The sequence below is a fragment of the Micromonospora sp. CNZ297 genome, assembly GCF_007827625.1.
Genome location: NZ_VISU01000007.1, coordinates 1 through 114,891, shown reverse-complemented (window position 1 = coordinate 114,891; position 114,891 = coordinate 1). Strand labels below are relative to the sequence as shown.

Sequence of the window (114,891 nt, the reverse complement as noted above, 5' to 3'; positions counted from 1 at the left end):
CGGGTCCGTCCGGGGCCACTCGATGACGTGCCACGCGGGACCGAGATGGTCGAGCTGGCCCAGGGCGCGGGCCCCTGCCGCTTCCAACCGGCGGGCCCCCCGCTCCGCCCGGCGACGCCGGGCCCACTCCAATGGAGTCGGTCGGGCCGGCTCGAGCACCGAGGTGGGCTCGACCCGGGAGTGCGGCACCGTGCGGGGCGGCAGTGCCCTGCTCGGTACGGCTCGACGAGCGGGAAAGACAGTCATCGCGACCTCCGGCAAAAGGTCTCTCGAAGTTATGTCTCCACTACCCTACGTTGCACACCCGGGGGCTCGGCAAGTTGGACCGCCGGAGTGAGTGCGGATGAATGCCATATTCATCCACACTTCTTTTCCGGATGGTGCGCAAGCCTGCCCTAGGCTGCGGGAGTGACCCACTATGTGGACAGCGAAGTCGCCCGCCTCGGGACGGTGCTGCTGCACCGCCCGGGACCGGAACTGGCCCGCCTCACCCCGCGGAACAACGACAGTCTCCTCTTCGACGCTATCCCATGGGTGGGACGCGCGCAGGAGGAGCACGACGCGTTCGCGGCGGCGCTGCGGTCCCGCGGGGTCGAGGTGCTCTACCTGGCCGACCTGCTGGTCGAGACGCTCGCCGTGGCGGACGCCCGGGCCGAGCTGACCGACCGGGTGCTGCGGTCCCGCCGGCTCGGCCACACGCTGCGACGCCGGGTCGCCGACCATCTGGCGTACCTCGACCCGGCCGGACTGGCCGACGTGCTCACCGCCGGGCTCGCCCACGAGGAACTGCGGATCGGCGCCGACCGCCCCGGCGGTCTGGTCTGGACGCTCATGGACCGGCACGACTTCGTCATCGATCCGCTGCCCAACCTGCTGTTCACCCGCGACTCGTCGGTCTGGATCGGCGACCGGGTCGGTGTGACCAGCCTGGCCATGCCGGCCCGGCGGCGGGAGACCACGCTCACCGACGCGATCTACCGCTACCACCCGCGTTTCGTCGGCACCGAGTTCGTCTACCACCCCCGGCTGGAGCACCTGGAGGGCGGCGACGTGCTGCTGCTCGCGCCGGGCGTGCTCGCCGTCGGCGTCGGCGAACGCACCACCCCGGCCGGCGCGGAACGGCTGGCCCGGCAGGTGTTCGCGGCCGGGCTGGCGCACACGATCCTGGTGGTGCCGATCGCGCAGGAACGCGCCACCATGCACCTGGACACGATCTGCACCATGGTCGACGTCGACGCCGTGCTGATGTACGCGAACGTCGCCGACCAGATGTCCGCGTACACGGTCATCGCCGGCGCGGACGGCGACGACCTGCGGGTCGACGGGCCGGCGCCGTTCCTGCGGGCCGCCGCCGACGCGATGGACCTCGACCAGCTCCGGGTGATCGACACCGGCCTCGACCCGGTCACCGCCGAACGCGAGCAGTGGGACGACGGCAACAACACGCTCGCGATCGCGCCCCGGCTGTGCGTCGGCTACGAGCGCAACGTGGAGACCAACGCGCAACTGGAACGGGCCGGCATCGAGGTGATCGCCATCGCCGGGTCGGAGCTGGGCTCCGGGCGGGGCGGCCCGCGCTGCATGTCCTGCCCGCTGGTGCGGGAGAAGGGCGGGGCCGCCTGACCCGGAGACGTCAGCGCAGCGTCAGCTGCCGGCCGAGCAGGCCCTGGCGGGCCCGGCGGCCGGCCGCGTCGAGCGGTTCCCGCTCCGCGACCGCCTCGGCGTAGCGCTTGGCGAACTCCGCCACCGGCGCCTCCCACTCGGCGGCCGGGGTGTCCTCCGGCAGGTCCCAGACCGGCGCGAGGCGCCCGTGCGCCCGGAACATGCCCGCGAACTTCGTGTCGTCGCCGAGCGTCAGCGCGCCCGCCGCGGCGAGCCGGGACAGCGCGTCCAGCGCGGCGTCCTCGTCCTCCGGCAGGACCAGGCGCACGTGGGCCTTCTCCGGCACCTGACACCAGTACGCGGCCGGCGCGGCGGCCAGCTTGACGGTCGGGTAGATCGCCGAGTTGGCCCGCTCCAGGGACGCCTGGACGTTCGGGTCGTCGGCGGCGCCCGGGTCGAGCCAGAAGTCGAACCCGTCGTGCATGGTGATCTCCAGCGGGCCGTCCACCAGGATGTCCTGGAGGCGGGGGCCCGGCCCGGGCAGCGGCGGCACGCTCACCTGGCCGCCCGGCTCGGTGCGCAGCGCGGAGATCAGCGCGTCGGCCAGGTCACGGGAGACGTCGCCGGACTGCTGGTGCCGTTGCAGGCCGATGAAGACCCGCCCGTCGGGCTTGGTCATCGCCGGGGCGGCCATCGGCAGCACGGTGGCCAGCGTGACCGGCCGGTCGCCGTACTCCTCGATCAGTTCCGGGGTCAGCCGCAGCGGCGCGGACGCGGCCGGGACCAGCTCGCGCAGGGCGATCCACTCCGGCTCGTCCGCCAGGCCCTCGAACGGCCGGGGCACGAAGACGTCGCGCACCTTCTCCCGCTTCGGGGTGGCCTCGCCGGCCCGCTGGTTCTTCCGACGCTTGCTCATGCGCCCGCTCCGCTCCGCTCGCTCATGGCGAGACAGCCTAGATGCCGGGTCTCGGCGGCGAGGGCCGGACCCGCCCGCCGCGTCGGTCAGCCGGCCGCGACCAGGTCGGTCCGCTGCGTCGGGACCGGGTCGAACCGCGCCCACACGCTCTGGCCCAGGCCGTCGCGCTCCACGCCCCAGCCGCTGGCGAGCCCGGCGACGATGTGCAGCCCTCGCCCGTCCGCCGCGTCCGGCGAGGCGGTACGCATGCACGGGCCGGCGCCTGATCCTCCGTCGGTGACCCGGAGTTCGACGCTCGGCCCCTGCTCGGTCGGGCGCAGCCGCCAGGCGACCCGCACGACGCCGCCGGGCAGCGCGTCGGCGTGCCGGACCGCGTTGCCGACCAGTTCGGCGAGGACCGCGACCAGGTCGGCCACCAGGACCGGGGGTACGACACCGGTCAGCTCGTCGGCGAGCCGGTGCCGGGCCAGGCGCGCGCCGGTGGGGTCGTGGGGCACCACCACGCACCACGACCGTTCGGCCGGACCAGTCGACACGTCGTTCCTTCCCCGCCCGTGAGCGCCCCGGTCAACCCCGGGGCAGCCGCACCTCTGCGACCGTACCGCCACCGGCTCTGGGCCGGAGGGATACCCATCCATTCTGCTGTTCAACGATCTGGCGGACGAGATAGAGACCGAGCCCGGCGCCGGGATACCGGCGGCGGTCGCCGGACTCCCCCTGCCAGAACCGGTCGAAGGCCCGCTCCACGTGTTCCGGCCGGATGCCGATGCCCCGGTCGGCCACCCGGAACGAGACGGTCCGCTCGTTCGCCTCCGCGGTGATCTCGATCGGCGTGTCCGGCAGCGAGTACTTCCCGGCGTTGGTGCCCAGTTCGGTGAGCACCGTGGCGAGACTGTGCCGGTCGCCGAGCGCCTTGGGCAGGTCGCCGGGCAGGTCGAGCACGATCCGGTGCCGGACGTCCGCCGGCAGGTCCACCACCGCCGCGCGCAACGCGTCGACCAGGTCGAACGGCGCGGCCGGTTCGCCACCGGGACGGTTCTCGGTGGCGGCGGTCAGCAGCCGGTCGACCAGGCGGGCCAGTTCGTTGGCGCGCTGGCCGATGATCCGGGCGGCCTGCCTGCGGTCGCCGTCGCTCAGCGAGTCCCAGTGGTCGGTGAGCGTGTCCGCGTACCCCTTGATGACGGTGACCGGCGTCCGCAGCTCGTGGCTGGTCACCGCGACGAACAGGTCCCGGTCGTGGTCGCGCCGCTGCTGGTCGGTGGTGTCGCGGAAGCTGACCACGCGCAGCGCGTTCGGGCCGGGCAGTTCGCCGGAGGTGATCCGCAGCCAGCGGCCGTCCGGCAGCCGGTGGTCGAGCACCTGGCCGGGCGGCGGCAGCGGGAACGGCAGCGGCCGGCTCAACGCCTCGTCCGCCGGCCGGCCGGTCACCTCGACCGCGGCCGGGTTCCAGAGCCGGACACGTCCGTCCCGGTCCACCACCGCGAGGCCGTCGGCGAGCGCCGCCACGACCGGGCCGTCCCCGTGTACGGGCAGGCCGGTCTGGTCGCCGTACATGTGGGCGATGCAGGCGGCGATGTAGCCGATGACGGCACGTTGCGAGGGTTGCAGCGGCTCGCCCAGCGGGTAGAGCGCGTGCAGGCTGCCGACTGTCAGCCCGCCGACCTCGGCACGTGCCACGATCATCCGGCAGAGGCCCCGGCCGGCGACCTCGACGGCGAGCGCGCCCGGGATCGCGTCGACCCGGACCTCCCGCACCGGCGGGCCGGCGAGCAGGCAGACGGTGGCGGGGTCGGTGGCGGGCAGCGGGCGGCCGAGGACGAACTCGGCGCTGCCGGTCGCCGCGATCACCCGTCCCCCGGCCGGGGTGAACTCCACGAAGACCAGACCGGCGGCGCCGACCGCCGGTTCGACCTCGCGGAGCAGGCGGGTGAGCACGGCGAGACCTGACTCGCCCGAGTTGATCATGTTGATCACTGCGGTGTGGCCGGCGATGAAGGCGGGGTAGTCGGTTCGCTCCGGCATGTCCCGAGTGTGCCGCGCCGCCCGCGTCCGTGACACCCCCGGCCGGTCGACCGTCCCCGGTACCGATCGACGGGACTCACCGGCCCAACCGGGCCAGCGCGTGGGCCGGCCGGTCCGTGATCACCCCGTCCACGCCGGCTTCGAGCACGAGTTCCAGGTCCTCCGGCTCGTTGACGGTCCAGACGTACACCGAGTTGCCGGCGGCGCGCAGCGCGGGCACCAGCCGCGGGCGGGCCCGGACGAGGTCCACACCCGGGCCGGCGATCCGGCTGCCGAACGGCAGCCGGCCCAGCGGCAGCAGACGCGGCAGCATCTCCAGCAGCAGCACGGTGGGCAGCGCCGGGGCGAGTTCCCGGACCCGGCGTACGGCGAGCGGCGAGAACGACATCACCGTCACCTGGACGGGATGGTCCGGGCGGGGCTCGGCCAGCCCGTACCGGCGCAGCATCTCGACCAGGCGGCGCTCGACCTCACCCCGGTAGCGGGACGGATGCTTGGTCTCGATCAGCAGCCGGACCGGCCGCCCGGCGGCCAGCACCGCGTCGAGCAGCCGCTCCAGCGTGAGCAGCCGGGTGTGCGACTCGTCCAGCGGCGCGTCGTCCTCGGCGAGCGTCGCGGCCCGGTGCCAGGAGCCGAAGTCCAGCGCCTCCAGTTCGGCGAGCGTCCGCGCGCTGACCAGCCCGCGGCCGTTGCTGGTGCGGTCCAGCCGGCGGTCGTGCACGCAGACCAGATGCCCGTCACGGGTCAGCCGGACGTCGCACTCCAGCCCGTCCGCTCCCTCGTCGAGAGCGCGCAGGTAGGCGGCGAGCGTGTGTTCCGGCAGGTCGTACGAGGCGCCGCGATGGGCGAAGACCAGGGGGACGGTCATGGCCGCGTCACCGACTCAGGCGACCCGGCCCGGCTGTCCGTCGTCGGTGACCACCGGACGGCCGGCGGCGGCCCAGTCGCCCATCCCGCCGTCGACGTTGCGCACCTGGTCCCAGCCGTTGCGCATGAGGTAGCCGACCACCTGGGCGGACCGGCCGCCCGAGCGGCAGATCACCGCCACGTCGCGGTCCTGCGGGATCTCGGCGATCCGGGCGGGCAGCTCGGTCATCGGCAGGTGGTGGGCGGCCGGCGCGTGGCCGGCGGCCCACTCGTCGTCCTCGCGGACGTCGAGCAGGTAGACGTCGTCGGGCACGGCCGACGCGGGCACGCTGGGTAGTGAGGCTCCGAACACGGTAACCAAGCCTAGTCGCCCACGGCGCTCACAGCCGGTTGACCCAGCGCGGGTTGGCGCCGGCCCATTCCGGTACGCGCGTGTCGCGCAGCGCGGTGAACAGCCCGCCGCCGCCGTTGTCCAGCACCACGTACGAGACGCCGTCGATGGTCTGCGGGTAGGAGGGCACCTGGACCCCGCGCAGGGCGTCCGCGGGCAGGCCGCGCAGCGCGAACAACAGCTCGTCCAGGGGTACGCCGTTGGTGTCCACGGTCAGCGCCCCGCCGGCCGCCCGCAGCACGCGGTCCAGCTTGACCGGGTCGCTGCGCAGCCGCGTCTCGCCCGCCCGGTCGAGCACTGCCCGCAGCATCTGCTGCTGGTGCCGCTGCCGGTCGAAGTCGCCACCGGGCAGGTCGTAGCGCTGCCGCACGTAGTCGAGCGTCCGCGCGCCGTCCATCTGCTGGCAGCCGGTCTCGAACTGGTACCGGGTGTGGATCGAGCGCACCGGCGTGTCCACGCACATCCGGATGCCGCCGAGCTGGTCGATCACCTCCTTGAAGCCGGAGAAGTCGACGAGTGCAGCGCCGTCGAAGCGGATCCCGGTGAGCCGGTTCAGGGTGGTGCTGAGCAGGCGCGCGCCGCCCTCACCGCCGCCGCCGTGCTCGTACGCGGCGTTGACCTTGTCCTGGCCGCCGGGGAAGCCCGGTGCCGCGGGGAGCGCCACCAGCAGGTCGCGCGGCACAGAGATCAGGTACGCCTGCCGCATCCCGGCCGGTACGTGCACGATCAGGATGCTGTCGGAGCGCTGGTCCTCCGGGTTCGCGCCGGGCCGGTGGTCGGAGCCGATCAGCAGGTAGTTGAGCGCGCCGTCCAGGTCTGTCCGCTTGTTGCGGGCGGCCGGGTCGAGCAGTTGCTCCTTGGCCACGGTGCGGTCGTAGCGCGAGGTGAGCCAGTGCAGCCCGGCGACGCCGAGCGTGGCGAGCAGGACCAGGACGAGTCCGGTGCCGAGCAGGAACCGGGCCCAGCGGGCGGGTCCACCCCGCCCGCGTCGGTTCCGTGCTGGCCTGGACGTGACGATCCCCCCGTAGCCGCGACATGAGACCCGCTCACGTCAGGCTACGGGGGGATCGGCCGACCGGTATCGCTTTCGCGCAGGTCAGCGGGTCATTTACGGGTGGAGAGGACGTCCGGGTTGTTCACCACGAAGTCGGCCAGCTTGTCGTTCTTGACCGCCTGGAACATGTCCATCGTCGCCTCGTTGAACGTCTCCCGGCCGTTGCCGTTGCCGGCGAAGGTGCCGCCGTTGGTCCGCAGGGTGACCAGGTCGTTCCCGTTGAGGTTCTTGAGCGTGAAGATGAAGTCGGCGATCGGCACGCCGCCGGTGTCCAGGACGAACGCCTTGCCGGCCGCCTTCATCAGCGAGTTCAGCTTGATCGGGTTGGTGAGCATGCCGCCCTCGGTGGCCTTCTTGGCCATCGCCTTGATCAGCTGCTGCTGGTTCTGCTGCCGGTCGTAGTCGCTGTTCGGCAGGCCGTAGCGCTGGCGGGAGTAGTCGAGCGCCTCCCAGCCCTCCATCTCCCGGCAGCCCTTCTTGTGCACCACTGCCTTGTACGGCTTGCCGGTCTTCTTCGCGTCGGCGTTCCACATCGGCTTGCCGTCGACGTACGACATGTGGTGCGACTTGACCTCGTGGCTGACGCAGATCCGCACCGAGCCGAGCGCGTCGATCACGCTCTTGAAGCCGCCGAAGTTGATGATCGCGGCGCCGTCGAAGCCGATGCCGGTCATCGACTTGATCGTCTTGGCCATCAACTGGGCGCCGCCCTCCCAGCCGCCGCCGTTCTGGGCGCCGTGGAAGAAGGCCGCGTTGATCTTGTCGGTGCCGCCCTTGTAGCCGCTCTTCTCGAAGGCCGGGATACGCGCCTCGGTGTCCCGGGGGATCGAGATCAGGTACGCCTGGTCGTGGCTGGCCGGGATGTGCAGGATGATGATCGTGTCCGACCGGACGTCGTCGGCGGCCCAGCGGGCCCGTGCGTCCACGCCGAGCAGCAGCATGTCGATCGGGCCTTCGAGGCTGCTGCCGCCCTCGGCGTCGGACTTGCCGGCCTCACCGAGCAGGTTGCGCTGGGCGATGTTGTTGGTGGCCTGACCGATGACCGCCTTGCTGCCGACGATCGCGACGCCGCTGGTCACCATCAGCACCGCGCCCAGCACCAGCGTGAGCTTCGCCCAGAGCGGGTCCTTGCGCTTGGTGCGCTTCTTCTTGCCACCGCCGGGACCGCGACCGCCGGAACCGGGCTGTGTGGGGATGACCGGGGGGACCCGCCCGGATGATCCGGGTGCCGGTGACTGCGGGCGACGGCTGGTCTGGACCGACATGCGTGCTCCAGCTCGGTGATCGGGGGCGGGACCACTTTACGTATCTGTTCCCGTTCTCGCGACCTCGTAGGGTCGCAATTCCCGTCAATACCGGCCGACATCTTCGGGTTGTGGCCGAACGGGCAGGGGTAAGGAGCCGGTCGGCGGTTGGCCTCCGTGGTGGCGAGGTCCTAACGCGCGAGACCGGTCATGTCGTGCCGGCGTCAGCCGCCCGCGTTGTCGCCCGAACCCTTCTGGTTGGCCTGCATCCACTCGGCCATCCGGTCCGCGGCGATGGCCTTGTACATCGCCAGCGCCTTCTCCCGGTCGGAGACCACCACCGACTGGCCGTCGATGGTCTGGCCGCCCAGGTGCGGGCTGGTGACGAACGTCAGGTTCTCGCCCCGCAGGCTGCGGAACTGCACTGCCATGTCGGTCAACGAGAATCCCTGGTCGACCGTGACGGCGGCGGTCACCGCCTTGAGGAAGTCGTTCAGCTTCTTCGGGTTGGTGAGCGTCCCGGTGCTGGCTGCCTTGTCCATCAGCGCCTTCAGGAACTCCTGCTGGTGCCGCATCCGGGCGAAGTCGCCGTCCGGGAACTGCTTGCGCTGCCGGACCCAGTCCAGCGCCTCGGCGCCGTTCATGTGGTTCACGCCCTTGGTGAACGTCCGGTACGGCTTGTGGATCGAGGTGATGGTCCGCTCCACCTTGAGGTCGACCCCGCCCAGGGCGTCGGTGACCTCCTTGAAACCGCCGAAGTCGATGGCCATCACGTGGTCGATCCGTACGTCGGTGAAGCACTCCACGGTCTTCACCGCGAGCGGCAGGCCGCCGAACGCGAACGCCGCGTTGATCTTGTTGCGCGAGCCGGAGTCGCAGGACGCGCCGGCGCTCTCCGGGATCGGCACGTACAGGTCACGCGGCACCGAGACCAGGTATGCGCTCTTGTGGTCGGCGGGGATGTGCATGACGATCACGGTGTCCGCGCGCCACTTGCCGGAGCCGTCGACCGGGGCGTCCGGATCCCGCGAGTCGCTTCCCACGAGCAGGATGTTGAACGCGCCCTCGACCTGCTTGGCCGGCCGCCCGCCGGTGATCCCGGCGAACGGATCGGTGCGCGCCAGGTCGTCGTCAAGGTTGCGGGCGTAGAACCAGGCGCCGAGGCCGCCGAGCAGCGCCAGCACCAGCACCGCGACACCCGCCACCAGACCGATGCGCCCCCAGCGCGGCCGGGGACCACGCCGGCCGGACCCACCCGGACCGCCGCCGCCCGGACCGCCGGGACCGGTCGGCCCGGCCGGGCCGCCGGGACCGCCGGAGCGGGGCGCCTCGTAGTGTGCGGGGTACCACGTGGCTTCCGAGGGGCGGGCGCGCCCGGTGGCGCCGCGGCCGGAGCCGGGCACCGCGGCGCGGCCCGCGCCCCGGTTCAGGTGTCGGGGGAGCGGGGCGCCGGCAGACGAGGTCGCTGACATGTAACCGAGGGTAGGTCGGCCCGGCCACCGACGCCCTCGTACGCGCCCCGATGTCAGCCGCGTCCCCGGCGGTTCAGTACCCGAGACGCCCGCGGAAGTACTCGATCGTGCGTCGGAGGCCGTCTTCGGGTGTGACGCTCGGCTCGTATCCGAGCAGTTCGCGGGCGAGGGTCAGGTCCGGGCGGCGCATCTCCGGGTCGTCGGAGGCGCGAGTGATGTAGCTCACCTCGGACGTGCTTCCGGTGAGTGACACGATCGTCTCGGCCAGTTGCCGCATCGACATCTCGTGCTCGGTGCCGCAGTTGATCGGCCCGGTCTCGGTCGAGTCGAGCAGCAGCAGGATGCCGCGCACCAGGTCGTCGACGTAACAGATCGAACGGGTCTGGTTGCCGGTGCCGTGCACAGTGATCGGCTCGCCGCGCAGCGCCTGGGAGATGAACGTCGGGATGGCCCGGCCGTCGTCCGGGCGCATCCGCGGGCCGTACGTGTTGAAGATCCGCACGATCGCGGTGTCGGTGCCCCGGCTCCGGTGGTAGGCCATGGTGGCCGCCTCGGAGAAGCGCTTCGCCTCGTCGTAGACGCTCCGGATGCCGATCGGGTTGACGTTGCCCCAGTACGTCTCCCGCTGCGGGTGCTCCTTCGGGTCGCCGTACGCCTCGGAGGTGGAGGCCATCAGGAACCGCGCGCCGTCGTCGGTGGCCCGCTCCAGCAGCGCCAGCGTGGCCACCGAGCCGACCCGGAGGATCTCCACCGGCAGCTTCTCGAAGTCGGTGGGGCTGGCCGGGGACGCCATGTGCAGGATCGCGTCGAACCGCTCGGCCATCGCCGGGTGCTGCGGCAGGCCGTCGGAGATGTCCGCCTCGACGAGCGTGAAGGTCGGCTTGTCCAGCAGGTGGGCCACGTTGTCCTTGGACCCGGTGACGAAGTTGTCCAGCACCACGACGGTGCAGCCGCGCTCGACGAGCCGGTCGACCAGGTGGGACGGGACGAAACCGGCGCCGCCGGTGACGAGGATGCGGTGTCCGGTACCGAAGCGGGGAGCGACCTTCATGGCGGTCAGCCTATACACGCGAGGCGGGGCCCCCGCGTAAGGCAGGGGCCCCGCTCGACCGTGGTGATCAGTGCGCGCCGGCTCCGGTGAGCGAGCGCACCTCCAGCTCCGCGTACTTCTCCTCGTCGCTCTCCTTGGACAGGATCGTGCCGAGCCAGCCGCACAGGAAGCCGAACGGGATCGAGATGATGCCCGGGTTCGAAAGCGGGAACCACTGCCAGTCGTGGTCGGGGAACATCGCCGTCGGCGCGCCGGAGACGACCGGCGAGAAGAAGACGAGCACCACGGCGGCGAGCAGGCCGCCGTAGATGGCCCAGACCGCGCCCGAGGTGTTGAACCGCTTCCAGAACAGGCTGTAGAGAATCGCCGGCAGGTTGCCCGACGCGGCGACCGCGAACGCCAGCGCGACCAGGAACGCCACGTTCAGGTTCTGCGCGTAGATCGACAGGACGATCGAGACCGCGCCGATCACCAGCGCGGAGATGCGGGCGACGGTCACCTCCTGCCGTTCCGACGCCTGCCCGTTCTTCACCACGTTGGCGTAGAAGTCGTGCGCCAGGCTGGACGACGACGCCAGTGTGAGCCCGGCGACCACCGCGAGGATCGTGGCGAACGCGACCGCTGCGATGATCGCCAGCAGTGTCGCGCCGCCCAGGTCCCCGCCGAGGAACTGCTCCCCCAGCTTCTCGGCGAGCTGTGGCGCCGCGGTGTTGCCCGCCTTGTCCTGTGCGGTGATCTCCGACCCGCCGACGATCGCCGCCGCGCCGAAGCCGAGCGCCAGGGTGAGCAGGTAGAACGTGCCGATGATGCCGATCGCCCAGAGCACGCTCTTCCGGGCCGCCCGCGCGGTCGGCACGGTGTAGAAGCGGATCAGGATGTGCGGCAGGCCGGCCGTGCCGAGGACCAGCGCGATGCCCAGCGAGAGCAGGTCCATCTTGCTGTAGAACGTCTTCAGCGCGTCGCCGGGTGTCTCCACGCCGTAGCGCAACCCGGGTTCGAGGAACGCCGCTCCCTTGCCCGAGGCGCTGGCCGCGTCGCCGAGCAGCGAGGACAGGTTGAACTTGTACTTGGCGAGCACCAGCAGCGTCATCGCCAGCGCGCCGCCCATCAGCAGGAACGCCTTGACGATCTGGACGTACGTGGTGCCCTTCATGCCGCCGACGGTCACGTAGATGATCATCAGGGCGCCGACCATGATGATGGTGGCGACCTTGGCGGTGTCGGCGTCCATGCCGAGGAACGTGGTGCCCGGCTTGATGCCGAGCAGCAGGGCGACGAGCGCGCCGGCGCCGACCATCTGGGCCAGCAGGTAGAAGATCGACACCGTGATGGTGGAGACCGCCGCGGCGGTCCGGACCGGCCGCTGCCGCATCCGGAACGCCAGGACGTCCGCCATCGTGTACCGGCCGGAGTTGCGCAGCAGCTCGGCCACGAGCAGCAGCGCCACCAGCCAGGCGACCAGGAAGCCGATCGAGTAGAGGAAGCCGTCGTAGCCGTAGAGCGCGATGATTCCGGCGATGCCCAGGAAGGACGCCGCCGACATGTAGTCGCCGCCGATCGCCATGCCGTTCTGGAAGCCGGAGAACGACCGGCCGCCGGCGTAGAAGTCGGTGGCGGTCTTGGTCTGCCGGCTGGCCCAGACGGTGATCGCCAGCGTGATCGCCACGAAGACCAGGAACAGCGTGATGGTGAGGTTCCGGGCGGTGGTGCTGCCCGCCTCAGCCGCGAGGACCGTGTTCATGGGTCACCTCCCCCATCTCGTCGCGGATCCGGTCGGCGACCGGGTCGATCCGGCGGCTGGCGAACCGCGAGTAGAACCAGGCGATGAGGAACGTGGAGACGAACTGGAGCAGGCCGAAGACCAGGGCGACGTTGATGTTGCCGATCAGCTTCGTGCCCATGAATCCCCGCGCGTACGCGGAGAGGATGACGTAGAGCGCGTACCACAGGAAGAACGCGACGGTCATCGGGAAGACGAAGCCGCGCAGCGTGCGCCGCAACCCGGCGAACTCGTCCGACCGCTGGACGGCGAGGTACCGTTCCGCCGCCGACTCGGCGGGTGCGGACGCGGGTGTGTCCGTGGACATCTGTGGATCACCACCTTCGCAAGGCGTGGGGGAGTTTCGCGCACGGTAGAGAGCGCGCTCCCGGCCCGGGAAGGCTCCGCCGCCGGGCGGCGAACGGCTGCGCCGAACGGCACCCCCACTGCGCCCAGTGACCCACGTCACTCCGCTAACCGGTCACCCCCCACCCGGTCGATCATGAGGTTGACGGCGACAAATCGGACGCGGAACGCGGCCAACCTCATGATCGACGGAGGAGAGGGGTCAGCCGGGGAGGTCGTGGTAGCGGCCCCGGTAGTGCAGCAACGGGGGTGTGTCCCGGGGCAGGTCCACCGACTCGATGGTGGCCTCGACCAGCAGGCCCCAGCCGTACTCGCGGGCGGTGTCCAGGCGGCAGCCCGCCCACCCGCCGGCGTCGGCGGGCACCGGCCCGTACGGCGTCTCGGTCCAGGCGTCCAGCGCGAACAGGCCGCCGGGCGACGGGAACAGCCCGGCGAAGCGGTCGGCGAGCTGCCGGTGCTGCGGACCCAGCGGGGCCACCGCGAACCGTCCCGCCTCCTCGATCGCCGCCCACAGGTCCGACTCCGGGTCGACCAGGCCGAGCAGCCGGTCCGGTTCGCCCTCGGCCACCAGCGTGGATGAGACGGTCAGCCCGGCCGGACCGGGCGCGGTCCAGAGCGTCACCGGGGCGGCCAGCCGCCCGCGCAGCCGGCGTACCGGCGAGCGTTGCGCGGCCGGCGCCGCGAACGGATCGGTGGAGTGGATCTGCGCGCCCGGCTCTGGATTCACGTGAAACATTGTGCCGCCCGCCACCGGGCGAGGCTCGACGGAACGCCCTACCCTGCCGGGCATGGCTCTCGTCCCACCGCAGAAGCTCGCCCAGGACCGGATGGTCAGCGCCGACGCCGTTCTCGGTGGTCAGGTCGATCTCCGTGCCTACCCGTACCGGCACCTGATGGTCATCGCCCGGCACAAGTGGGGCAGCAGCGGGTTCCCGCCGCTCATGGCGGCGGTCGAGCACCTGTCGAACTACGGCTGGGACCTGGTGAACGTGCTCAGCGTCGGCGACGGCCACCACGTCTACGCGGCGATGCGCCGCACCGCCTGACGGCAGCCCGAGACGCGCGGATCAGTCGTCGCCGAGCAACCGGCGGGCGGCGGCCAGCACCTCCGGGTCGGCGCAGCCAGCCGCGTACCCGGCGATCCGGCGCCGGATGTCGCGCCCGAGCAACCACTCCCCGATCCGCTCGGCGACTGGGCGCAGGAACGCGGGCCGGCAGCGGAAGTTGTACCGCCACGTCGCGATCGTGGTGCCGGGATCCGGGCCGGGCGCGAAGCGCCAGCCGCCGCCGAACCGCTCGAAGAACCACGGTCCGCGCACCATCTTCATGCCGACGTTCGTCGGCGGCGACCAGGACACGTACTCGCTGACCATCACCAGGCCGTGCCGGGAGCGGGTGTACGTGCGCACGCCCCGGCCGGGCCGCGTCGCGCCGTTGACGAAGTGCTGCTCGCGGACGAACGGATCCCAGCGGTACCGTACCGGGGCGGTGGTCTGGGAGACGGCGAACGCCAGCTCCGGAGGGACCGGGACGGTGACGACCGCTTCGACGACAGGCATCAGCGCCTCGGGGTGACATTCGCCAGCAGCTCCGGCTGCCGGTGATCGAGTGTGTCCCCGGCCATGTACGCGCCGAGCAGTGCCGCGCCCCCGCCGTACGCCAGCCCGACCGGCAGTGCCAGCCAGAGCCACACGTCGCCGAGCAGCGCGGCGGCCACCACGAACGGCACCGCCACCACCGCGGAGCCGACCATGGAGACCAGGGTGAGCAGGCCCTTTGTGAATCCCGCGCCGCTGTTCAGGGCGAACGGGTTGCTCGACTCGGGCAGCGAGTACGCGCCGAGCACTGAGACGAACGCGTTGATCGCGAGACCGCAGCCGTACGCGGCGAACAACGCGCCACCCATCACGCCGAGCCATTCGGGCCGGCCGAGGACGACCGCCAGCGCGACGGCGATCACCACGAGCATCGGCACCACGTAGATCGAGAACGCGGCCATCCGGGCCCGCAGCTCCACCCGCCCCGGCACACCGGCGACCACGTTCGCCGCGAACGAGCTGCCGTCGAAGCCGAACTGGTTGGCGAGCGTCAACGACGCGAGCGCCCCCACGAAGACCATGGTGAGGCTGACCATCGCCGGTGAGGAATCGGCTGTCGCCTGGTCGAACGCGGCGCCGCCCTCGGACAGGAACGCGGGGCCGCCCAGGTTGACCATCAGCGGCACGAACACGCCGACCACGGCGACGGTGATCAGGTTGGCCCGGCGGCGGGCGTCCCGCCACCAGTAGCGGCACTCCCGGGCGACGATCGCGCCGAACCGGTCCCGCCGGGCCCAGCCCACCGCGCGGGGGAAGAGCTGCGCGACCGCGCCGCCGGCCACAGCGCGCGGCGTCCGCGCGGGGCCGCTGCTCGCCGTGCCCACCATCGCCGACTCCAGCGACCGCGACCACCAGAACAGGAGTACGCCGAGCGTCGCGACCGCGATCAGCAGCTTCACCACCGCCGCACCGGTCCGCCCCTGGGCCACGTCCACGCCGGCGGTCCACGGTGCGCCGAACGGCGTCCAGCCGACCACCCGGGCCACACCGTCCAGCCGGTCCCAATCGGTCTGCCGTACCGCCGCGAGCACCAGCAACTGCAACGGTCCGAGCAGCGCGGCCAGCACCGCGAGCAGCACGGCGGCCAGGTCGCGTACCCGGCGGGAGCGCAGCATCGTCGCGAACGCACTGGTCAGCGCGCGGGCACCGGCCAGGCAGACGAGCAGCCCGACGACCACGCCGAGCGCGCCGACCAGGGCGGCCGCCCATCCACCGAGCGCGCCGGCGGTGACCACCAGCCCGGCCGCCGTGATCGCCGTCGCCAGGGCCGGCACGCTGACCAGGGCGGCGGCGAGCAGACCGGTGACCAGGGTGCGGCGGGACAGCGGCAGCAGCGCGAACCGGGCCGGGTCGAGCGTCTCGTCCACGCCGAAGAAGACGAGCGGCAGGAGCAGCCAGCCCAGCGTCAGAACGCCACCGCCGAACGCGGCGATCATCAGCGCGTACCGGGACTCGCCGGCCAGCCCCGGCGCGGCGAGCAGGAAGAACCCGACGGCGGCGAACCAGAGCCCGAACAGCAGGCCGAGGACGAACAGCGCGACCCGCCAGGTCTGACCCCGGAAGTTGTTGCCGAGCACCCGCAGCTTGAGCCGGACGAAGTGCCAGGGCGACACGCGCCGGGCCGGACGCTCGGGGACGGTCACCGGGACAGCCACGACAGCTCCTCGCCGGTCGCGGTCCGGCCGCCGACCACCTCCACGAAGACGTCCTCCAGCGACCGGTCGCCGCGCACCTCGGCCAGCGTGCCCACCCGCTTGATCCGGCCCTCGGCCAGGATCGCCACGTGGGAGCAGAGCCGCTCGACCACCTCCATCACGTGGCTGGAGAAGATCACCGTTCCGCCGCCGCCGACGTACCGGTGCAGGATGTCGCGGATCAGCGCCGCCGAGACCGGGTCGACGGCCTCGAACGGCTCGTCCAGCACCAGCAGGCGCGGACCGTGCAGCAGCGCGCAGGCCAGCCCGATCTTCTTCTTCATGCCCGCCGAGTAGTCGACCACCAGCGTGCGGCCGGCGTCGGAGAGCGCCAGCACGTCGAGCAGCTCCGCCGCCCGCTGGTCGACCACCGCCGGGTCCATGCCGCGCAGCAGACCGTGGTACGCCAGCAGCTCCGCCCCGCTCAGCCGGTCGAAGAGGCGTACGCCGTCGGGCATCACACCGAGCAGGCTCTTGGCTCGGACCGGGTCGGCCCAGACGTCGTACCCGAGCACCCTCGCCTCACCGGCGTCGGGCCGCAGCAGGCCGACGGCCATGGAGAGGGTGGTGGTCTTGCCCGCTCCGTTCGGGCCGAGCAGGCCGTAGAACGAGCCGGTCGGCACGGCGAGGTCGACGCCCGCCACCGCGACCTTGGTGTCGAAGCGCTTGGCCAGACCACGAAGGGAGAGCGCGGGGTGCTGATCGGTCATGGTCCGACCGTATCGGGCTCCGGCCAGCGGCTGCTCGGGCGGCAGGGTGATCTTCTGCTCCTACCTGGGGAGTAGCGCCTACAGGCGCAGCGACTCCGGGGTGTGCAGGCGGAGCATGGTGGCGCCGACGTCGCGGGGAAGCCGACGCCGGCTCGCCATCGACACCACCACCATGACGGTGAACGCCAGCGGCACCGTCCACGCGGCCGGCTGCGTGGTGAGCGTCGCCGGCCACCCGGTCAGCGGCGGGCCGAGCACGGTGAGCAGCACCGCACCGACGGCCGCGCCGCCGCCGACCAGCACACCGGCGGCGGCGCCCAGGTCGGTCAGGCCGCGCCACCAGATGCCGAGCACCAGCAGCGGGCAGAAGCTCGACGCGGCCACCGCGAACGCCAGCCCCACCACCTGTGACACGTCCAGCCCGGAGACGTTCAGCGAGAGCACCGCCGGCACCCCGCCGGCGATCACCGTGGCGAGCCGGAAGCCGCGTACCGAGCCGCGCCCCAGCACGTCCGTGGAGATCACCCCGGCCACGCTGGTGAGCAGGCCGGACGAGGTGGACAGGAACGCCGCGAACGCGCCGGCCGCGACGAGCGCGGCGAGCAGCCGGCCGGTGGTGCCGTCGCCGAGCGCGGCACCGGGCAGCAGCACCACCACCGCGTCGGTCTGGCCGCTCACCAGCAGTTGCGGGGTGTAGATGCGGCCCAGCACGCCGTACACGGTGGGCAGCAGGTAGAAGACGCCGACGAGCGCCAGCACCACGAGCGTGGTGCGGCGGGCGGCGGCGCCGTCGGGGTTGGTGTAGAAGCGGACCAGCACGTGCGGCAGGCCCATGGTGCCGAGGAACGTGGCCAGGATCAGCGAGTACGTGGCGAACAGCCCTCGGTCGTCCTCGCCGGCGGTGTCCGGCAGCAGCCATTCGGTGGCGCCGGTCGCCGCGCCGGACACCTCCGGCACCGGGTCACCGGCGGCGAACTCCAGGCGGTCGCCGGGGCGTACCTCCCGGATGTCGCCGTCGGGCAGGGTGAGCGTCGCGCGGTGCTCGACCACGACTGTGGTCGCGGTCCGGAACGTCGGTCCGTCGGGCGGGGTCACCGCCGGGCGGGCGTCGGCCTGCCACTGCAACGCCAGGAAGATGGCGGGTACGGCGAGTGCGGTGAGCTTGAGCCAGTACTGGAACGCCTGCACGAAGGTGATCGCCCGCATGCCGCCCAGCGCCACGTTCGCGGTCACCACCACGGCGACGAGCAGCGCGCCGAGCGGGTACGGCGAGCCGGTGAGCGTGGCGAGCGTCAGCCCGGCGCCCTGCAACTGCGGCACCAGGTACAGCCAGCCGATGAAGATCACGAAGACGGTGGCGAGCGTCCGCAGCCGGCGGGAACCGAGCCGCACCTCGCAGAAGTCGGGCAGCGTGAACGCGCCGGAGCGGCGCAGCGGCGCGGCCACGAACAGCAGCAGTGCCAGGTATCCGGCGGCGAAGCCGACCGGGTACCAGAGCACGTCCACGCCGTACTTGAGGATCAGCCCGGCGACGCCGAGGAAGCTCGCCGCCGACAGGTACTCCCCGCCGATCGCGGCGGCGTTCCAGGTCGGGCTGACCGACCGGGACGCGACCAGGAAGTCCGAGGTGGTGCGGGCCAGCCGCAGCCCGTAGAAGCCGATGCCGACGGTGACCAGGGTGACGGCGACGATCGCCGGGACCACGTAGCCGTTGGACATCAGTGTTCCGGCCGTCGGATCAGGTCGACGAAGTCCTGCTCGTTGCGTTCGGCCAGGCGCACGTACGCCCAGCCGACGACGATCAGGAACGGGAAGGACACGACGCCGAGCAGCAGCCACGGCAGGTTGACCCCGAGCACCGTGACCCGGCCGACGGTGGGCGCGATGGCGAACAGCCAGGGCAGGCCGCCGAGCCCGACCAGCACCAGCAGGCTGAGCCGCAGCGCGAGGGAGAGCTGGGCGCGCATCAGCCCCTGCACGAGCGTCTCGCCGACAGGGGTCTGCTGGGTCAGCTCGGAGCGGGTGCGGTCGGCCGGATTGCCGACCCGGGAGACCTCGGCCAGCACGATCCGGGTCCGCTTCGGCGCGGCGGCCGGCGCCGGCCCGCTGCCCGGCTCGCGGAGCGGTGCGGACGCGCGCGGGCCGGGAACCGGGGCGGCCTCGGCGGGCCGCCCCGAAGGATGCTGTTCCTCGGCTCCGGTCACCTCCGGCAGTCTCGCCCGCTCAGCGGGAATGTCAAGAGCAGGCGTCCGGGCCCTGTGCACAACCTGTGGATAACGCTTCACGGTTGTGGATAACCCGGTGGATGGCGTGGAGTCGTTGTGGACAGCGTCAGCTCAGCCCCACCCGTACCGGGTTCGCGGTCGCCGAGCCGAGCCAGGTGTGCGGGTTGCCGAACCAGCACCACCCGAGCTTCGGCGCGCCCTGGCTGATCCACAGCGCCGGCACCCGCCGGTCGCCGCAGCGCGACCCCACGAGCGAGAAGCACCTGTTGCTCGCCAGCGCCTGCGGGTGCAACGTGACGAACGCCAGCCCCTCGTCGATCGTGATCGGCAGCCGGTCCTTCGCGGTCATGTCCTCGAGCGCGGCCGACGGCGGCACGTTGCGGTACTCCTCGCCCCGGTCCACGTCGAAGAGCAGGTACGCGGGACCGGACGGCACCTCCAGCTCCTTGATCGGGTGGAAGGTGGGCAGGTCGTCGGCGGGGAAGTTCCGGTCGAGGACGCCGGTCTTGCGCTTGCCGGCGAGCGTGGTGAGCGCGATGCGTTCCGGCACCGGCACCAGCTCCCGCGTGGTCACCAGCAGGAACGGCACCCGGGCGTCGGTGGGAGCGGCCGGCCCGGCGACGCCGGTCACTGCTGCGTCGCGCAGCGGGGTGAGCAGCGCCCGGAACTCCTCCTCGGTCTGCCCGGCCAGCGCCGGGTAGCCGAGCTGCACGAGGCGGTCGAGCTGGCGGTCGAATTCGGTAGCGGCGTCGAAGCGGTCGTCGGACATGCGGTCCCCCACCCTGTCGTACGGTCTGCCGTACATTGTACGTCAGTGCTCCCGACGCCCCCGTCCCTCAGCGGCTCCAGTCCTGTTTCGCGGCGCGTACCAGCTTGTCCTTCAGCTCCCGGGTGTGCCGGCGGCTCACCGGCAGCTCGGATCCGTCGATCACCACCACATAGCCGGAGTTGACCAGCCGCAGCTCGGCGATGAGCCGCAGCTGCACCAGATACGACCGGTGGATCCGGACGAACCCGGCGTCCGCCCAGCGCTCGGCCAGCGTCGCCAGTGAGACCCGGACCAGGTGCGAACCCTCCGCCGTGTGCAGCCGCGCGTAGTCGCCCTGCGCCTCCACCCACCGCACCGCCGAGCGGGGCAGCATCCGCGTGGTGCCGGCCAGCTCGATCGGGATGGTCGGATCCTCCTCCGCCCGGGCCAGCGCGGCCGGATGCGACGGCACCACCCGGGAACCGATCACCCGGCGCAGCGACTCGGCCAGCCGCTCGGCGCGTACCGGCTTGCGTACGTAGTCGGTGGCGCCCAGGTCGAACGCGTCCACCGCGCCGTCGTCGTACGCGGTGACGAACACGATCGCCGGCGGCCGGGCGAACCGGCGCAGCACCCGGGCCAGCTCCATGCCGTCCAGCCCCGGCATCCGGATGTCGAGGAACACCACGTCCACGTCGTCGTCGCGCAGCACGCGCAGCGCCTCGGTCGCGTCCCCGGCCGTGTGCAGCCGGGCCACCCGGGGGTCGGCGCGCAGGTGGTACGCCAGCTCGTCGAGCGCGGGCGGCTCGTCGTCCACCGCCAGCACCCGGAGGAAACCGGTGCCGGTGACGGTCACGACGACGCCCGGACGCCGGGGTGGAACTTCGGCACGCGCATGCTGACTTTCGTACCCGAACCCAGGCCGGTCTCCACCACCAGGCCGAAGCCGTCCCCGAAGACCGACCGGAGCCGTTCGTCGACGTTCGAGAGGCCGACGTGCTGCCCCGGGTCGTCGGCCGGGTCGCCGGCCGCGCCCGACACCTCGGCGATGCCGGCGGTAAGCGTCGTCGGATCCATCCCCACCCCGTCGTCCTCCACCGTGATGTGACACTCCGCGCCCGCGTCCCGGGCCTCGATGCTCACCATGCCGGTGCCCGGCTTGCGGGACAACCCGTGCCGGACCGCGTTCTCCACGAGCGGCTGGAGGCAGAGGAACGGCAGCGTCACCGGCAGCACCTCCGGCGCGATCTGGAGGCGCACCTGGAGCCGCTCGCCGAAGCGCGCCCGCTCGATGGTCAGGTAGCGGTCGATCGAACGCAGCTCCTCGGCCAGCGTGGTGAACTCGCCGTGCGCCCGGAACGAGTAGCGGGTGAACTCGGCGAACTCCAGGATCAGCTCTCGCGCCCGCTCCGGGTCGGTGCGCACGAACGAGCCGATCGCGGTGAGCGCGTTGTAGATGAAGTGCGGGCTGATCTGAGCGCGCAGCGCGCGTACCTCGGCCCGCGCCAGCCGCTCCCGCGACGACTCCAGCTCGGCCAGCGCGAGCTGGTCACCCGCCCAGTGCGCGGTCTCCAGCGTCGCCTGCACCAGACCCGGGGCCGGGCGCTCGTCGGCCACCGCCACCAGCGCCCCGACCACCCGCCCGTCCGCGCGCAGCGGCGCCACCACCGCGCCGCGTACCGGGCAGTCGACCAGGTCGCAACGCAGCTCCGACTCGCCCAGCACTGTGGAGCGCCCGCTGTCGGCCGCCCGCCGGGCCGCCGCGACCAGCTGGTCGCCGTGGTGCGCGCCCTGCCCGTCGACCGCGAGCAACGTGTCCCGGTCCGTCAGCGCCAGCCCGGCCGCGCCCACGAGGGCCCGCAGATGGCGTACGGCCTTCGCCGCGTCCGCCGCGGTCAGGCCGGCGCGCAGCGGCTCGGCGGCGAGCCCCGCGGTGTGCAGCACCTCGTACGTGGCCCGCTGCGTGGCGGTGGCGATGCCCCGCCGGCCGCGCAGCCGCAGCACCGCCCAGAGCGCCGCGGCCAGCGCGGTGACCAGCGAGACGACGGCGAAGACGGCGGAGAGGTTGCCACCCACGCAGCGATCCTGCCGGGTGCCGGCCCGGTAGCGCTAGTACGCGCCCTTGCGGGCCAGCACCACGCCCACGGTCCGCCACAGGATGCTCAGGTCGTACGCCAGCGACCAGTTGTCGACGTAGTAGAGGTCGAGCCGGACCGCCTCGTCCCAGGACAGGTCGGAGCGGCCGGAGACCTGCCACAGACCGGTCATGCCCGGCCGGACCAGCAGCCGGCGCCGGACGTCGCCGAGGAAGTCGCCGTCGTCGGCGGGCAGCGGGCGCGGGCCGACGAGCGACATCTCGCCCCAGAGCACGTTGATCAGCTGGGGCAGCTCGTCCAGCGACGTGGCACGCAGGAAGCGGCCCACCGGGAAGACCCGGGGGTCCTGCTTCATCTTGAACAGCATGCCGTCGGTCTCGTTCTGGTCGACCAGGCCGGCCAGCCGCTCCTCGGCGTCGACGTACATGGTCCGGAACTTCCAGACCCGGAACGTCCGCCCCTCGTGCCCCACCCGGGGCTGACGGAAGAAGACCGGCCCGGGGTCGGAGATCCGGATGGCCACGGCGATGGCGAGGAAGAGCGGGGCCAGCAGCAGCAGGCCCAGCCCGGCGGCGACCCGGTCCATCAGGTTCTTGACCAGCAGCGCCGGCCCGGACAGGGTCGGCTCCTCGACGTGCAGCAGCGGCAGGCCCTCGATCGGGCGGATGTGCACCCGGGGACCGGCGATGTCGGTGAGCTGGGGCGCGACCACCAGATCGACGCCGGAGCCCTCCAACTGCCAGGCCAGCCGGCGCAGCTCGCCCGGCTCGGCGCTGGCCGAGCCGCAGACCGCGATCGTGTCGCCGCCGACCTCACGCACCAGGGCCAGGACGTCCCGGCCCGCGTACACCGGCACCGGGGTCTCCAGGCCGCGCGCGGCGGCGTACCCGTCGGTGAGGTGGATGGCCACCGGCACGAGGCCGACGGACGGGTTCCGGGTGACAGTGGTGTAGACCTCCAGGCACTCCGGAAGCGTGCCGACGAGCACCATCCGGTGCCCGGCGTGGCCGGCGCGGCGGCGCAGCGCGTGCAGGCAGGCCCGGGCGATCATGCGGCCGAGCAGGATCAGCAGCAGGGCGCCGAGCAGCGCGAAGCCGACCGTCCAGCGGGACAGGGTGGTCTTCGTGGCGAAGGCGAGGAACGAGACCGTCGCGGCGACCGCGACGCCGCCGCGGATCACCCGCTTGAACTCGTCCGGGCCGAGGCCCAGGTAGCGCCGGTCGTAGGCCCGGTTGCCCCAGAGGATGAGCACCCAGCCGAGCGGCAGGAGCGCGAACGCCACGGTGTAGAACCACGCCTCGGGCGCGTTCCGGAAGCCGGAGGCGGCCTGCTCGAAGATCTGCACGGCCAGGAAGCTGGCCAGGGCGGCCGCGCCGAAGTCGAGCAGCAGCAGGAATGCGATGTAGGGCCGGTGCCACCGGGACACCCGGCGCCGGGCTCGGGCCCACGCCGACCGGGGTACGCCGTTGTGCGACGGCGGAGTCGGCGGCTGGATCTCAAAGCTGTCGACGTGCCGCACGCTCTTGCTCCGGCCTCTGTCGGTTACCGGGCGCTGGAGGCTTGTCGTCACCTCAACCCATGTCCTCCCGCATGACCCGCGTCCTCACTCGGCGTGAGGGCCCGGGTCGCTCACCGTCCCAGTCTCCCACGCGGGCCCGGCCCGGACCGGCCCCCGCGAGGAAGCCGTTCCGCTGGTGCTCGGTGAGATCTGGCCGGCTCCGAATCAGTTGTGAAGCCGGGGACCGAGCCACTATACCGATGGATGACGGCTCGGGTAGAGGGGCGGACCGGGAGCATCGGCGATCCCGGGTCGATTCCACTCGGTAACCGGCGAATGCCATTACTCACCGTACGAGGCGGGACAACCTTCGGTCAGCCAGCGGCTTGCCACCGGTCTGACAGGTGGGGCAGTACTGAAGGCTCGAATCGGCGAACGAGACCTCCCGTACGGTGTCGCCGCAGACCGGACACGGCAGCCCCTTGCGGGCGTGCACCTTGAGGCCCGAACGCTTCTCGCCCTTCAGCTCCGCGGCCCGCTGCCCCATCGACCGGCGTACCGCGTCGCCGAGGACCGTCCGCGTCGCCGCGTGCAGACCGGCGAGCTGGTCGTCGGTGAGCCGGTCGGTGATCGCGAACGGCGAGAGCCGCGCCGCGTGCAGGATCTCGTCCGAGTACGCGTTCCCCACCCCGGCGAGCACCGACTGGTCGGTCAGCACGCCCTTCACCTGACCCCGGCGGCTGCGCAGCCGCTCGGCGAAGGTCGGCAGGTCCGCCTCCAGCGCGTCCGGCCCGAGCTTCGCCACGCCCGGTACCTGCGCCGGGTCGGTGACCAGGTAGGCGGCCAGCTTCTTCTGGGTGCCGGCCTCGGTCAGGTCGAAGCCGGAGCCGTCGTCGAGGCGTACCCGCACCGCGATCGGGCCCTTGCCGGGCCGCAGCGGGGTCGTCGCTGGGAACGCCTCCCGGTAGTGCAGCCAGCCCGCCCGGGCCAGGTGGACCACCAGGTGCAGACCCTCGTCGAACCGCACGTCCAGGAACTTGCCGTACCGGCCGGCGCCGGTGACCGCACGGCCGGCGACCGCGCTCGGCGGCGGATCGTACGTCTTCAGGGCGCTGATCGCGGCGACCTCGAACCGCTCGACGCGGCGGCCCACCGCACGCTCGCGCAGGTAACCGGCGAGCGCTTCCACCTCCGGAAGTTCGGGCACGGTACAACGGTAGCCTTCTTTCCCGTGAGCGCGAGGAATGAGCTGGCGAGTCCCATGCGCGAGCGCGAGGAGTGAGCTTGCGAGCCCCGCAGCCGCGAGCAGAGATCGGCACAGTCGCGAACGAAAGGCGAGCTCTGTGAGAATCGTGGTGGCGCACAACCGGTACCGGGAAGCCCAGCCCTCCGGCGAGAACACCATCGTCGACGCGGAGATCGCCCAGCTCACCGCCGCCGGCGTGGAGGTGCTGCCGTTCCTGCGCAGCTCGGACGAGATCCCGTCGATGTCCAAGCCGGCCAAGGCGCTGCTGCCGATCTCGCCGATCTGGGCGCCGAAGGCCCAGCACGACCTCGACCGCCTGCTCACCGAGCACCGGCCGGACGTGTTGCACCTGCACAACCCGTACCCTCTGCTCTCGCCCTGGGTGGTGCGGACCGCGCACAAGCGCGGCGTGCCGGTGGTGCAGACGGTGCACAACTACCGGCAGGTCTGCTCCTCGGGCCTCTACTTCCGCGACGGCGTGATCTGCCAGGACTGCCGGGGGCGGACGCTGGGCGTACCGGCGATCGTGCACCGCTGCTACCGCAACTCCCGGGCGCAGAGCGCGCTGATGGCGACCACGCTCGCCGTGCACCGCCCCACCTGGAAGTCGGTGGACCGGTACATCGCGCTCACCACGGCGGTCGCTGATCATCTGCGCGACTACGGCATCCCGGACGAGCGGATCGTGGTCAAGCCGAACGCGGTGCCCGACCCGGGTGCCCCGGCGCCGTCCGGGAACGGCTTCCTCTTCATGGGCCGGCTCAGCCCCGAGAAGGGCCTCGATCTGCTGCTCGCGGCGTGGCGGCGGCGCCCGGTGGGTGCGCTCGGCCCGCTGCGCATCGCCGGTGACGGCGAGCTGCGTCCGCTGGCCGAGGCAGCCGCCGACGAACGGCCCGACGTGCTCTACCTGGGCCAGCTCGACCGCTCCGGGGTACGCGCGGCGCTGGCCGACAGCTCCGTGGTGCTGGCCACCTCCACCTGGCACGACGTGCTGCCCACGGTGATCATCGAGGCGCTGGCGGCCGGTCGGCCGGTGCTCGGCACCGCGCTCGGCGGCATCCCGTACCTGGTGGGTGCAGACGGCCCGCGTGAGCCCGCCGGCACCGGCCCGGCCGAGGTGGCCACCGCGGCACCGGGCGACGGGCGGGTCGCGTTGCCGTCAGGGGTGCAGCGCGGCGAGGCCGGCTGGGTGGTGGCGCCCGAGGTGGACGTGCTCGCCGCCGCGCTGCCGCTGGCCGCCGCCGAGGCACGCATGCTCGCCGGTCCGGCCCGGTCCCGCTACGAGCGCACCTTCCACCCCGACGTGATCACGAAGCGCCTGATCGACATCTACGCCGGCCTGGCCGGAGGTCGTCCCGCGCGCTGACCGAGGTGTTAGGAAGGGCCCCTTTCAATGCACGAGGCGTTAAGAAGGGGCCCTTCCTTACCGCAGGGAGGCGCGGGCGGAGAAGGCGATGCTTGCCAGCAGGAATCCGCCGTTGACCACGGTGAACGCGACCATCAGCCAGAGCGCCAGCGCGGGGGCGAAGGCCAGCACCAGGCCGGCCAGGAAGATCACCGCGCCGTAGTCGCGGACCAGCTTGACCAGGCGTACCGGGAGCGAGGTCGAGGTCACCATGCTCGCCGCGTTCGGCCCCGACTGCATCACCGAGGTCACCAGGTTGACCATCCAGGTGCCCGCGAACACCGCCACCAGCCAGACCGGCGTGGACGGGCGCTGCGCCACGGCTGTCGCGCCGATGGCGGCCACCAGCGCGATCTGGGCGGCCACGTCGCAGAGCACGTCGATCCGGGCGCCGGCCGCGCTGCCCTGACCGGTCACCCGCGCGAGCTGCCCGTCGGCGCAGTCCAGCGCGTACGCGATCTGCCAGGCGACCAGGGCGACCAGCCCGACCACCCAGGCCGGTACGGTGCCGGCGGCCACGTCGTCGGCGAGCGCCACCACTGTGACCGAGGCGGCCAGCCCCAGCACCAGGTTGGCGAGCGTCAGCGCGGTCGGGCGCAACCCGAGGCGCTGCGCGGCCAGCGCGAAGGCCGCCCCGATCCACTGGCTGATCGACTCGCTGAACAGGCCGCCTCCCCGGTTGACCCGGTGGAAGTCGGCGACGGTGGGACGGGGCTCAGCCAATGTGGTCGCGGAGGGCACCGGCGTAGTCTGCCAGCCGCTCCCGCGTCTCGGTAGCGGACATCGCGAGGTGTTCGAGGATGGTGTAGCGGTCCGGCCGGGTGGCCGGCGCGAACTGCACCGCCTCGACGAACTGGTCGTCGGTCAGCTCGACCTCGGCCGGCAGCCGGGGCAGCCCGTGCCGGGTCAGGCAGGCCGCCATCTCGGCGAACCGGCGCTCGTCGCCGCGCAGGAACGTGCAGAACAGCGCGCCGAGCCCGGCCAGCTCGCCGTGCGAGGCGGTGCCGGGGAACAGCGCGTCGATCGCGTGCATGATCTCGTGGCAGCCGCCGCTGCACGGCCGGCTGGTGCCCTCGATCGCCATCGCCAGACCACTGGAGATCAGCGCGTCGGCGAGCACCGTGACGAAGCCGTCGTCGCTCATGTCGCCCGGGTGGTTGAGCACCGCCTCGGCGCCGGCGCGCGACAGCGAGGCGGCCAGCCCGTCGACCCGCTCACCGCGTACCCGCCGGGCCAGTTCCCAGTCCGCCAGTGCGCTGATGTTGCTCACCACGTCGCCGACGCCGGCCCGGTTGTGCCGCTCCGGCCCGGCCTCCACGAAGTCCAGGTCCACGATCACCGCGATCGGGATGTGCACACCGTAGGAGCCCTTCAGGCCCTCCGTGATCAGGCTCGCCACCGGAGAGGCGATGCCGTCGTTGGCGAGGCTCGTCGCCACCGACACCATCGGCAGCCCGCGCCGGGTCGCCGCGTACTTGGCCACGTCGATGGTCTTGCCGCCGCCGATGCCGACCACCGCGTCGTACGACCGGGTGCGCAGCTTCGCCCCCAGGTCGTCGGCGGCGTCGAGCGTCCCCCCGGCCACCGTGAACACGTCGGCCGAGCGCAGCGACGGCCGGATCAGCTCGGCGATCCGTTCGCCCTGCCCCGGCCCGACCACCACGGCGACGTCGCCACCGGCCGAGATCCGCCCGTCGGAGAGGATCGCCGCCAGATCGGCCACCGCGCCCCGCCGCACGTCGATGTGCAGCGGGGTGAGGACGCTGCGGGCTAGTAGCGGCACGCGATCTCCCGCGCCCGGGCCAGATCGGCGTGGTTGTCGACCTCGACCCAGGAGACGTCGCCGATCGGGGCCGCCCGCACCTCGCCGCCGCGCTCGGCGAACTCCTGGTAGCCGTCCTCGTAGTAGAGGTTCGGGTCGCGCCGCCAGGTCGCCTCCAGCGCGTCCGCGAGCGGCTCGGCCACCTGCGGCTCGATGAGCGTCGCGCCGATGTACTCGCCGTACGCCTCGCCCGGGTCCATCAGCTTGGTGATCCGGGTGAGCTGGCCGGCGGCGTCGAAGGTGGTCTTCATCTCCTCCTCGGCCAGCGGCTTGAGCGTGTCCACGGCGAGCAGGATGCCCGGGCCGCGCTCGGCCAGCAGCGTCTTCTCCACGCTCACCGGGTGCACGGTGTCGCCGTTTACGAGCAGCACCCCACGGGAGAAGTGCTCCCGCGCCAGCCAGAGCGAGTACGCGTTGTTCCACTCCTCGGCCTTGTCGTTGTGGACCAGGGTGATCGTGACGCCGTACTTCTCCTCCAGGGCGGCCTGGCGCTGCCGCACCGCGTCGGCCGCGTAGCCGACCACGATCACGACTTCGTTCAGCCCCACCTCGGCGAGGTTGCGCAGCGCGATGTCGAGGATGGTGGTCTCCCCGTCGACCGGCACCAGGGCCTTGGGCAGGGTGTCGGTGTACGGCCGCAGCCGGCGCCCCGCACCTGCGGCGAGCACCATCCCGATCATGCCGACACGCTCCTCTTCTCGACCCGATTCCACCCGGCGAGGATATCGCCGGGCACCGACCGGCAGTGGTTCAGCCCGTCAGCCCGATCGAGCGCAGCGCCGCGAAGCCGTCCTCCGCGATCCGCCGGATCATTCCGTCGTTGACGTTCCGGTGCTCGTCGAGCAGCGCGATCTCCGACTCCGCAAGCCAGCGGAACTCGGTGTGCTTGCCGGCTTCCAGCCGGGGCCGGCTCAGGTCGCCGTCCACCCGGACCAGGAAGTCGGTCTCCACCCGGGTCAGCCCGTCGTCGGCGGTGTACCGGTATTCGCCGACCAGGCCGAGCACGTGCGACAGGGTCCAGCCGGTCTCCTCGGTGACCTCCCGGCGCAGCGCGTCGTCGATCTCCTCGCCCGGTTCGAGGTGGCCGCCGACGATGTCCCAGCAGTTCGGGAAGAGGCGTCGCTCGGGGGATCGGCGTTGGATGAAGATGCGGCCGTCGTCGTCGACGATCAGCGCGCCGGCGCAGCGGAGGGGCTCGGTGGGCACCCTCCGACAGTAGCCATCCGGGCCGTCTCCGGCGATGCCCGTTCTTGTCCCGGTACGCATCGATGGCCCACCATGTCCGTACTCAGTCGCCGTCCCACAGGGGTGATGTGTGATGCAGGTACGGGAAGCGATGTCCAGCGAGGTACTGGTGGTCGGGCCGGAGCACACGCTCCGGCAGGCGGCCCGGATGATGTCGGCCCGCGGTGTCGGGTCGGCGGTCGTGATCGACCCGGACTCCGAGGGAGTGGGGATCATGACCGAACGCGATGTGCTGAAGGCGATCGGCGCCGGGCTCGACCCGGATGTCGAGCGCACCGGGGCACACCTGACCTGGGACGTCGTCTACGCCGGCCCGGACTGGACGGTCGAGGAGGCAGCCGCGGCGATGGCCCGCGGCGGGTTCCGTCACCTGGTCGTGCTCGACGGGCGGGAGGTGGCGGGAGTGATCTCGGTACGGGACCTGATGCGGGTCTGGGCGGGCGAGCACGCGCCGACCCGTACCTGATCCGGCCCGGCGCGATCGGCGCCGGGGAAAGGGCGATGGCCCGGCCGATATCGGCCGGGCCATCGTCGTATCTGTTCCGTTCCGGTCGTGCCCGCCCGTCAGGGGCCGACGAAGACCGAGGTGCCGCGCCAGTCCACGTCGTCGACGCTCGGACCGCTGCGCACCGTGGCGGAGCCGGTCGGCACGCCGTCGGACCACGCCATCGAGGACAGGGTGCCGGTGCTCCGGGAGACGACGTAGAGCGTGTCGCCGTCCAGGAACAGGCCGCCCGCGTCGGCGAAGGCCGTGGTGCCGGTGACCGTGTTGCGCTCGGCGCCGACGGTGCCGGTGTCCGGCGCGAACCCGCGCCAGAACAGCGTGCTCTGACCGGCCAGCGAGTAGTAGATCCGGCCGCCCTTGTAGAACATGGCCGTCACGTTCGGCAGTTCGGCGGAGAAGTTGCCGGTCATGCCGGCGTACGTGGAGCCCTCCGGCGCGGAGCCGGTGACGACCAGGTCCCACTTGGCGTCGTGGTACGGGTCCAGCTTCTTCGGGGTGCCGAACTCGCTGCCGTCGAACGAGCGCTTGTAGAGGTCGCCGCCGACGCCGTAGAACAGGTCACCGCCGACCCAGAAGGCGCCCTTGACGCCCGACCAGCCGGTGTTGTCCGCGTTCGGCACCGACATCGCGTTGCCGACCGAGGTCGCACCGTCGTACGTGCGCTTGGTGATGCTGTCGACGGTGGTGGCCGGCGGCACCGGGGGCAGCTTGACGATCTCGATGCCCTGCACCAGCGGGTTCTCCAGGACGCGACCGAAGTCGATGTCGATGTTGCCGTCGCTGGTGATCGGGAACGCGCGCATGGTGCCCCGGTTGGTGGCGCCGATCGCGGCGATCGGGTCGAAGTTGCTCAGCTTGACCACGCCGTCGATCGTCACGTTGAACTTGCGCTTGCCGGCGGTGGCGGTGCCGGCCCAGCGGTTCGCCAGGTAGAGCCGCACCTGCACCGGCGTGCCGGCCGGGACCGGGAAGTCCCACTGCATGTCCGGCGCGGGCGACTCGTCCCACCGCTCCGCGTTGAACAGCTCCACCGGGGTGCCCGACGGCACCGTGCCGTCGAGGGAGGCGTTCGTGGTGTAGCTGGTCACCTGGTTGCCGGCGTTGTGGTAGGTGCTCGGCGCGGCGGCGGTGTCCGCGGCCCAGGCCGGGCCGCTCGGCGCGGCCAGCTGGTCGCCGCCCGCGTTGATCCGGTAGAGCACGTCGGAGGCGTCCGGCGTGGGCGCGGTCTTGACGATCTCGATGCCGTGCAGCAGCGGGTTCTGGAGCACCCGGCCGAAGTCGATGTCGACCACGCCGTCGCTGACCACCGAGATGGACTGCATGGTGCCGCGGTCGGTCCCGCCGGCGGTGACGACCGGGTCGAAGTCGTTCAGCTTGAGCACGCCGTCGATGCTGACGTCGAACTTGCGGGCGCCCGGCTTGCTCGTGCCGGACCAGCGGTTGGCCATGTAGATCCGGACGTCGACCCGGGTGCCGGCCGCGACCGGGATGTCCCACTGCATGTCCGGCGCGGTCGCCTCGTCCCACCGCTCGGTGTTGAACAGCGTGGCCGGCGTGCTCGCCGGCACGGTGGGGTCGAACGTCGCGTTCGTGGTGTAGCTGGTGACCTGGTTGCCCGTGTTGTGGTACGGGCTGGGCTCGGTGGCGCTGTCGGCGGCCCAGTCCGGCCCGCCGTCGGTGGCCGGGATGGCGGGACCACCGGCGTTGACCCGGTAGAGCACCTCGGTCTGCGCCGCGCGACCGGCCTGGTAGACGTTGCCCGGCAGACCCTTGGTGCTGGTCGAGTGCGGGGCGTTGCCGCCGTCCAGCGGGAAGAAGGCGAGCCGCTTGCGCTGGTAGTCGAAGTTGCCGATGTACTCCTGGTCGCTGCCGAGCCAGAGGCCCTCCTGGGTCACCAGCATCTCGGTGACGCCGTAGCCGCGCGGGTGGCGGCCCGGGTTCCAGGACAGCGGCAGGCCGCTCACCGGGTCGAGCGCCGCGATGCTGGCCCGCGGCACCGCGCCCGGTCCGGCCTTGTCGCGGGCGAGCGGGTTGTTCGACCAGCGGAAGTGACCGCCGACGTAGACGGCCTTCTCGCTGATGCCGACCGAGAGGAAGGTGTCGCCGCCGCTGAAGTTCGTCCAGGTCGGCTTCTGGCCGTCGCCGCTGGCGGCGGTCTCCCAGCGGGCCGCGGAGTCGCAGAGCGTGCCCGGGTACGACGCGCCGGTGGTGACCACGACGAAGTACTTGCTGTCCGGGGAGAACTGGATGTCGCGCACCCACGAGTCGAACGCGGCGTACTTGCAGGCCGCGGAGTAGCCGTCGGTGTTCCAGTCGGCGACGGTCGTCGAGCTCTCGCCCAGGTTGATCCGCACGATCTGGTCGTGCACGACGTCGTCGGCCTTCTTGAAGTTGCCGATCACCACGAGGTGCTTGCCGTCGGGGGAGACGGCGAGCTTCTCCGTACCGACACCGGCCGAGGCGCCGTTGTTGGTCGGCGTCCAGTTGTGGTGCTCGGTGAGCGACACGGTGAGGTAGTCGTCCACCGCGCCGGTGGTCGGGTTCAGCGAGGCCAGCCCGTTGCGGTTGGTCGTCGCGGTCACAGTGGTGAAGATGCCGCCCACCAGCAGGTGGCCGTCGACGAGCGCGATGTCGTTCACGGTGCCGTTGAACGCCGGGCCCTTGAACCCGTCGACGGGGGTGCCGTCCGCGACGTTCAGCAGGGCCAGCTTGCGGAAGTTCTTGTCGCCGACCTTGTTGAACTTGCCGGCGACGTACACCGTGCCCGGGGTCGGGCCGGCGATGACGGCGGTGACGTCACCGTCGAGCACCGGCGCGAACGCGTTGTCGATCTTGCCGGTCGCCTTGTCGAAGGCGAGCAGTCCGCGGCGTTCGACCGGGGTGGGTGAGGAACCCCGGTTCTGCGCGTTGGTGAACGAGCCGCCGACGATCACCTTGCTGCCGGCGTCGTGGATGGCCACGACGTTGCCGTCGTTGATGTTCGGCGTCTTCTCCGAGGGCACCTCGCCGACCATCGTGCTGTGGTCGGGCGCGGGCGCCGCGGCCGGCGCGGCGAGCGCCGGTACCGGTGTGAACAAGGTGGCGATGCCGAGCACGGCAGCGCCGAAGGCGGACACCGAGCGGTGTCTCAGGATCGAGGAAGCCACAGGCTACTCCGGGGGAAACGTCGGAGGCGCTGCGATCGTGGTCGGTGCCGACATGAGGCGGGGCGTCACCCGACCGACCGCAGACGTGAGAGCAATACCTTCTCGCATTCGGCCGTCGCCCGTCCACCCGGGTTGGGCCTTTTTGACCGAGGAAACGCACCGGGTCACACGAAAAGACGAACGACGATCACCTGGTGGACACGGAGGGTGTTCCTGAGGAAACACTCAGGTCGGGCATCGGCGGCTGGAAGTACGGATCGGTCGCCATCTCCCGGAATACCTGCTCGCTCTCCGGGTCGTTGCCGAAGGTGCTGTCGTAGATGGGCTTCTCCGTCTGCCGGGCCGCGAAGTAGACCGCCGCCTTGATCTGCGGGTGCTTCTTCAGGTACGGCCCGACCTCGCGCATCCATTCGGCCCGCTGGCCCGGCCGCCCGTCCTGGGTCAGGCCGTACTCGCCGATGATGACCGGTCGCGGGTGCTTCTTGGCGAACGCCATGAAGTGGTCCATCCGGTTGGAGAAGCTGTTCCACTCCGGACTGGGATAGACGTCCGCGCAGAGCCAGTCGACCTGGTCGTCGCCCGGGTAGTAGGCGGCGGCCCGGCGCTGCGGCTCGGCGAACCCGTCCGCGTGCGGGCACCACACCCACCCGGCGTTGGTGACGCCCATCTCGGCGAAGATGCCGCGGACGTGCTTCCAGGCGGCGACGTAGTCCTCCGGCGAGTGCATGCTCGCGGCCAGGTTCGGCCGGTCCATCTCCCACCGGTAACGCAGCAGCACCGGAACGCCGAACTCCTTGACGTCCTTCGCGCGTTCCCGGATCAGCGCGTCGTAGACGCCGCTGACTGTGGACCGGGTGTCGGTGCCCTGCCACGAGATCATCTGGAGCTTGCCCCGGGACTGGAACAACTTCTCGGTGGCGCTCGGGAACGGCTCGTTCCACTCGTGGAACATGTGCGCGATGGCGAGGTTGCCGCCGGCCGCCTGGTTGAACGCATCGAACGCCGCGGCCCGCCCGCTGGCGTTGTGGTACTGCGGCTTGACCCAGGTGCCGAGCCAGGCCCCCTTCTCCGGCGGCTCCGGCCCCCACCCGGTGGTGCGGACCGGAGCGGTCCGCGGTGTCACAGTCGGCGGGGGCGGCACCGCCGTCGCCGTCTCGTCGGATCGCTCCGAGCCGATGTCACAGGCCGCCACGGCCGGGGCCAGGAATGCCAGGCCCAGCACGGCAGCCATCGTCAGTCGTAACCGTCGTACCACCGCAACCTCTCCCCAGGACGGTCGCCGGCCACGGTATGGGGGCCCTGACGGATCCGCGTGGGCGGAGAGGCACGCCGGGCCGGGCGGGCGACCCCTGGCACTCTACCTGTGACGCGGCGCTCAGGCGGGGTAGCCGAGTTGCGTCAGCAGCGGCCCGGCCTGAGCCATCACGTCGGCCAGATCCTTTTCGGTCAGTCGCTGCCGCCACCGGCCCACCGAGCCCGGCCGCGCCTTGGCGAAGCGGGCGTGCAGCGCCTCCCGCCCGGCCGGGTCACCGACCTCCAGGAAGTCGGCCACGACCTCGGCCGCCTCGGCCGGGCGGGTGACGACGTCCTCGTACCGCAGGTGCCGCACCCGTTCCGCGGGCAGCTCGGCGAGCTGCGTGAGCGCGCTGCTGGTGAACCGCCGCCACATCCAGGCCGACCGGCCCAGGTCGGAGACCTGCGTGAACTCCTCGCGCCGCTCCGGCTCCACCCAGAACCGGGGCGCGGCGCCCCACGGCGTACCGCCCCGGCCGCTGCGGCCGGTGCCGGTGGACGCGGCATTCAGCCAGGGCTGCTCGGCGTGCGACACCGCCACGTCCCGCCCGTCCCGGTAGACGTGCAGGAAGACCGCGTCCGGGAAGACCTCGGTCAGGAACGGCACGATGAAACAGTTCTCCGGGTCCTTCTCGGCGAAGCGCAGGCCGCCGTGCCCGGACGCGGCGAGCAGCGCGCCGTAGTAGCCGCGGAAGTAGCGGGCGGCCCGCTGCGGCGTCCAGCTTCCCTCGTAGACACAGCGGGCGACCGCCTTGGTCAGGCGCGGTTCGAAGTGGTACGACACGTCCGGCAGCGCGCCGACGCAACTGCCGAGGAACGTGGTGCCGGAACGCGGGGCGCCCAGGATGAAGATCGGACGCTCCACCTTCAGGGTGAGCCGGCGGCCGCCCCCCTCGACCGGCCGTTCCAGCTCGCGGCGTTCCTTGCGGTCCGCCAGGAGACCGACCGCGGCGAGCTTCGCGGCCTTCACGGTGGACAGGCCGGAGTGCGGGGCGGGGGAGTCGCTTGTCATCGAAGGTCCCATCGGTGCGCAGGATCGGTCAGGACTGGGCGGCCGGGTCCGCCCCGGCCCGGTTACGGCCGCGGCGGAGGGCGCGCAGCGCGTCGAGGTGCAGGGTGCGCCGCCAGCGCCAGACGCCCGTCGCGTACGCGACCAGCCCGGCGACCGTCACCAGCGCGAGTACCAGCGGACCGGCGCCGAGCAGCGTCGCCAGGCCGAGCGGCAGACCCAGCGTGACCACCGCCAGCGCCATCGCGGCCCGGGTACCGGCGCCGAACGGGTGCAGCCGCATCGACCACCAGAGCTGGGTCAGCGGCACCAGGTTGGTGACCAGGATGGAGACGGTCCAGGCCAGGGCCGCGCCGAGGATGCCGTACCGCGGGATGAGCACCAGGTTGCCGACCACGTTGAGCACGGTGCCGGTCATCGCGTTGTAGAACGTCCACGCGGTGCGCCCGGCCATGTTGAGCACCATGTCGACCATGCCGCAGCCGGTGGCCAGCAGCATGGTCAGCGCCAGCAGCACCACGACCCGGCGGCCGTCGCCGTACCCGGATCCGAACAGTGCCAGCATCGGCGTGGCGAACGCCGCGAAGATCAGGTACGCGGGCCAGGAGAGCAGCACGAGCCAGCCGGTGGCGGCCTGGTAGAGCTGGCGCGCCTCGGCCCGGTCGTCGCGGGCGAACGCGGCGGCCAGCCGGTGCTGCACCGAGCTGGACAGCGCGACGCTGGAGAGCTGACCCAGCGCCAGGAACCGGGTCGCGGCCGTGTAGATCGCCGCGTCCGCCGGGCCGCGCAGCGCGCTGAGCAGCACGATGTCCAGCCGCTGCACCACGATCGCGGCCAGGCTGCTGACGGCGCGGGGCCCGGTGAACCGCCAGAACGGCCCGGCCAGCTCGCGCGCCGGCACCGGCCGGGTCACCTGCCTCCCGGCCCGGCCGACCAGCCGGCTCAGCCAGAACAGCGCGACCACCGCGGCGATCAGGTACGGCACCACCCAGGCCAGCGGCAGCGCGACGGTGGCGGACATGCCGAGCCAGGCGGCCACCGCCACACCCAGGAACTGCACCAGCGTGCGGCCGAGCCGCTCAACAGTCAGCAGCGGGCGCATCTGGCCGAAGCCGCGGCAGGCGGCGAGCGCGTAGTCGTTCAGCGCGGCCAGCGGCACGAACGCCAGCAGGATGCGCAGCGCGGTCACCGCCTCCGGCCCGGCCTCCGGCATGGTGGCCCGGGCCAGCGCCGGTGCGGCCAGCCAGCCGGCCAGCCCGAGCAGCGTGCCGACCACGAGCACCGGCAGCAACCCGACCAGGATGGTGCCCCGGATCTGGTCGCGGCGGTCGAGCGTGCGCTGGCGGCTGACGAAGTAGACGGTGCCGACGTCGGTGCCGAGCCGGGCCGCCGACGCGGCGATCATGAACGCGCTGGTGGCGGCGAAGAACATGCCCGCCTCGCGGACCGACCAGCCGCGGGCGATGACGATGTTCAGGCCGAAGCCGGCGACCGCGGCCAGCCCGACCCCGACCAGGTTGGCGAAGCCCTGCCGGGCCGCGCCGCCCAGCCCCGCGCCCGGCCCGGGGGGCGGTGCGGTGAGCGTCGGGGTGCCGCCGGCGTCCGCCCGCGTCACCGCCGCCACGACGGCACGCGTCCCCACCACGTCGCCAGCCGCTCGTCGTACGGCGCGAAGTGGTCCTCCAGCCGGGTCCGCAGCTCCGCCGACATGGGCGAACGGGAGCGCGAGTTGTGCTTGCCGAACGCGATGTCCGCCCAGCGGGGTAGCCCGAGGAAGTCGCAGACCGCGTCGAAGGAAGGACGCGGGTCGGCGAAGAAGTCGTCGCTGTCGATGACGTGCATGCGGTCCCGGCCGACCAGCGCCTCCAGGCGCTCCAGCTGCTCGATGTAGCGGCCGCGGGCCAGGTACGCGTTGTGCTGGAGGTGCTCGCTGGCGTACGACGCGGAGCTGATCATCCGCTCCCGCTCGCCCGCCGTACGGGACTCCTCCAGCGCGAGCGCCCGCTCGAAGTCCGTCTCGGTCTCGTAGCCGCGGGCCAGCTCGTGCGAGTGCGCGGAGTAGGCGCGCTCCACCGGGTCACGCAGCAGCACCAGCAGCTTCACCGAGGGCAGGTCCCGGGCGATCCGTTGCCCGGCCAGCGGGTGGAACATGTAGTACGGGCTGGACTCGCCGGTGATCCCGCGTACCCCGATCTGGGCCTTCACCGCCTCGGCCTTGCCGGTGGTGGGGAAGTGCCCGAGGTACCAGCTCATCCCCCGGTGGTAGTCCATGTCGAAGTAGTGCACGCCCTTGTGGTAGGCGGGCGGCAGCACACCGGGATGCTGCGACAGCGTCTTGAACAGCGAGGTGGTGCCGCAGCGCTGCGCCCCCACGATCAGGAATCCCGGCACCATCCGCGAACCGGCGGTCAGCCGGCCGACCGTCCGGCTCACCGACTTCACCGCGCGGAGCGCCTGCTCCTTGGCCAGCGTCACGTCCCCACTCCTCACTCTCACCCGGCCCGGCGGGCCAGGTGTTCCTCGACGGCGGGCAGCAGCCAGGTGTCGACGTGCCCCAGTCGCGCACCCGCCTCCGCCTGCCGGTCCCGCAGGTAGCGCGCCGCGAGCTCCACCAGGTAGAGCACGGCGACCAGATCGGCGCCCCCGCCGGTCTGGTCGAACGGCGCCAGGGTGGCCCCGGCGCCGGCGATCAGCGCTCGGGCCGCCTCGACCGGCTCCACCCCGTCGTGGCTCATCGCGCCCTGCACCGCCAGGTGCAGCGCGTCATACCCGGCCGGCACGTCCGCCTCGAACCGTTCCCAGTCCCAGACCAGCACCCGGCCGTCGGCCAGCACGGCGCTGTTGCCGCCGTTCCAGTCACCGTGCCAGGCGCCGAAGGCCACCACCGGGTCGGCGTCCGCGACGGACTTCAGCGCCGCGCGCAGCCGCCCGGCCTCCGGCCGGGGTCCGAGCGCGTCCACCGCCTCGGTGAGCCGGGCCGCGTGCCCGCTGGCCGCCCAGGACTGCCGGCGTACGCCGAGACAGCCGGCGACCGCCACCATCGCGTCGCGTTCGGCCGCCTCCGCGGCGGCCGGGGTGGCCCGGGGCAGCCGTACCGGCAGCGCCTCCTGCACGAGCAGCGCGTGGCCGTGCCAGTCGCCGTGATGGCGTACCCCGGCCAGGACCACCGGGCCGAGCGGCACCTCGGCGAGGCGGCGCAGCGCGTCCGCCTCGGCGTGCACCAGCGCGCGGGTCAGCGGGTCGACGCCGAGCTTGGCGTACCCGAGGGCCCGGCCGTCCGGGGCGAGCAGTTGCAGCACCGGCTTGCGGTTCGCCCGGGCCGGCCCGATGTGCAGGCTCACCAGCGCCGGCTCGCCGAGCACCTCGGTCAGGTGCGCGTCCAGCCCGCCGCCGTCGACCACCAGCCGGTCGCGGAACACCAGCGGGCCCAGCCCGAGCCGGAACGCCGTGGACAGCCCTTGCCGGACCAGCTTGGCCTTGCGGCCGACCGCCTCGGTGGAGTGCCGGACCGCGCTCGCCGCCGCCCGGCCCGAGCCGGTCGGCACGAGCAGCCGGGGGCGGGACGCCGAGGGCACCACCACCCAGCCGGCGCCGCCGCGGCGCAGGCTGGGCTCGGCCGGCGCGGGCCAGATCAGCCCGGCCAGTTCACCGAGGTACGCGGCACGGCCGTCGCCGTCCGGGGGTACGCGGAACACCATCAGCTGTCACCGGTCTTTTCCAGTCGGGCCCGTAGCCCGGCGATCGTGCCCTGGGGTGGCGCCGGCGCGAGCGACCGGCGTATCCGGTCGTTGCGGGCCAGCAGGGCGACAGTGATCAGGGCGTAGGCGAGTGTCGCTTCCATCGCACCGTAGGTGAACTGGAAGAAGAGCATGAGGATGAGCACGAGCGTGCCGGCGATGCCGATCGCGCTGTGGTCGCGGCGGTAGCGCCAGATGCAGTAGATGAAGAAGGCGTTGTAGCAGATCGCGCCGACCCAGCCCTGCCCGACGAGCAGCGCCCAGACCTGGCCGTTGCTGCCCAGTTCCCGGTTGCCGCACTGCTTGCAGTCCTCGGACTTGCCGATGGCGATGGACCGGTTGCTGCCGATCAGCGCCCGGTTGCCGCCGTACCCGAGGATCGGCGAGTGGTTGGCCGCGGCGACCGCGCCCTGGGACAGCGTGGTCCGGATGTCGTCGCTGTGGCCGTTCTGGAGGCGTTCGTCGAAGGTGCGGCCGAGCGGTGTGGCGACGATCAGCACCCCGATCAGCCCGACCGCCAGGGCGAGCCCGCCGAGCACCACCATCCGGCCGCGCAGCGCGAGCCGCAGCGCGACGTAGGCGGCGGCGATGCCGAGACCGATCCAGAGGCCCCGGTTCAGCGAGTAGACGATCGGGAAGATCGCGGCCAGGGCGATCGCCACGCCCGCGGTACGGCGCATCGGCTTGCCCAGCACGACCCAGCCGACGATCAGCCAGACCAGCAGGATCGCGGTGTTCTGGCCCCACGAGTTCGTGTAGGTGAACGGCGCGGACGGGCGGGGCGAGCTGGCCTCCCCCTCGATCACCTGCTGCACCTGGGCGAACTTGATCTCCATGAGCGAGGTGACGTACGGGTGACCGGCGATCGACTGGGGCAGGACGAATCGCAGCGGCGCGACGAACGTGAGGTTCGGGAAGAGCGAGCCGATCCAGCCGCCGAGCACCACGACCACGCCCATGAACCCGAACAAACGGACCATCCGGCGCTGGGACAGCTCCCGCTCCCGCAGGTTGTAGACGTAGAGCATCGTCACGGTCATGGCGACGTAGTTGGCGAGCCGGATGCCCCAGCCGATGTACTTGCCGCTGCCGCCGGGTGGCAGCGTGTTCGGCGCGGTGAGGTCGAGGGTGAGCACGGACAGGAACACCCAGAGCAGCAGGACCATCCAGATCCCGAAGCCGGGCGGCACCCGGATCGGGGCCCGCTTGCGCATCTGCACCACCATCGGCACCGCGAAGATGACGAAGACGAAGCTCGACACGCCGAGCACCCACCACAGCGGGTACAGCAGGAAGACCGAGATCAGCGGCCATGCCGTCGGCAGCCGCCACGACCAGCTCTCCGGCCGTACCGTCACCGGCCGCAGGCGGTTCCCGTCCGGCGGCGACACCGCTCCGACCGGAACCGTCCCGCGCGCGGTGCGGGGCGGGGTGGCGGTGCTCATTTCACGGTGACCTTGGCGGTGGTCGGCGCGTAGATCACCCACGCGTTGCCGGGCTGGGGGTGCAGGAGATCGCCGCCGGTGTCGGCGAGCGTGCAGACCATGCCCAGGCCGGGCTTGCGCCACCGGCCCTTCGCGCTGTTCGGCCCGGACACCGCCAGCACCGCGCCCTCACCGAAGACGTTCGCCGAGGGCAGCGAGCGCGGGGACGGGTTGCGGACGTCCAGCGTGCGGTACTCCATCGTCAGCACGATGACGGAGGCGGCGGTCACGGCGACCTTGCCGACCTTGCCGACCCAGACGGACTTGGCCTGGTCGTACCGCCAGACCATCGGCGGGCCGCCGGAGACGGTGACGGTGAGTTCGGTGGCCGGCGCGAGGTCGCGGGCGGCGAGCGCGTCGCCCTCGCCGGCGTGGTCGATCGGCGGGGTGGGCGGCTGGCCGCCCTTCGGGGCGGCCTTGAGCAGCGCGGCGGTCGACGTGTAGTCGCCGGAGAAGACCTTGCTGTCGTCGTCGGGCGTCACGCCGTCGAGGTCGGAGTTCTCGAACTGGGTGAGGAAGCCGGTGGGGCCGCCGTCGTAGCCGACGAACGGGCGCAGCACCGCGAGCGACCGGATGTCGACCGGCCGGATCTCGGTGACCGGGCCGATCTTGGTGGCGTCCTTGGAGTGGAACACGGCGGTCAGGTGCAGCGTGTCGGACTCGGCGAACTCGGCGTAGACCAGGTCGGCGGCGTCCAGGCCGGCCGGGGTGGTCGCGGGGCTCACCCGCAGCGGCACAGCGACCGCCTGGCGGGTGGCGGCGGCCGGGGTGCTCACCGGCGCGCCGGTCAGCGGGCCGGTGGGCAGGGTCGGCGAGGCACTGGCCGATGACGGCGAGGCGGTGACGTCGCCCGGGTCCACCACCTGGACCTTGCCCGGCTTGGGCTCGGGCTCGCTGCACCCGGTCCCGACGCCGAGGACGACGGCGGGGGCGATGGCGGCGCGGAGCATCTGCCGGCGGTTCACCCCAGGTCCTCGCCGGAGTCGAGCGCGTAGCTGCGGCCGTCGCCGTCACCCCGGGAGCGGTACGTGCCGCCGGTGCCGTTGAGCGGCACCGGCTTACCCGGCATGCCCTGGTTGCCTGGGTTGCTGGGGTTCGGCGGCGGGGTGGCCTTGCCCGGTGCCGGCTTCGCCGGGGCGGGGCGGGACGACTGCATGCGCGGCAGCACCATCGTCGACTCGGCGGACGGGCCGGGGCTCGGCCGGGGCTTGGGCCGGTTGGCCGGTGCCACCGGGGTGCTCGGCGCGCCCGACGTGCCCGACGTGCTGCTCGCACCGCCCGAGGACGCCGGCCGGGCGGCGCCGGCCACCGGGGCGGGCAGGCGCGGGGCCAGCACGGCACCGATCACCGGCGCGTTCACCTGCTCGAACTGCTGCAGGGCGGCGGTGATCTCACCGCTGCGGGTCTTGCCCGCCTCGGCCACCATGATCACGGCGTCGACGTACCGGCCCAGGGCCTGGGCCTCCACGGCGAACGTGGGCTGCGCGGTCTCGATGATCACGTGGTCGAAGCGCGCGGACAGCTCGTGCATGATCTCCAGCAGACCGGCGACCGGCAGCTCGACCTCCGCGTCCAGGTCGCCCGGCACCAGCACCCGGAGCTGGCCCAGCCCCGGCACCGGCGCGAGCGCCTTGAGCGGGGGTACGTCGCGGCGCAGTACCGAGGCCAGGTTGTGCCGGCCCTCGGCCACGCCGGTGATGGCGCCCACCGTCGAGTCGGGCTTGGTGGTGATCAGCGCGACCTGCTGGCCGGTACGGGCGTACGCGGCGGCGAGGTTGGCGGCGACGAATCCGGCGGCGGTGCCGGCCGAGGCGTCGCAGATCAGCAACTGGCGACCGCGCCCGCCCTGCGCCGGTTCGGGCACGGCGGACAGCAGCACGTTGCGCAGCCGGCCCAGCTCGCGGGAGACCCGGTGGGTGGCCGGCAGGACGGCCAGCGACGGCGCGCGCACCGGTAGTTCCAGCAGCAGCGGCAGGCCGACCCGGTCGGAGATGTCGCGACCGCGCCGGATCCGGGTGTCGAGCCGGTCCAGCACCAGCGCCAGCACGATGCCGAGCAGCAGGCCCGCGCCCATGCCGCTGGCGAGGTTGAGCGTGCGGTTCGGTGAGCTGGGCGAGTCGGGGAGACGGGCGTCGGAGATGATCTCGCCGGGGTCGGAGCCGGCCGAGACCAGCGGGCTGAGCCGGTTGTTCAGGCCGGTGATCTGGCTGGTGAGAAGGCTCCGTTCGGCCTCGGCCCGCTCCCGCTCGGGCGAGTTCGACGGCGACGCCGCAATCCGCCCGGCGACGGCACTGAGCTGCTTCTGCAGCTCGGCGATCTGCTGCTTGAGCGCGGTCGTCTCGTTCTCCAGCGCCTTCTGCGCGGTGGCCTTGCGCAGGTCCAGATACGCCTGGGCGAACGCGTGCGAGCCCGACTGGGCGCCCTCGGGGCTGTTCCCCTCGTACGCCACCTGGAGGATCTGGCTGTTCGGCGGCACCTTGACGGTCACCGACTTGACCAGCTGGTCGGCACCGGTGTCGACCTTCATCAGCGCCTTGGCCCGCTCGGCCACCACCAGCGAGCGGACCACCTGGGCCTCGGTGTCGAGGTTGACCTTGGCGTTGGGGTTGCTCTCCGCGCCCGAGCCGAGCGGGCGCACCAGCAGCGAGGTGGTCGAGGTGTAGCGCGCCTCCTGGATCTGGTTCAGCGCCAGCCCACCACCGAGACCGAGGGCCGCGGCGAGCAGCAGGATCCACCAGCGGCGGCGCAGCCAGCCCAGGTAGGCCATCAGGGCAAGACCGTCGGCGTCGCTCTCGGCCAAACGGGGTGAGGGCATCAGAGTCTGTCGCTCCCTTTCGACCGAGCCGGGCAGTCCACGGCACAGCTGGACCTGACCGTGGCCTTGAGTGTCCCCGATCCGAACGACGAGGGAAAGTCTGCTCACGTTCCGGTAAGCCTGCCCGGGTGTGGGCAGCCCGCGTAGAAATGGCCGATCGGCGCTGACCATTCGGCGGGTTTCCCGGTGTCGGGCCCGACCTGTCCCCGGATAAGCCGGCGTCGCCGACGGCTCTCGTGCGGAGCGGTGACGGAATCCTGACACATCTCACTTTCTTCCGGTGGCCCGCCCCGGCGGCGCGGGGCGAACCGGGCTGACCTGGACGGTGGCCGGCCGGTGGGCATCCCGGTGACGGGAATCGAGAGGTGAGCCGACCGGCGAGCCAGGATCCGTCCAATGGCCCCTTCAGTTGCCCATGGGCGCGCCAGTAGGTTGTCAGGACGCGTCCGAGGGGCATTCACAAAAATCCGGACGCGTCATCCGCGTACGGGAGGACTTTTGTGGTGAGCGGGTCAACCGAGGACTCGGGGCAGGTCCTGCTGGTGGGTTCCAGTGGCGGGCACCTGGCCCAGCTCCTGGCCCTGGAACCGTGGTACCGGGATCGGCGCCGCGCATGGGTAACCTTCGACACCCCGGACGCGCGCTCGCTGCTCGCCGGTGAGGACGTGGTCTGGGCGCACCACCCCACCACACGCAACGTCAAGAACCTGGTACGCAACGCGTTCCTCGCGCTGAAGGTGATCCGGCGGCGCCAGGTCGACGCCGTGGTCACCACCGGCGCCGGGGTCGCCCTGCCGTTCGTGGTGGCGGCCCGGATGCGCAAGATCCCGACGGTCTACATCGAGGTGTACGACCGGATCGACAGCGCGACGCTCACCGCCCGGCTCTGCCGCCCCTTCCTCTCCGCGATGCTCGTGCAGTGGGACGAGCAGCGCCGGATGTACCCGGAGGCCACCGTCGTGGGGAATCTGCTCTGATGGCGCACATTCCGCAGCAGCGGGACCGGCGTTCCGCGGCACCGTACGTGCTGGTCGTGGTCGGCACCGACGTGCACCGCTTCGACCGGCTGGTCGGCTGGCTGGAACGCTGGCACGCGGCGCGGCCCGGGGTCCGGCTGGTCCTCCAGTACGGCCACAGCCGCACCCCGGCCCTGCCCGAGGCCACCCCGTTCCTCGGCCACGAGGAACTCCAGCGGGCGATGGCCGAGGCGACGCTCGTGGTCAGCCACGGCGGCCCGGCCACCATCACCGAGGCGCGCCGCAACGGCCACCTGCCGATCGTGGTGCCCCGCGACCCGTCGCACGACGAGCACGTCGACAACCACCAGCAGCTGTTCTCCCGCCGTCTCGGCGCGGCCGGCATGGTGCGGCTGTGCGAGTCCGAGGCCGAGCTGCTCGCCGCGCTCGACGAGGGCCTGACCGACCCGAACCGGTTCGTGCTGGCCGCCGACCCGAACCGCCCGGACCCGCGCGCCGAGGCGGTCGCCCGGGTCGGCGCGGTGATCGACGAGCTGGTGGCCCGGCGGGTACGACAACGAGCCGTCGGGCGTCGCGCATGAGCGCCCCGGATCCGGCGACGCCGCGGGTCCTCTTCGTCGGCGGCCTCGGCCGCAGCGGCTCCACGCTGCTGGAGCTGCTGCTGGCGCAGAGCGCCGACGTGTGTGCCGTCGGCGAGGTGGTGCACCTGTGGGAGCGGGCGCTCGGCGCCGACGAGCGGTGCGGCTGCGGTGAGCGGTTCACCGCCTGCCCGTTCTGGCGGCAGGTCGGCGACCAGGCGTTCGGCGGCTGGGCCGCTGTCGACCGGGACGACGTGCTGGCGCTCAAGGACCGCGTCGACCGGACCCGGCACATCCCCCGGCTCGCAAAGGAGGCGCTCCCGCCGGAGCAGCTGGCCGACGTGCGCCGCTACGCCGACCTGTACACCCGGATCTACCGGGCCGCGCTGTCGGTGACCGGCGCCCGGGTGGTGGTGGACTCCAGCAAGCACGCCTCGCTCGCCTTCGCCCTGCGCTGGGCCGAAGGGCTGGACCTGCGGGTACTGCACCTGGTCCGGGACAGCCGGGCGGTGGCGTACTCGTGGGGCAAGCAGGTGCGCCGCCCCGAGGTCGTCGACGGCGAGGACTTCATGCCGACCTTCTCTCCGTTCGAGGTGAGCAAGCTGTGGACCGCGCAGAACGCCGCGTTCCACCTGCTCGCCTCCCGGGCGAAGGTGCTGCGGCTGCGCTACGAGGACTTCACCGCCGACCCGGCCGGCACCGTACGCCGGGTGCGGGACTTCGCCGGCCTGCCGGACGACCCGGCGGCGCTGCGCATCCTGTCCGGAGCCGACGAGACCGGCGCGGCGCCCGAGCCGGCCGCGCCGTTCCGTGCGCACAGCGTCGCCGGCAACCCGCTGCGGTTCAGCGGCGGGCCGTTGACGGTGCGCCGGGACGAGGCGTGGCGGGACCGCCTGCCGCGCCACAGCCGTGCCGTGGTCAGCCTGGCCACGCTTCCCCTGCGGGTCCGCTACGGCTATCTGGGCCAGCGGGGATCCGACGAGTCCGTGGAGAGAGCATGAGTGGGCCGAGCATCTCGGTCGTCGTACCGACGCGGGACCGTCCGGAGCTGCTGCGTGCGGCGCTCGACGCGATCCTCAGCCAGGCCCACCCGGGCCTGATCGAGGCGATCGTCGTCTACGACCAGTCCGAGCCGGACCGGTCGCTGGAGACCGACCGGGGTGACCGCCGGATCCGGGTGATCACGAATACCCGTACCGCAGGGCTGGCCGGCGCGCGCAACACCGGCATCGAGGCCGCCACCGGCGACTGGGTGGCGTTCTGCGACGACGACGACGAGTGGCTGCCCGGCAAGCTGGCCGCCCAGTTCGGGGCGCTCGACGCGCACCCGGACGGCGCGCTGGTGAGCTGCGGCATCCGGGTCAGCTACGACGACCGGACGGTGGACCGTTCGCTGGACCGCGCCCGGATCTCGCTGGAGGCGCTGCTGCGCGACCGGCTCACCGAGCTGCACCCGTCCACGTTCCTGATCCGCCGGGCCGCGCTGCTCGACGCGATCGGCCTGGTGGACGAGCAGATCCCGGGCAGCTACGCGGAGGACTACGAGTTCCTGCTCCGCGCCGCCCGGTACGCCCCGCTGGTGAACGTGGAGAGCCCGTACGTACTGGTCCGCTGGCACAAGCGGTCCTACTTCGCGCAGCGCTGGGAGACCATCTCGACCGCGTTGCAGTGGCTGCTGCGCCGCTACCCGGAGTTCGCCACGGTGCCGCACGGCGAGGCGCGGGTGGCCGGTCAGATCGCCTTCGCGCAGGCCGCGATGGGCAACCGGCGCGACGCGGTCCGCTGGGCCCGGCGCACGCTGGCCCGCAACCCGAAGGAGCCGCGCGCCTACCTGGCGCTGGCGGTGGCGAGCCGGGCCGTGCAGGCCGACCGGGTGCTGCGCACGCTGCACAAGCGCGGCCGGGGCATCTGAGCCGTACGCGAGACGGGCGGGCGACCTCGGTCGCCCGCCCGTTCCCGTTCCGCTGTGATCAGGCCGTGCAGAAGGACTTCCACGCCTGGATGCTCGGCTGGTCGAGCAGCCGGAAGTCGCCCTGGCTGACCGTCTGGTTGTAGTACGCCACGAACTCCGGCCGCTGACCGTTGAGGAAGCTGGTCATCGACCGGATCCAGGCCGCCCGGCCGGTGCCCCCGTCACCGGGCACCAGGTCGCTGCCGGTCTCCGCGACGCCCCACGGCTTGCCCAGCGCCTTCGACTTGCTGATCATGGGGCCGTAGATCTCCTGCGGCGAGGCGTACCGCTTCCACTTCTTGCCCCAGTTGTAGCAGTCCCAGCCGAGCGCCTCGATCACGTCGCCACCCGGGTAGAACGCGTCGAAGCTGCGCCCGGACTTCGAGTCGAGCGTCCAGCACATCAGGATCAGCGTGTTGATCAGCTTCGGGTTGCCCGTCCGGTCGGCCAGGCCGGCGATCCGTTTCCACGCCGTCCGGTACGCCGTCGTGCTGAAGGCGCCGCGCTCGACGTCGTCCTCCGGCTCGTGGAAGTACGACCAGTAGACGTTGTGCTCGCGCGGGATCGAGGAGAACCAGGAGGTCAGGCGGGAGTCGAACTTGCCGGTGTTCACCTCCTGCGGTGACGCCTTGAAGGACACCACGACGGTCCGGTCCACCACGTCGGCCCGGCTGCCGGACCACGCCGGCGGCAGGCCGGGGAAGAAGATCCGGGCCATCCGCAGCTTGCCGAAGGTCTGGTCGGACCGGGCCAGCGCCTGGCCGAACGTCTCCCCGCTCTGCACACCGATCGAGGCGCCGGGCAGCGTCAGTCGCGTACCGCTGAAGGCCGGCCCGGCGTCCGCGGAGGCCGACGGACGCGCCGAGGGCTTGCCGCCGAGACCCTGGTCGGCGCTCGGCGACGCACCCGGGGTGCCGGGCGTGCCGGGGCCCATCGAGGTGGCCGGCCCGACCGAGCCTGGCGTCCCGCCGGCCTGCCGTTCCGCCGCGTCGGGTCGCAGCGTGGCCACCGCGACCCCGCTGCCGGCCACGGCCAGGACCAGTGCCGCCGCGAGGGCGACCCGCCAGCGACGACGGGAGCCGCCGGACGACGGCGCGGGGGCCGGGGCGAGCGGCGGCGCGGGCGGCCGGCCCGGCCCGCCGGTGGCCGGTCCGTGCGGAACGTCCACCGGGGGCGGTCCGGTCAGGGTGGCGGTCGCCGTGGTGCCCGCACCCCAGCCCGCCTCGCCCGCCGGGCCGCCCGGCCCGAAGTCGCCCGCCGGTCCCCGGCCGGGCTCGTCGTGCGGCGCCCAGCCGGTGTGGCCGTCCGCCGGACCGGCCTGAGTGGCCCAGGCGTCGTCGTGCGGCTCACCCTGCGGCCAGGCGGCGTCGTTGTGGCCCGCGGGCCCGTGCTGCGGCCAGGGGCCGTCCTGCTGCGGCGCCCAGCCGTTCGTCGTGCCGGGAGCGGCGTCCCAGCCGGCCGGGTCGTGCCCGGGCCCGTCGTGGTGACCGGCGTCGGGCCGGTCACGCTCGGGCCAGGGCAGGTCACCGCCCGGCCGCGCCGGTGGTGGCGGTGGCGCGCTCTCGGCCTCCGGCCAGGGCAGCGAAGGGCCGCCCACCTGACGCGGAATGTCCTGACCCGGCCACAGGCCGGTCGGCTGCCCGAAGGCATTGTGCGGCTCTCGGTCGGCCGGCATGACCCTCCCTGGCTGTCGGCGGCCCGTGGTCGGGGCTCAGATCGCCACGCATACCTGCCCGACGATAACCCTCATCCACCTGGCCGTACGTACCGTGACACTCAGCCGAACGCCTCACCCTGGTCACCGGTGACGGTCGAAGCGGGCATCTCGACCCCGGTCCGGGCGATCGCGTCGAGCAACTGGTCGGCCAGTTCGGGCCGGCAGACCAGCAGATCGGGCAGCCGCGGGTCGGCCCGGTTGTAGCGCAGCGGCGAACCGTCGATCCGGGACGCGTGCATGCCCGCACCGAGCGCCACGGCGACCGGGGCGGCACTGTCCCACTCGTACTGACCGCCCGCGTGGACGTACGCGTCGACCTCGCCGGTCACCACCGCGCAGACCTTCACACCGGCCGAACCCATCGGCACGGCGGTGGCGCCGAGCATCTCGACCAGCTCGCCCACGAACGCCGGCGGGCGGCTGCGGCTCACCGCGATCCGGATCGGCCCGTCGGACGCCTTCGGCTGCGGGCAGGTGGTGCCGAGCACGAGCGGCGTACCGTCCACCGTGGTCCGGGCCGGCATGCCCACCGCGCCGGCGACCAGGGCGCCGTCCGGGGCGGCGGAGCGCTGCCAGAGCGCCACGTGCACCGCCCAGTCGTCCCGCCCCTCCTCGGAGAACTCACGCGTGCCGTCCAGCGGGTCGATGATCCAGACCCGGTCCGCCTCGTGCCGGGGCGCGCGCTCGCCGTCCGCCCACGCGCGGCGCGAGTCGGCCTCCTCCTCGGAGAGCACCGCGTCGGCCGGCCGCAGCCGGGCCAGCGCCGCCGTCATCAGCTCGTGCGACGCGCGGTCGCCGGCGTCCTTGAGCGCCTTCGGGTCGGCGAAGCCCTGCCGGTCCCGCAGCGCGGTGAGCGCCCTGCCGGCCTCGGTCGCCAGCCACTGCGCGAACCGCTGGTCGTCGAGCCGTCCCGCCTCGTCCTCGGTCACGAGCCCCATCCCTTGTTCTCCCGGGTCTGCCGCGACCCGTCATCCTTCGGCGTCCGGTCGGACCGGCGCCAGCGTCCGTCGGATCGTAGACAGTCGCGAGGCGGTCTCGGATCCCCCGGAGGCACCGGTGGTCCGGCCGGCCGCCCGCATGTTGAACTTCGCGTGTATCGCGGTCGGACCCGCCGGGCCAGGCCCTAGGCTCTGCGCATGACCGCCGAGCAGCTGATCTCGTTCGCCCGTGGCGCGCCTTCGCTGGACATCGTCGATGTCGAAGGGCTTAAGGCCGCCGCCGTCCGCGCCTTCGACGCCGACCCCGCCGGGGTCACCGCGTACGGCACCTCCGTCGGCTACCCGCCCTTGCGGAAGTGGATCGCCGAGAAGCACGGTGTCGAGGCCGACCAGGTGCTGATCACCAACGGCTCGTTGCAGGCCGACGCGTTCCTCTTCGACCACCTGGTCCGCCGGGGCGACGCGGTGGTGGTCGAGCGTCCGACGTACGACCGCACGCTGCTCAACCTCAAGCAGATGGGCGGCGAGGTGCACGGCGTGACGATCCAGCCGGACGGCCTGGACACCGCCGAGCTGCGCAAGCTGCTGGAGTCCGGGGTGCGGCCGCGGCTGGCGCACGTGATCCCCAATTACCAGAACCCGGCCGGCGTGACCCTCTCCCTGGAGAAGCGCCGTGAGCTGCTGGACCTTGCCGCCGAGTACGACTTCACGATCTTCGAGGACGACCCGTACGCGGACATCCGGTTCCGGGGCGAGCCGCTGCCCTCGATGCTGTCGATGGACACCCGGGGCGTGGTGGTGCACGCCTCCAGCTTCACCAAGACGGTCTGCCCGGGCGTACGGGTCGGCTACCTGGTCGGCCCGGCCGAGCTGATCGCGGCGATCGCCAAGCGGGCCACCAACCTCTACATCTCGCCCGGCATGGTGGCCCAGGCGATCGTGCACCAGTTCTGCGTCTCCGGCGCGATCGAGGAGTCGATCCGGACGGTCCGTTCGGCGCTCGGTGAGCGGTCGGCGGTGCTGGCCGAGTCGCTGCGCCGGCACATCCCGGAGGCCCGGTTCGTGGAGCCGGACGGCGGCTACTTCCTCTGGGTGGAGCTGCCCGAGGACGTCGAGGTCGACCGCCTCGCCCCTGCTGCCGCCGAGCGCGGCGTGGCGGTGGTGAAGGGCAGCGACTTCATGGTCGACGGCGGCCGGCACGCGCTGCGCCTGGCGTACTCGGCGGTCACAGCGGACCGGATCGACGAGGGTGTGCGGCGTCTCGCCGAGGCGATGGCCGCCGTTCGCGGCTGATTTTCTGTCGGGTTTCTGACAAAAAGGCCCCGCTGGCCGGTTCGGCACTCCCGCCGGACCGGCCGGCACCCCCACAATGCTGCGAGTGCCGCTCACCTTCTGCCGGTGACCAGCCCGCACGCCGGACGACCGGCCGGGCCGGCGGCACGCCCAGCATCACTCCCGCCCCCAAGGGGTGCCGGGTGGGCCGTGTCGCCCCTCACCCCCCTGACGCGGCCCGGCCCGCCCGGCGCCGCCGCGTGACGCCCGTCGCAACCGCCCGTCCCCCGCACCCGCGCCCGCGCTGCGCTTCCCGCCGGTCGGCGTAACCTGCAAGCCGCAGCTCTAGGGGAAGGGGGCGAGAGATGACGGACCGGGTGGCACGCGACCGAACCGCCGGCACCGACGGCAGCCGGGCACTGCGCCCCCGCGCCTGGTCGGCCCCGGTCCGCGCGATGTCCCGCATCCTCAACGCCGACGGCTCCCCGCGTACGGCCCAGCCGGCCGGCCCGGAGCGCAGCGGCATCGTCGACTGCGGGCTGTACGTCGACGGCGAGCGCCGCCCCGGCCACCCCCGGTACGCCGAGGCCCTGGCCGCCGCCCGGCAGGAGCGGGACGGCTTCGTCTGGCTCGGTCTGCACGAGCCGGACCTGGCCGAGATGACCGAGATCGCCGCCACCTTCGGCCTGCACGAGCTGGCGGTGGAGGACGCGGTCAAGGCCCAGCAGCGCCCGAAGCTGGAACACTTCGGCGAGATCGTCTTCCTGGTGCTGCGTACCGCCCGCTACTGCGAGCACGCCGAGCTGACCGAGAACTCCGAGGTGGTGGAGACCGGTCAGGTGATGCTCTTCATCGGGCCGCACTTCGTGATCAGCGTGCGGCACGGCGACGCCTGCCGGCTGGCGCCGGTGCGCGCCGACCTGGAGGCGAAGCGGGACCTGCTGCGGCACGGCCCGTGGGCGGTCGCGTACGCGATCACCGACCGCGTGGTGGACCTCTACCTGGAGGTGGCCGACCGGCTGGAGGACGACCTCGACGTGCTGGAGGCGGACGTCTTCGACCGGCAGAGCAGCGGGCGGATCCAGCGGATCTACCAGATGAAGCGGGAGCTGGTCGAGTTCAAGCGGGCGGTGGCGCCGTTGCAGCGCCCGCTGATGACGCTCACCTCGCAGGTCAACCGCGCGGTGCCGCAGGAGGTGCAGCGCTACTTCCGCGACGTGCAGGACCACCTCAGCCGCACGGTCGAGCAGGTGAACTCCTACGACGACCTGCTCAACTCGATCCTCCAGGCCCGGCTGGCCCAGGTCACCGTCGACCAGAACAACGACATGCGCAAGATCGCCGCCTGGGCCGCGATCGGTGCGGTGTGGACGGCGATCGCCGGCATCTACGGCATGAACTTCGACAACATGCCCGAGCTGAAATGGACGTACGGCTATCCGGGCGTCTGGGCGCTGATGCTCGCGGCGTCCTTCACGCTGTACCGCCTGTTCCGCCGCAACGGCTGGCTGTAGCCGTCCCGTACACGCGGAAGCGCCGGCCACGCGGGGTGTCCCGCGTGCCGGCGCTGATCCGACGGTACGAGGTCAGCGGCGACCGCCGGCCTTCGCGGCGTTCTTGCCGGCCTGCACGGCCTTGGTGATGTCGTCGGCCGGGCGGCCGGAGGCGTCCCGGGCGCCCTCGGCGACGGAGGGGACCTGGTCGTTCGGGTGGATCACCGGCTGGCTGCCGGAGGTGGCGGTCGACGCGCTGCTGCCGTTGGCCACCGCCGAGGAACCGGCGCCGGTCGGGCCGGCCTGCGTCACCTTCGCGCTCGCGTCCGGGGTCTCCACCACGATCGTGTCCACGTCCTCCCGCATCGGCTCCAGCTTGTCGTGACCGGTCGTGCCGAGCGTGCCCGTCGCGCCGAGCGTGCCGGTCGGGTCGTACTCGGCCCACTCCTGCTGCTCGCGGCGACGGCGCATGGCCATCGCACCGGCCAGGCCGGCGACGGTGCCGGCCACCAGCAGGCCCGCGGTCATGCCCCGCGACCTGCGCTGCTTCTTCTTTCCGGCCTTCATGTTCTTCGCCTTCTTCGTCATCGCGGACTGCTTCGCGGCCATCACCTTGCGGCCACTCGACGCCTTGCCGGCGGCCTCGACCCGGGCGTTGCGCACGGCCAGCAGCACCGGCGCGAGCGCCGCGGCGGTCGACGCGAACCCGCTGGACGCGCGGTCCCGGACCAGGACCGCGGTGGGCGCGACGGCGACCCGGGCTGCCTGGACCCGCGGGCCGACAGTGGCGCCGGCCCCCTTCGCCGCGTGCGTGACGGCCTGCCTCAGGTGACCGATGCCCTGGTTCAGCTCGACCCTCGCGAGCTGGCCCTGGGTCTTTCGCCGCCCGATTCCAAACACGGTCCCACCTCCTGGGAGTTGTTCCTTCGTCATCCTCCACCTTCGAATGCCTCCGCATGGCCAGATCGGGCACATGGGAGGATCCGCAAGGAACTGAACTACGAGTGAGGAGTACCCGTGGCCGAGGCTGTCTACGCCACCTTGCACACCAACGCCGGCCCGATCCGGCTGGAGCTCTTCCCGAACCACGCACCGAAGACCGTCCGCAACTTCGTGGAGCTGGCCGAGGGCACCCGGGAGTACATCGACCCGCGTACCGGTCAGCCGGGCAGCGGGCCGTACTACGACGGCACCGTCTCGCACCGCGTGATCAGCGGTTTCATGATTCAGATGGGCGACCCGACCGGCACCGGCCGCGGTGGTCCGGGCTACAAGTTCGCCGACGAGTTCCACCCCGAGCTGCGCTTCGACCGGCCGTACCTGCTGGCGATGGCGAACGCCGGGCCGGGCACCAACGGCTCGCAGTTCTTCATCACGGTGTCGCCCACGCCACACCTGAACAACCGGCACACCATCTTCGGCCAGGTGGCCGACGAGCAGTCCGCGAAGGTGGTCGACTCGATCGCCAACACCCCGACCGGCCCGAGCGACCGGCCGATCCAGGACGTGGTGATCGAGCGCGTCGAGATCGAGCACAAGCAGTCCTGAGCGGCACGCGGGTACCTTTGCTCGCATGACTGAGCGCTCCGGCCAGCCAGGCGACGCCACCGGGGGTCCGGTGCCGACCACTCCGGTCTGCTACCGGCACCCCGGCCGGGAGACTTACATCCGGTGCACCCGGTGCGACCGGCCGATCTGCACCGAGTGCATGCGGGACGCCTCCGTCGGCCACCAGTGCCCGGAGTGCGTCGCCGAGGGCCGCCGCAGCGTGCGGCCGGCGCGTACCGCCTTCGGTGGCGGTGCCGCCGGCCGCCAGGGCAACGTCACGAAGGCGCTGATCGCGCTGAACGTGGTGATGATGCTGCTGTCCATCCTCTCGGCCCGCAGCGGTACCGCCGTGGCCGGCGGTGGCCTGGGCGGCCTGATGGGCAACGGGACGCCGCTCACCGAGTGGGGGGCGGTGCTGGGCCTGGCGCGCTTCCCCGACGGGCACGTCGGCGGGGTGGCCGACGGCGAGTGGTACCGGCTGGTCACCGCCATGTTCCTGCACTACGGCGTGCTGCACCTGCTGCTGAACATGTGGGCGCTCTGGGTGCTCGGCCGGACGCTGGAGGCGGTGCTCGGGCCGCTGCGCTTCCTGGCGCTCTACCTGCTCGCCGGGCTCGGCGGCAACGTCGCCGCGTACGTCTTCACCGAGCCGAACCGGTTCACGGCCGGCGCCTCGACCGCCGTGTTCGGCCTGTTCGCCGCCGTCTTCGTGATCATGCGGCGGCTCGGCCGGGACACCTCGGTGATCGTGCCGATCCTGGTGATCAACCTGATCTTCACGTTCACCGTGCCGAGCATCTCGGTGGCCGGGCACCTCGGCGGTCTGGTGGCCGGCGCGCTGGTGGCGCTGGTCCTGGCGTACGCCCCACGGTCGCGGCGCACCCTGTTCCAGGTCGCGGGCTGCGCGATCGTGCTGGTCGCGCTGATCGGCCTGACGCTCGTCCGGTCCGCCGCGCTGCTCGGCTGAGCCTCAGCGCGCGGGGCGGGCCTCGTCCAGTGCCGCGGCCACCTCGTCCAGCGGGGCGTCCAGGTCGCGGCGGCCGAACAGGTGCAGCGACTCCCCGGCGTCGATCTCCAGCGTCTCGGCGGTGATCCCGCGCCGGCTGCGCCGGTCCAGGCGGATCGCCTCCACGGCGTCCCACGGCAGCCGGCGCCGCCCGGCGAATCCCCGCAGCACGGTGAGCCCGTCCGGGTCGACGGCGAGGCGGACCGGCGCGACCACGTCGCGCAGCGCCCAGGCGAGCAGACCGGCGGCGGCCAGTCCGGCGAGCGCCGGACGGACCGGGTCACCGCCGGCGAACACCAGCCCCAGGGCGACGAGCGCGAGCGCGCCCACCGCCTTGAGCACCGGCACCTCGCGCGGCACCCGCCACTGCCTGATCGGCGGCGACTGTGGATCCATCCGCCCAGCATGCCAGCCGCACCTGCCGGACGCCGGGGGAGGACGACCGGTCGGATCAGCACGTAGGATCGGGGCAAGCGAGGTTACCGGGGAGTAGACATGAGTGACGCGGTCATCGTCGGCGCGGTACGGACCCCGGTCGGGCGGCGCAAGGGCAGCCTCGCCGGAGTGCACCCGGTCGACCTCTCGGCGCACGTGCTGCGCGCGCTCGCCGAGCGCACCGGCATCGACCCGGGCCAGGTCGACGACGTCGTGTGGGGCTGTGTGTCGCAGGTCGGCGAGCAGTCCTGGAACGTGGCCCGCAACGCCGTGCTCGCCGCCGGCTGGCCGGAGTCGGTCCCGGGCACCACGCTCGACCGCCAGTGCGGCTCCAGCCAGCAGGCGCTGCACTTCGCCGCCGCGACGGTCCTCTCCGGCCAGGCCGACCTGGTCGTGGCCGGTGGCGTCGAGTCGATGACCCGGGTGCCGATGGGTTCCAGCGTCGCCGGCGGCATGCCGTTCAGCGCGGCGATCCTGGAGCGCTACCGCGGCGTCGAGGGCGTCGCGGAGGACTCCCCGCTGCCGTTCAACCAGGGCGTCGGGGCCGAGCTGATCGCGCAGCGGTGGCGCTTCTCGCGTACCCAGCTCGACGAGTTCGCGCTCGCCAGCCACGAGAAGGCCGCCGCCGCGCAGGACGCGGGCGCGTTCGAGGCCGAGCTGGCGCCGGTGGCGCTCGCCGACGGCGGCAAGTTCTCCGCCGACGAGGGCATCCGCCGCGACACCTCGCTGGCGAAGCTGGGCGAGCTGGCCACCCCGTTCCGCGCCGACGGCGTGGTCACCGCCGGGTCCGCGTCGCAGATCTCCGACGGCGCCGCCGCGCTCGCGGTCACCACCGCCGAGTGGGCCAGCCGGCACGGCCTGCGCCCGCTGGCCCGGGTGCACACCGCCGTGGTCGCCGCCGACGACCCGGTCACCATGCTCACCGCGCCGATCCCGGCCACCGCGAAGGCGCTGCGCCGCGCGGGGCTGGGCATCGAGGAGATCGGGGTGTACGAGGTGAACGAGGCGTTCGCCCCGGTGCCGCTGGCGTGGCTGGCCGAGACCGAGGCGGACCCGGAGCGGCTCAACCCGCGGGGCGGGGCGATCGCGCTCGGTCACCCGCTCGGCGGCTCCGGCGCGCGGATCATGACCACGATGCTCCAGCACATGCGGGACAACGGCATCCGCTACGGCCTCCAGACCATGTGCGAGGGCGGCGGCATGGCCAACGCCACGATCGTCGAGCTGCTCTGATCCGACCGGCCGCCGGTGTCGCACCACTGGTGCGACTTGCACGTGTGGAAGTTCCAGAAATCGGGCGTGACCCATATCACCCCTGGTCATCGGCTCGTTGGACCGGGCATGGACGTGTTCTCGCGAACGTTCCTTCCGGCCGCCGCCGAGACCGGCCTGGCGACCCAGACCGTCACCCGGCACATGCCGGTGTTCCGCCGATGCGTCGGCTCCGGCGACGCGACCATCCTGGTGACCCGGTGCAGCCGCCCGGACGACCCGGTGGGCGGCGACTACCTGATGCTCCTCACCCACCGGCGGCTGGTGGTCACCCGGCAGACCCGGGTGCTGCACCGGCTGCGCCTGCACCTCAACACCGAACTGCGCGAGCTGAGCAACGTGACGTGGAGCCCCGACGCCCGCGCGCACAGCGTGGAGCTGGCGGCCACCGCGATCGACGGGGTACGCGAGCGTTTCGTCCTGCGTACCCACCACCCGAAGCAGGTGTGGCAGCTCGACGCGTTGCTCAACCACGCCTTCCGGACCCGCCTGCGTACGCCCGCCGAGCGGGTGGTGGCGACCATCGGCGAGTCGCCGGCGGGCGCCCGGCCGACGGTGCTGCGGCCCGCCCCGGCCCGCTGACGTCCTCCTTACCTGATCCGAACATTCCCTGACCGGCCGGGCGGTCGCGGGTCGGTCATCATGAGCCGGTGACCACCGCCGCCCCGCCCGGGCTCGTCCTCGTGGTGGAGGACGAGCCGGCCATCGCCGACCTGGTCCGGCTCTACCTGACCCGGGACGGGTTCGGCGTACACCTGGAACGTGACGGCGAGGCCGGGCTGGCCGCCGCGCGGCGCCTGCGCCCGGTGGCCTGCGTGCTCGACATCGCGTTGCCCGGCCTGGCCGGCACCGAGATCTGCCGCCGCCTGCGCGCGGCGGGTGACTGGACGCCTGTCATCTTCCTCACCGCCCGGGACGACGAGGTGGACCGCGTCGTCGGGCTGGAACTGGGCGCTGACGACTACGTCACCAAGCCGTTCAGCCCGCGCGAACTGCTCGCCCGGCTGCGGGCGGTGCTGCGCCGCACCGCCGGCGTGCCGGCCGAGCAGCCCCGCACGCTCGGCGCCGTCACACTCGACCCGGCCCGGCGGACCGTGACGGCCGGCGGTACGCCGGTGCAGCTCACCTCCACCGAGTTCGACCTGCTGGCCCACCTGATGGCGCGTCCCGGCCGGGTGTTCACACGGGAGGAGCTGCTGGCGGGCGTGTGGGGGTACGCGGCGCACGCCGGCACCCGGACCGTCGACGTGCACGTGGCGCAGGTGCGGGCCAAGCTCGGCCCGGACAGCGTGATCCGCACCCATCGGGGCGTCGGGTACGCCGCCGATGCCTGAGCAGCCCACAGTGCCGACGCCGCCCACCGTGGCGATGCCGCCCACCGGTCCGGCCCGCAGCGGCCGCCGCCCCGGGCGGACGCTCACCGCGCGCGCCGTGCTCGCCACCTGCGCGGTGGCGCTGGTGTCGGTGCTCGTCACCGCGCTCGTCGCGGTGCCCCTCGCGGTACGCGGCGCGGAACGCCGGGACCAGGAGGCGCTCGCCGCCCAGGCCCGGCTCGCCGCCGACGTGCTCCGGGTGCGGCCGGTACGCCAGCGCGACGGCGCCGGGGACCGGCTCATCCGGCAACTGCGCCAGCAGCAGATCGACGTGTACGTGATCCGGGACGGCCGGGCCGACCGGCCGGGCCTGCCCCGGCCGCTGGTGACGCGGGTGGCCGGCGGCGAGAACGTCTCCGGCCGCCGGCTCGTCGAGGGGCAACGTCGGCTGGTCGAGGCGCGGTCGCTACCCGGCGGGGACGGTGTGGTGCTGACCCGGGCCCGCAGCGCCGCGCCCTGGCGGCAGGTGTTGCGCGGACTCTGGCTGCCGCTGCTCGCCGGACTCGCCGCCGGGGCGGCCGCCGGACTGCTGCTCGCCCGCCGGCTGGCCCGGCCAATCCGTACCGCCGCCACCGCCGCCGCCCGGCTGCGCGCCGGGGACCGGGCGGTCCGGGTGCCGGTCGAGCCGCCCGACGAGGTGGCCGATCTGGCGCACGCGCTCAACGGCCTGGCCGCCGCGCTCGCCACGAGCGAGGGGCGGCAGCGCGAGTTCCTGCTCTCCGTCTCGCACGAGTTGCGGACCCCGCTGACCGCCATCCGCGGCTACGCCGAGGCGCTGGCCGACGGCGTGATCGAGGCCGACGCCGTGCCGGCGACCGGCCGGACCGTGCTCGCCGAGGCCGAACACCTGGACCGGCTGGTCCGCGACCTGCTGGCGCTGGCCCGGTTGGAGGCGGTCGACTTCCCCCTGGAACCGGTGCCGGTCGACCTGGCCGGGCTCGCCGCCGACGCGGAGCGCGCATGGTCCGGCCGATGCGCGGCGCTCGGGGTGCCGTTCCGGCTGGAGACGCCGGGTGTGCCGGTGCCGGCGTACACCGATCCGGGCCGGATCCGGCAGGTGGTGGACGGGCTGCTGGAGAACGCGCTGCGGGTCGTGCCTCCGGGGGCGCCGGTCGTGCTCGCGGTCCGCACGGACGGTCCGGCGGGCGGCGGGGTGCTGGAGGTCCGCGACGGCGGACCCGGCTTCACCGACGACGACCTGAGGGTGGCGTTCGAGCGGGGCGCGCTGCACGAGCGGTACCGGGGGGTGCGCAAGGTGGGCAGCGGGCTGGGCCTGGCGCTCGCCGCCGGGCTGGTCCGCCGGCTCGGCGGGGACATCGCCGCGGGGAACGCCCCGGAGGGCGGGGCCGCCTTCACCGTCCGGGTGCCGGCGGATCCTTACGCGGCTCGAACATCGGCTTGACCGTCCCCTCGCGTCGGTGCGGAACGCTCGGGTCGTCACCGCGAGGAGAGGACCACAGATGAGACGTCAGCGAATCGTCACCGGCGCCACCGCACTGCTCGCCGCCGCGGCGCTCGGGCTCGCCGGGTGCGGCGTGAGCCGCCCCGGCGCGGCGCCGGACGACGCGGTCGAGGTGAGCGCCGCCCTGGGCGTGGACGGCCAGGCGCTCGCCGCGCTCGGCGTCGACGCCGACGAACTGGACGTGGATCCGGTCGCCGCCCCGGCACCCTCCGGCACGCCGCAGGCCGGGCCGGACGGCAAGGGCGAGCGGGCGAAGGACGGGCACAAGCGGCACCGCGCCCGGGTGCTGCTGCGGCGCAACACGCTGCACGGCGAGGCGGTGGTGCGGACCAGGGACGGCGGTACGAAGACCGTCGCGGTCCAGCGCGGCGAGGTGACCGCGATCGACGGCAGGTCGATGACCGTGAAGTCCACCGACGGCTTCACGGCGACGTGGACGTTCGGCGAGAAACTGCGGGTGGTCGAGCGGCGGACCACGATCCGATCGACCGACATCAAGATCGGTACGACGGTCGGGGTGGCCGGCGCGAAGGACGGCGACAAGAGCGTGGCCCGGCTCGTGGTGGTGCCACTTCGCCAGGAATAGGGTGCCTGGGCTGTCGTGACCTGAGCAATGTGCCAGGCTACGCTATGCCCCGACCTGCCATCGCCTCCGTGGAGATTCCGTGAAGCTCTCGATCCTCATGCCGGTCTACAACGAGGAAGAACGTATCGCGGATGCCCTCAAGCAGGCATTGGCAGTCGACTACCCCTGCGAGATCGAGCTCGTCGTCGTGGACGACGGCAGCCGGGACGGCACCGGTGAGATCCTCGGCCGCGTGGACGACGCCCGACTGCGGGTGATCACCCACCAGCGCAACGCCGGTAAGGGCGCGGCCATCAAGACGGCTGTCGACAGTGCCGAGGGCGAGTACATGGTCATCCTCGACGCCGACCTGGAGTACGACCCGCAGGACATCCCGCGCCTGCTGGAGCCGGTGCTCGACGGCCGGGCGACTGTCGTCTACGGCAATCGGACCTTCGGGAGCCACAGCTCGTACAGCTTCTGGTACGTGATGGGCAACAAGGGCGTCACGCTCGCCGCGAACGTGCTCTACAACTCCTACATCGGCGACCTGGAGACCTGCTTCAAGCTGATGCCGCTGGAGCTGTACCGCTCGCTCCAGGTCCGCTCCCGGGGCTTCGGCATGGAGGCGGAGGTCACCGGCAAGCTGCTGCGCCGCCGCATCCGCCCGTACGAGGTGCCGATCAGCTACCGCGCCCGGGGCCGCGAGGAGGGCAAGAAGATCACCTGGAAGGACGGCGTCGAGGCGATCTGGATCCTGGCCCGCGAGCGCGCCCGCCGCCGCCCGGCCGGTCCCGCCACCGCGCACTGAGTCCGCACCGACGGAACCCCGCGAGCCCGGCACGAACCGAGGTCGCGGGGTTCCGCCGTGTCCGGCCCGCTCAGGTGAGGAACGCGTCGACCGAGCGGCGCAGCCCCGCAGCGTCCAGGCCGTGCCAGCGTTCGTGGTCCTCGGCGCTGCCGTAGCGGCGCAGGTCCTTGCGGCCCACCCCGAGCGCGAGCAGCCGGTGCGGCCGGTCGGCCAGCGCCTCCGACACCACCCGCGCCGACGTGCCCGCCAGGTACGGCTCGACCAGGATCACCTCGGTCCCGGCGAGCGCCCGCAGCCCGGCCGTGTCGAACGGTCGCGGCCGGTGGGTGTAGGCCACAGTGACCGGCCGGTCGGCCGTCGCCGCCACCGCCGCGTCCAGCACCGGACCGACCGCGACGAGCAGCGGAGCGCCCGGCCCGGCGTCGCGCACCACGTGCAGGTCACCCGCCCGCGGGTACGCCTGCACGTTGGTCCGGACGGACAACCGCAGGTACGCCGAGTCCTGCCCGCACACCACGTCGCGCAGCAGCGGCCGGACCTCGTCCGGGTGCCCCGGCACATGCACTGTCCAGCCGTCCAGCGTGTCCAGCAGTGCCACGTCCGCCGGCCCGAGGTGGGTGCGTCCCGCCGCCGCCCGGTCGTACGAGCCGCCGATGCCGACGAGCACCGCGCCGACGTCCTGGTGGTCGAGGTCCAGCTTGATCTGCTCGTACGCCCGCTCGACCAGGAACGGGGCGTAGCTGTGCACGACCGGCCGCTGCCCGGTCAGCGCCAGCCCACCGGCCACCCCGATCATCAACTGTTCCCGGATGCCCACGTTGATCACCCGGTCCGGGTACCGGGCGGCGGCTGGCTCGAACGCGGCGGCGGAGATGTCGGCGAGCACGACTGTCGTCCGCGGATCGGCGAGCACCTCCTCGGTGCTGGTGACGAACGCGTCCCGCATGGTGCTGGTCATGCTCACTCCCCGTCCGTGACGACCGCGACGACGACGTGCGGCCGGTGATCGTCGTGCCCGGTGAGGGCGGCGTGCAGGGCGTCGTGGTCGCGCCCGTCGACTGTGGCGGCGCTCCACCCGTTCACCGTGAACCGGCTCGCCGCGCCGCCCGGCCAGCCGTATGTGGCCGAGCGGTTGTCCAGCACGATCGCTGTCAGGTTGCCCAGCCCGGTCGCGCCCGCGTACGCGATCGCCTCGTGGTTGGAGCCCTCGTCCAGTTCGGCGTCGCCGAGCAGCACGTACACCCGGGGGCCGGTGCGGCCCTGGGCCCGCAGCCCGAGCGCGGTGCCCACGCCCAGCCCGAGCCCGTGGCCCAGTGAACCGGAACCGATCTCCACCCCCGGCACCAGCGTCCGGTCCGGGTGGTCGCCGAGCCGGCTCGCCGGGCCGCCCTGGTCGTCCAGCCACTCGGCCGGCAGGAAACCGCGGGCGGCGAGCAGCGCGTAGTACCCGGCGACAGCGTGGCCCTTGGAGAGCAGGAAGCGGTCCCGGTCCGGGTCGGACACGGTGGCCGGGGTGATCCGGAGCACCCGGTCGTAGAGCACCTGGAGCACGTCGAGCGTCGAGTACACGTTGGCGCCGAACTCGCGGCCGGCGCGTACCCGGTCCAGGAGCGCGCCCAGGTCGGTGGCGGTGGTCGTCGTCATACCGATAGCCTCGGACTTGAAGCGAACTTCAACTCAAGGCCGTGTGATGCACGAAGCAACACTGACCATCGGGCAGCTCGCCGACCGCAGTGGTGTCGCCCCTTCGGCGCTGCGCTACTACGAGCGGCTCGGCCTGATCCACGCCGCCCGCACCGGCGGGAACCAGCGCCGCTACGCCCGTACCGAGCTGCGCCGGGTCGCGTTCATCCGGATCTCCCAGCAGGTGGGTGTGTCGCTGGAGGAGATCCGGGCGGCGCTCGACTCGCTGCCGTCGGGGCGTACCCCCACGCCCGACGACTGGGCCGCGCTGTCCCGCGACTGGCGGGACCGGCTGGACGAGCGGATCCGGCTGCTCGGCAAGCTCCGCGACGACCTGGACGGCTGCATCGGCTGTGGCTGCCTGTCCTTGCAGCGCTGCACGCTCTACAACCCGGAGGACTCGCTCGCCGCCGAGGGCCCCGGCCCGCGCCTCATGCTCCCGCGCCCCGGCCAGGGCTGACCCCTACCGGACCAGCAGCACCTTGCCCAGGTGGTCGTTGGTCTCCACCAGGCGGTGCGCGGCGGCGGCGTCGGCCATGTCCACCCGGGCGTGCACGACGGGCCGGATCCGGCCCGCCTCCACCAGGGGCCACACCTGCTCGCGTACGCCCCGGACGATCGCCGCCTTCCCCTCCACCGGGCGGGACCGCAGCGCGGTCGCGTGCACCGCCGCGCGCTTCGCCAGCAGCATCCCCAGGTCGAGTTCGCCCTTGCGCCCGCCCTGCATGCCGATCACCACGAGCCGCCCGCCGGTCGCCAGCGCCGCCACGTTCCGGGGCAGGTAGGACGCGCCCATGATGTCCAGGATCACGTCGGCGCCCCGGCCGTCGGTGACCCGGCGTACCTCGTCGACGAAGTCCTGCTCGCGGTAGTCGATCGTGTGCGCGGCGCCCAGCTCGCGCAGCCGCTCGTGCTTGGCCGGGCGGGCGGTCACCACCACAGTCGCGCCGAGCGCCACGCCGAGCTGGATCGCGAACGTCCCGATCCCGCTGCCGCCGCCGTGCACCAGCAGCGTGTCCCCCTCGGTCAGCCGGGCCAGGTCCACCACGTTCGACCAGACCGTGCACGCCACCTCCGGCAGCGCCGCCGCGTCGACCAGGTCCACCCCGGCCGGCACCGGCAGCAACTGCCCGGCCGGCACCGCGACCTGCTCGGCGTAGCCGCCGCCGGCGAGCAGCGCGCAGACCTCCTGGCCCACCGACCAGCCGGTCACGCCGGGACCGAGCGCACGCACCGTCCCCGAACACTCCAGACCGGGGTACGCGGACGCGCCCGGCGGCGGCGGGTAGTGCCCCTGCCGCTGCAACAGGTCGGCCCGGTTCACAGCGCTCGCCCGCACCTCCACGATCACCTCGCCGGGACCGGGCTCCGGATCCGGCACGTGGGTCCAGACGAGCGCCTCGGGTCCGCCGGGTTCGCTGATCGTGATCGCGCGCATGACTCAGTCTTACCCGATCTGCCCGTCGGTCCACGCGCGGGCGAGGATCTCCGTCACCGTCTCCTCCGGGGTCTGGCCGGAGGTGTCCAGCCAGAGCCTGATCCGGGGGTGTCGGCGCGGAACCCGGCGTCGGGTCCGCCACCGGCCAGTCGCCGTACCCCTTCTTCGACCGGTCCCGCTCGCGGGCGGCGACCACCTCGGGGCGCGGCGCGAGCACCACCACGGCCAGCGGCCGGTGCCGGATCCGGCCGATCATGGCCGGCAGGTCCGCTGACGATCATGCGGCGGAACACGTCGCCGCGCAGGTGCACCGCACGGGGCAGCCGCCGCGCCAGCCATTCGGCCACTGTGGACCTGCCGGCTGCCATGATTCCGCTGATCAGCACCACTGCCGGGCTCTCCCGCACGCCCACATTCGCGCAAGGGAGGTGGGACGGCGGCTTGCCCGGTACGGGGTTCGTGGCAGACTGGTCCCCGGTCGCGCACCCCTCGGGGGCGTGCCGGGAGGGTTCGCCTAGTGGCCGATGGCGCTGGTCTTGAAAACCGGTAAGGCAGCGATGTCTTCGTGGGTTCGAATCCCACACCCTCCGCCCACTCCCACCTCGCCGTCGGCCGGCCGCGCGTGCGGACGCATCGGCGTGTCGCCCCGGAAGTAACCATCGCCTATGCGGCTCATGCCATTGGGTCATAAATATGACCGAGAGGCATAAGGGCCTCGGGTGTTCTCTTCTCCGGCGGCCCGGCGGCCCGGCGGCCCGGCGGCCCGGCGGCCCGGCGGCCCGGCGGCCCGGGCGGTCGTAGGGTGCGGGGTGCGGGGTGCGGCGACGACGGGAGGCCGGGATGGCGGAGACGACGACGGTGGCCGGGGTGACGGCCGAGCTGGCCGCGCTCGACGATCCGAAGATCCGTGCGGTGAACGAGCGCCACGGTGACGATCACGGGGTCAACCTGGGCAAGCTGCGGGCGGTCGCGAAGCGGCTGAAGACGCAGCAGGAGCTGGCCCGCGAGCTGTGGGCGACCGGCGACAGCGCGGCCCGGCTGCTCGCGATGCTGATCTGCCGGCCGAAGGCGTACGGGCGGGACGAGCTGGACGCCATGCTGCGCGAGGCGCGTACGCCGAAGGTGCACGACTGGCTCGTGAACTACGTGGTGAAGAAGAGCCCGCACGCCGAGCCACTGCGCCTGGCCTGGTCGGCCGACAGGGATCCGGTGGTGGCGAGCGCCGGCTGGGCGCTGACCACCGAGCGGGTGGCGCGGAATCCGGACGGGCTGGACCTGGCCGGCCTGCTCGACGTGATCGAGGCGGAGATGGCGGGCGCGCCGGAGCGCCTCCAGTGGGCGATGAACCACTGCCTGGCGCAGATCGGGATCGAGCACCCTGCGTACCGGGACCGCGCGATCGGGATCGGCGAGCGGCTCGGGGTGCTCAAGGACTATCCGACGCCGCCGGGATGCACGTCGCCGTACGCGCCGGTCTGGATCAACGAGATGGTGCGCCGACAGCACGGTGGCGCGGACAACGGGGTATGAAGGGGCGCAGGACATTCGCGTACCCGGAAGGACCGTTTCGATGACCCTGGAACGACCGATCGCCCCGGACCCGTACGAGCTGCTGCCGACGGTGCCGTCGTTCGACCTGACCAGCGACGACGTGCACAACGGCGAGCCGATGGACGCGCGGTACGCGCACGGCAGCACCGGCGGCGAGAACGTCTCACCCCAGCTGTCCTGGTCGGGCTTCCCGGCCGAGACCAAGAGCTTCGTGGTCACGTGCTTCGACCCGGACGCCCCGACCGGCAGCGGCTTCTGGCACTGGGTGCTGGTGAACGTGCCGGTCTCCGTCACCGAGCTGCCCACCGGCGTGCGTGAGGCCGATCTGGGTGGCGCGTTCAGCGTCCGCAACGACTACGGCGACACCGGCTACGGCGGTGCGGCGCCGCCGGCCGGGGACCGCCCGCACCGGTACGTGTTCGCGGTGCACGCGGTGGACGTGGACCGCCTCGACATCCCGGCCGGGGCCAGCCCGGCCTTCGTCGGCTTCAACCTGGCGTTCCACACCCTGGCCCGGGCGGTCATCCGCCCGACGTACCAGATCAAGGAGTGAGGTGTAAGGAAGGGCCCCTTGTTAACAGACGTCTGTTAACAAGGGGCCCTTCCTTACACGCGGGCGACGGCGAAGACGGACTGGCCGAACGGCGGCCGGACGCGCTGCTCGGCGGCCTTGGTGACTGGTAGCACGAGGGTGTCGTAGACCTTCACCATCGGGCCCTCCTTCGGCATCAGCCGGAAGACCTTGGTGGCCATGAAGTAGCCGATCAGGCCGAGCGCGTTGGCGTAGTGGATCCGCTCGACGGTGAGGCCCGCCTCGGTCATCGCCGCGGCGAGCGTCTTCTTCGTGTAGCGACGGACGTGGCCGGTGGCGATGTCGGCGGGGCTCATGGCGAACTGGAACGCCGGCACGATGATGACCACGGCGCCGCCGGGGCGGACCAGGTCCCGCATGCTGCGCAGCGCGCCCACGTGGTCGTCGATGTGCTCCAGCACGTTGTAGGAGACGGCCGCGCTGTAGTCGCCGCGCTCGTGGTGCGGGAGCAGCATCTGCCGGACCTCGACGCCCGGGTGGTCGGACAGCCGCTCCTTGAGCTGGATCAGCCGGTCCGGGTCGGCCTCGGTGGCGGTGATCCGGGGTGCGTACGCGGCCCAGGCGGAGGCGTAGTCGCCGAGGCCGCTGCCGATCTCGATCGGGTTGTCACCGAGGTAGGGCACCGCCAGCTCGACGAACCACTGCCGGTGGTTGACAGCCGTCGCCAGGCCTTCGAGCACCTCGGACTGGACGCGCTGATCCCCAGTGATTTCTGCCATGCGTCGATTCCTCACGATATGACTGACCCGCGCCTGGACCGTCAGAGTCAACCATCTGGATGGCTGAGGGGGAAATCGGGGGACGGAGGGGGGCCGAATTGTGATCCGGAGGGGTGCCTGTTCGGCGGTCGGCGAACTCGGCACATAGTACGTGATTCCCCGGAACATTGCACGTGCCCGTCATACCCTGACTACGCTCTGAAATGTCATGACTACTCCGGAAAGCGGCGCGAGCGTGGCCAAATCGGGGCAGGGTAGGCGGATCGACGCGCTCGCCGTGCTCAGCTTCGTGCTGCTCGCGTTCTGGGTCACCGCCCGGCTCTGGGTCGATCCGCGCAATGGCGTCCGGGACAATCGGACAGATCAGGCGCAATTCGAATGGATGATGGCGCATGGTGCTCGCGTCGTCACTGACTTCGCCTATCCGTTCACCTCGGACCGGATGAATGTGCCGGATGTCGTCAATCTCATGGCTAATACGTCCGTATTATCCGTTTCATTGCCGCTGACCCCGATAACGCTCTGGGCAGGCCCGCGCTGGTCCTTTCTGATTTTCCTCACTCTCGGGCTCGCCGCCACCGGCGTGTCCTGGTATTTCCTGCTCTCCCGAGTTGTCGTGAAGTCCCGCGGTCCGGCCTGGCTGGGTGCCGCCTTCTGCGCGTTCGCGCCGGCGATGATCTCGCACGCCAACTCGCACCCCAACATCGTCAGCCAGTACGTGGTGCCGCTGATCATCTGGCGGACGCTGCGCCTGGCCGAACCCGGCCGGTGGCTGCGCAACGGCGTCCTGCTCGGCCTGGTGATCGTCTGGCAGGCGTTCCTCAACCTGGAGATCCTGCTGATGACCGCCATCGGGCTCGGCGTGGTGGTGCTCGCGCTGGCGCTCGGCCGTCCCGCGCTGCGCTCGGCGGCCCGCCCGTTCGCCGCCGGGCTCGGGGTCGCCGCGGCGGTCGCCGGGGCGCTGCTCGCGTACCCGCTCTGGGTGCAGTTCTTCGGCCCCGGCGCGTACAGCGGGCTCTCCACGCTGATCCGGGGCTACTCCACCGACCTCGCCGCGTACGTGGCCTGGTCGCGGGAGTCGGTGGCGGGCGACGCCCGGGGCAGCGAACCGCTCGTGAAGAACGCCACCGAGGAGAACGCGTTCTTCGGCTGGCCGCTGGTGATCCTGGTGATCGCGCTGGTCTGGTGGCTGCGCCGCAACGCCGTGGTGCTCGGGCTGGCAGCGGTCGGGCTCGTGTTCGCGCTCTTCTCGCTCGGCCGGGAGATCCGCTACGACGGGCGGGACACCGGCGTCCCCGGCCCCTGGGCCGCGCTGGAGAACCTGCCGGTCCTGCACTCGGTGGTGCCCACCCGCTGGTCGCTCGCGCTCACCCCGATCATCGGCGTGCTGCTCGCGTTCGGTGCCGACCGGGCCCGGCGGCTCGCCGTACGGCACCCGGACGCGCGCGACCAGATCCGGTTCGCCACCGTCACAGTGCTCGCCATGGCGCTGCTGCCGATCCTGCCCACCCCGCTGCCCGCGAAGCGCCTCGACCCGACTCCGACGTTCGTCACCTCCGGCGCATGGCGTCCCTACGTCGCCGGCGGGCGGAGCATCGTCACGCTGCCGCTGCCCGACACCACGTACGCGGTCCCGCTGCGCTGGTCCGCCGAGACCCGGCTGGACATGCCGCTGGCCCGCGGCTACTTCCTCTATCCGGACACCCGCCCAGGCGGGGACCGGATCGCCCTCTTCACCGCGCCGCCGCGTCCCACCAGCACGTTCTTCGAGACGGTACGGCGCACCGACGCGGTCCCGCCGATCACGCCGCAGGACCGGGTGGCCGCCGTGGACGACCTGCGCTACTGGCGGGCCGGCGCGGTGATCCTCGACCCCCGGCTGCCGCAGGCCGACGCGCTGCGCCGGGCGATGACGGAGCTGAGCGGGATCACGCCGAGGCGTACCGGCGGGGTGTGGTTGTGGGACGTCCGGCCGCTGGTCGAGTGAGCGGTCAGCCCTGGCGGACGCAGCAGCCCTGGCACACCTTGGGCCGGGGCAGCGTGAACGCCAGGCAGCAGGTGCGCCGCTGCACAGTCGGCTCGCCGGCCGGGCCGGGCACCAGTTCGACCAGGTCGCTCAGGTCGAGCGCGTCGAGCAGCGTGCCGACGGCCGCCGTGGCCGAGCCGGGCAGCGCGTCCGACGCGCGCAGGATGCCGTGGGCGATGCCGGAGGCCACCGAGCCGAGCAGCGTACGGGTGCCGATCCGGACCTCGCCCTGGATGGCGCCGATCAGCGGGGCGAAGTGGGCGTCGAGCAGGGACGCGCGCAGCGCGCCGAGCAGCGCCGCCTCGTCCGTCACCACCAGTACGCCCGGAGCGCCGGCGAGGGCCAGCGGGTCGCTCGGCAGCACCGCCACCGGGGTGGAGGCACGCAGTCCCAAGGTGAGGAGCTGGTGGTGGTCCTCGAAGTGCACGAGCACGTCGGCCGGGTCGAGCAGCGGCACCCGGCGGGCGGACGCCCAGCCGAGCACCGCGGGTAGCGCGGTCCAGTAGCTGTAGGACTTCCAGGCCAGCGCGGCGCACGCGTGCGGGGTGCCGCCCCAGCGGCGGCCGGCGGCGGTCAGGAACTCGGACAGCAGAGTGCCGTCGATCAGCCGGGTGGCCGGGGACCAGCGGTCCAGCTCGTCGTGGACCAGCAGGCCGGGTGCGAGCCCGGGCAGGTCGTCGGTGCCGAACATGGCGCGCAGGGTCGCTGTCACAGGGGCGAGCGGGGTGGCGGCGTCGCGCCCCGGCATCACCGCAGTCACCTGGCCGTCCCCTGTCCTGTCGCCCTGCGGTCGGCGCGTGCCGTCGACCCAAGCTAAGGCTAGCCTAACCACCCTCCCGGCGGGAGGGGAAGTGGTGCCGCGGTATCGCGGGGAGGTCCCCGTCACTCCGCGGCCGTCGCGTACTACCCGGCCTCGGAGACGGAAAACGCCGCCGGAGAACCGGCGGCAGACGGCGTAAGGATCGACGTACGCCGCTGAAAAGTCAAGGTGAGTGTCGAATACGAGGCAGTTTCCGTACACGTTCGGCCACTCAACGTGAAAATGGTCTTCCCGCGTACGAGGAAGCTGATGACGACCTCACCGATCGAGCGTGCCGCGGACTCGTTCGCGGCCGAACTCGCCCGGCACCGGACCGGCCGAGGGCTGTCCAAGAAGCAACTGGCCACGATGATGGGCTTCGACCCGTCCTACGTCAGTCACGTCGAAGGGCGCCGGCACCGGCCCACCGAGGACTTCGCCCGCCGGGCCGAGGCCGTCCTGGAGGCCAGCGGCGCGATCTGGCAGCGCTTCCGGGAGTACGACGAACTGCGGCACGGCCGGACCGGCACTGCGCACCGCGACCCACCCGTGCCCGGCCAGTGGCTGCCCCCGGGGACCGGCCTCGTGGTGGAACGGGAGATGGCCACGCTCACCCACACCGGGGACGGCTACCACTGCGCGATCCGGCGGGAGCTGTACAACGCGGGCACCGAACCGGTCACCCGCTACCTGGTCCGGGTCGCCGTCGACCGCTACCCCAACGACCCGGGCCGCTCCAACCGGCACCACCGGGAACACCCGCTGACCTTCGCCGAGCTGCAGCTCACCGCGTACCGGGACGACGGCAACGGACGCGAGCCGATGCACTGGCGGGCCAAACACGACCGGGACGCGTTCAAGGAGATCTGGCTGCTGTTCGAGAACGACGAGGGACGCTTCCCGCTCTACCCCGGCGACCGGGTCACCATCGAGTACGCGTACCGCGTCGGCCGGGACAAGTGGGGCCCCTGGTTCCAGCGGGCCGTACGCCTGCCCACCCGGCACCTGGCGGTGCGGCTCGACCTGCCCGCGGACCTCGACCCCAAGGTGTGGGGCGCGGAGACCTCGCTGTCGGCGGAGGAGGGGCCGCTGCGTACCCCGATCCAGCGTTCGGCGGACGGCGGCCGGGTGGTCTTCGACTGGGGGACCGACGACCCGCCGCTGAACGCCCGCTACCGGATGCAGTGGCGGTTCCGCAGCCCCGAGCCGGACGCCGAACCGGACAGCGCGCCCACCGGCGGCGCCCGGGTACGGGCCAGCGACCGGATGCGCGCAGTGGGCATCGTGCAGCGCGGCGACGACCTGCTGCGGCAGCGGGCCCGCCAGTTCGACCTGCCGGCCGACGAACAGCACGCCCGGCAGGTGATCGACCGGCTCGCCGCGATGCTGGTCCGCCTGGACGAGCTGCACCCGTTCAGCAAGGGCGTCGGCCTCGCCGCGCCCCAGCTCGGCATCGGCTGGTCCGCGGCGCTCGTGCGCCCGGCCGACCGGGCGGCCGACCCGGTGGTGCTGCTCAACCCCCGGGTGGTGGACGCCGCCACCGAGACCGACGAGCAGTACGAGGGCTGCCTGTCCTTCTTCGACCACCGCGGCCTGGTGCCCCGGCCGCTGCGCATCGACGTGGAACACGCCCTGTGGGACGGCAGCCGGGTGATCACGTCCTACGAGTACGCGATGGCGCGGCTGGTCGCACACGAGATCGACCACCTGGAGGGGCGGCTCTACGTCGACCGGATGGCACCCGGCGTGCCGCTCGTGCCCGTGGAGGAGTACCGCGAGACCGGCACCCCCTGGCGTTACTGAGAAACGGGGGGCCGGGTCGCGTGCCCCAGGGGGCGGGGGCACGCGACCCGGCTCGGGGGGAGCAAGGTTCAGAGGTTGCCGAACGTGTCGTACCGGATGTGGTCGGGCGGGACGTCGTCGGCGGCGAGCGCCCGCAGGGTGGCCCGGACCATGGCGGCCGAGCCGGAGACGTAGCAGTCGTGCGTGGTCCACGGGCCGTACCGGGTGACCACCTCGGAGACGTCACCGAGTTCGCCGCCGAAGTCCGGGTCCTCGCTGCACGCCGGCGTCACCGACAACCACGGGTGGGACGCGACGAGGTCCTCCAGGCCGGGCAGCCCGTACAGCTCGTCCGGGCGGCGCGCGCCGTAGAACACGTGCACCCAGCGGGTCCGGTTGACCCGGGTCAGCTCCTCCACCAGCGCCTTGATCGGCGCCAGGCCGACCCCGCCGGCCACGCAGAGGACGTCCCGGGTGGACTCCGGGTCCAGCGTCATCGAACCCATCGGCGCGGCCACCCGCAGCAGGTCACCCGGCTTGGTACGGCGCACCAGCGCGCCGGACACCCAGCCGGCCGCACCCGGTGGCGTCCGGACGTGGAACTCCAGCACGTTCTCCTCGTTCGGCGCGTTCGCCACCGAGTACGTCCGCCACACCCGCGGGTGGTAGCGCGGCACCTCCACGCTGACGTACTGGCCGGCCCGCCACGGCAGCGGATCCTGGAGCGCGCGGACGGTCAGCACCGCCGTGTCCGGGCCGTGCCGCTCGTGCGTCAGCACCTCGGCGTGCCAGTACGGCGGGTTCTCGTCCGCCTCCGCGCCGGCCAGCATCCGCTCGCTGATGCCGGCGTACGCCTCCCGCCACGCCTGGTCGTACTCCAGATTCCAGCCGTCCCCGGCGGTGCTGCGCAGCGCGTCGAGCAGCGCGACGCCCATCGTCGCGTAGTGCTCGGCCGACACGTGGTACTTGCGGTGGTCGCGGCCCAGCGCGCGCAGGTACTCGTCGAAGCTCTCCGGGTCGCCCACCGTCTGGGTGGCCGTGACGATGGCCTCCAGGATGCGGTCCCCCTGGCCGTTCATCTGCACCGGGAAGAGCTTGCGCAGCTCCGGGTCGAGGAGGAACAGCCGGGCGTAGAAGTGACCGCTGAGCCGCTCCCGGTGCTCCTCGACCAGGGTCCAGCTCTCCTTCAGCAGCCGCGCGAAGTTCTCCACAGGGGCACGCTCCTTCTCCGTACGGGCGGATCGGCCCGCATAGAATGTCCACGGAGCGTGTACGCCGGTCGCACAGGCTGTGCGACCGTCCGGCCCGGTCGCCGAAGTGCTTTCATGGTCCGGTGACGGTTGACGAGCTGGCCCGCCCGGTCTCCCGCCGGATGCTGGGCACCGAGACGCTGCTCGTGCTCGGTCTGTCCCTCGGCCAGTCGGCCGTGTACGCGCTCGTCTCGCTGATCGCGAAGCTGACCGCGACCGGCGGACTGTCCAAGCAGACCGCCGCGCTGAACACCTCCGCGTCGGCCCGGCCGTACCTCGACCTCACGTACCAGCTGCTCGGGATCGTCTTCGCGCTGCTGCCGGTACTGCTCGCCGTACACCTGCTGGCGCGCGACCCCGGCGACCCGGCACGGACGCTCGGCGTCGACTTCCGCCGGCCCGCCTCCGACCTGGCCCGGGGCGCGGGCCTGACCGCGCTCATCGGCCTGCCCGGGCTGGCGCTGTTCTGGGCGGCGGCGCAGCTCGGGCTCAACGCCACGCTGGTCCCGGCCGCGCTGCCGGACCTCTGGTGGATGGTGCCGGTGCTGATCCTCGCCGCCGTGCAGAACGCCGTGCTGGAGGAGGTGATCGTGGTCGGTTACCTGATCACCCGGCTGCGGCAGCTCAACTGGCGGATCGGCGCGGTGCTCGCCACGAGCGCGCTGCTGCGCGGCTCGTACCACCTCTACCAGGGCTTCGGCGCGTTCGTCGGCAACGCCGTCATGGGCGTGATCTTCGGGCTGTTCTACCTGCGTACCCGCCGGGTCGCCCCGCTGATCGTCGCGCACACGCTGCTCGACATCTTCGCGTTCGTCGGCTACGCGATGCTGCCGAAGTCCTGGTTCGACTGGCTCTGACCGCACGCGTTCCGTCCGCCGCCAGGTCGGGGAAGTGGCGGCATCGGGCCCGCCTGACCGCGCCGGCTCGCCGAACCGGTGTCGATCACGCCCGATACCGGGCGACCGCCCGCGCGGCCACCCGCTCGGCCGTCGCCGTACCGCCGGTCGCGGCCGCCAGCGCCGCCGCGCCCGGCAGCAACCGGGCGGCCAACCGCAGCCCGAGCCAGCCACCCGCCTGCGCGGCCACCGGCGTCGCCAGCCGCCAGGCCGCCTCCGCCACGCGCCCCCACGGACCCTCCGCCGGAGCATCAGCCGCCCGGGCCGCCGCCAGCGCCGCCCGCGCGGTTCCGTCGTCCGGGTGCACCAACGTGAGCACCAGCAGCTCGGCCGCCCGATCCGGATGCGCCGGATCCCGCCCGTACGCCGCTGCCAGATGCAGCACCAGGTTCGCCTGCGTCCACAGCACCGTCGCCAGCTCCGCGACCGGCGCGAACAGCCCGGCGCCCGCCGCGAGCGCCCCACCCGTACCGGCCATCCGCACGAACCGCCGCGTCGCCAGCCGGGCCAGCCCGTCGGCGTCCGCGTCCGGGTAGGCCCGCCGGACCTGCTCCACCCAGGACGCGGCCCGCGGCCCGAGCGCGTCGACCGCCGCCAGGGCCAGCAGCTCCGGCGCGAACCCGGGGTGGTCGCGCAGCTGCGGCCCCACCGCCCGCCAGCCCTCCACCGGGGTACGCGCGACGTCGGGTTGTGCGGGTGCCCGCTCGACGACCGTGCCGTGCGTCGGCTCGTCGGACTGCTCCGCGTGGGGTGTCGTGGTGTCGGCGGCGGCTGGACGCGCCGTTGCCGGGATCGCCATCGCCGCCGCTGGGGCGGCCTTCGTGGTCCGGCGGGTCCGTCCGGGCGAAGGTGCGGTGACGGGACGCTCCGCCGTGACCGGCTCGGTGCCGTCGGGCTGCCGTTCGGTGGGTGTGGGCTCCGTCGTGCTGATCGCCGTCTCCTGCTTCGGAGGCGACGCCTTCCGAGTGGCCTTCTTGACCGCCGGCGCAGCCTTCTTCACAACTGGGGCCGCTTTCTTCGCGACCGGGGCGGCCTTCTTGGCGGCGGGAGCGCGGCGCGCCCGTTTCGGTGTTTCCTCCCCGGCCGGTGGGGAGACCGGCCCGGCCGGAGGCTCGGTGGCTTGCTGCTGCTCTGCTGTGACGGGCCTCTCATCGGCCGGGAGCGTGCCCTCCCCGGCGCTCGGCGACGGCTCTGCGGCCGGGCGCGGGCGCGGCGCCGACGGTGCGTCGGCGGCCGGCGTCGGCGGCTGGAAGACGACAGTGGGCGCCGCCCGGCGCGGACGCCGAGGCGGCGGTGTGTCGCTCGTCGCGTTCTCCGCGGCGGGCTCCGGTGTCGGTGGGTTGAACGTCGGTCGTGGGGAGCGGCTCCGCCGGGCCTTGGGGGCGGGCTCGCGACGGGGCGGATCGCTCGGCGGCTGCTCCTGCATATCGATGGAGCGTAGCCGTGGGCGTGATCTGGCACACGACGAAAACGCGGTCGGGGCGGCCGGTCCGATAGTCGCTTTGCCCCGGGCGGGTACGGACCTGTATCCTCGGGCGCGGTGACCTCGTGGGTCACCAGGGAGACTTCGCCTAGTCTGGTCTATGGCGCCGCACTGCTAATGCGGTTGGGGTCTTAAAGCCCCTCCCGGGTTCGAATCCCGGAGTCTCCGCGCGAAAGCCGGTTGTGTAGACTGGCCGAGCACCAGGCGCCCGTAGCTCAACGGATAGAGCATCTGACTACGGATCAGAAGGTTAGGGGTTCGAGTCCCTTCGGGCGCACAGGGTCTGACAAGCGTTTGACCAGGGAAAACGCCCCTCCGGCTATCGATAGATAGTGATCGGGGGGCGTTTTTTCGTGCACCCAGGTGCACCCCATGGGTGCACGCGGGCTGATCGCGGCCAAGAGTCACCAGCCGCATCGTTGCTGCGGCCTGTGGGAGTTGGCGGACTTGCGGTGGCGGGCCTGACGACGAGTCAGATGCTCGGGTGGTCGCTGCTCCAGGGCTTCGCGTCCGGGATTAAGACCCGGCGCGACATGGCCGACATGCACGACAAGGCGCCCGCGAGATGGGGCCACCGGATAGCCCCACGCTGCTGTGCCCGCTCGCGGAGTCTTCGCCCCAACGTCCGATCACGATGGGGCGGGAGGCGGGACTAGCCTAGGTCGACTTGACAGTACGACGGGGTGGGGACCGAAGCTACGTGATCACCGGTGAGCTGAAGAGTAAGATCGACCGCGTCTGGGATGCCTTCTGGTCGGGTGGCATCTCGAACCCGCTGGAGGTAATCGAGCAGATCACCTACCTGCTCTTCATCAAGCGGCTCGATGACCTGCACACGCTGGAGGAGAACAAGGCGAACCGGCTGGGCAAGCCGATGCAGCGCCGGATCTTCCCGGAGGGCTGTGACGACAAGGGACGCAAGTACGACGACCTGCGCTGGTCGCACTTCAAGAGCGCCGCGCCGGCCGAGATGTTCGAGATCGTCGGCGAGCGGGTCTTCCCGTTCCTGCGGACGCTCCGCGGCGACGGGTCGACGTACTCGCACCACATGAAGGACGCGCGGTTCACCATCCCCAACTCGGCGCTGCTCGCCCGTGTGGTCGACATGCTCGACCAGATCCCGATGGAGGACCGGGACACCAAGGGTGACCTCTACGAGTACATGCTAGGCAAGATCGCGACCGCCGGGCACAACGGACAGTTCCGCACGTCACGGCACATCATCCAGCTGATGGTCGAGATGATGAAGCCCACCCCGGACGACCAGATCTGCGATCCGGCCTGCGGCACGGCCGGCTTCCTCGTCGAGGCTGGCGAGTACGTCCGCCGAACGCATCCGAACGCGCTGCTCGACCCGAAGCTGCGGAAGCACTTCCACGAAAACATGTTCCACGGCTTCGATTTCGACAGCATCATGCTGCGCATCGGCAGCATGAACATGCTGCTGCACGGCGTGGAGAACCCGGACATCCGCTACCGCGACTCGCTGGCCGAGAACGTCAGCAACGAGTCGGAGAAGTATTCGCTGATTCTGGCCAACCCGCCGTTCGCCGGCAGCCTCGACTACGAGAGCACGTCCAAGGACCTCCAGCGGATCGTCAAGACCAAAAAGACTGAGCTTCTCTTCCTGGCCCTGTTCCTCCGGCTACTCAAGCCCGGTGGCCGGGCGGCCGTCATCGTGCCCGATGGCGTGCTCTTCGGATCGAGCAAGGCGCACAAGGAGTTGCGCCGCATGCTGGTCGAGGACCAGAAGCTCGACGGCGTGGTCAAGCTGCCCAGCGGCACGTTCAAGCCCTACTCGGGCGTCTCTACGGCGATTCTCCTCTTCACCAAGACCAACAGCGGCGGCACAGACAACGTCTGGTTCTACGAGGTCAGTGCCGACGGCTGGAGTCTCGACGACAAGCGGACCGCGCTGCTGCCGGCCGAAAAGCTCGGACCACGGCCGCAGGTGGCGTTGGCCGGGAACGAGCACACCAGTAACAATCTTCCCGACGCGTTGGCGCGGTGGTTCCGGCGGGACGGCGACGAGTTGCAGCGAGCGCGGACCGAGCAGAGCTTCTGCGTGCCCAAGGTCGACATCATCGAGCAGGGCTACGACCTCAGCCTCAACCGGTACAAGGAGGTCCTCCACGAGGAAGTCGAGCATCGCTCGCCGCTGGACATCCTCGCGGACCTGGAACGCCTCGAGTCCGAGATCCAGCAGGGCATGTCCAGCCTGAAGGGGATGCTCCGATGACTATCTCGCAGAATTTCGGGGCAATGACGTCGCTCTACGAAATCTGTAATCCCAAGCAATGGCCTACAATCCCGCAGAGCGCGTTCACAGAATCGGGGTTCCCTGTCTATGGCGCGAACGGCAAGATTGGCTACTACAGCAGCTTCAACCACGAGAAGCGGACAGTTTTAATCACTTGCCGCGGGGCCACATGCGGAACAATTAACGTTTGCGAGCCAAATTCCTACGTCACGGGCAACGCGATGGCCCTCGACGACCTGGATGAATCACGAGTGCACCTCGACTACCTAGTTCGTGCTCTGCGCCAAGTTGGCCTCCGGAAGGCCATCACCGGTTCGGCGCAGCCACAAATTACTCGGCAGAGCCTCGCATCGATTTCAGTTCCCCTGCCTCCCGTTGAAGAGCAACGCAGGATTGCGGAGGTTCTGGATCGGGCGGACGAGCTGCGCGCTAAGCGCCGCGAAGCCCTCGCCCACCTCGGCGATGTCACCCAGTCCATCTTCCTTGACTTGTTCGGCTCACCCACTTCGAACCCGATGAACTGGCCTCTGGTTACGCTCGGTGACGCTCTGGTTATGCCACTCCGGAATGGGCTGTCGCCAGCGACTCGCGGCCAGGTGGAGGGACTGGTTCTTACCCTGTCGAGTGTCACCGGGCAGCGTTTTGACCCGACAGCACGGAAGCGAGCAACCTTTCTCGCACCACCACCCGCCGTGCAGACTGTGCATCCCTCCGACTTCCTAATCTGCAGGGGTAATGGAAACCTCAGCCTCGTAGGTCGAGGATTCTTTCCCTACGATCCGATGCCTGACACGACCTTCCCGGACACGATTATCGCTGCTCGAATTCAAACAACCACGGTGCGGCCTGCCTTCCTGGAGCACGTCTGGCGTTCGAATGCAGTTCGAAGGCAGATCGAAGCCCTCGCCCGTACGACCAACGGCACCTACAAGGTCAACCAGACGATGCTGGAAAGCGTCTCGTTCTTTGCTCCCCCCTTGCCTCTCCAGGACGACTTCGTCCGCAAGATCGCTGCCGTTGACGCGCTCAGGCGACGTCATTCGTCGCACCACGCCGAGCTGGATGCGCTGTTCGCGTCCCTGCAGGATCGGGCCTTCCGAGGGTTGCTCTGACGTGAGAAGATCGCCGGCTGTCGACTGTGGGGAGTTGGCGCTCGATGAGCAACTTCGTGTTCCTGCGGGCTGAGTGGCCCGTACTGTTTGGCGAGGCCCTGCGAGCGGAGCAGTTGGCCGTCGCCGACCCGCGGGCCTCGTGCTTTTACGCCCGGCGCACGCTCGAACTTGCCCTCGCCTGGCTATTCGAGGCCGACGGCACGCTCACCAAGCCGTACAAGGATGACCTGTCGGCGATGATCCACGAGCCGTCGTTGCGCAACCTGGTGGGCAACAGCCTGCAGGCGAAGATGAACATCGTCCGCAAGCAGGGCAACCGCGCCGTGCATGAGCGTACGGCGGTGACGCCGAAGGAGTCCGTGCCGGTCGTCCGCGAGCTGTTCCACGTCACGTACTGGATCGTCCGGCACTACACCCGCGACCAAGCCAGGGTCCCCGCCAGCGCGCTTGCCTTCAACCCGGATCTGATCCCCAGGCCGATCTCCTCGCAGGTCCGGCAGCAGACCCAGGCCGAGCTGAAGGCGCTCGCCGACAAGCTCGCCGCTCAGGACGCGGCGCTGGCCGCCGAACGCGAGAAGTCCGCCACCCTCGATGCCGAGTTGGCGAAGCTGCGTGCCGAGATCGCCGCCGCGAAGGCCGCCAACGAGGCTCGCCCCGACGACCACGACTACAACGAGGCGCAGACCCGCGACCTCTACATCGACCTCATGCTGGGGGAGGCCGGCTGGCGGCTCGCCCGCCCAGAGGACCGTGAGTTCGAGGTCACCGGCATGCCCAACACCACGGGCACCGGGTACGTCGACTACGTGCTGTGGGGTGACGACGGCAAGCCACTCGCGCTGGTCGAGGCCAAGCGCACCCGCCGGGACGCCACGGTCGGCCAGCAGCAGGCCAAGCTGTACGCCGACTGCCTGGAGCAGCGGTATGGCCAGCGTCCGGTCATCTTCTACACCAACGGCTACGAGACCTGGCTCTGGGACGACACCGCCTACCCTCCCCGGCCGGTGCAGGGCTTCTACACGAAGGATGAGCTCCAACTCCTGATCCGGCGCCGAGCCAGCCGCAAGCCACTCGGGGACGTGCCGATCAAGCAGGAGATCGTCGAGCGGTACTACCAGCACCGGGCGATCCGGGCGATCGGCGAGGCGTTCGAGACGCAGCGACAGCGCCAGGCGCTCGTCGTGATGGCGACCGGCGCTGGCAAGACCCGCACGGTGATTGCCCTGGTCGACCTGCTGATGCGGGCGAACTGGGTCAAGCGGGTGCTGTTCCTCGCCGACCGCAACGCGCTGGTCAAGCAGGCAACCAACGCCTTCAAGGCGCACCTGCCCGGGGCGGCCACGGTCAACCTTGTCGAGGAGAAGACCGCAGAGGCCCGGGTCTACGTCTCGACGTACCCGACGATGATGGGCCTGATCAACGAGACCGCGAGCGGCGAGCGGCGCTTCGGGCCTGGCTACTTCGACCTGGTCATCATCGACGAGGCGCACCGGTCGGTCTACCAGAAGTACCGTGCGATCTTCTCCTGGTTCGACAGCCTGCTGGTCGGGCTCACCGCGACCCCGCGTAACGAGATCGACCGCAACACCTACAGCCTGTTCAACCTGGAAGATGGTGTACCCACCGACCACTACGACCTCGACGACGCGGTCAACGAGGGCTTCCTCGTCCCGCCGCGGGCGGTCTCCGTAACGCTGAAGTTCCCGCGCGACGGTATCCGCTACGACGACCTCACCGAGGAGGAGAAGGACGACTGGGACGCCCTCGACTGGGGTGAGGGCGACCCGCCGGACGGCGTCGACGCGGACGCGGTGAACAAGTGGTTGTTCAACGCCGACACGGTGGACAAGGCGCTGGAGACGTTGATGACCCTTGGCCACCGCGTCGCGGGCGGCGACCGGATCGGGAAGACCATCATCTTCGCCAAGAACAACGCCCACGCCGACTTCATCCAGAAGCGGTTCGACCTCGCGTACCCGATGCCCCGCGGCCACCTGGCCCGGGTCATCACCCACAAGACCGAGTACGCCCAGAGCCTCATCGACGCCTTCTCCGAGAAGGAGAAGGACCCGCACATCGCGATCTCGGTGGACATGCTCGACACGGGCATCGACGTACCCGAGGTCGTCAACCTGGTCTTCTTCAAGATCGTGCGGTCGAAGTCGAAGTTCTGGCAGATGATCGGCCGCGGCACCCGGCTCTGCAAGGACCTCTACGGCCCCGGGCAGGACAAACAGAACTTCTACATCTTCGACTTCTGCAAGAACTTCGAGTACTTCAACCACAACCCGAAGGCGGCCGAGGGCAAGCTGGGCGAGTCGCTGACCGAGCGGCTGTTCAAGGCCCAGCTCGAACTGATCTACCGCCTCGACCAGCGCCTAACCGCCGACGCCGACGCGGAGGCAGAGGTTGAAGGCACGCAAAGCGAAGCGGCGCTGCGGGGGGACCTCGCCCGCAACCTGCACCGCCAGGTCGAGAACATCCACCTCGACAACTTCGTCGTGCGTCCGAAGCGGCGCCTGGTGGAGTACTACATCGACTTCGAGCACTGGCACCGGCTCACCCCCGAGGCCGTCGACGAGATCGGCGGCAACCTCGCCGGCCTGCCCACCGCAGTCAAGGACGACGACGAGGCGGCCAAGCGGTTCGACCTGATGGTGCTGCGCCTGCAGCTTGGCCAGCTCGACGTGGAGCCCGCATACGACCGGCTTCGTCGGCAGGTGCAGGACATCGCCTCGACGCTGCTGGAACAGACCAGCATCCCGGCGATCCGCGAGCAGCAGCAGCTCCTCGACGAGGTGGCCAGCGACGAGTGGTGGCAGGACGTCACCCTGCCGATGCTGGAGCTGATGCGCCGCCGCCTCCGCGGACTGGTCAAGCTGATCGAGAGGTCCAAGCGGGCCATCGTCTACACCGACTTCACCGACGAGCTGGGCGAAATCTCCGTCGTCACCCTGAACGACATCAAGATCGGCACGGACTTCGAGCGGTTCCGCGCCAAGGCCCGCGTGTACTTACGCGCCCACGAGGACCACCTGGCGTTGCAGAAGCTGCGCCGCAACAAGCAGCTCTCCCCGACCGACCTCGATGAGCTCGAACGGATGCTGGCGGCCAGCGGCGGCGGCACCGAAGACATCGACGAGGCCCGCCGCTCGGCCCACGGGCTCGGGCTGTTCATCCGCTCGCTGATCGGCCTCGACCGGGAAGCCGCCACCGAGGCGTTCGGTGACTTCCTGACCAGCCGGACGCTCAGCGCGAACCAGATCAACTTCGTAAACCTGATCGTCGCCCACCTGACCCAGAACGGCGTCATGGAGCCCGAGCGGCTCTACGACTCGCCGTTCAGCGACATCGCCCCGCAAGGGCCGGACTCGATCTTCCCGTCTGCCGACGTCGACCGGCTGATCACAATCCTCAACTCTGTCCGAGACACCGCCGCCCCTGAGGCGGAGGTGGCGTAGTGCGTCGAAGTGACGCTGGGGGGCAAAGCGCTTCGGGTCAAGGACGAGGGAGACGTGCACCCACGGCTTCGTCGGCATCCCCGGGTTGATCGTGCACCCATGGGTGCACCTGGGGGGAGGGTAACGCCCCCTGGTGTCACGATCTGTCAACAGTGCTACATCCGGAATCCGGACAGAACTGCATAACTCCAGGTCAGAGGCCGGCTTTGCTGCCGACTACGGATCAGAAGGTTAGGGGTTCGAGTCCCTTCGGGCGCACAGTACAGGGAGAAGCCCCCGACCAGCCGAAATGGCGAGGTCGGGGGCTTTCTCGTATCCGTCCTCGGCGGGTTCGGCGCGGCTGTGGGAGCCACGGTGGGATCTACTGGCCCCTCGCTGCTGCGCGACGGTGAACAGCCGGGCACGGGCCTCGTCGAGGGATTCCGGCACGTCGTCCAGGTACGTACTTCCGGAAAACTTCCGGAAAATCGTTGACGTGTTCGAAACGCCGCTGCAATACTCCGAGCGTCGGCAACATCAATCTCTGTCGATTAAAGCCATGCGTCGTCAGGTGTCACCCGTCCCGAGGAGGACCTGCGCATGTACGCCAGCATCGGCGGCTTCCGCCGCCCGTCCACCCCCCGAACATCGCGTCTCACCGTCCGGTTGGCAGTGCTCGCCTCCACCGTGGCGCTGAGTGCCGCCGGTCTCGCGGTCGCCGCCACTCCGTCCAGCGCCGCCGTCTGCAACGGGTACGTCGGCCTCACCTTCGACGACGGGCCGACCGGCAGCACCAGCGCACTGCTGTCCGTGCTGCGCGCGAACGGCGTACGGGCGACCATGTTCAACGTCGGGCAGAACGTGCAGAGCAACCCGTCCGCCGCGCGGGCCCAGGTCGACGCGGGCATGTGGGTGGCCAACCACAGTTGGAACCACGCGCACATGACCTCGATGAGCCAGAGCCAGATGCAGTCGGACCTCTCCCAGACCAACTCGGCGATCCAGTCGGCGACCGGCGTCCGGCCGCAGTTGTTCCGCCCGCCCTACGGGGAGACCAACTCGACCCTTCAGTCGGTCGCCTCGTCGCTCGGCCTGCGCCAGGTGATCTGGGACGTCGACTCCCAGGACTGGAACGGCGCCAGCGTCAGCCAGATCGTCTCCAACGCCAGCCGCCTCCAGGCCGGCCAGGTGATCCTGATGCACGACGGCATTCAGAACACCCGCGACGCGATTCCGCAGATCATGGCCAACCTGAGCAGCCGCAACCTCTGTCCGGGCATGATTTCACCGAGCACAGGCCGAGCGGTGGCCCCGGACGGCACTCCTCCGCCGACCACTCCGCCGCCGACCGGCACGCCGACCACTCCGCCTCCCAGCGGCGGGTGCACAGCGACGGCGACGACCCCCAACGTCTGGGGTGACCGGTACAACACCTCGGTGACGGTTCAGGGGGCAGGCAACTGGACCGTGGTCGTGGCTCTGACCCCGCCGCAGCGGGTCTCCACCACCTGGAACGGCTCCCCCAGTTGGGACAGCACCGGTTACGTGATGACGATGCGGTCCAACGGCAGCGGCAACACCTTCGGCTTCACCACGATGATGAACGGCAACAGCAGCGCCAGACCCCAGATCCGATCCTGCACCACGGGCTGATCCCGGTGGCCTGCCCAGACCACCGGAAACGGCTCAGGGCTGGGCTCGGTCGAAAGCGGCGGACTTGACGTTCGGGCATCGCCCCATCGCGGCGTTCACGATGGGGCGATGTCGCCGTCGTTACCGTCTGCCACCACACCCCGTGCCGGAGGCCCCGGGGTGGGCCGGCTCAGCCCGGGAGCGTGGCCCGCCTGATGTGCACGCTGTTCGCGCCGACGGAGGCGATCACCAGGTCACCGCCGGCCTCCGTCACGGCAACCAGGTCCACGGCCTCGCCCTCGTGCCCGTCGTAGGCGTCGCCGACCTGCCGGAGTCCGTCATCGAGCAGCACGACACCACCCTCGTGGCCTGAGACGATCCAGGTCCGTCCGGCGGCGGTGACCAGCGCCACCGTGCTGCAACGGCCGTTCCCGTGATCGTCGAACTCGCGGAGGAGTTCGCCGGTCACGGCGTCCCGCGACTGCAGATCGTCCATGCCCGCCGGGTCGAAGTCGAAATCGTCGGCGCCGACGTCCAGTCGGGCCCGCCGAAGGCCACCGAGGTGACCGCGCCGCCGGCGTCGAGGGAGTCGATGATTCGGCGGTGGCCGCATCCCACAGCCGGATCGTCGCGTCCTCGGAGCCGGAGGCGAACACCGGCGACCGTTGCGGGTTCCGGCGGCCAATGCGGTTATGAAGCCGCTGTGTCCGGTGTCCACCGCCACCGAGGCCAATGCCTGCCTGTCGTCCAGTTCCCAGCCCTGCGACATCCCGCTCCCATCATCCATGAAGATCGACGGGCCAGCTTCCCGGACGATGGCACGTGACCGTGGGCCGGTCGGGCCGACGCTTCCGGCGCCGTACATCTACGCCAGGGGGTCGGTGCTGATGGAGAGCACCATCCCGACCAGTGCCAGCACGTCCACCGCCAGGAGAACGAGGTGCACATACCGGTACCGGCGCGCCATTGTGTCGGCTACGAGCGTCGCCGGCGTGTGGTCCAAGAGCGCCGCGATCTTGTTCAAGCGCGTTTGGTATCCGCCCGTAGGCACCCGGTTGTGGCCACCCACGCCCGGGGTCAGGGCGGCAATCGGAATGGGCGCGTGCCCCGAGACCTGCAGCTCGATGTCGAACCCGTCGATCCTGACTCCGTCGACCAGTGACCGTGGAACGCGGTACTTGACGAGCGGGTTGCCCACGACGACGTGCGTGCGGGTCACCGCCACGAAGGCAGCCGGCCCCGCGAGGTACATGAGCAGTACGAGCGTGCCGATCAGCGTGAGACCCATCAGCAGCGTCTGTGGGGTATAGGGGATGCGGGAGGGCGTTACGAGGACGAAGGCGCCGGCCGCCGTGCACATGGCGATCGCCAACAGGGCGAGCGGGTCATTCCGCCGGATCATGGCCTCCACTCCCCGTCAGGTCGGCTGACCGCCCCGCGCGGATCCGGTGACCTTGCAAGGCAGGATCATGATGTACGCGTGGCGTCGCATGCGCGAGAGGCGCCGGACCGACGGCGCGGGCGGAGACCCGGGAATTCCGCACGGATTGGCTGGTCCCTCGCTCTCCTTGCCGGCTATGCGCTGTGGAGTTGGGCCGTGCACGGCTGGGCCGACGCCCACGACTACCGCGGATTGCTCGACGGATCGCGTCCCTGGTATCTCGCCGTCGCCGCCGTGACCTACTGGCCACCCGCGTGCCTCCTGTGGTGGTGGATCTACCCGAGGGAGGGACTCGTTCCGTGGATGCGCGAATGACGATGGATGTGATGTGCGTCGAGCAGAAAGGTGCTCACTGCGCGATCGCTGTCGCCTCCAACTCCACCAGCACGTCGGGCTCGAAGAGGTGGTCGACGCCGATCAGCGACGCCGGCGGAAGCGGCTGCGGGAGCCCGAGCTCCTCGGCGACCGACTCGATCCCGGCCATGAACGGCCCGATCTTCGCCGGCGTCCAGTCGGTGACGTAGAAGGTCAACCGGACCACGTCCTCGAACGACGAGTCTGCGCCGGCGAGGGCGCGGCCGGTGTTGCGCAGCACCTGTGCGACCTGACCGGCCAGGTCTCCGGTGGCGACGGGTGAGCCGTCGTCCAGTCGTGCGACCTGGCCGCTGACGTGGATGTGGCGCGACCCGGTGGCGACTGCCACGTGGTGGTACGGCGTGTTCGGCTGTAGACCGGCAGGGCTGAGACGGGTGACTGACATGGGCGCTCCTCCACTGGGCAACTGAGGTTTACCATTGATACCTAGTTGACGGAGGACACTTCAAGGAGACCTGGTTTCATGAGCGATACCGCCACTCCCGGTGCCGCCGAGCTGCGCATCGACGCACCGCACCGCGAGCTGCTCGATCAGGTGCTGGACAAGTGGTCGCTGAGCGTCCTGAACGAGCTGTGCGAGCGTCCGTGCCGCTTCAACGAGTTGCGCCGCGCGATCCCGGCGGTGACGCAGAAGTCTCTGACGGCGACCCTGCGACGACTGGAACGCAACGGCATCGTGGAACGGCACGTCGTGGCGACGCGCCCGGTCGCTGTCGAGTATCGGATCACCCCGCTGGGCAAGACGCTGCGTGCGCCGGTCGACGTGCTGCTCGAATGGGCCGACGCCCACATGGCGCAGATCGAGGACGCCCGACGGGCGTTCGACGACGAGGTGGAGTGACCACCGGGGCGGCACCGCACGGTCCGCCCCGGCGTCGCGTGTCACTCGCAGACAGTGCCGTCGTTGTCCCGGTCGATGTACCAGTAGTACTCAGGATCCTTGCCCTGCCTGTACGGGCCGTACCCGTTCGCGTTCGCCTCCTTGCAGGTGCCGAAGCGCGGGTCGTTGCCGCCGCCGCCCGAACTGCCGCCGCCGGTGCTTCCGCCGCCGGAGTCACCGTTGCCGCCATCCGGCTCGCAGGCCTCGCCGTCGAGGTCACGATCCAGTCCGGTCCGGTACCCCGGCTGGCCGCGCAGCAGCGGCGCCTTGCCGGCTGCGCGTACGGCATCGCAGTTCTTGTAGTAGACGGCGGGCTTCGTGGTCTTGCGCGGGGTCGGCTTCGACGCGGGCTTCGCGGTGGTCGGCGCGGCCGTGGTGGGTGACGGCGACGGCTCGGGCGACACGGTGCTGACCTCGGGCGCGGGGACCGTGGTGGTGGGCGCCGCCACGGTCGGCACCTCCTGGGCGACAGCCTTCTCCGGTGCCTTGTCCGGTTCGGTGGCGGGGCCGGCGGCGATGCCGATGCCGAGCAGCCCGCCGCAGCAGGTGAGGACCGCGACGCCGCTGACGAGGAGCAGCTTGATCGCCGCGGGCTGGCGGCTCCACCACGACGGCCGTGGCGGTGGCGCGAACGGCATGCCGGGCTGATGGGGCGGTGGAGGCGGCGGGCCCTGCCCGTGCCACGGGTTCGGGGGAGGGATTTCGGTCACAGCGGGCAGTGTGGAGCGATGTGTCCGCACGGGAGTGTCGCTGAGCCGACAGACCGGCCCTTACCGGCGCGATAAGCGACGAAGTGGTGGGCAGCTGCCGGAATACCGGCATCGATGCGGCGGATGATCGGACTCGGCCCCTCGCCGAACGGCCGACGGCGAGGGGCGCAGTGGATCAGGCGTACGGCCGGGCCGTGAGCCGTCCCGCCGCCGCCAGCCGCTCGACGGCGGCCCGGTGGGGAACCGCGTGACTCGTACGACCGCCCACACCGGTGGTGGTGACGGCGGTGAACAGCGAGTTGAGCAGCGCCTCCTCCACCGCGTCCAGCACGGCGGCGAAGACCGGATCGATCGCGCCGTCCGGGATCGGCGGCTGGTCCGACGTGGTGAACGCGATCGCGTAGTCGCCGCTCGTGGTGCTGAAGGACGCACCCACCCGGGCCATCGCGAACACCGCCCGGCGGGCGAGCCGCCGGAGCTGGCGCGCGTCCAGCGGTACGTCGGTCGCCACCACGATCATGCACGAGTTGCCGGGTGGTTCGGTCCGGTCGGCGGCCGGGACCAGCTCGTCGACCGGTAGCGGCACGCCGAGTGCGGTGAGGACGCCGCCGAAGTTGGACTGGACCAGCGCGCCGACCGTCCGCGTGCCGCCGTCGGTCCAGACCGTGCGGGACGAGGTGCCGATGCCTGCCTTGTAGCCCAGGGCGGTGGTGCCCGCGCCGGCCCCGACACAGCCCTCGGCGGGAAGCCCGTCGGTCGCCCCCGCGACGGCCGCCAGGACGTGTTCCTCGGTGATCGGGCGGCGGCGGATGTCCGACAGGTGCCCGTCGTTGGTCTCACCGACCAGCGGGTTGAACGACAGCCCGTCCGGCCGGCGCTCCATCAGGTGCCCGAGCAGCGCGTCCGCCGCCCGGAACACCGACAGCGTGGCGGTCAGCACGACCGGAGACTCCAGTACGCCGAGCTCGTCCACCTGGGTCGAGCCGACGAGCTTTCCGTGGCCGTTGCCGGTGTACACCGCCGCGGGCAGCGTCCACCGTCCGGGGCCGAGCCCGCTCGGCACGATCGCTGTGACGCCGGTGTGCAGGTCGGCGCCGTCGTCGACGGTGGTGTGACCCACCAGGACGCCGGGGACGTCGGTGATCGCGTTGTGCGGCCCGGTGGGCAGCGACCCGACGACGATCCCCAGGTCGCGGGCGCGCCGGCCAGGCCGGCTCAGGAGGCCGCCGCCCGGATGGCCTGCACGATGCCGGTCGGGGAGTAGTCGTCGGGGACGCCCTCGACCAGGATGATGTCGCCCTCGATGTGCCGCGAGCGCAGCGGCGCGATCTCCTGGTAGGCGGGCGAGTCCCACCAGGCCCGCGCCTCTGCGATGCCCGGGAAGCCGAGCATCACGACGGCGCCGGGCCAGTTGCCCTCCTTCACCTCGTGCGGCGTCGCGTGCACGAGAAAACGGCCGCCGTACGGGGCGAGGGTGCCGGGGAGGCGCTCGATGTATTCGGCGATGTCCGGGTGAGGGGCGGCGTCCTGGAGGTGGGCGATGGCGTACGCGGGCATGGTGTCCTTCCGGCCGTCGAACTCCGAACGCCGATCCTGACACAGCGGTCAGCACGCTTTCTCGCCCATTTCGGTGAACTCGTCGAGCGGGACCGTTCGCAGCACCTCCCCGCTGTCGTCGAAGTCGGTGACCAGGACCGAACCCGGCCGCAGCTCGGCCAGTTCGGCGATCCGGAAGTCCACGCCCTCGGTGCGGAAGCTGTTGTCGTGGGTGGCGCCGGAGACCCGGAACGCCGCCTGCCCGTCGGCCACCGGCCCGGGCGGGAAACCCTCAAGGGGTACGAGGGCAGGCGCTGCGGCGTCGCGAGGCACGTCGTACTTCCGCCTCGGCCAGTACGGCCGCTCCGGTGTGGGCGCACCGGGCGAGGCGGACTCCGCCACGGAGGTGAGCACCACGAGGTCGGGCGGCCGGTCCGCGCACCAGGCGAGCGCCGCGTGCGGCCGGCCGTGGGCGTCCACTGTGAGGCCGGTGACGCCCTTCACCTCCGGCGTACAGGAGGTCAGTCCGGCCAGCACGATCAGGGCGGCGGCCGGTGCCGCGACGGCCCGGCGTGTCCTCGTACCCCTTCGTGCGGCCATGCTCCGACGGTGACAGTGCCGTGTCACCCCGCGATCCGCGTTCGGTTGCGGCCTAATGACGATGGTGCGCGCTCAGGCCCCGGAAGCCACGGCCGCGACGGCGGCGTGCGGGCGGTGGGCGTCGTCCAGGCGCGTCAGACGCTCGACCTCCGCGAACCCCGCCTGCCGCAGCCGCGCGGAGAACTCGTCCACCGGCCAGCGGTACGCGGTGGCGACCTTGTGCTCGAAGGCACCCACCTCGTCACCGACGAAGATGCCGGCCACGAGCGGTCCACCCGGCACGATCGCGCGGCGGAACTCCGCCAGCACGCCGTCGAGGTCCGGTGGCGGGAGGTGGATCAGTGAGTACCAGGCGAGGATGCCGGCGACGGAGTGGTCGGGGACGGCGAGGTCGTCCAGTGACCCGAGCCGGTATGCGCAGTCCGGATGCGTCGCCCGCGCGTGCGCGACGAACTCGGGAACCATGTCGATCCCGGTGGCGTCGACGCCCAGCGAACGGAGGTGGTCGGTGAGGTGGCCCGGTCCGCATCCGAGGTCGAGCACCGGGCCGGTCCGGACGGTCAGGTGGCGGCCGATGAGGGCGAGGTCGTCCGCGTGGACGTGGCCGGTGGTGCCGAACAGTTCGATGTAGAGCGGCGCGATCGCGCCGTACGCCTGCCGTACCCGTGTGTGGTCCACCCGTCGATCATAGAGGTCGGTACGCCTTGGCCGCATTTACCAGATGAATGAGATGAATGAATGGAAAAGTCGTCGCAAAGCCGCCGCCCGGTGAGGAATCGATAGCTTTCCGTCACTGAAGTTTCTATCCTTGAAGAATCCGATCGCCAGCAGCGGAAGGGGCGGCATGCCGCGCCGTTCGAGCCTCAGCTATCGAGATGCGTTACGACTGCTGGCCCCGGGCAGCGCGCGCATCACCGAGACCGACAAGGTCGTCAGCGCGGGGATCCTGGGCGCTGGGGCCCTCTCCCACGGTACGGCGCTCGCGCTGCTCGGCCCGAAGAACGCGCTCATGCAGCTCGTCCGGGACGCCACCGGAAACCAGGCCGGGCGCATCCGGGCAACCGGCGGTAAATCGTATTACGAGCTGCTGGAGGCCAGCCATACCGTGCTGGCCCTCTCCGCGTTCTTCGACGGTTTCCGCGACGAGGTCGGGCCGGGTTTCGACAGGCTGGAACTGACCGACGAGGAGAAGGTCGGCATGGTGCCGGCCGAGCGGCGGCACCACACGCTTCCGCAGGAGATCGACGGCGGCTACTTCCCGCTGCCCTCCTCCGTGCACGGCATGGACGACACCCGGCGGGACGTCGAGGCCGCGTACGTCAAGCTCTACGACGCCACCATCGCCTTCTGCGAGGGTCTCGCCGCCTGGCCGTCGGTGCGGCGCGGGCTCGACCTCACGTCGATGCGCTCCCGCGTGGTGGGCCGGGCCATGTGGCACTACGAGGACCGCTTCGACCGGCTCGCCGCGGACCTCCCCGAGTTCGGGTTCCGGATGATCCGGCAGGCGATCGAGCACAACCTGATCGACAACCGGAAGCTCACCACCGAGGTCTCGGCCCGGCTGGACGCGCTGGCGCAGCTCTACCGCAACCTGGACGAGCTGTCCGGTCCGGTGGCCGCCGACCGGCCCGACCTGCTCCGCGAGTCGCTCGACCGGCTCACCGGGTCGCTGGCGGCGGTGTTCCGGCAGCCGCTGCTGCGGATCAAGGACGTCGACTTCCACCTGCGGCTGCCGAACGTGGACAGCGGGTTCATCAGCCCCGACTTCCGGGCCGCCGAGTACGGCAAGCACACGTCACCGGAGCGGGAGCACTGGTGGGAGGACCAGCCGCGCCGGGGTGACCTCGTCGGGTTCCTCTCCGAGTATCTGACCGACCCGGCGAGCCTGCACCGTCCGCTGCTGCTCCTCGGCCAGCCGGGCGCCGGCAAGACGCTGCTGACCCGGGTGATCGCGGCCCGGCTGCCGGCGAGCCGGTTCACCGCGATAGTGGTGCCGCTGCGCCGGATGTCCGGGGACACGTCGCCGACCGAGCAGATCGAGGCCGCGATCGAGCAGGTGATGGACGAGCGCATCCGCTGGGCGGACCTGCGCCGGGCCACCCAGCACACCACCGTCGTGGTGATCTTCGACGGGTTCGACGAACTCGTCCAGGTCACCGGCACGGCCCACTCCCAGTACATCGACCGGGTGGCCGAGTTCCAGGAGACCCAGTGGGACCTGGGCTACTCGGTCATCCCGATCATCACGTCGCGGATCCTGGTGATGGACCGCGCCAGCGTGCCGCAGGGCACAGTGCTGGTCCGGCTGGAGGACCTGACCGACGCCCAGGTGACGGCCTGGCTGACCGCCGTGAACGCGGCGAACGAGGACCGGCCCGGCTACCGCCGGCTGTCCGCCCGGGAGCTGCTGTCCCACGGCGAGCTGGCCCGTCAGCCGTTGCTGCTCACGCTGCTGGCGATCTACTACAACGAGCACTGGGCCGACCGCCGTCCCGGCGCCGCCATCTCCCGGTCCGACCTGTTCACCGGCCTGCTCACCGCGTTCATCAGGCGGCAGGTGAGCGAGAAGGCGCCGACCGCCCTCGCGAACCACGAGCGGGAGGCCCGCGAACACCAGCTCCGGCGCGACCTGGCGATCACCGCGTTCGCCATGTTCAACCGCAACCGGGAACTGGTGAACCGGGCCGCGCTCCGTCTCGACCTGGACTGCTTCGGCTCCGGGCCCGGAGACGGCTCGCGCTTCGAACTCGGCGACGTGCTCGGCCCGGAACAACTGGTCACCGCCGCGTTCTTCGTGGTGTACGGCCCGGACGACGTGCAGGGCGAGGACGCCAGGCGCACGTACGAGTTCCTGCACACCACGATCGGCGACTTCCTGATCGCCGAGTACGTCATCGGGGCGCTGCGGAGCCTGGCCGTGCTGCGCCGGCACACCCGCAGCCCGGCCGGCTTCGGCTACCAGCTGGACACCGGCCAGTTCCGGGCGCTGCTCTCCCACCAGCCGCTGGTGAAGCGCGAGGCGGTGGTGGGCTTCGCCCGGGAGCTCGCCTCCCGCCACCCGGAGGAGCTGGACGGGATCGTGGAGACCATCGCCGGCCTGCTGGCCGAGGCCCGGCAGCGGACCAACCTGGCCGGCGTGGACGGCTACCGGCCCGCGCCGTACGACCCGGTGCGGCTGCTCGCCGCGTACACCGCCAACCTGGTCGCCCTCGCCGCGCTGGTGTCACCGGACGGCGTACGCCACACCGATCTGATGGACGAGGCGACCTGGGTGTCCACGGTCCGGCTGTGGCGGGCGGGGCTGGACGAGAAGGGCCAGCTCGCGATGATCAGCTGGCTCGGCCGGGACGCCGACGGCCGGATCATCGCCGAGCAGCGGCGCGAGGGCCGGGGAGAGAAGATCAACGTGGCCGCCGAGGAGGCGCGGCTGCTGGGTGACATCACCACCTACGGCCAGTTGCGGGCGGGCGCACGGACGTGGCGCGGCCAGCAGCCGGACAGCTTCGAGGCCGCCCGGTTCCACGCCGACCTGGTGTCGCTCGCCACCCGCCGCTGGCCGGTGCCGTCCCTGCACCAGCTCATCCTGTACGACGAGCGCAGCTACCGGCGCCTGTGGGCGCGCGCCGTCGAGTCACCGGAGGCGGTGTCCAGCACGAGCGCCACTGTCCTGCTGGAATGCCTCGCCGAGGACGGCGCGCAGTTGCCCCGCGAGGTGGTGTGCGGGCTGACCCGGGTGGCGTTGAGCCGGCTGCCCGACTCGCCGACCGCGCCGCCCGAACTGATCATCTCGTGCCCGTACCTGATCGACGAGTTCCCGGAACTGGTCGACTCGCTCGGCACGACCGACGACCACGCGGTGCTGCACGCGCTCATCCTGCGGCACGGGCTCCACCGGCTGCCGCAGCGGTACGTGCCCCGGGTCCGCCGGGTGCTCGCCGACATCGAGGACCGGCTCGCGGAGCTGCCGCTGGAGGACGGCGTGGTGTCGGCCGAGATGGCCGAGCAGTTCGCCGCCGCCCGGGTCGACAACCGCACCGCGCTGTGGCTGCTGATGGCGTTGAGCGAGTACGCCGAACTGGCCTGGCCGAAGATCCCGCCGAAGACGATGCACGCCCTGCTCGCGCACCGGCTGCCGGACGAGTTCCTCGACGAGGCGAGCCTGTGCCGGCTGCTCCTGGACTACCTGCGGGCCTACGACCGGGTGCCGGCCGAGGTCTCGCTGGCATCAGCCCTCGACACGCTGCGCGTCCTCGCAGCATCCGACCAGTCCGATCACACCGGGCGGACCGGCCAGATCCCGGCCGCCGGGGCGGTCTGACCACGCCACCCGTACCGCCACCACCCGTCCGGAGGCCCCGATTGGCACACTCGCCCACGCACCGAGAGCACATCGTCCGGACGGGAAGGAGGAACCTGGCGGTCGACATCGCCGGGGCGGAACGCGGCTGGCCCGTGTTCCTGATGCACGGCACACCCGGCAGCCGCAACGGTCCACGACCACGGTCCATCGTGCTGCACCGGCTCGGCGTACGGCTGATCTCGTACGACCGGCCGGGTTACGGCGGCTCCAGCCGGCTGCCCGGCCGCCGCGTCGCGGACGCCGCGGCGGACGTCGCGGCCATCGCCGACGACCTGGGCCTGGACGGCTTCTCGGTGGTGGGGCGCTCCGGCGGCGGCCCGCACGCCCTGGCCTGCGCCGCGCTGCTGCCGGACCGGGTACGGCGGACCGCCGTCCTGGTCGGTCTCGCCCCGGCCGGCGCGGCCGGGCTGGACTGGTTCGGCGGCATGACCGACGCCAACGTCCGGGACTACGGCGCCGCCGAGCACGACGTGCCGGTGCTCGCCGAGCAGTTGCGGCTGCGGGCCGAGCGGACCATGGACGACCCGGGCTCGCTGCTGGCGCTGCTGGTCGAGCAGATGACCGAGGCCGATCGCCGGGTGGTGGCCGGCGTGCCGATCCGCCGGCAGCTCACCGACGCCTACGCCGAGGCGCTGCGCCAGGGGCCGCACGGCTGGATCGACGACGTGCTGGCGTTACGCGCCGACTGGGGGATCACGCTGGCGGACATCCGGATGCCGGTCCGGCTGTGGCACGGCGCCGACGACAACTTCGCCCCGGCCAGCCACACCCGCTGGCTGGCCGAGCAGATCCCCGGCGCGCAGTTGCACGTGCAGCCGCGCAGCGCGCACTTCGGCGCGGTGGAGGTGCTGCCGGAGATCCTCGCGTGGCTGGCCGACCCGGTGGAGCGGACCGCTGTCAGATCGGATGCGGGTCGATGATGCGCCGCTGCAACCGGCTCTCCCGGACGGCCTCGACCGCCGGGTGGTTCTCGCCCAGCCGGTAGGTCAGCTCGCGGGTGACGGCCTCCAGTTCCGCCCGCCGGCCGCTCTCCACCCGCTCCTGCATCACCACCAGGTTCGCCCGGCAGCGCAACGTGTTCGTGTGGTCGCGGCCGAGGGTCCGGACCAGCCCGTCGTGGGCGCGCCGCAGCAGGCTCAGCGCCTCCAGGTCCGCCGCCTCCCGGCCTTCCGGCGGGTCGGGCTGTTCGGCGATGCAGATGCCCTGGTTCATCCAGCCGGAGAGCGGGTACGGGTGCCCGCTGCCCAGCACGCCGGCGAGCGCGTCGGCGGACCGGCCGGCGAGCTGCCGCGCCTCGGCGAAGTCTCCGGCGCGGCGGGCCACCATGGCGAGGTTGACCATGCAGACCAGGGTCAGCGGGTGCGCCGGGCCGAGGTTGCGCTGGTAGATGCGGTGCACCTCGGTGAGTTCCCGGCTGGCGCGCTGGAACAGGTCGACCGTGAGCAGGTTGATCGACAGGCTCAGCCGGCAGGTCAGCGTCTCCGGGTTGTCCGGCCCGAACCGCTCGTTCAGCAGCTCGTACGCGGCTTCGAGGAGCTTGCCCGCCTCGACCGCGTGCCCGGCCGCGCGCAGCGACACCGCCAGGTTCGTCTGCGTCCGCAGGGTGATGAGGTGTTCGGGCCCGGCCGTGTGCAGCAGGTCCCGGTGGACGCTGCGCAGGCGGGTGACCGACTGCTCGAAGTCGCCCGCGTCGCGCATGTCGATGCCGACGTACGCGGAGGAGGCGAGCGTGTCCGGGTGGTTCTCCCCGAGGATCGCGCGGCGCCCGGCCAGCACCATCTCGTCGTTCTTGCGGGCCTCCCGGAAGTCGCCCATCAGGCGCTGGGTGCTGGCGAGGTTGTTGAGCGCGGCGAGGGTACGCGGGTGCTCCTCGGTGAAGTTCCGCTTCCACGCGTTGAACGTGATCTCGTCCAGGCGCAGCGCCTCGTTGTACATGCCCATGCCGCGCAGGTCGCGGGCGAGCCCGCCGGCGGTCATCAGCGTGTGCGGGTGGTCCTCGCCGAGCAGTTCCCGCTGGGCGGCGAGCACCTCCTCGTCCAGCGCCCGCGACTCGGTGAACTGCCCGAGGAAGGCGAGGATGTTGGCGAGGTTGAACTGGAGGTGCAGCAACTGCCGGCGCAGGTCGTCGCGCGCCCGCGCGTCGTCCTCCTCCGCGAGCATCTGCTCCCAGGTCTGCGCGACCTCCTGCCCGAGCCGCCGGCCGGTCTCCAGGTCGCCGCGCAACTGGAGGTAGCGGACCCGGTCGATCATCAGCGCCCGCACCTCCACCTTGCGGCTCAGCGGCGCCTTCGACGCCTCCAGGTGCGGCCAGATGACCCGGAACCGGGGCCAGCCGTCGGGGTCGTCGACCTCGCCCTCGGGCCGGGCCGCGGCGAGCACGAGGTGGACCTGCTGGCGCGCCTCGTCGAGTTGCGCCTCCGTCATCCGGGACCGGACGGCGTGCTGGAGCAGGCGGTGCATGAGCACCAGGCCGCCCCGGCCCCGCTCGCCGCCGGACGGGTTCTCGGCCCGCAGGTCGACGCGGACCAGCGCGAGCCGGTTGGCCTGCTGCACCAGTTGCTGGCGGACCAGCCGCTCCTTCGCCTGCGGGTGGAACGGCACCAGCGCCTCGGCGAACTCGTCGCTGTAGACCAGGTCGGCGGAGATCTCGGGCGCGAACACCGAGCAGAGTTGCAGCACCCGGTAGGCGGCCGGGTTGCGGGTCCGCAGGTGGTTGAGCGACAGCTCCCAGGTGGCCTCCACGGAGACGTTGCTGTTCGGCTCCATCACCGCGCCCGGTCCGAACCTGGCGATCTCGTTGAGGTAGCTGTCGACCGAGTGGCCGGTGTCGGCGAGCCAGGCCGCGGCGGCGGTGACAGCGATCGGCAGGTCGCCGAGCAGGGCGGCGATCCGGTCGGCCTGGTCGACGCGCATGGTCGGCACCCGCTCGGTGAGGTGCTGGATGCTCTCCGCGCGCTTGAACACGTCGACCTGAACGGTGGTGGCCCGCTCGACCCACTGCAGGTTCCTGGACGTGATCAGGACGTGGCCCTTGCCGTCCGGCACGTACGGCAGGACGCCCTCGACCTCGTCCGCGTTGTCCATGATCAGCAGCCAGCGGAGGTCGGTGCGGCGCAGCGCCTGGAGCACCAGCCGGGCGTTCTCCCGGTTCGAGTCCGACGACGGTACGCCCAGGTAGGGCGCCAGGTCACCGATGGCCGACTCGATGAACGGCACCTGGTCGGCGTCGATCCACCACACCATGTCGTACGCGGCGCGGTAGCGGTGGGCGTACTCCAGCGCGAGCTGGCTCTTGCCGATGCCGCCCATGCCCTGCAACGCCACCGGCCCGGTGCCGGAGAGCACCACCTTCGGGCTGCTGCGCAGCAGCGTCCGCAGCTCGCGCAGGTCCGCCTCCCGGCCGGTGAAGCGCTTGTTGCGGCCCGGCACCTCGAACACCGTGTTGTCCCGGCCGGGGAACCGGGGACCGGTCGGCAGTTCCAGGTCCGCCGGCACGCCCTCGCGGCCGACCAGGCGCAGGATCCGCGCGGCGGCGGTACGCGCCTCCAGCCCGGCGACCGAGACGGTGTGCGCCGCGGGCACGTTCGCCAGGCGCCGCACGTCGGCCACGTAGACGACGAGCGGCGCCTGGTCGGGCGAGCGGTCCGGCGCGGCGAGCACCGCCTCCTCGGTGGCGTTCGCCTCGGAGACGATGATCAGCTCCCGGGCGGTCCGGGGCGTCTCGTCCTCGGCGAACCACGGGTCGGTCACCCGGACGTCGGCCGAGACCAGCAGGTGACCGATCCACTCCGCCCACACCCGGTCGTACGGGGCGTGCCGGAGCAGGATCTCGTTCTCCACCGAGTTGGAGGTACGGGTGAACCGGGCGTTGACCCGCTCGCGTACCGCGCTGCTCATCGGCGGCAGCGACTCCACCTCGCCCCGGGTGATCTCCCGGGCCAGCACCTCGTACGCGGACAGCAGCGATCCGTTGACGCCGGGCTGGTCGGCGAACGTGGCGAGCAGTTCCTCGTACGCGTAGAACGCCTGGTAGGGCACCTGCATCCGGGCCCAGTACCGGTCCCGGTCGGCCTCGCTCATCCCGCTCGGCAGACCGCTGAAGCGCTGCCGCGCCACCGCCCGCCCGGTGTCCGCCTTGACCTTCTCCGCCGGGTCGATCCGCATCGGCACGGGCAGCACCCGGATCCGCCGCGACCCGTAGCGGTGCTCGACCAGCCGCGCCACCTTGGCCGCGCCGGTGATGCCCTGCTCGCTGAGGGTGAAGCAGGTGACCAGCACGTCCGGCAGCTGGATGGTGCAGATGTCGGCCACGTCGGAGAAACCGGTGCGGCTGTCGATCAGCACGTAGTCGTAGTTGCGCTTCATGTCGGCGCGCAGCGCGTCGAAGAAGTAGCCGCCGCCCTGCCGCTCGTAGAACTCGTCCCAGTTCATCCCGGCGAGCGCGCCGGCGTAGTCGTTGTTCTGCTGGCCCGCGCCGAGGAAGTCCAGCGTCCCGTCACCGGGGAAGTTCGACCAGTTCAGCGAGAACGAGTACTTGTGCACGCGGGCGTACTGCTCGTGCCAGCGGTCGTCGCCCTTGTCCTGCTTGGTGGTGGTCGCCCACTCGTACTCCCGGATCAGGTCGATCACCCCGCCGGTGCTCTCCAGCGCGTCCCGGTCGATGAACGGCGCGAAGAAGCGCGACAGGCCGGGGGACTCCAGGTCCCAGTCGACTGCGAGCACCCGCTTGCCGTTGGCGGCGAGGATCCAGGCGACGTTCGCCAGCGCCATCGTCCGGCCGGTGCCGCCCTTGTAGGAGTAGAAGGTGACGACCTGTCCCTCGCGTCGGGTCATGTGTCCACTCCCTCGTCGGGCGGCGGGTTCTCCCAGAGCCGGGGTTTGCTGATCGGCCGTCCCGGCGGCGGGTAGGCCGGTCTCGCCTCCAGGTAGCGGCGGCGCATCCGGTCGACCAGGCCGTGGATCCCGGCCCGCCAGTCGTCGTAAGTGGTGATCGCCAGTGGGCGTGCCGCGGCCGGGAAGATCTCGATGGCCCGGTCGAGCAGCACCGCCGCGTGGGAGCGGCGACCGGGTGCCGAGTCCTCGATGATCACCACGACGCCCACCCAGCGGTGCAGCGAGGCGACGGCCGCGCGGACGGCCTCCGCACCGTCCGGCGTCTCGACCACCCGAGGATCGATCATGAGTACGCCCGGGCAGCCCCGGAACAGCCCGGCGTCCGGTACGAAGTCGCGGACGTCGATCGGCATCCGCAGCCGCTGCACCGCGTCGGTCACGTCGTCGACCACCGGCGGCCGGTCGCGGAACGGGCGCCACCGGCCGGCGTGCGTGTCGGACCGCCCGTTGAGCCGTCCCGGGTCGGCCGGTTCCTCGGGCGCGATCACCACCGCCCGGAACGGCACCTCGCTGGTCGGGGACGACGGCAGATCGGTCGGGCCGGTCGGCGGCTCGGCCGGTTGCAGCGGCGTCTGCTCGGCGGTGTCGACGATGTGCTGGGCGAGCCGGCCCAGCACCTCCTTGTAGGCGTGCTGGAACTTCTGGAGCCGGCAGAGCGCGCTCATGCCGTTCGCCGCGTACGCATCCACGTCGGCGGCCATCGCCACCGCCCGGGCCTGGTCCGGCGCGTGCACCGCGGCGGGCGACGGGATCCACAGGACCGGCAGGATGTTGTCGCCGTCGGCCGGCCGGCCGGCCCGGATCAGCCGTTGCCGGAACCACTCCCGTTCCCGGCGCGAGTCGTCCCGGTTGAGGTAGTCCGGCGAGTACAACGGCACGAACACCTCGGCCTCGGCCAGCGCGGTGCGTTTTCGTTCCGTCCGATCCTCCGGCGGCCGCACCATGAAGTCGGCGAAGCCCTGCCGGCGTAACCGGTCGCCGGGCCGGCCGTCGATCGCCAGGTTGAGATCGTGGTAGAAGCGGCGGACCCAGTGGTCGCCCGGGGTGCGGTCGTTGTGTGTCGGCGGGGGGACGTAGCTGAGGAAGAAATATGGCGGGCCCGGCAGCGCGGGCCGCTCAGAGGTCACGACGACACGACCGTTCCACGGGAAGTGCGCCTGACCCCCAACCGGTAATGATCACGCGCTGCTCCCCAGTCGACACGATACGGCGTCTATCGATCAGGGTAGAGAGGTTGCGCTCGGGTTACCAGGCTCACCGTCCGATGTGGGCGTCCATCCAGGCGACCGCGACGCGTACCGCACCGGATATCGGCAGCAGCCGGGCCGGTGCGTCCCCTACCGTCCCGTGCCGGGTGAACGCCGCCCGGTCGAGTTCCGCGCCGATCGCGGGAAAAGGGCCCGCATCCAGGTGCGGAGCCTCGAATTCCAGCCGTTCCCGGCGGCCGTCGCGCAGCACGTAGCAGCGGTACGGACGACGCGGCGCCGGGCGGCGTGACCGGTACTCGGCGAGGTGCAGCGCGGTGCATGTCGCATAGCCGACACCGAGCAGCAGCGTCCGGGCGCCGGCCGCCTCCAGGGCGGCGAGCGGGGACCGCTCCCCGAGGTGGGAGTCCAGGTCGTGGACGCGCATCAGCTCCTCCGCCCGCGGCCCCCACGCGCTGAACGACGTCTGCGGGTGCCGGCTGCGGACCGCGCCGGGCAGCCGCCGTACGTGCTCGGCGAACGCGCCGACCCCGAACGACGGCGTGACGGCCGGGTCGAAGCCGGGCATCCGGTCCTCGTACGCCAGGCGTTCCTCGTCGGTCAGCCCGGCGGTCGCGGCGCGGTACGCGGCGCTGCTCACCGAGTTGTCAGGGGTCTGCGCCGGGACCACGACGGTGCCGGACGGACCGACGGCGGCCCGCAGCGCTGCAGCCAGGGTGCCCGACCCGCCGTCCACCGGCCCGAGCGCCCGCAGGGAGCAGTGTACGAGCACCACGTCACCGGGGCCGAGCCCGAGCGCGCGCAGGTCGGCGGCGAGCGTGCCGGCCCGGTACGCGGTCCGGGCGGCGGTCACGACGGCCACCCGGACATCGAACGCGCGACCTGCCGGACCAGCCGCGAGCCCGCCGGGGTGAGCGCGTCCGCCCGTTGCAGCGCGCCGATCGCCTCGGCCGTCCAGTCGCGGTACCGGCGGTAGACCGCCTGCGCGCCGTCGACCTGACGGTCGGCCCGGATCCGCCACATGTCGGCCACCGCCGCGTGCGCGTAGATGCCGTGCAGGACGGCCTCGGCGGGCCGCGGGTCGGGCCGCCAGCCCACTGTGATGTCGATCGGCCGCGTGCCGTCGACCAGGTCGCAGATGTCCAGCAGCGCGTTCATCTTGCTGTGCTGGAACTCGTGCACGAGCAGCACCGCGAGCGATCCGGCGTCGGTCTCCGTGGCCGCGACACCGCCGAACGCCTGCCGCGCGGTCGACGCCTCGCTGACACCCGCGCCGCTGCGCCGCAGCGGCACCACGGCCCGCAGCCCGGCGCGCAACTCCTCGGCGTGGCCCGGCACCTCGTCCCGGATCACCTGCCACGCCGCCGCGAACGTCTCGGCCCAGCGCGCGGCGCCCGCGTCGTCGAGCCGGTCACCGGCGGGCAGCCGGTGGCAGTCGCGGTGCGGGTCGCCGTCCTCCAGCAGGACGCTCACGTCCGGCGCGGCGAGTACGCGGGTCGGCCACCACCGGGGCGCGTCCCCGGGCGTTCCGGGACGGATCGCCACTGTCACGTCCCCGGCGGCCACCCGTAGCGAACCCGGGCCGGTCTCGACCCGTGCGGCGCCGTCGCCCACCTCGGGCAGAAGCACGGTGCCCACTGTCGGCAGGTGCAGGCGGCCGGACCGCACCGGCACGTCGAGGCGTACCGGGGTGCCGGCGTCGAGCGCGGCGGCGACGGCGAGCGCGCTCAGGTAGTCAGGCCCCTGCCGGGCGCCGGTGCCGCTGCCGGCGAGGCAGTCGACAGCCCACGCCCGCACGTACGGGTGGGCCGCGATCCGGGCGACGGACTCCGGCGCGCTGCGGTCGAGGGCGGTCAGCGCCTCCCAGCCGTCGGCTCCGGCCCCGCCGGCCGGCAGGCGGTCGGCCACTTCGGCGAGCAGCGCGCGGACGATGGCGATCTGTGCCTCCACGAGCCGGCCGATGGCGACCCGGTCGCCGGTCAGTGCCGCGAGGCGGTCGATGAAGTCGTCGGGCAGGCCGGCGTCGAGCCGGACGGGTGCTGGTGGGTTCTCGTTCACGTGCACGATCAGCTCTTTCAGATCGGCGCAGTAGACACTCGGATGATCGAAGTGCCCGGCGCCGTACCGGTGGGCGAAGAGTCCGCCGCCGCACTGGTCGACCACCGGGCACCGCCGGCACTCGTCGCTGAGCCCGGCCCGGCCGGAGCGGCGGCGGGCCAGGAGCGGGCTGGCCGCCACGTCGTCGGCCGCGTGCGAGAAGACGGTCATGCCGGTGGCCGGCGCGCCGTCGTACGCGGTCTTGAGCGAGTCCGCCTGCTCCCACTCGCCGTCCGTCTCGACGACCGCCAGGTCGACCGGGTCGAGACCGAGCCACTCGGTGCCGCTGGGTCCGCCCGCGGCGGTGGACAGCAGCGAGTCGAAGAGGCGGACGGAGACCGGTCGGCCGTCCGCCAGCCAGCGGTCGTAGACGGCGCGCAGCCAGCCCGCGTACGCGGTGCCGCCGCCGGCCGGCCGCCACGGCGGGTCGTCCCAGGTGGCGTGCGGGAGCAGGAAGTCGATCCGCGGTGGCTCCTGGGCGAGCAGCGATTCGTACACCGCGATCGGGTCGTTGCGCACGTCCACCGTGCACAGCAGGCCCGAGTAGATCCGCCGGTACGCCGGGCGGCGCAGCAGGCCGAGGGCGCGGAGCACCTGGTCGTAGCTGCCGGCGCCGGACCGGAAGCGCCGGTGCCTGTCGTTGGCGGCACGGTCGCCGTCGAGCGAGACGCCGACCGCGACATCGTGTTCGGCGAGCAGGTCGCAGAGCTGCTCGGAGAGCAGTACGCCGTTTGTCTGCATGCCGAGCCGGAGCCGGGTGACCGGGGCGATGACCCGCCGGAGGTCCGCGAGCACCTCGTCGAGCCGCTCGGCGCCGAGCAGCAGTGGTTCCCCGCCGTGCAGGATCACCGTGACGTCCGGCAGGTCGTGGGCCGCGGCGTGTTCGGCGATCCGCCCGGCCGCGGTCCGGAGCACCTCCGGCGTCATCCGTACCGGGCGGCGCCGCCAGCTCTGGTCGGCGTGTTCGTAGACGTAGCAGTGGTCGCACGCCAGGTCACACCTGGCGTGCACCTTGAGGACGAACTCGGTGAGCGCCGCGCGGGCGGGCCCCGGGGCCATCGCGGATCAGATGAACGACGAGAACTTCGCCGCCGGGATCCGGGTCTGATCGAGGTGAGCCGCCATCACCCGGCGCACGATGGGGGAGATGTCCGCGGCGGAGAGCCGGTCGAGCGGCTCCGCGCGGACCCTGCCCAGCGAGACCGGGGGCTCATCCTGGCGCAAGGGTGCGGTTGTCATGAGTCTTCCTTAGGTTCGTGCACACGCCAGGCGGGGAACAACAAGCAACGGCTCAAAATAAAGGCTCTGTGAGCCGGGCGCTATCGACCCACCGGTGGGAAGCAGTGCATTTTGGACGGTTGCGCGACCGGCGGCTGCTGTGCCGTCGAGGGAGCGACCTGGGGGATCAATATTATGTCCCTTTTTGCCCATCCGACATGATTCCAAAGTCCATACTTTTACAGAAATCGTCCACCTCGACGCGTGCTCGAGGTGGACGACCACTGTCTCCGGCGCTCAGACGGCCGGGCCGCTCCCGGACGGCGTGCCGAGGCGGATGTCGACGTCGGCCGGTTCGGTCATCTGGTCGTACGCCTTGGTCCGGAGCCGGTTGGTCTGCACCTCGCCGTCGAGCAGCGCGGCCCGCAGCGCCTCCGCGTCGCTGATCTCCTTGGCGGTCACCGCGTCGGCCGCTGTCGTGGCGCCCTGCACCACCTCCAGGTGGGTGCCGTCGGTGGGCATCAACTCGGTCCACTTCGCCAGGCAGTACACCCGCTCCGGCACGTCCTGGCACTCGGTGGTCAGCTCGGGCATCTCGTCGCCGGTGCCGAGGTGGCCGGTCCGGTACGTCGTCAGCTCGTCCACGAACGCCGCCAGCTCGTGCTCCACCTGGGGCGCCAGGCTGGTCGCCACCACCTTGCCGAAGATCCACCGCAGCGCGGTCAGCTCCATGCCGGCCCGTACCGGCAGGTAGAGCTTCGCCCAGCTCGCGTTGACGAAGTCGCCGGGGTCGCGCTCCGGGGCGCGGGCGTCGCCGCCGGACCACCAGCCGGGGTACGCCACGAACGACGCGCGCTCCCAGTCGAAGACGCGGTGCCAGAAGTCGATCTCCCACGCCTCGTCCCGCACGCTGGCCGGGAAGTGCGTCTCCACGATCTGCGAGACCATCTCGTTCACCGGCGAGAAGCCGGCCCGCAGCCGCGCCTCGAACTCGTCCCCGGCCGTCTCCGCCGCGGCAAGCGCCTCGTCGCGCCGGTCCTGCCACTCCTGGAGATCGGTCAGGTAGCCCGCGACGAGCGCGTTGTACGCCGCGTCGTCGGCGGTCTGGTCCACCACCGTCGGGGTACGCCGGAATCCGGCGGCGAGCTGCACGTCGGCACCCGGACCCGCCAGCCAGCTCCGGGCGCCGACGTGCACGCGTACGCGCAGCACGGGCCGGCCGTCCGCCTCGGTGACCACCGGCACGCCCACCACCCGGGCGGCGATCGCGTCCGGCGGACGGCGGGTGATCAGCGTGAGGTTCTGCCGGATCGTGTCGATGTCGCCGTCCCACTCCCAGCCGGCGTCGAACGCGACGTCGACGTCGTAGTCGGCGCTCATGTCGCCGGTGAATCCCCACTTGTCGAGCGTGACCACGGGGGAGTACACGACGCGCGTCTCCACCGCGGCGGGCGCGCCACGCGGCGGGCGCTCCGGCTTCACCGGCGCCGGAGGCAGCGCGGCGACCGCGTTGTCGCGGATCCGCTGCCGTCCGCCGATGATCTTCTGGGCGAAGGCGAACGCCGGATCCTTGATCGTGGGGGCCCAGCAGACCCGTGCCCCGTACCGCTCGTGGGCCAGCTCCAGCCGTTGCAGCACCTTGAAGTAGTGCAGCGTGATCGGCGTGGCCCGGTTCGGGTTGCGGACGGTGCGCTTCGAGGAGGACTCCGTACCGGTCTCGCTGACCAGCTTGAAATCGGTCCTGTGCTGGGTGCGGTAGCGCGCCGCGACCTTCGAGGTGGCGGTCCGGCTGTCCTTCACGGCGCGGCGGCTCGTCTCCTGGCTCGCCGCGGTGACGCTGCTGGCGAAGCCGATGGTGTGGCTGGCGTTGAAGGTGCCCCAGACGCCGGTCGGGCTGGTGTACTGGCCGGTGTGGCTCGCGTTGAGCCCCCAGGTGTCGGTGAGCGACTTCTGCCGCTCGAAGCCCTCCTGGAGTTCTGTGGTGAGCGCGCTGGTCAGCTCGACGTCGGTCTGCTGTTCCGACTCGTTCTGCTCCTCCAGGGTCAGCTCGCGCTTGGTGTAGGTGCGCTGCTCCAGCACCGCTTCCTCGCCGGGGGCGAGCGCCAGCGCGTAGACGTGCTCGCCGAGCGCGAAGCCCACCGGCCGGATCCGGGTGCGGTCGAGGAACGCGATGCCCACGTCGGACTGGAGCAGGCCGGCGAGGAACTCCGCCTGCTGGTCGCCGAGGAGCGTCTGGCGTCGCGCCGGCGGCTCCCGGTACGACATGCCCGAGTCGGCGCCGGGCAGCGCCTCGGTGGCGGCGTCCATCTCGTTGGCCTTCCACAGGTCGTAGAGGCCGAGTTCCTTGAGCAGGTGCGGCAGCCGGTCGCCGTCGAGCCCGCCGTAGCGGATCGCCTCGATCAGCGCCTGCTTGACGTAGAACGGCAGGATGGGCGTCTCGCCACCGCCGAAGGTGAGCCGGACCGGTACGAAGTAGTTGGAGTAGACGTACCGGTCGGAATGCGCGGTGCTGAAACCAAGCGTCGCCGGATCGGCGTCGGCGACGACGACTCTGCCCATCGGTGCTCCTCTACAGCGGCAGTTCGAACAGGGATTGCAGCCCTCGGTACGTCATCTCGTGCGAGGTGACGAAGAATCCGGGGAACAACTGGCTGAGGGCGGCCTGACGGAGGACCGTCTCGCGTACGGCGTGCGTGGTCAGCTCTTCGAGGCCGGCGACGACCTCCGCCGGGACGCCGCCCTTCGCGGCTCGCTGGTACGCCTCCGCGATCGCCTCCCAGCGACCGTCGAACGTCTCCCCGAGGTCGTCGGCGACGGTTCCCCAGGTCTTCTCGAAGCGCTCCAGCTTCGTCGAGGACGTCCAGTCGACGTTCGTGACGCGGGCCGCCTCGGGGTCGACGAGCAGCAGGTCGGAGCGGAGGTCACCGACCGTGGTGGACGCCTTCCACCGGAACCGTTCGGCGAGGTGGGTGGCGAGCGCCTTCTCCGCGCCGGTCGCGGCCGGGTTGCCGGTGAACCCGACGAGCCGCAGCAGCAGATCCCGGTCCGGGTGGCCGAGCAGCATCTGCGCGACCGTCTGGCGCAGCACCGCCTCGGAGCCGCGCAGCGCGGGCGCCAGCTCCGGGTGGGCCGCGCGGACCGCCTCGACCACTGTCGCCAGCGACTTCTCCGCGAACGGCTCCAGGCCTGGTGACCGGCCGACGAGCTGCGTGACCTCGGCCGCCATCCGCCGGTGCACCTGCTGGCCGAGCCGCCACGGTTGCGCCTGCCCGGCCTTGCGCAGCGCGCGGAACTCCTCGTACGCGACGGTCTGGAGTGCCCTGTTGAACGCGGTGGTCAGCCGCTGCTCCAGTTGCCGGGCGATGGCGGCGCGTACGGCGGCGGCCCGGATGTCCCGGGGTGTCTTCGGCGGTTTCAGCTCGCGCAGGTCCTCGACCCGCTTGATGATCTCGTCGAGCGCCTCGGTCAGCTCGGCGCGGGTCGCGGCGCGGCCGGCCGACGAAACCGTCTCCGACATGCTCGCCATCAGCACGGGCCGGCCGTCGAGGCTCACCAGCGCGCCGAGCCGGGTGCCCGCACCGGCGCCGGCGAACGCCTCGGCGTGCGCCGCCTGGTTGAACACGGTCAGTGTGAGTTCGGCGTCGACGAGCAGCGCCCGGCCCTGCCGGAACAGCGCGTCGAGCACCTTCGGGGGGAAGAGCGTCCGCAGCATCGCGAGGCCCACCTGAGGCGTGGCGACGATCGCCGCCCGGCCGATCGCCACCAGCAGCGCGGCCGTCTGCGCGGTCAGCAGGCGCGCCTCCCGGGCGCCCGCGAGCAGCAGCGGTACATACCGGACGGCGGCGCGCACCGCGACGCCGCCGAGCAGCCGGGCGAGCTGCACCAGACCGGTGAGCACCTGGTAGAGGTCGCCGGCGACGCGGCCGAGCAGGCGGCCGGCGGCGAACGGGTCGAGGTCGTCCAGGTGCCGGGCGAACTGGGCGGCCCAGCCGCGCCACAGCGCCAGCAGCCGTTCCGGAACCGTCGTCGGGTCCAGCGCGGCGACGATGCCGGCCAGCGCCTGGCGTACGACTGTGGCCTGGTCGGCGAGGCGCTGCACACCGGCGCGCGGGTCGACTGTGAGCACGATGAGCGTGGTGAACTGCTCCTGCTGGAGACGGCCGATCAACTGCACGAGCTTGCCGAGGTCGACCACCACCGTCGCGACGGATTCCCCGACGCCGACGGCGAAGCCGTCCAGGAACAGCTTCGGGTTGATCCCGTTCCAGGCCGCGTAGTGCCGCATCGCGTCGAGCAGCGCCGGATCGAGGCCGAGCAGGTAGCGACGGAACGTGCCGTCGGAGTCGACGTCGGAGGCGGTCAGGTCGAAGAACGCCTCGGCCAGCCGGAGCTTCGCGAGCATCGAGACCAGGTCCCAGACGTTGTCCGGGGTGATGCGGCCGGTCATCGCGGCCAGCACCCGCTCGCGGGTCATCGACCGCGTGGCGTGTGCGTCCATCCAGTACTTGACCGTCAGCGCGACGAACTCCACCCGTGGATCATGGGTGCGTACGCCGAAGACCGCGGCCCGGTCCTCGGCGGACACCCGCGGCACGCTGAACCAGTCCCGGATCATGACGGATTCGTTCGCCGGCTGCCCCAACTCCCCCACCACCCCTCCAGCCGTGTGCACTGTCGGGCCGCGCTGAGGGCGGCGGTAGTGCTGGGTCGAGAAGCTGACATGGCCCCACGGCGTCACGCGCCCGTCGTCCATCGACTGTTACGACTTGACGAACGAAGTGTTATCGCTCACAGTCGATGGCACAGGGCGGCGCCTTCGGCGGCTCACCGGGCGGGCGCGGATGGCCACGTGGCAGGCCGGGTGTGGGATCAGTGCGCTTCGACGAATTGTTAGCGCTCACAAATGTCTGATCTGAGGGAGGAACATGTTCGCATTCGGTAGGTCCCCATCGACTGTGTCGCCGCCACGACGGCGCGGATGGCTGCCGCGCGTCGTCGCGACGGGTGCGGCCGCGGTACTCGTCGGCGCCGGCGCCGTGGCGGTCGTGTCCGCGCCCGCCGCCGCCGCGAGCGTCGACACGAACGCCTGGTACGTCCTTGTGAACCGCAACAGCGGCAAGGCGCTCGACGTCTACAACCTGGCCACCAACGACGGCGCGCGGATCGTGCAGTGGTCGCGCAACAACGGCAACCAGCAGCAGTGGCAGTTCGTCGACTCCGGCGGCGGCTACTACCGGCTGAAGTCCCGGCTGTCCGGCAAGGTGCTCGACGTCTACAACTGGTCGACCGCAAACGGCGGCAGCATCGTGCAGTGGTCCGACCTCAACGGGACCAACCAGCAGTTCCGGCTGGCCGACTCCGACAGCGGCTACGTCCGGCTGATCAGCCGCCACAGCAACAAGGTGGTGGAGGTGCAGGGCGCCTCGACCGCCGACGGCGGAAACATCGTCCAGTACGATGACTGGAACGGCGCCAACCAGCAGTGGCAGCTCGTACGGGTGGACGGTGGCGGCGGCAACCCCACCACGCCGCCTCCGACGACGCCGCCTCCGGGTGGCACGTGCAACCTGCCGTCGTCGTACCGGTGGTCGTCCACTGGCGCACTGGCACAGCCGCGCTCGGGCTGGGTGTCGTTGAAGGACTTCACTGTGGTGCCCTACAACGGGCAGCATCTGGTGTACGCGACGACGCACGACACCGGCTCGTCGTGGGGGTCGATGAACTTCGGCCTGTTCTCGAACTGGTCGCAGATGGCCTCGGTCAGCCAGAACGCGATGTCGTCGGGCACTGTGGCGCCTACCCTGTTCTACTTCGCGCCGCGCAACATCTGGGTCCTGGCCTACCAGTGGGGACCGACCGCGTTCTCCTACCGCACCTCGACCAACCCGACCAACCCGAACGGGTGGTCGTCGGCGCAGCCGCTGTTCACCGGCAGCATCTCCGGTTCCGGCACCGGCCCGATCGACCAGACCCTGATCGCCGACGACCAGAACATGTACCTGTTCTTCGCCGGTGACAACGGCAAGATCTACCGCTCCAGCATGCCCCTGGGCAACTTCCCCGGCAGCTTCGGCTCCACCTACACCACCATCATGTCGGACTCGACGAACAACCTGTTCGAAGCCGTGCAGGTCTACAAGCTCCAGGGCCAGACCCGCTACCTGATGATCGTCGAGGCGATCGGCTCCCAGGGCCGCTACTTCCGCTCCTTCACCGCCACCAGCCTCAACGGGTCGTGGACGCCGCAGGCGGCCACCGAGTCCAACCCGTTCGCCGGCAAGGCCAACAGCGGCGCCACCTGGACCAACGACATCAGCCACGGCGAACTCATCCGCACCACCGCCGACCAGACCTTCACCGTCGACCCCTGCAACCTCCAACTGCTCTACCAAGGCCGCTCCCCCAACTCCGGCGGCGACTACGGCCTCCTGCCCTACCGACCCGGACTACTCACCCTCCAGCGCTGAGCGCGTACCCCGAGATCTGGAGAGCCCGGCCCCGCGACCACGCGGGCCGGGCTCTCCGGCCTCTCGCCCGACGGCGATCGTTGCCCTGGAGGCAACGACGGTGGCCCGGTCAGTCGTTGATCGGCACCGTCCCGCCCGGGAGTGTGGAGGTCGTCACCACCTCCCGAGCGAAGGGTTGGGCAGATGTCCTTCCAGGCGTACCTCGACGCGATCGAGGACAAGACCGGCAAGACCCCGCGCGTCCTGGTCGACGAGGCCAAGGAGCGCGGCTACGACGCGGCCGACGTCAAGGCGGGCGTGATCGTGGCCTGGCTGAAGGACGAGTACGGCCTCGGCCGGGGACACGCGATGGCTCTGATCCACGTGATCAAGAATGGGCCGAGGATCAGCGCCAAGCACGTCGGCTCCACCGGCTCCCACCGCGACGACAGCGACACGCTGTGGCTGGACGGCAAGGCCGCCCGAGCCTCCGCGTAGCGGCTGTGGACAGCGACGCCTATCGTTCGCCCCATGGGAGCGATCAAGCCGTGGCACCTGTTCGTCCTGACGCTCTGCTGCCTGCTGCCGCTCATCGCGGCAGTGGTGGCGGTGGTGTGGACGCGGCGGAGTCGCCGCTGACCCGTCAGCGGCCGGCGGCGAACTCCTCCACCGCCGTGCAGACCCGCCCGAGCGCCTCGGCCGAGGCCGCCAGCGGCCCGGGCACCATCATCGAGTGGTCGGCGTCGGCGACCTCCACCACGTACGGGGTCAGCCGGCGCGCCACCGCACCGTCCCAGAACCGGTCGCCGGTGCCGCCGGCCAGCAGGAACGGCGCGGTGGCCCGGCCCAGCGGCTCCCGTACCGCGGGATCGGTCAGCAGCGGCGTCAGCCACACCGCCGGGATGCCCCGGTCGGCGGCGAGCGGCGCGGCGAAACTACCGAGCGACTTGCCCACGAGCAGATCCACCCCGGCGTCGAGAACCGGATCCAGCTGCTCGGCGACCCACTCCGGCGCGCTGTCGAGCCGCAGCTCGCCCAGCGACCGCCAGGTCACCTCGTGCACCTCGAAACCGAGCCGGCGCAGCGCCTCCCCGATGTAGACGAAGAGCGGTCCCCGGGTGTCGTAGCCCTGTCCCGGTGCGAGTACCGCGCGCCGATCCGCCATGGTCGCCTCCCTTGCGTTCGATCGATGCGTCACGCTAGCCGCTGCATGGATTGCCGGTGACCCCTCGGCCTCACAGCCGTTCCGGGGTACGGATGCCGAGCAGGTCCAGGCCCTGCCGCAGCACCCGCCCGGTCAGGTCGCACAACACGAGCCGGCTCTCCCGCACCGGCCCCTCGGCCCGCAGCACCGGGCAGCGCTCGTAGAACGCGCTGAACGCGACCGCCAGCCGGTGCAGGTAGGCGGTCAGCCGGTGGAACTCCAACCCGCTCGCCACCTCCTCGACCACCGCGGCGAAGCCGACCAGCTCCATGGCGAGCGCCCGCTCGGCCGGCTCGGCGAGCGAGACCTCCGCGTCCGGCCGCGCCGCCGCGCCGGCCCGCCGGAAGATCGACCTGACCCGGGAGTACGCGTACTGGAGGTATGGCGCGGTGTTCCCGTCCAGTGACAGCATCCGCTCCCAGTCCAGCACGTAGTCCTTGTGCCGGTCCCCGGACAGGTCGGCGTACTTGATCGCGCCGACGCCCACCGCGCGCCCCACCTCGGCGGCCTCCGACTCGCCCAGCTCCGGATTGCGCTCCCGGGCCAGCGCGGTGGCCCGCTGGACCGCCTCGGTGAGCAGCCCGGCCAGCTTCACCGACCCGCCGGCCCGGCTGCGCAGCATCCGCCCGTCCGGGCCGAGGATCGAGCCGAACCCGACGTGCTCGGCCCGCGCCGGTGCGGTGAGCCAGCCGGCCTGCGCGGCGACCGCGAACACCATCTCGAAGTGCCGCCGCTGCGGAAGCCCGACCACGTAGAGCAGCCGGGTCGCGCCGAGCGCGCCGGTCCGGTGCCGCAGCGCGGCCAGATCGGTGGCCGGGTAGCCGTACCCGCCGTCGGACTTGCGCACGATCAGCGGCAACGGCTCGCCGTCACGGCCCACCGAACCGGGCGGGAACACGCAGTCCGCGCCGTCGCTGCGCCGCAGCAGCCCGAGCCGGTCCAGCTCCTCGACAGTCGGCGCGAGCTGGTCGTGGTAGCTGCTCTCGCCCCGGAAGTCGTCGCCGGTCAGGGTCACGTCGAGCAGGTCGTACACGGTCAGGAAGTAGCCCTCCGACTGCGTCACCAGCAACCGCCACAGCCGCAGCGTCGCCGGGTCACCGCCCTGCAACGCCACCACCCGCTGCCGCGACCGCTCCCGGAACGCCTCGTCGTCGTCGAACTTCTCCCGCGCCGCCTTGTAGAACCCGTCCAGGTCACCCATGGACAGCTCCTGCGCCGCACCGGCCTCGCCCAGGTCGAGCAGGTGCTCGATCAGCATGCCGAACGGTGTGCCCCAGTCACCGAGGTGGTTGGCGCGCAGCACCCGGTGCCCGAGCCACTCCAGCGTCCGCGCCGCCGCGTCCCCGATCACAGTCGACCGCAGGTGCCCGACGTGCATCTCCTTCGCCACGTTCGGCCCCGAGTAGTCGACCACCACCGTCTCCGGCTCGGCCACCACTGGCACGCCGAGCCGCGGGTCGGCGGCCAGCGCGGACACCAGCCCGCCGAGCGCGTGCCCGGCCACCGTCAGGTTCAGGAAACCCGGACCGGACACCTCGACCGCCGCGCAGACGTCGGCCAGCGCGGCGCGCTCCCGTACCTCCGCGGCGATCTCCCGCGGCGGCCGGCCGAGCCGCCGGGCCAGCCCCAGCGCCGCGTCGGACTGGAAGTCCGCGTGCTGCGAGCGCCGCACGGCCGGGTCCACCGGCACGCCGGCCACCGCCGCGAACGCCGGCGCCAGCCGGTCGGTGAGCAACCTTTCAAGATCCATGAGTACGCCGATCTCGCTGTTGATCCGCCGCGCGGATCACCTGACGGGAACGCGACGGCGGAGCGAGGACGATCGATGACGACCGGCGGCTCGATCCGCCGGTCGCAGGAGGGGAAGGCTCAGCGCAGGCGGTCGCGGGACCGCCGGCGTCGCAGCGCGCCGAGCCGGACGTCGGAGGACGTCATCGGGTACGCGTGCGAGCTGGCCATGTCGGCAGCGTAACCGGCCGGTCCGGGGTCGGCGCAAGCGCGTACCCCGGACCGGCTCGCGGTCAGGCCGAGGTGGCGACGGCCTTGCGGTAGCGCTCGGCCCGGCGCCGCACCTGGGTGTACGCGCTGCTCAGGCCCATCGCCCGGCGGACCTCGACGAGTGTGCGGCGCACCTGCTCGCGGGTCCGCTCGGTGCCGGTGACGATCAGCTCGTCGACCAGGCCGGGCTGCGCCTCGAAGCGGACCCGGCGCTCCCGGATCGGGTCCAGGAACCGGTTGAGCGCCGTCGCCAGCGCCTCCTTGACCTCCACGTCACCGACCCGGCCGGCCCGGTAGCGGGCCTTGAGGTCGGCCACCTGCGCCCGGTCCGGATTGAAGATGTCGTGGTACTCGAAGACCGGGTTCCCCTCGACGGTGCCGGGCACGTCGGCGCGGACCCGGTTCGGGTCGGTGTACATCCCCATCACCTTGCGGCGCACCGTCGCCGCGTCGTCGGAGAGCGCGATCGCGTTCCCCTTGCTCTTGCTCATCTTCCCGGCGCCGCCCGTCCCGACCAGCGTGGGCGTCTCCGACATGAGCATGTCGGGCACCGGGAAGACCTCGCCGTAGAGGTGGTTGAACCGGCGGGCGATCTCCCGGGTCACCTCGACGTGCGCGGCGTTGTCCTTTCCGACCGGCACGACCTGGCCCTTGACGCAGAGGATGTCGGCGGCCTGGAGCACCGGGTAGCCGAGCAGGCCGTACGGCATCTCGTCCTTGCCGGCGTCCCGGGTCATCTCCTTCAACGACGGCACCCGTTCCAGCCGGGGCACAGTGATGAGGTTCTGGAACAGCGTGTTCAGGTCGCCGACCTCGGGGATCGCGGACTGGAGGTAGAACGTCGCCCGTTCCGGCTCCACCCCTGCGGCGAGGATGTCGGTGACCATCTCGCGGGCGTTGTGGGCGACCTGCTCGATGTCCGCGCGGCTGTTGCGGGTGGTGAGCATGTGCAGGTCGGCGATGATGAAGAAGCTCTCGTAGCGCTGGTGCAGCCGCACCCGGTTGGCGATGCTGCCCACGTAGTGGCCGAGGTGCAGCCGCCCGGTCGGGCGGTCGCCGGTGAGCATGCGTGCAGAGGACATGGTCGTACGCCTTTCGTGCCGTTCGCTGGCGGGGAGACGCGACCCGGGTGTCACCCAGGTCGGTGGAGCGGGCTCGTCAGAACGAGCGCCGCCATCGCCCGCCGGCGCGGAAACGGAGTCCGCCGGCACGGAGTACGTCGAGGATCTGCTCCCGGCCGTCGACAGCGTGGCCCGGGAGACCGCTGCGGGTCTCCGGGAGGCAGCTGCGCGGCCGGACCATGACTGACACGGTAACCGCTCACCGGCCTGCTCCGCTGCCTCCTGCCGCGCTTACTGCTGTCGATAGCTCTCCGTGTAGTAGCTGCCGACCCGATCCCGGTACTCGGGGTGGGCGAAGTGGTCCCTGTCGAACGCCGGCGACTCCTTCACCTGCTCCCGGGTGCGGTCCACGTGCACGACGCGGTCCAGGTGGTCGACCTGCGCCACCGTGCCGGCCGGCAGCAGCACCTTCTTGCCGAAGATCCACGGACCGGTGTCCACCACCAGGTACCGCGCGTCCGCATCCTCGTTCGCCTCGTCGATGGAGCCGATCCGCCCGTCCGTCGCCTCCACCCGGTAGCCGGTGAGGTCGATCGGCGTACCCGGGCCGGGGGCGTCCAGGCCGTCGTCCGCCTCGCCGGCGCGCTGTTCCGGCACGTCTCCGGGCCGGGTCTGGTCGTACCCTCCGGCCAGGGCGGACGGATCCCGCCAGGTCCACGGGTTGAACGGCTGCATCGGTGGCACCTCCGTCGAATCGGCTCGACAGAACAGTGCCCCGGCGGCGGGAGCGGAAACGCGTACTGCGCCGACCGCTGGCCTGACCTGGGCGGACGGCGCGCTGGCATACTGGCCGACCATGGTCCTGTCACGTGGTTGGTCGCTGTTCCTGGTCGCCGTCGGCGTCTGGACGTGGGCGATCTGGCCGAGGTTCGCGGTCGCCATCTGGAACGACGAGCGCGCCTGGTCGGCCGGCGTCGTCGGCGAGGGCAGCCCGACCGGCTTCCTCTGGGTACACGCCCTGCTGATCGCCGCCTCCCTGGCCATCGGCACGACTGTGGGAGTCCTGGGCATCCGCGCCTACCGGGCCGCCCGCCGCCCGTCTCCCTCCTCGCCCTCCGCCCCGCGCTCGCCCCGGTGATCAAGGAGTTTGTGTCCGCTGGGGACGTCGTTCGTGACGCGAACTCCTTGATCGCGGGCGCTTGTGGACGGGTGTGACGCGCGCCGCTACCCCTCGATTTGACGTTCAAACCCGCAGACGCGTAACTTTCTCTCTGCCAGCGCGGAACGGGGCAAACGGGACGAAAGCCCGGGAGCACCGAACAGGGCTGGCATCGGGTCCGACCGAGGCTTTCGGCCTTGCGAAGACGCGGTCCGGGCGAGGCCCGCCGAAACGCCGCAGGGCGGATTTGGCGGAGCGGAACCGACCGGGTAAAGTTGTCGACCGGCAGGGCACCGGGCGAGCTTGCGGGAAACCGCAGCGGCCGGCCTGCCAAATCCGATGATCATCGCAGCAGGTGACTGCTGCGCGTGCTCAGCGGCGCCAACCCGTACGAAGCGTGACAGACCGGGACACACGGTTTGACACGGCAGAGACGGTGAGGTAACGTAGTAAACGTGCCCGGCGCGAGAGCGGCGGGTGGTTGAACGAAGTGCCCCGGCTGGGGGTTCCGCTGGTAGCGGTGCTTCTGGTCGGTGTGTGGTTGTTCTTTGAGAACTCAACAGGGTGCTTGTAAAGCCAGTGCCAATTGTTTTATACCCCGTACTGGTCAGGCCTTTTGGTTTGGCT

General features: G+C 71.8%; 100 protein-coding genes and 3 tRNA genes (1 of these 103 only partly in view). 37 read left to right on the top strand and 66 right to left on the bottom strand.

Annotation, left to right across the window (positions count from 1 at the left end):
• Window positions 1–246: the start of a hypothetical protein gene (locus tag FB454_RS15285; RefSeq protein WP_013289309.1), read on the bottom strand. It extends 492 nt beyond the left edge of the window; the window shows 246 of its 738 coding nt (coding positions 1–246); its start codon is at window positions 244–246; the stop codon falls past the left edge of the window.
• A gap of 162 nt (window positions 247–408) precedes the next feature.
• Here FB454_RS15285 and FB454_RS15280 point away from each other — a divergent pair, with 162 nt between their 5' ends.
• Entirely contained in the window at window positions 409–1,623 is a 1,215-nt protein-coding gene (locus tag FB454_RS15280; RefSeq protein ID WP_013289308.1) for an arginine deiminase, read from the top strand.
• A gap of 10 nt (window positions 1,624–1,633) precedes the next feature.
• On the opposite strand, the gene FB454_RS15275 is transcribed toward FB454_RS15280, so the two are convergent.
• The 12 genes from FB454_RS15275 to FB454_RS15220 form a co-directional block, all read right to left on the bottom strand.
• On the bottom strand, window positions 1,634–2,518 hold the full coding sequence (locus tag FB454_RS15275) for a DUF5926 family protein (protein ID WP_013477492.1): 885 nt from the start codon (window positions 2,516–2,518) through the stop codon (window positions 1,634–1,636).
• Window positions 2,519–2,604: 86 nt separating this feature from the next.
• Window positions 2,605–3,021 carry an ATP-binding protein gene (locus tag FB454_RS15270; protein WP_404803126.1) on the bottom strand — a complete coding sequence of 139 codons (417 nt, stop codon included), beginning with the start codon at window positions 3,019–3,021 and terminating at the stop codon, window positions 2,605–2,607.
• 64 nt (window positions 3,022–3,085) lie between these two features.
• Window positions 3,086–4,540 (bottom strand): sensor histidine kinase, encoded by a 1,455-nt coding sequence (locus FB454_RS15265; RefSeq protein WP_013477491.1) that lies wholly within the window; start codon window positions 4,538–4,540, stop codon window positions 3,086–3,088.
• Between the two features lie 76 nt (window positions 4,541–4,616).
• Window positions 4,617–5,408 carry a glycerophosphodiester phosphodiesterase gene (locus tag FB454_RS15260; RefSeq protein WP_013289304.1) on the bottom strand — a complete coding sequence of 264 codons (792 nt, stop codon included), beginning with the start codon at window positions 5,406–5,408 and terminating at the stop codon, window positions 4,617–4,619.
• Window positions 5,409–5,423: 15 nt separating this feature from the next.
• A complete protein-coding gene (locus FB454_RS15255; protein WP_013289303.1) occupies window positions 5,424–5,759 on the bottom strand; it encodes a rhodanese-like domain-containing protein in 336 nt (111 codons plus the stop codon).
• Window positions 5,760–5,787: 28 nt separating this feature from the next.
• Window positions 5,788–6,663, bottom strand: a complete 876-nt coding sequence (locus FB454_RS15250) for an LCP family protein (protein WP_145823110.1) — start codon at window positions 6,661–6,663, stop codon at window positions 5,788–5,790.
• Window positions 6,664–6,902: 239 nt separating this feature from the next.
• The gene (locus FB454_RS15245; protein WP_013289301.1) at window positions 6,903–8,117 is read right to left on the bottom strand and encodes an LCP family protein; all 1,215 of its coding nucleotides are present in this window, start codon (window positions 8,115–8,117) and stop codon (window positions 6,903–6,905) included.
• Between the two features lie 203 nt (window positions 8,118–8,320).
• Window positions 8,321–9,568 carry an LCP family protein gene (locus tag FB454_RS15240; protein WP_145823109.1) on the bottom strand — a complete coding sequence of 416 codons (1,248 nt, stop codon included), beginning with the start codon at window positions 9,566–9,568 and terminating at the stop codon, window positions 8,321–8,323.
• Window positions 9,569–9,641: 73 nt separating this feature from the next.
• Window positions 9,642–10,619, bottom strand: coding sequence for an NAD-dependent epimerase/dehydratase family protein (locus FB454_RS15235; RefSeq protein ID WP_013289299.1), 978 nt, complete (start codon window positions 10,617–10,619; stop codon window positions 9,642–9,644).
• A gap of 67 nt (window positions 10,620–10,686) precedes the next feature.
• Window positions 10,687–12,360, bottom strand: a complete 1,674-nt coding sequence (locus FB454_RS15230; protein ID WP_013477486.1) for a solute symporter family protein — start codon at window positions 12,358–12,360, stop codon at window positions 10,687–10,689.
• Window positions 12,338–12,706 carry a DUF485 domain-containing protein gene (locus FB454_RS15225; RefSeq protein ID WP_013289297.1) on the bottom strand — a complete coding sequence of 123 codons (369 nt, stop codon included), beginning with the start codon at window positions 12,704–12,706 and terminating at the stop codon, window positions 12,338–12,340. The genes FB454_RS15230 and FB454_RS15225 overlap by 23 nt, the downstream gene beginning before the upstream one ends.
• 240 nt (window positions 12,707–12,946) lie before the next feature.
• The gene (locus FB454_RS15220) at window positions 12,947–13,534 is read right to left on the bottom strand and encodes a flavin reductase family protein (RefSeq protein ID WP_318528075.1); all 588 of its coding nucleotides are present in this window, start codon (window positions 13,532–13,534) and stop codon (window positions 12,947–12,949) included.
• Between FB454_RS15220 and FB454_RS15215 the strand changes: the two genes are divergently transcribed.
• Window positions 13,533–13,790 carry a hypothetical protein gene (locus FB454_RS15215; RefSeq protein WP_013289295.1) on the top strand — a complete coding sequence of 86 codons (258 nt, stop codon included), beginning with the start codon at window positions 13,533–13,535 and terminating at the stop codon, window positions 13,788–13,790. The two genes, FB454_RS15220 and FB454_RS15215, sit on opposite strands and share 2 nt — an antisense overlap.
• 21 nt (window positions 13,791–13,811) lie before the next feature.
• On the opposite strand, the gene FB454_RS15210 is transcribed toward FB454_RS15215, so the two are convergent.
• From FB454_RS15210 to FB454_RS15165, 10 genes are all read right to left on the bottom strand, one after another.
• Window positions 13,812–14,303 carry an SRPBCC family protein gene (locus tag FB454_RS15210; protein ID WP_013289294.1) on the bottom strand — a complete coding sequence of 164 codons (492 nt, stop codon included), beginning with the start codon at window positions 14,301–14,303 and terminating at the stop codon, window positions 13,812–13,814.
• A complete protein-coding gene (locus FB454_RS15205; protein ID WP_145823108.1) occupies window positions 14,303–15,997 on the bottom strand; it encodes an ABC transporter permease in 1,695 nt (564 codons plus the stop codon). The genes FB454_RS15210 and FB454_RS15205 overlap by 1 nt, the downstream gene beginning before the upstream one ends.
• Window positions 15,982–16,746 carry an ABC transporter ATP-binding protein gene (locus tag FB454_RS15200; protein ID WP_013289292.1) on the bottom strand — a complete coding sequence of 255 codons (765 nt, stop codon included), beginning with the start codon at window positions 16,744–16,746 and terminating at the stop codon, window positions 15,982–15,984. Before FB454_RS15200 ends, FB454_RS15205 begins: the two co-directional genes overlap by 16 nt.
• Window positions 16,747–16,824: 78 nt before the next feature.
• Window positions 16,825–18,465, bottom strand: a complete 1,641-nt coding sequence (locus FB454_RS15195) for a sodium/solute symporter (protein WP_013289291.1) — start codon at window positions 18,463–18,465, stop codon at window positions 16,825–16,827.
• Window positions 18,465–18,815, bottom strand: a complete 351-nt coding sequence (locus FB454_RS15190; RefSeq protein WP_186461604.1) for a hypothetical protein — start codon at window positions 18,813–18,815, stop codon at window positions 18,465–18,467. Before FB454_RS15190 ends, FB454_RS15195 begins: the two co-directional genes overlap by 1 nt.
• A 262-nt stretch (window positions 18,816–19,077) precedes the next feature.
• Entirely contained in the window at window positions 19,078–19,740 is a 663-nt protein-coding gene (locus tag FB454_RS15185; protein ID WP_486485423.1) for a DUF5701 family protein, read from the bottom strand.
• Window positions 19,741–19,807: 67 nt separating this feature from the next.
• The gene (locus FB454_RS15180) at window positions 19,808–20,575 is read right to left on the bottom strand and encodes a LytR/AlgR family response regulator transcription factor (RefSeq protein WP_013289288.1); all 768 of its coding nucleotides are present in this window, start codon (window positions 20,573–20,575) and stop codon (window positions 19,808–19,810) included.
• Window positions 20,572–21,795: a histidine kinase gene (locus FB454_RS15175; RefSeq protein WP_114919144.1), complete on the bottom strand. Its 1,224-nt coding sequence runs from the start codon at window positions 21,793–21,795 to the stop codon at window positions 20,572–20,574. Before FB454_RS15175 ends, FB454_RS15180 begins: the two co-directional genes overlap by 4 nt.
• 33 nt (window positions 21,796–21,828) lie before the next feature.
• Window positions 21,829–23,334 carry a sugar transferase gene (locus FB454_RS15170; protein WP_013289286.1) on the bottom strand — a complete coding sequence of 502 codons (1,506 nt, stop codon included), beginning with the start codon at window positions 23,332–23,334 and terminating at the stop codon, window positions 21,829–21,831.
• Between the two features lie 325 nt (window positions 23,335–23,659).
• Window positions 23,660–24,520, bottom strand: coding sequence for an Fpg/Nei family DNA glycosylase (locus FB454_RS15165; RefSeq protein WP_013289285.1), 861 nt, complete (start codon window positions 24,518–24,520; stop codon window positions 23,660–23,662).
• A 136-nt stretch (window positions 24,521–24,656) separates the two neighbouring features.
• Between FB454_RS15165 and FB454_RS15160 the strand changes: the two genes are divergently transcribed.
• Window positions 24,657–25,925 (top strand): glycosyltransferase family 4 protein, encoded by a 1,269-nt coding sequence (locus FB454_RS15160; RefSeq protein WP_145754237.1) that lies wholly within the window; start codon window positions 24,657–24,659, stop codon window positions 25,923–25,925.
• A 57-nt stretch (window positions 25,926–25,982) separates the two neighbouring features.
• Here the strand turns inward: FB454_RS15160 and FB454_RS15155 are convergent, their stop codons facing one another.
• From FB454_RS15155 to FB454_RS15140, 4 genes are all read right to left on the bottom strand, one after another.
• Window positions 25,983–26,705 (bottom strand): CDP-alcohol phosphatidyltransferase family protein, encoded by a 723-nt coding sequence (locus FB454_RS15155; RefSeq protein ID WP_013289283.1) that lies wholly within the window; start codon window positions 26,703–26,705, stop codon window positions 25,983–25,985.
• Entirely contained in the window at window positions 26,680–27,747 is a 1,068-nt protein-coding gene (locus FB454_RS15150) for an iron-containing alcohol dehydrogenase family protein (RefSeq protein ID WP_013289282.1), read from the bottom strand. Before FB454_RS15150 ends, FB454_RS15155 begins: the two co-directional genes overlap by 26 nt.
• Complete coding sequence (locus FB454_RS15145; protein ID WP_013289281.1) at window positions 27,735–28,466, bottom strand: phosphocholine cytidylyltransferase family protein; 732 nt, start codon at window positions 28,464–28,466, stop codon at window positions 27,735–27,737. The genes FB454_RS15150 and FB454_RS15145 overlap by 13 nt, the downstream gene beginning before the upstream one ends.
• A 70-nt stretch (window positions 28,467–28,536) precedes the next feature.
• Window positions 28,537–28,992: an NUDIX domain-containing protein gene (locus FB454_RS15140; RefSeq protein ID WP_244879701.1), complete on the bottom strand. Its 456-nt coding sequence runs from the start codon at window positions 28,990–28,992 to the stop codon at window positions 28,537–28,539.
• A 112-nt stretch (window positions 28,993–29,104) separates the two neighbouring features.
• On the opposite strand from FB454_RS15140, the gene FB454_RS15135 reads away from it, so the two are divergent.
• Window positions 29,105–29,497 carry a CBS domain-containing protein gene (locus tag FB454_RS15135; RefSeq protein ID WP_013289279.1) on the top strand — a complete coding sequence of 131 codons (393 nt, stop codon included), beginning with the start codon at window positions 29,105–29,107 and terminating at the stop codon, window positions 29,495–29,497.
• A gap of 98 nt (window positions 29,498–29,595) precedes the next feature.
• Here FB454_RS15135 and FB454_RS15130 read toward each other — a convergent pair whose 3' ends face one another.
• The 9 genes from FB454_RS15130 to FB454_RS15090 form a co-directional block, all read right to left on the bottom strand.
• Window positions 29,596–32,652 (bottom strand): malectin domain-containing carbohydrate-binding protein, encoded by a 3,057-nt coding sequence (locus FB454_RS15130; RefSeq protein ID WP_244879700.1) that lies wholly within the window; start codon window positions 32,650–32,652, stop codon window positions 29,596–29,598.
• 217 nt (window positions 32,653–32,869) lie between these two features.
• Entirely contained in the window at window positions 32,870–33,913 is a 1,044-nt protein-coding gene (locus tag FB454_RS15125) for a glycoside hydrolase family 26 protein (RefSeq protein ID WP_013289277.1), read from the bottom strand.
• A gap of 144 nt (window positions 33,914–34,057) precedes the next feature.
• Window positions 34,058–34,987 carry a sulfotransferase family protein gene (locus tag FB454_RS15120; protein WP_013289276.1) on the bottom strand — a complete coding sequence of 310 codons (930 nt, stop codon included), beginning with the start codon at window positions 34,985–34,987 and terminating at the stop codon, window positions 34,058–34,060.
• Window positions 34,988–35,015: 28 nt separating this feature from the next.
• Window positions 35,016–36,629, bottom strand: a complete 1,614-nt coding sequence (locus FB454_RS15115; protein WP_013289275.1) for an oligosaccharide flippase family protein — start codon at window positions 36,627–36,629, stop codon at window positions 35,016–35,018.
• Window positions 36,596–37,459, bottom strand: coding sequence for a sulfotransferase family protein (locus FB454_RS15110; protein ID WP_013289274.1), 864 nt, complete (start codon window positions 37,457–37,459; stop codon window positions 36,596–36,598). Before FB454_RS15110 ends, FB454_RS15115 begins: the two co-directional genes overlap by 34 nt.
• A 17-nt stretch (window positions 37,460–37,476) precedes the next feature.
• Window positions 37,477–38,682, bottom strand: coding sequence for a hypothetical protein (locus FB454_RS15105; protein WP_013289273.1), 1,206 nt, complete (start codon window positions 38,680–38,682; stop codon window positions 37,477–37,479).
• Window positions 38,682–40,166 carry an O-antigen ligase family protein gene (locus FB454_RS15100; RefSeq protein ID WP_145823105.1) on the bottom strand — a complete coding sequence of 495 codons (1,485 nt, stop codon included), beginning with the start codon at window positions 40,164–40,166 and terminating at the stop codon, window positions 38,682–38,684. Before FB454_RS15100 ends, FB454_RS15105 begins: the two co-directional genes overlap by 1 nt.
• Window positions 40,163–41,170 (bottom strand): DUF3048 domain-containing protein, encoded by a 1,008-nt coding sequence (locus tag FB454_RS15095; RefSeq protein ID WP_047890496.1) that lies wholly within the window; start codon window positions 41,168–41,170, stop codon window positions 40,163–40,165. Before FB454_RS15095 ends, FB454_RS15100 begins: the two co-directional genes overlap by 4 nt.
• Complete coding sequence (locus tag FB454_RS15090) at window positions 41,167–43,020, bottom strand: Wzz/FepE/Etk N-terminal domain-containing protein (protein WP_145823104.1); 1,854 nt, start codon at window positions 43,018–43,020, stop codon at window positions 41,167–41,169. Before FB454_RS15090 ends, FB454_RS15095 begins: the two co-directional genes overlap by 4 nt.
• A gap of 500 nt (window positions 43,021–43,520) precedes the next feature.
• Between FB454_RS15090 and FB454_RS15085 the strand changes: the two genes are divergently transcribed.
• The 4 genes from FB454_RS15085 to FB454_RS15070 are packed head-to-tail and all read left to right on the top strand — an operon-like array spanning window position 43,521 to window position 46,487.
• The gene (locus tag FB454_RS15085) at window positions 43,521–43,997 is read left to right on the top strand and encodes a glycosyltransferase family 28 protein (RefSeq protein WP_013289269.1); all 477 of its coding nucleotides are present in this window, start codon (window positions 43,521–43,523) and stop codon (window positions 43,995–43,997) included.
• Window positions 43,997–44,578, top strand: a complete 582-nt coding sequence (locus FB454_RS15080; RefSeq protein ID WP_145823103.1) for a glycosyltransferase — start codon at window positions 43,997–43,999, stop codon at window positions 44,576–44,578. The genes FB454_RS15085 and FB454_RS15080 overlap by 1 nt, the downstream gene beginning before the upstream one ends.
• Entirely contained in the window at window positions 44,575–45,576 is a 1,002-nt protein-coding gene (locus FB454_RS15075; RefSeq protein WP_145823102.1) for a sulfotransferase family protein, read from the top strand. The genes FB454_RS15080 and FB454_RS15075 overlap by 4 nt, the downstream gene beginning before the upstream one ends.
• On the top strand, window positions 45,573–46,487 hold the full coding sequence (locus FB454_RS15070; RefSeq protein ID WP_013289266.1) for a glycosyltransferase family 2 protein: 915 nt from the start codon (window positions 45,573–45,575) through the stop codon (window positions 46,485–46,487). Before FB454_RS15075 ends, FB454_RS15070 begins: the two co-directional genes overlap by 4 nt.
• A 58-nt stretch (window positions 46,488–46,545) precedes the next feature.
• On the opposite strand, the gene FB454_RS15065 is transcribed toward FB454_RS15070, so the two are convergent.
• Both FB454_RS15065 and FB454_RS15060 read right to left on the bottom strand, forming a co-directional pair.
• Window positions 46,546–48,201, bottom strand: coding sequence for a hypothetical protein (locus FB454_RS15065; protein WP_145823101.1), 1,656 nt, complete (start codon window positions 48,199–48,201; stop codon window positions 46,546–46,548).
• Between the two features lie 101 nt (window positions 48,202–48,302).
• On the bottom strand, window positions 48,303–49,181 hold the full coding sequence (locus FB454_RS15060; RefSeq protein ID WP_013289264.1) for a 3'(2'),5'-bisphosphate nucleotidase CysQ: 879 nt from the start codon (window positions 49,179–49,181) through the stop codon (window positions 48,303–48,305).
• 198 nt (window positions 49,182–49,379) lie between these two features.
• Between FB454_RS15060 and FB454_RS15055 the strand changes: the two genes are divergently transcribed.
• Together FB454_RS15055 and corA are read left to right on the top strand one after the other, a co-directional pair.
• Window positions 49,380–50,474 (top strand): aminotransferase-like domain-containing protein, encoded by a 1,095-nt coding sequence (locus FB454_RS15055; protein ID WP_013289263.1) that lies wholly within the window; start codon window positions 49,380–49,382, stop codon window positions 50,472–50,474.
• Between the two features lie 344 nt (window positions 50,475–50,818).
• Window positions 50,819–51,967 (top strand): magnesium/cobalt transporter CorA, encoded by a 1,149-nt coding sequence (gene corA / locus FB454_RS15050; protein ID WP_145823100.1) that lies wholly within the window; start codon window positions 50,819–50,821, stop codon window positions 51,965–51,967.
• Between the two features lie 72 nt (window positions 51,968–52,039).
• On the opposite strand, the gene FB454_RS15045 is transcribed toward corA, so the two are convergent.
• The gene (locus tag FB454_RS15045) at window positions 52,040–52,879 is read right to left on the bottom strand and encodes a hypothetical protein (RefSeq protein WP_145823099.1); all 840 of its coding nucleotides are present in this window, start codon (window positions 52,877–52,879) and stop codon (window positions 52,040–52,042) included.
• An 84-nt stretch (window positions 52,880–52,963) separates the two neighbouring features.
• On the opposite strand from FB454_RS15045, the gene FB454_RS15040 reads away from it, so the two are divergent.
• Both FB454_RS15040 and FB454_RS15035 read left to right on the top strand, forming a co-directional pair.
• Window positions 52,964–53,494, top strand: coding sequence for a peptidylprolyl isomerase (locus tag FB454_RS15040; protein WP_013289260.1), 531 nt, complete (start codon window positions 52,964–52,966; stop codon window positions 53,492–53,494).
• A gap of 25 nt (window positions 53,495–53,519) precedes the next feature.
• The gene (locus FB454_RS15035; protein WP_186461603.1) at window positions 53,520–54,461 is read left to right on the top strand and encodes a rhomboid family intramembrane serine protease; all 942 of its coding nucleotides are present in this window, start codon (window positions 53,520–53,522) and stop codon (window positions 54,459–54,461) included.
• A 3-nt stretch (window positions 54,462–54,464) separates the two neighbouring features.
• Here FB454_RS15035 and FB454_RS15030 read toward each other — a convergent pair whose 3' ends face one another.
• Complete coding sequence (locus FB454_RS15030; protein ID WP_186461602.1) at window positions 54,465–54,896, bottom strand: PH domain-containing protein; 432 nt, start codon at window positions 54,894–54,896, stop codon at window positions 54,465–54,467.
• Window positions 54,897–54,995: 99 nt separating this feature from the next.
• On the opposite strand from FB454_RS15030, the gene FB454_RS15025 reads away from it, so the two are divergent.
• The 6 genes from FB454_RS15025 to FB454_RS15000 all read left to right on the top strand — a co-directional run bounded on the left by FB454_RS15025 (window position 54,996) and on the right by FB454_RS15000 (window position 60,418).
• The gene (locus FB454_RS15025; RefSeq protein ID WP_013289257.1) at window positions 54,996–56,168 is read left to right on the top strand and encodes a thiolase family protein; all 1,173 of its coding nucleotides are present in this window, start codon (window positions 54,996–54,998) and stop codon (window positions 56,166–56,168) included.
• A 108-nt stretch (window positions 56,169–56,276) separates the two neighbouring features.
• Window positions 56,277–56,789, top strand: a complete 513-nt coding sequence (locus FB454_RS15020; protein ID WP_013289256.1) for a hypothetical protein — start codon at window positions 56,277–56,279, stop codon at window positions 56,787–56,789.
• A gap of 68 nt (window positions 56,790–56,857) precedes the next feature.
• The gene (locus FB454_RS15015; protein ID WP_013289255.1) at window positions 56,858–57,541 is read left to right on the top strand and encodes a response regulator transcription factor; all 684 of its coding nucleotides are present in this window, start codon (window positions 56,858–56,860) and stop codon (window positions 57,539–57,541) included.
• A complete protein-coding gene (locus tag FB454_RS15010) occupies window positions 57,534–58,982 on the top strand; it encodes a sensor histidine kinase (RefSeq protein ID WP_145823098.1) in 1,449 nt (482 codons plus the stop codon). Before FB454_RS15015 ends, FB454_RS15010 begins: the two co-directional genes overlap by 8 nt.
• A 58-nt stretch (window positions 58,983–59,040) precedes the next feature.
• Window positions 59,041–59,628: a hypothetical protein gene (locus FB454_RS15005; protein WP_013289253.1), complete on the top strand. Its 588-nt coding sequence runs from the start codon at window positions 59,041–59,043 to the stop codon at window positions 59,626–59,628.
• Between the two features lie 79 nt (window positions 59,629–59,707).
• Window positions 59,708–60,418, top strand: coding sequence for a glycosyltransferase family 2 protein (locus FB454_RS15000; protein WP_013289252.1), 711 nt, complete (start codon window positions 59,708–59,710; stop codon window positions 60,416–60,418).
• A 70-nt stretch (window positions 60,419–60,488) separates the two neighbouring features.
• Here FB454_RS15000 and FB454_RS14995 read toward each other — a convergent pair whose 3' ends face one another.
• The gene (locus tag FB454_RS14995) at window positions 60,489–61,364 is read right to left on the bottom strand and encodes a transketolase family protein (protein ID WP_176739864.1); all 876 of its coding nucleotides are present in this window, start codon (window positions 61,362–61,364) and stop codon (window positions 60,489–60,491) included.
• A gap of 14 nt (window positions 61,365–61,378) precedes the next feature.
• A complete protein-coding gene (locus tag FB454_RS14990; RefSeq protein ID WP_145823097.1) occupies window positions 61,379–62,062 on the bottom strand; it encodes a transketolase in 684 nt (227 codons plus the stop codon).
• A 46-nt stretch (window positions 62,063–62,108) separates the two neighbouring features.
• Between FB454_RS14990 and soxR the strand changes: the two genes are divergently transcribed.
• Window positions 62,109–62,561: a redox-sensitive transcriptional activator SoxR gene (gene soxR / locus FB454_RS14985; RefSeq protein ID WP_145823096.1), complete on the top strand. Its 453-nt coding sequence runs from the start codon at window positions 62,109–62,111 to the stop codon at window positions 62,559–62,561.
• Window positions 62,562–62,564: 3 nt separating this feature from the next.
• Here soxR and FB454_RS14980 read toward each other — a convergent pair whose 3' ends face one another.
• Entirely contained in the window at window positions 62,565–63,539 is a 975-nt protein-coding gene (locus FB454_RS14980) for an NAD(P)H-quinone oxidoreductase (RefSeq protein WP_145823095.1), read from the bottom strand.
• A 503-nt stretch (window positions 63,540–64,042) separates the two neighbouring features.
• Between FB454_RS14980 and FB454_RS14970 the strand changes: the two genes are divergently transcribed.
• The 3 genes from FB454_RS14970 (at window position 64,043) to FB454_RS14960 (ending at window position 65,643) form a co-directional block, all read left to right on the top strand.
• A tRNA-Ser gene (locus tag FB454_RS14970) sits at window positions 64,043–64,129 on the top strand.
• Between the two features lie 250 nt (window positions 64,130–64,379).
• Complete coding sequence (locus FB454_RS14965) at window positions 64,380–65,069, top strand: DNA alkylation repair protein (protein ID WP_071097409.1); 690 nt, start codon at window positions 64,380–64,382, stop codon at window positions 65,067–65,069.
• Window positions 65,070–65,109: 40 nt separating this feature from the next.
• Window positions 65,110–65,643, top strand: coding sequence for a YbhB/YbcL family Raf kinase inhibitor-like protein (locus FB454_RS14960; RefSeq protein WP_013477456.1), 534 nt, complete (start codon window positions 65,110–65,112; stop codon window positions 65,641–65,643).
• A 53-nt stretch (window positions 65,644–65,696) separates the two neighbouring features.
• Here the strand turns inward: FB454_RS14960 and FB454_RS14955 are convergent, their stop codons facing one another.
• On the bottom strand, window positions 65,697–66,401 hold the full coding sequence (locus tag FB454_RS14955) for a class I SAM-dependent methyltransferase (RefSeq protein WP_013289245.1): 705 nt from the start codon (window positions 66,399–66,401) through the stop codon (window positions 65,697–65,699).
• A 208-nt stretch (window positions 66,402–66,609) separates the two neighbouring features.
• On the opposite strand from FB454_RS14955, the gene FB454_RS14950 reads away from it, so the two are divergent.
• A complete protein-coding gene (locus FB454_RS14950; RefSeq protein WP_145823094.1) occupies window positions 66,610–68,388 on the top strand; it encodes a DUF6311 domain-containing protein in 1,779 nt (592 codons plus the stop codon).
• Window positions 68,389–68,392: 4 nt separating this feature from the next.
• Here FB454_RS14950 and FB454_RS14945 read toward each other — a convergent pair whose 3' ends face one another.
• A complete protein-coding gene (locus FB454_RS14945) occupies window positions 68,393–69,175 on the bottom strand; it encodes a hypothetical protein (protein ID WP_030272627.1) in 783 nt (260 codons plus the stop codon).
• A gap of 321 nt (window positions 69,176–69,496) precedes the next feature.
• Here FB454_RS14945 and FB454_RS14940 point away from each other — a divergent pair, with 321 nt between their 5' ends.
• Window positions 69,497–71,029 (top strand): peptide deformylase, encoded by a 1,533-nt coding sequence (locus tag FB454_RS14940; protein WP_013289242.1) that lies wholly within the window; start codon window positions 69,497–69,499, stop codon window positions 71,027–71,029.
• Between the two features lie 68 nt (window positions 71,030–71,097).
• Here FB454_RS14940 and FB454_RS14935 read toward each other — a convergent pair whose 3' ends face one another.
• Window positions 71,098–72,219, bottom strand: a complete 1,122-nt coding sequence (locus FB454_RS14935) for a globin domain-containing protein (RefSeq protein ID WP_013289241.1) — start codon at window positions 72,217–72,219, stop codon at window positions 71,098–71,100.
• A 122-nt stretch (window positions 72,220–72,341) separates the two neighbouring features.
• On the opposite strand from FB454_RS14935, the gene FB454_RS14930 reads away from it, so the two are divergent.
• Window positions 72,342–73,115 carry a CPBP family intramembrane glutamic endopeptidase gene (locus FB454_RS14930; RefSeq protein WP_145823093.1) on the top strand — a complete coding sequence of 258 codons (774 nt, stop codon included), beginning with the start codon at window positions 72,342–72,344 and terminating at the stop codon, window positions 73,113–73,115.
• A gap of 85 nt (window positions 73,116–73,200) precedes the next feature.
• On the opposite strand, the gene FB454_RS14925 is transcribed toward FB454_RS14930, so the two are convergent.
• Window positions 73,201–74,154 (bottom strand): hypothetical protein, encoded by a 954-nt coding sequence (locus tag FB454_RS14925; protein WP_145823092.1) that lies wholly within the window; start codon window positions 74,152–74,154, stop codon window positions 73,201–73,203.
• A 560-nt stretch (window positions 74,155–74,714) separates the two neighbouring features.
• Between FB454_RS14925 and FB454_RS14920 the strand changes: the two genes are divergently transcribed.
• The 6 genes from FB454_RS14920 to FB454_RS14895 all read left to right on the top strand — a co-directional run bounded on the left by FB454_RS14920 (window position 74,715) and on the right by FB454_RS14895 (window position 83,102).
• Window positions 74,715–74,805 (top strand) — tRNA-Ser (locus FB454_RS14920).
• A gap of 36 nt (window positions 74,806–74,841) precedes the next feature.
• A tRNA-Arg gene (locus tag FB454_RS14915) sits at window positions 74,842–74,914 on the top strand.
• Window positions 74,915–75,304: 390 nt separating this feature from the next.
• Window positions 75,305–76,876, top strand: coding sequence for a type I restriction-modification system subunit M (locus FB454_RS14910; RefSeq protein WP_486485422.1), 1,572 nt, complete (start codon window positions 75,305–75,307; stop codon window positions 76,874–76,876).
• Complete coding sequence (locus FB454_RS14905; RefSeq protein WP_145823091.1) at window positions 76,873–78,009, top strand: restriction endonuclease subunit S; 1,137 nt, start codon at window positions 76,873–76,875, stop codon at window positions 78,007–78,009. Before FB454_RS14910 ends, FB454_RS14905 begins: the two co-directional genes overlap by 4 nt.
• 44 nt (window positions 78,010–78,053) lie before the next feature.
• Entirely contained in the window at window positions 78,054–81,470 is a 3,417-nt protein-coding gene (locus tag FB454_RS14900) for a DEAD/DEAH box helicase family protein (protein WP_145823090.1), read from the top strand.
• A gap of 579 nt (window positions 81,471–82,049) precedes the next feature.
• A complete protein-coding gene (locus FB454_RS14895; RefSeq protein WP_145823089.1) occupies window positions 82,050–83,102 on the top strand; it encodes a polysaccharide deacetylase family protein in 1,053 nt (350 codons plus the stop codon).
• A 169-nt stretch (window positions 83,103–83,271) separates the two neighbouring features.
• Here FB454_RS14895 and FB454_RS14890 read toward each other — a convergent pair whose 3' ends face one another.
• The 3 genes from FB454_RS14890 to FB454_RS14880 all read right to left on the bottom strand — a co-directional run bounded on the left by FB454_RS14890 (window position 83,272) and on the right by FB454_RS14880 (window position 85,282).
• On the bottom strand, window positions 83,272–83,577 hold the full coding sequence (locus FB454_RS14890; RefSeq protein ID WP_145823088.1) for a hypothetical protein: 306 nt from the start codon (window positions 83,575–83,577) through the stop codon (window positions 83,272–83,274).
• Window positions 83,578–83,946: 369 nt separating this feature from the next.
• On the bottom strand, window positions 83,947–84,483 hold the full coding sequence (locus FB454_RS14885) for a hypothetical protein (RefSeq protein WP_145823087.1): 537 nt from the start codon (window positions 84,481–84,483) through the stop codon (window positions 83,947–83,949).
• 388 nt (window positions 84,484–84,871) lie between these two features.
• Window positions 84,872–85,282, bottom strand: coding sequence for a RidA family protein (locus FB454_RS14880; protein WP_145823086.1), 411 nt, complete (start codon window positions 85,280–85,282; stop codon window positions 84,872–84,874).
• A 78-nt stretch (window positions 85,283–85,360) separates the two neighbouring features.
• Here FB454_RS14880 and FB454_RS14875 point away from each other — a divergent pair, with 78 nt between their 5' ends.
• Window positions 85,361–85,738, top strand: a complete 378-nt coding sequence (locus FB454_RS14875; RefSeq protein ID WP_030272621.1) for a winged helix-turn-helix transcriptional regulator — start codon at window positions 85,361–85,363, stop codon at window positions 85,736–85,738.
• Window positions 85,739–85,779: 41 nt separating this feature from the next.
• Here the strand turns inward: FB454_RS14875 and FB454_RS14870 are convergent, their stop codons facing one another.
• The 5 genes from FB454_RS14870 to FB454_RS14850 form a co-directional block, all read right to left on the bottom strand.
• Complete coding sequence (locus tag FB454_RS14870; RefSeq protein ID WP_357235855.1) at window positions 85,780–86,487, bottom strand: excalibur calcium-binding domain-containing protein; 708 nt, start codon at window positions 86,485–86,487, stop codon at window positions 85,780–85,782.
• A gap of 175 nt (window positions 86,488–86,662) precedes the next feature.
• Entirely contained in the window at window positions 86,663–87,655 is a 993-nt protein-coding gene (locus FB454_RS14865; protein ID WP_205413738.1) for a P1 family peptidase, read from the bottom strand.
• 47 nt (window positions 87,656–87,702) lie between these two features.
• Window positions 87,703–88,044: a DUF1330 domain-containing protein gene (locus FB454_RS14860; protein ID WP_145755796.1), complete on the bottom strand. Its 342-nt coding sequence runs from the start codon at window positions 88,042–88,044 to the stop codon at window positions 87,703–87,705.
• A 48-nt stretch (window positions 88,045–88,092) separates the two neighbouring features.
• On the bottom strand, window positions 88,093–88,623 hold the full coding sequence (locus FB454_RS14855) for a response regulator (protein ID WP_013289100.1): 531 nt from the start codon (window positions 88,621–88,623) through the stop codon (window positions 88,093–88,095).
• Between the two features lie 72 nt (window positions 88,624–88,695).
• Window positions 88,696–89,337, bottom strand: a complete 642-nt coding sequence (locus tag FB454_RS14850) for a class I SAM-dependent DNA methyltransferase (RefSeq protein ID WP_145823085.1) — start codon at window positions 89,335–89,337, stop codon at window positions 88,696–88,698.
• A gap of 130 nt (window positions 89,338–89,467) precedes the next feature.
• Here FB454_RS14850 and FB454_RS14845 point away from each other — a divergent pair, with 130 nt between their 5' ends.
• Window positions 89,468–92,941 (top strand): NACHT domain-containing protein, encoded by a 3,474-nt coding sequence (locus FB454_RS14845; protein WP_145755739.1) that lies wholly within the window; start codon window positions 89,468–89,470, stop codon window positions 92,939–92,941.
• A gap of 41 nt (window positions 92,942–92,982) precedes the next feature.
• Window positions 92,983–93,903, top strand: a complete 921-nt coding sequence (locus FB454_RS14840) for an alpha/beta fold hydrolase (RefSeq protein ID WP_013289097.1) — start codon at window positions 92,983–92,985, stop codon at window positions 93,901–93,903.
• On the opposite strand, the gene fxsT is transcribed toward FB454_RS14840, so the two are convergent.
• The 7 genes from fxsT to FB454_RS14810 form a co-directional block, all read right to left on the bottom strand.
• Window positions 93,881–97,816, bottom strand: coding sequence for an FxSxx-COOH system tetratricopeptide repeat protein (gene fxsT / locus FB454_RS14835; RefSeq protein WP_071097423.1), 3,936 nt, complete (start codon window positions 97,814–97,816; stop codon window positions 93,881–93,883). The two genes, FB454_RS14840 and fxsT, sit on opposite strands and share 23 nt — an antisense overlap.
• Window positions 97,813–99,003, bottom strand: coding sequence for a TIR-like protein FxsC (locus FB454_RS14830; protein ID WP_013289095.1), 1,191 nt, complete (start codon window positions 99,001–99,003; stop codon window positions 97,813–97,815). The genes fxsT and FB454_RS14830 overlap by 4 nt, the downstream gene beginning before the upstream one ends.
• 127 nt (window positions 99,004–99,130) lie before the next feature.
• Window positions 99,131–99,943, bottom strand: a complete 813-nt coding sequence (locus FB454_RS14825) for an AAC(3) family N-acetyltransferase (protein ID WP_236619333.1) — start codon at window positions 99,941–99,943, stop codon at window positions 99,131–99,133.
• Window positions 99,931–102,237, bottom strand: a complete 2,307-nt coding sequence (locus tag FB454_RS14820; RefSeq protein WP_013289093.1) for an FxsB family cyclophane-forming radical SAM/SPASM peptide maturase — start codon at window positions 102,235–102,237, stop codon at window positions 99,931–99,933. Before FB454_RS14820 ends, FB454_RS14825 begins: the two co-directional genes overlap by 13 nt.
• A 6-nt stretch (window positions 102,238–102,243) precedes the next feature.
• Entirely contained in the window at window positions 102,244–102,417 is a 174-nt protein-coding gene (locus tag FB454_RS34875) for a hypothetical protein (protein WP_013289092.1), read from the bottom strand.
• Window positions 102,418–102,693: 276 nt separating this feature from the next.
• Window positions 102,694–104,955, bottom strand: coding sequence for a hypothetical protein (locus FB454_RS14815; RefSeq protein WP_013289091.1), 2,262 nt, complete (start codon window positions 104,953–104,955; stop codon window positions 102,694–102,696).
• Window positions 104,956–104,965: 10 nt separating this feature from the next.
• Window positions 104,966–107,011, bottom strand: coding sequence for a hypothetical protein (locus tag FB454_RS14810; RefSeq protein ID WP_486485421.1), 2,046 nt, complete (start codon window positions 107,009–107,011; stop codon window positions 104,966–104,968).
• Window positions 107,012–107,321: 310 nt separating this feature from the next.
• On the opposite strand from FB454_RS14810, the gene FB454_RS14805 reads away from it, so the two are divergent.
• Together FB454_RS14805 and FB454_RS14800 are read left to right on the top strand one after the other, a co-directional pair.
• Complete coding sequence (locus FB454_RS14805) at window positions 107,322–108,863, top strand: non-reducing end alpha-L-arabinofuranosidase family hydrolase (RefSeq protein WP_145823084.1); 1,542 nt, start codon at window positions 107,322–107,324, stop codon at window positions 108,861–108,863.
• A 183-nt stretch (window positions 108,864–109,046) separates the two neighbouring features.
• On the top strand, window positions 109,047–109,340 hold the full coding sequence (locus FB454_RS14800; protein ID WP_013289088.1) for a DUF4287 domain-containing protein: 294 nt from the start codon (window positions 109,047–109,049) through the stop codon (window positions 109,338–109,340).
• Between the two features lie 145 nt (window positions 109,341–109,485).
• On the opposite strand, the gene FB454_RS14795 is transcribed toward FB454_RS14800, so the two are convergent.
• The 4 genes from FB454_RS14795 to FB454_RS14780 all read right to left on the bottom strand — a co-directional run bounded on the left by FB454_RS14795 (window position 109,486) and on the right by FB454_RS14780 (window position 113,840).
• Window positions 109,486–110,007, bottom strand: a complete 522-nt coding sequence (locus tag FB454_RS14795; protein WP_013289087.1) for an alpha/beta hydrolase — start codon at window positions 110,005–110,007, stop codon at window positions 109,486–109,488.
• A 70-nt stretch (window positions 110,008–110,077) separates the two neighbouring features.
• Window positions 110,078–111,796 carry an arginine--tRNA ligase gene (gene argS, locus FB454_RS14790; protein WP_145823083.1) on the bottom strand — a complete coding sequence of 573 codons (1,719 nt, stop codon included), beginning with the start codon at window positions 111,794–111,796 and terminating at the stop codon, window positions 110,078–110,080.
• Window positions 111,797–112,067: 271 nt separating this feature from the next.
• On the bottom strand, window positions 112,068–113,126 hold the full coding sequence (gene trpS, locus FB454_RS14785) for a tryptophan--tRNA ligase (RefSeq protein ID WP_145823082.1): 1,059 nt from the start codon (window positions 113,124–113,126) through the stop codon (window positions 112,068–112,070).
• A 270-nt stretch (window positions 113,127–113,396) separates the two neighbouring features.
• On the bottom strand, window positions 113,397–113,840 hold the full coding sequence (locus FB454_RS14780; RefSeq protein ID WP_013477419.1) for a PRC-barrel domain-containing protein: 444 nt from the start codon (window positions 113,838–113,840) through the stop codon (window positions 113,397–113,399).
• Between the two features lie 121 nt (window positions 113,841–113,961).
• Between FB454_RS14780 and FB454_RS14775 the strand changes: the two genes are divergently transcribed.
• Window positions 113,962–114,243, top strand: a complete 282-nt coding sequence (locus FB454_RS14775) for an SCO4848 family membrane protein (protein ID WP_047892758.1) — start codon at window positions 113,962–113,964, stop codon at window positions 114,241–114,243.
• Window positions 114,244–114,891: the final 648 nt, after the last annotated feature.

Bases quoted from the DNA above. Each gene is read 5' to 3' on its own strand.
- FB454_RS15025 (WP_013289257.1), top strand. From the start codon at position 54,996: ATGAGTGACGCGGTCATCGTCGGCGCGGTACGGACCCCGGTCGGGCGG.
- FB454_RS15225 (WP_013289297.1), bottom strand. From the start codon at position 12,706: ATGTCCACGGACACACCCGCGTCCGCACCCGCCGAGTCGGCGGCGGAA.
- FB454_RS14800 (WP_013289088.1), top strand. From the start codon at position 109,047: ATGTCCTTCCAGGCGTACCTCGACGCGATCGAGGACAAGACCGGCAAG.
- FB454_RS14995 (WP_176739864.1), bottom strand. From the start codon at position 61,364: ATGCGGGACGCGTTCGTCACCAGCACCGAGGAGGTGCTCGCCGATCCG.
- soxR (WP_145823096.1), top strand. From the start codon at position 62,109: ATGCACGAAGCAACACTGACCATCGGGCAGCTCGCCGACCGCAGTGGT.
- FB454_RS14965 (WP_071097409.1), top strand. From the start codon at position 64,380: ATGGCGGAGACGACGACGGTGGCCGGGGTGACGGCCGAGCTGGCCGCG.
- FB454_RS15020 (WP_013289256.1), top strand. From the start codon at position 56,277: ATGGACGTGTTCTCGCGAACGTTCCTTCCGGCCGCCGCCGAGACCGGC.
- FB454_RS15210 (WP_013289294.1), bottom strand. From the start codon at position 14,303: ATGCCTGTCGTCGAAGCGGTCGTCACCGTCCCGGTCCCTCCGGAGCTG.
- FB454_RS15060 (WP_013289264.1), bottom strand. From the start codon at position 49,181: ATGGGGCTCGTGACCGAGGACGAGGCGGGACGGCTCGACGACCAGCGG.
- FB454_RS15045 (WP_145823099.1), bottom strand. From the start codon at position 52,879: ATGACGAAGGAACAACTCCCAGGAGGTGGGACCGTGTTTGGAATCGGG.
- FB454_RS15215 (WP_013289295.1), top strand. From the start codon at position 13,533: ATGGCTCTCGTCCCACCGCAGAAGCTCGCCCAGGACCGGATGGTCAGC.
- FB454_RS14960 (WP_013477456.1), top strand. From the start codon at position 65,110: ATGACCCTGGAACGACCGATCGCCCCGGACCCGTACGAGCTGCTGCCG.
- FB454_RS15235 (WP_013289299.1), bottom strand. From the start codon at position 10,619: ATGAAGGTCGCTCCCCGCTTCGGTACCGGACACCGCATCCTCGTCACC.
- FB454_RS14955 (WP_013289245.1), bottom strand. From the start codon at position 66,401: ATGGCAGAAATCACTGGGGATCAGCGCGTCCAGTCCGAGGTGCTCGAA.
- FB454_RS15220 (WP_318528075.1), bottom strand. From the start codon at position 13,534: ATGCCCGGCAGGGTAGGGCGTTCCGTCGAGCCTCGCCCGGTGGCGGGC.
- FB454_RS14950 (WP_145823094.1), top strand. From the start codon at position 66,610: ATGACTACTCCGGAAAGCGGCGCGAGCGTGGCCAAATCGGGGCAGGGT.
- trpS (WP_145823082.1), bottom strand. From the start codon at position 113,126: ATGTCCTCTGCACGCATGCTCACCGGCGACCGCCCGACCGGGCGGCTG.
- FB454_RS15075 (WP_145823102.1), top strand. From the start codon at position 44,575: ATGAGCGCCCCGGATCCGGCGACGCCGCGGGTCCTCTTCGTCGGCGGC.
- FB454_RS15275 (WP_013477492.1), bottom strand. From the start codon at position 2,518: ATGAGCAAGCGTCGGAAGAACCAGCGGGCCGGCGAGGCCACCCCGAAG.
- FB454_RS15105 (WP_013289273.1), bottom strand. From the start codon at position 38,682: ATGGTGTTCCGCGTACCCCCGGACGGCGACGGCCGTGCCGCGTACCTC.
- FB454_RS14850 (WP_145823085.1), bottom strand. From the start codon at position 89,337: ATGCGGCCAAGGCGTACCGACCTCTATGATCGACGGGTGGACCACACA.
- FB454_RS15070 (WP_013289266.1), top strand. From the start codon at position 45,573: ATGAGTGGGCCGAGCATCTCGGTCGTCGTACCGACGCGGGACCGTCCG.
- FB454_RS15245 (WP_013289301.1), bottom strand. From the start codon at position 8,117: ATGTCGGTCCAGACCAGCCGTCGCCCGCAGTCACCGGCACCCGGATCA.
- FB454_RS15145 (WP_013289281.1), bottom strand. From the start codon at position 28,466: ATGATCGGGATGGTGCTCGCCGCAGGTGCGGGGCGCCGGCTGCGGCCG.
- FB454_RS34875 (WP_013289092.1), bottom strand. From the start codon at position 102,417: ATGACAACCGCACCCTTGCGCCAGGATGAGCCCCCGGTCTCGCTGGGC.
- FB454_RS15260 (WP_013289304.1), bottom strand. From the start codon at position 5,408: ATGACCGTCCCCCTGGTCTTCGCCCATCGCGGCGCCTCGTACGACCTG.
- FB454_RS14905 (WP_145823091.1), top strand. From the start codon at position 76,873: ATGACTATCTCGCAGAATTTCGGGGCAATGACGTCGCTCTACGAAATC.
- FB454_RS14775 (WP_047892758.1), top strand. From the start codon at position 113,962: ATGGTCCTGTCACGTGGTTGGTCGCTGTTCCTGGTCGCCGTCGGCGTC.
- FB454_RS14885 (WP_145823087.1), bottom strand. From the start codon at position 84,483: ATGATCCGGCGGAATGACCCGCTCGCCCTGTTGGCGATCGCCATGTGC.
- FB454_RS14940 (WP_013289242.1), top strand. From the start codon at position 69,497: ATGACGACCTCACCGATCGAGCGTGCCGCGGACTCGTTCGCGGCCGAA.
- FB454_RS14815 (WP_013289091.1), bottom strand. From the start codon at position 104,955: ATGGGCAGAGTCGTCGTCGCCGACGCCGATCCGGCGACGCTTGGTTTC.
- FB454_RS15010 (WP_145823098.1), top strand. From the start codon at position 57,534: ATGCCTGAGCAGCCCACAGTGCCGACGCCGCCCACCGTGGCGATGCCG.
- FB454_RS15030 (WP_186461602.1), bottom strand. From the start codon at position 54,896: ATGGATCCACAGTCGCCGCCGATCAGGCAGTGGCGGGTGCCGCGCGAG.
- FB454_RS14820 (WP_013289093.1), bottom strand. From the start codon at position 102,237: ATGGCCCCGGGGCCCGCCCGCGCGGCGCTCACCGAGTTCGTCCTCAAG.
- FB454_RS14880 (WP_145823086.1), bottom strand. From the start codon at position 85,282: ATGTCAGTCACCCGTCTCAGCCCTGCCGGTCTACAGCCGAACACGCCG.
- FB454_RS15100 (WP_145823105.1), bottom strand. From the start codon at position 40,166: ATGAGCACCGCCACCCCGCCCCGCACCGCGCGCGGGACGGTTCCGGTC.
- FB454_RS15125 (WP_013289277.1), bottom strand. From the start codon at position 33,913: ATGGCTGCCGTGCTGGGCCTGGCATTCCTGGCCCCGGCCGTGGCGGCC.
- FB454_RS14845 (WP_145755739.1), top strand. From the start codon at position 89,468: ATGCCGCGCCGTTCGAGCCTCAGCTATCGAGATGCGTTACGACTGCTG.
- FB454_RS14855 (WP_013289100.1), bottom strand. From the start codon at position 88,623: ATGGCCGCACGAAGGGGTACGAGGACACGCCGGGCCGTCGCGGCACCG.
- FB454_RS14900 (WP_145823090.1), top strand. From the start codon at position 78,054: ATGAGCAACTTCGTGTTCCTGCGGGCTGAGTGGCCCGTACTGTTTGGC.
- FB454_RS14945 (WP_030272627.1), bottom strand. From the start codon at position 69,175: ATGCCGGGGCGCGACGCCGCCACCCCGCTCGCCCCTGTGACAGCGACC.
- FB454_RS14805 (WP_145823084.1), top strand. From the start codon at position 107,322: ATGTTCGCATTCGGTAGGTCCCCATCGACTGTGTCGCCGCCACGACGG.
- FB454_RS15195 (WP_013289291.1), bottom strand. From the start codon at position 18,465: ATGTCCAACGGCTACGTGGTCCCGGCGATCGTCGCCGTCACCCTGGTC.
- FB454_RS15135 (WP_013289279.1), top strand. From the start codon at position 29,105: ATGCAGGTACGGGAAGCGATGTCCAGCGAGGTACTGGTGGTCGGGCCG.
- FB454_RS14875 (WP_030272621.1), top strand. From the start codon at position 85,361: ATGAGCGATACCGCCACTCCCGGTGCCGCCGAGCTGCGCATCGACGCA.
- FB454_RS14795 (WP_013289087.1), bottom strand. From the start codon at position 110,007: ATGGCGGATCGGCGCGCGGTACTCGCACCGGGACAGGGCTACGACACC.
- FB454_RS14860 (WP_145755796.1), bottom strand. From the start codon at position 88,044: ATGCCCGCGTACGCCATCGCCCACCTCCAGGACGCCGCCCCTCACCCG.
- FB454_RS14780 (WP_013477419.1), bottom strand. From the start codon at position 113,840: ATGCAGCCGTTCAACCCGTGGACCTGGCGGGATCCGTCCGCCCTGGCC.
- FB454_RS15090 (WP_145823104.1), bottom strand. From the start codon at position 43,020: ATGCCCTCACCCCGTTTGGCCGAGAGCGACGCCGACGGTCTTGCCCTG.
- FB454_RS15035 (WP_186461603.1), top strand. From the start codon at position 53,520: ATGACTGAGCGCTCCGGCCAGCCAGGCGACGCCACCGGGGGTCCGGTG.
- FB454_RS14980 (WP_145823095.1), bottom strand. From the start codon at position 63,539: ATGCGCGCGATCACGATCAGCGAACCCGGCGGACCCGAGGCGCTCGTC.
- FB454_RS15065 (WP_145823101.1), bottom strand. From the start codon at position 48,201: ATGCCGGCCGACCGAGAGCCGCACAATGCCTTCGGGCAGCCGACCGGC.
- FB454_RS15185 (WP_486485423.1), bottom strand. From the start codon at position 19,740: ATGTCCGACGACCGCTTCGACGCCGCTACCGAATTCGACCGCCAGCTC.
- FB454_RS14890 (WP_145823088.1), bottom strand. From the start codon at position 83,577: ATGGACGATCTGCAGTCGCGGGACGCCGTGACCGGCGAACTCCTCCGC.
- FB454_RS15055 (WP_013289263.1), top strand. From the start codon at position 49,380: ATGACCGCCGAGCAGCTGATCTCGTTCGCCCGTGGCGCGCCTTCGCTG.
- FB454_RS15240 (WP_145823109.1), bottom strand. From the start codon at position 9,568: ATGTCAGCGACCTCGTCTGCCGGCGCCCCGCTCCCCCGACACCTGAAC.
- corA (WP_145823100.1), top strand. From the start codon at position 50,819: ATGACGGACCGGGTGGCACGCGACCGAACCGCCGGCACCGACGGCAGC.
- FB454_RS15005 (WP_013289253.1), top strand. From the start codon at position 59,041: ATGAGACGTCAGCGAATCGTCACCGGCGCCACCGCACTGCTCGCCGCC.
- FB454_RS15120 (WP_013289276.1), bottom strand. From the start codon at position 34,987: ATGACAAGCGACTCCCCCGCCCCGCACTCCGGCCTGTCCACCGTGAAG.
- FB454_RS14810 (WP_486485421.1), bottom strand. From the start codon at position 107,011: ATGATCCGGGACTGGTTCAGCGTGCCGCGGGTGTCCGCCGAGGACCGG.
- FB454_RS15265 (WP_013477491.1), bottom strand. From the start codon at position 4,540: ATGCCGGAGCGAACCGACTACCCCGCCTTCATCGCCGGCCACACCGCA.
- FB454_RS14895 (WP_145823089.1), top strand. From the start codon at position 82,050: ATGTACGCCAGCATCGGCGGCTTCCGCCGCCCGTCCACCCCCCGAACA.
- fxsT (WP_071097423.1), bottom strand. From the start codon at position 97,816: ATGACCCGACGCGAGGGACAGGTCGTCACCTTCTACTCCTACAAGGGC.
- FB454_RS15230 (WP_013477486.1), bottom strand. From the start codon at position 12,360: ATGAACACGGTCCTCGCGGCTGAGGCGGGCAGCACCACCGCCCGGAAC.
- FB454_RS15080 (WP_145823103.1), top strand. From the start codon at position 43,997: ATGGCGCACATTCCGCAGCAGCGGGACCGGCGTTCCGCGGCACCGTAC.
- FB454_RS14990 (WP_145823097.1), bottom strand. From the start codon at position 62,062: ATGACGACGACCACCGCCACCGACCTGGGCGCGCTCCTGGACCGGGTA.
- argS (WP_145823083.1), bottom strand. From the start codon at position 111,796: ATGGATCTTGAAAGGTTGCTCACCGACCGGCTGGCGCCGGCGTTCGCG.
- FB454_RS15200 (WP_013289292.1), bottom strand. From the start codon at position 16,746: ATGACCGATCAGCACCCCGCGCTCTCCCTTCGTGGTCTGGCCAAGCGC.